The following is a 115,343-nucleotide window of genomic DNA, read 5'->3' as shown; positions in this document are numbered from 1 at the left end:
AGCTTCTTCATCCGTCGCAGCCACATATTCCACGCGACCTGAATCTTTAAAATAGGCGTGTTCTGGGCCAACCCCTGGATAGTCCAATCCAGCTGAGATAGAGTAAACTGGAGCTAGCTCTCCATCTTCCTTAAAGACTGCATAAGTCTTCATGCCGTCGACAATTCCGATACTACCTTTTGTCATAGTAGCTGCGTGCTTGTCTGTATCAAGTCCGTGACCAGCAGCTTCAACCCCAACCAATTTAACTTCTTCATCAGCCACATACTGAGAAAAAGCACCAATGGCATTGGAACCACCACCTACACAAGCAATAACGTAGTCTGGTAAACGACCTTCTTTTTCTAAGATTTGACGGCGAGATTCTTCACTGATGACCTTTTGGAACTCATGAACAATGGTTGGATATGGGTGAGGTCCCACAGCAGATCCCAGAACATAAAAGGCTTCAAGATCATTCATCCATGCTCCAAAGGCTGCATCAACCGCATCCTTAAGAGTTCGTGTTCCCGTTTCAACTGCATGAACAGTTGCTCCCATCATCTCCATACGGAAAACATTGAGACGTTGACGCTCCACATCCTCTGCCCCCATGTAGACATCACAGGCCATACCAAACTTGGCTGCAGCCGCTGCTGTCGCAACACCGTGCTGACCAGCTCCTGTTTCTGCGATTACTCGTTTTTTGCCCATGCGTTTAGCAAGAAGAATTTGTCCTAAAACGTTGTTGAGCTTGTGAGAACCAAGGTGGTTCAGGTCTTCGCGCTTGAGATAAATCTTAGCGCCACCTAAGTGATCTGTCAAACTTTCCGCAAAATAGAGCGGTGTTTCGCGACCTGAGTAGTCCTTCAAATAATGACGAAATTCTGCCAAAAACTCTGGATCATCTTTGTACTTTTCAAATGTCACTTCCAACTCATCCAACAAAGCCTGAATCGGCTCCGGTACGAAACTACCACCAAATTGTCCAAAATAACCTTTAGTTGTCATAAAATTTTCCTCTTTCAGTATTGATTTCAAGATATGAAAAAAGCCCACACACAGAATATACTTCCATGTGAGGGCGTTGGTAACGCGGTGCCACCTCAATTATAAAGAGACTATCCCCTTTACATCTCTGCCTTGTCTAACAACAAGTTGCACTGTAAGGTGTGCGCACCGAATTTTCATTGTTTCAAATTCATTTTTAAAATCAGCCCACTTTCACTACTTCCAACCACCTATTCACAATCACCACAGGCTCCCTGAAGATCAAAAATAGTTACTTTTCTGATTTGTTGAATTTATTTTAATACTTTGTTTTTTCTTTGTCAAGACTTTTTTACGATTTTTTTGAAAGATGTGTGATTCGAATGTGATAATGTCTTTAGTAAATCGAACGTGAAAATGTCCCACTTGTTAGAAATTGGATCCAACTCAATAGAAACTGAATAGATGCTAAACAGAACTTACTTTAGAACACTCCATCTTTTCCATTAGGATTTTCAAGAATTAAACAATACTAGAAACTCTGTCTCCTAACAAGTTTAGTAGAAACTTCAACAGATGTGACACTTTCCCCCTTTATAATTGCTAATACCCCTTCAATCATTTCTTGAGCTAATTTAACATAATTAGGAGAAATTGTAGATAAAGCAGGAGTGTAATACTGTGAAATTGGAATATTATCAAATCCAACAACGGATATATTATCCGGAATCGCTATTCCTTTTTCGTAACACGCACGAATTAGTCCCTGAACTTTTTCATCGCCTGAAACAAATATAATATCTGGATAATTTCCAAAAGACAAATCATTCACAGCAAAGGAATAAACTGACTCTATTGTAGTTAAACCATAAACTACCTTCAAATCCATAGAATAATTATTATCCTTTAAAAAAGTTCTCACTCCTCTCTCTCGATCCTTATTTACATAAGACTCACCTCCCATAAGTAACCACATATCTTTAAAATTCTTTTCCAAAACTACTTTCATCATATCATAAGTAGCTTGAAAGTTATTGTTAGATACGTAAACTACTCCAGGTGTTTGAGACTCTCCAAAGACAATGAAAGGCATATTATTTTTCTTTAAATATTGGATTCGAATATCATTCTCCCCCTCATAAAAGACAATCACTCCATCTACAAGGCTACCAATACTTGAAATAATTGAATTACTAATCGAATCTTCCTCTCCAAAATATTCAACAATAGCATTTACTCCAAATTGTCTACAAGTTTGTAAAACTTTATCTAAAAGTGTTTGAAACCAGATTAAAGGAAAAGAATCAATCTTCTTCACAGATATTAAAATATTCGTGGTTTCTTTCTTCGTTAAATTCTGAGCATAGGCATTTGGAATATAGGATAACTCATCGATGACTTTTTTTATGGCATTATAAGTCTCAGGTTTTACTCTATTCCCTCCATTTATTACACGTGAAACTGTCTTTGGAGAAAAACCAGACAAACGTGCAATATCATATATCGTTACCTTTTTCCCTTTTTCCATTAAAATACTCCTGTCATAAACCTTCACTATAACTATACAATATTTAAATTATTTTAACAAGAAAATTACATTCTAATCTTTTAATCTAGTTTACATCTGGAGGAAATACTTCACTAAATCTACATTAACTTTCAGTACTAGTAACATAAATTTTACAATTCAATTCACTGTTTTGTACTATTTTGTAAACTGCATTACAAATCACCGTATAAGAAAATACACTACCTGAAAATTCCAAGGAATCATTTTCAGTAAATCCTTCTGTATTTAGAAATGTATTCATTATCTGTTCAATATAACACTCTAATATGGGAACAGCTTTCTCCTTAACAATAACATTTCTAAGCATTTCTTCAAATGGTAAATGACAAGCGAACACCATCTCACAAACATCATAAAATGAATGGAAGTGGTATACCTGTATGAGATTATAGTCATCAAAATAAGTTATTTTTCCTGCATCAAAATCCACTTTATATACTCTCAAATTAGTTAGATCCTTTTCTTCAAAAATTATTATGGACACCTCTAAAAACTACCGATTTTCTATTTTTATTGCTCAGAAAACGTTGATACATCAATGTTTAAAAGTATTGAAATTGAGTTTTTAGATGTGCCCTTATATTTCTTATTATTTAAAGAAAACAAAAGGACTAGAATAATCCGTCCCTTTGTTTATCCCTAGATTAGCTGATTTCCTCAACATAAATCACACCAACAATATTAGCAATTTCTTCCATTAGTTTAAGGTGCTCAAATCTACCTGATAATTCCAGAGTAATAAATGACGCGATTTTTTTGTCTGGAACATCAAAATATTCAATTCTTTCTGAATTAACATCTCCAAATGCAGTTCTAGAATCAGTCATTCTAATGCCATTCTCAGCACAGTATACTAGTACCCGATTATATGCCTCTGTAGATCTAACAACGATATACAATTCGATTATCTTTGAACGACTTTGAAGATATTTTTTTAAAGGTTGGAACATAGTTATAACACTCCAAACAGACATTGCTCCTAGTATGGCTCCTTCATAAAAACCAACACCAATAGCTAGACCGATTCCAGCTGAAGCCCATATTCCGGCTGCAGTTGTTAAACCAGTTATTTTCTTTTTATCTGTAATAAGTATTGTTCCAGCCCCAAGAAAACCAACACCTGATATAACCTGCGCACCTAAGCGTGTAGGATCTCCTGTACCAAATTTATAAGATACATACTCATTAGTCATCATAATTAAACATGCAGCCAGACAAACAATACTATGTGTACGAATACCTGCTGGTTGAGATTTACTTCCTCTCTCTAAACCAATTACACCACCAATAACTAATGAAAGTACAATTCTTAATACAATTTCGATATATGATAGTCCTAAGCTTGTTGCTTGCATTATTATTTCCTTTTTCTACTAACTGGTCTCTGAGTAAAGTATAAAACAGAACCAGAAATTATCATTAATACAATAGTATAAACGAATACAAGTGCTTGAGCATTTGAAGTTGCTGTTTCATCACCTGCTGAACGAATAGTTATACCCAGTGGTTGAGCTAATGGATGGTAAAGAAATACAGATAAGTCGAAGTCAGTTAATAAAGAGTTAAAGTTTAAAGCAATAACAGAGAGAACAACCGGTAAAATAAATGGAATGATAACCTTCATCATAGTATAAAAAGGTGAAGCACCCATACTTCTTGCTGCATCTTCCATCTCATCATCAACACTAAATAAAATAGCACGTACCATTCTATAAGAAAATGGGATTTTTACAACTATATATGCAATAAGTAGAATTACCAAACTACCTACCAAAATCTGATTCAAGACAAGAAATTGTGGCTGATTAAAAGTAAATAATAAACTTACTGCTAAAAGTGTACTTGGTAGTAACCAAGGAAGTAGAGCACCATATTCAAATAAGAAATCAAAACGAGATTTATGTTTTCTGACAACACGAGCAAATACAACTGCGAGAATTGTTGCTGTTGTCGCAGCAATAATAGAATAAATAAAGCTGACCAAGAATGGAGAGAATGCCGCACTATTACTAAAGAATAAGCGATAATTTTCTAAAGTAAAGTTTGATAATGTTAAGTTACCTGTTTGAATTGCAACTGGATCTGTAAATGAGTATAATACTATAAAAATTAGTGGAAGCATGAAAACTGTGAACAATCCATATGCTACAATGTGAGCAATGATATTCCAAGGCTTAGACGCAATTTTTTGTTTTTTAAGAGGCGCTTTAGTCTTAGAGATAGAAATATAATTTCCACCTTTTTCTATCTTGTTCATGATAGTAAGCAAAATTGTAGTTGCAATACCTAAAATAATTGCAAGTAGGGCAGCTAAATCACGAGAATTCCCCATCCCTGCAAATGTAATAATCATTGGATTTATAGTTTGAAATTCTTTACCACCAACAATCATGGGTGCTGCTACTGCAGATAAACCACTAAGAAAAACCATGATAGTAAGTGCAAATAGAGTTGGAATTAAGGTTGGTAACACTACTTTTCGGAAAACAGTAAATGGTTTTGCTCCCATATTTCGAGCAGCCTCAATAGTGTGATAGTCAACGCTTCGAATTGTATTTGTTAAAAACAATGTATGATTAGCAGTTCCTGAAAATGTCATAATGAATAAGACTGCACCATATCCAATAAACCAGTTAGGGTCTAAAGAAGGGATAATATTTTGTAAAAATTTTGTAATCAATCCATAAGGACCATAGACAAATTTATATCCAGTCGCTAAAACCACTCCTCCATAAATTAAAGAGGTCATATAACCTAATTTTAAAATTTTAGCACCTTTAATATCAAAGTACTCTGTAAATAGAACACAAAGAATACCTACGACATTAACTGTAATAATGAGTGAAAATGCTAACTTAAAACTGTTCATAATACTCTGAAGTGCCCTCTGAGATTTTAGAACACGATGTACAGCATCAAGGGAAAATTCTCCTCCTTTTACAAATACATTCACTACTAGATCAAAGTTTGGATAAATAATAAATGTTACTAAGAACCAGATTAACCCTAAACGAATAAGCCAATCTTTTAAATTTAATTTATGACGCATACTGCACCTCCTTAAAATTGCAGAACGTCTGATGGTGTGATAAATAATTCCACACTTTCTCCGACAGATCTAATAGCAGCCTGACTATCAATACTTGTTACATTAAGAATCTGACTTTCAGAAACTTTTATTGTATAGTGAATTGTAACTCCAGAAAACTCAACATCAATAATTGTCCCTTTTAGAGTGAAATCTTGTTCAGTTTCACGATTGAATCGAACTTTCTCTAATCGAATGTATCCTTTTTTATCTTCTAAGAAAACGCTTGCATTTTTCAGTAATACTTCGTGGACTGTTTCATCGGTCAAAACATTAATATCTCCAATAAAATCACATACAAATTCAGTTTGAGAATTATGATAAATTTCTACTGGTGTACCGACCTGTTCGATGTATCCATTGTTAAAGACTGCAATTCTATCAGATAAAGTCAAGGCTTCCTCTTGATCATGAGTAACATATAAAGTAGTAATACCTAACTCTTTTTGAAGTCTTTTCAACTCTTTTCTCAAATCTACACGTAATTTTGCGTCAAGGTTTGACAATGGTTCATCTAGACAAAGAATTTTAGGTTCAAGAACCAGAGCACGAGCCAATGCTACCCTTTGTTGTTGACCCCCAGATAATTCTGATACATTACGCTGTAACTGTTGATCAGAGATCTTAATTTTTGCTGCTACTGCTGATACTTTAGCTTTAATAACATCTGGAGCTACCTTCTTAACTTTTAAACCAAATGCAATATTATCAAAAACAGTCATAGTTGGAAATAGCGCATAAGATTGAAATACAATACCAATTCCACGCTTTTCAGGTTCCAAATGAGTGACATTTGTTCCATTAACTTCAATACTTCCTGATGATGGATCTAGAAAACCTACCAATGCTCTCAAAGTAGTTGATTTACCACACCCTGAAGGCCCAAGAAATGTAAAGAATTCCCCTTCATGTATATCTAAATTTAGATTATCAATTGCAACAAAATCACCATATTTAATTTGAATATTATCAAATTTAATCATCTCACTAACTCCCTCTATTACTAAACCAAAAGCCTCTCTTTATTTCTTCCTTAAATTTAGAAATAATAGAGAGACTTGGACATAAAAATTAACTCTTATTTCTTATTGTACGTATTCTAATTCAGCTTTTTCTACCCATTCATCCAAATGTTTTCCAACAGCTTCCCAGTCAATATTTTGTGGTTTCACTTGATCAACAAATTTTTTCGTATCTTCAGGTAACTCTGTTAGGGCATCTTTATTTGCAGGAATAGATCCAAAGTTCTTACTATATTCTACTTGAATTTCTGATTGACCAAACCAATCAATAAATTCTTTAGCTAACGCTTGTTTTTTACTAGTGCTTAAAACCATAGTTTGTTCAGTTACAAATGGTACACCAATCTCAGGAGTCATAACTTTGAAAACAACATTTTGTTCTTTTTGTCCAACTAATGCACCAGAACCCCACATCATTCCATATTGTATTGGATCTTCTTTGTCTAACATCTTAACAATTGAACTTTCTCCCTTTTGAAGAGTGTATGCATTTTTCAAATATTCTTTTGCTGCTTCCCAACCTTTTTCGGAAACACCTAATTCACCTTTATCATCAAGGTATCGAACTAAGATACTTGCTAGAATTGCCCGTCCTGTACCACCTTGAAGACCAGAAATTGAATATTTACCTTTATACTTACTACCTAATTCAGTCCAATCTTTAGGCATTTCTTTTACATCAGGCGCCCCAATTAAAACTAATGGTTGAACAATCACAGGATTATAATAATTATCTTTATCTGATAAAGATTGATCAATTTTATCTAACCATTTAGGCTTGTACTGGACTAGTAATTTTTGATCTCTAATTTTATTTGAATCAACAGCACCAATTCCAAATACCATATCTGCAACTGCATTATTCTTCTCGGCAATAACACGGTCTGCTAATTGAGCGCCAGGAATATCAACCATTTTTATATTAAAACCAGCTTCTTTTGCTTTAGCAGTTAACCAATCACCACGACCATTTGAAACTGAGTTCGAATAGATTACTAATTCTTGACTTTTATCAGCTTTTTCTTCAGATGAAGAAGCAGTCGTAGAATTTGAACCTCCAGAGCAAGCAGCAAGTGTAGTAAGAGCAACTCCCGTTGCAAGTACAGTAGACCAAACTTTCATTTTTTTCATGATAAGTTCTCCTTTTTTATTATTTTATTTAAATTTTTCGTGATATGGAACAAATTGTCTCATATCTTCAAATACAGTATAGTCAATACGGTTTACAGTAATAGTTGGAATCTTCTCTAATAAGATTTCAGTTAATTCTGCTCTGACTTTAGTAAACTCTTCTTCCTCCTCTTCGGTTAGAGGAATCCGAAGATATCCAATTGAAATATGGAATTGATATCTATCATGATTAGGGAAACGAACACCTGCTTTTTCTGAAACATAAGTACGAATTTCTTCTAATCTCTTTGCAGAAGCTTCATCTGCAGGTTCAACTAGTATGTTTTGTTTTCCCATTTCAGTCACACGCATATGAATTTCTTCATCCAACAATGGAAAAATTTCAAGTTGTTTAGCAAAGTAATCATGTATTTCCTGTAAAGGTGTATCAAGAGGAAGATTACTGCTCCAAAACTCCGTTTCACGATTTTCATGGCACAACAATTCAATTACAGTCATGTGAATAGAATTCCTTGGAGTTAAAGTAAACTTATCGATAAATGGTAATTCTCTATAACGTGATTGAATAATATCAACAACTTCCATCAAATCTTGTTTAGTATAAAGATTTGCTACAACAGTATTTCCTGGAAAATGATTAAATTCTCCATTTTCTTTGAACTTAATTTTTGTTAGGTTTTTCATATAAAGACCCTCTTTTTTATATTTGACACCGGTGTCATCTATGCTTATATTATATAACGAAACCGTTTACTTTGTCAAGCGCTTTCAAACATTTTTTAAAAAAATTTATCTTTCATTAAATATGCATTTCATTAAAAGTTTAAGTAATTTTTCCAAAATACAGCACTCATATAGACAGTATCATCAATTATAGCCATTGGGATTTTTTGATTGCCAATTCCATGTATCTCTACACATGTCTTCAATCGATTTTGTTGTCCTCCAATTTAATTCCTTATATGCTTTGTCTGCATTTGCATAACAAGTTGCAACGTCTCCTGAACGTCTTGGAACTATTTTATAAGGAATAGGGATCTTATTAACACTTTCAAATGTATTTACAAGTTGTAATACACTAGTGCCTTCTCCCGAGCCTAGGTTATAGATATAAACATCTGTTTTTTCAGATACTTTTTCTAAAGCTTTTATATGTCCTATTGCTAAATCTACTACATGGATATAATCACGCACACCAGTACCATCAAGCGTATCATAATCATTTCCGAACACACTTAGCTCTGACAACTTACCTACCGCTACTTGTGCAATATAAGGCATCAAGTTGTTAGGAATTCCTGAGGGATCTTCCCCAATCAAACCAGACTCATGAGCACCAATTGGATTGAAATAACGAAGCAACGCAATACTCCATTCTGAATCTGCCACATGAACATCTTTTAAAATTTGCTCAAGCATCACTTTCGTATACCCATAAGGATTTGTAGCACTTGTCGGCATCGTCTCAATAAGGGGAGACTGATTGTGAACGCCGTATACAGTCGCACTCGATGAAAATACAATCTTTTTAACATTAAACTCTGACATCACTTCAACAAGAGCTAATGTGCTCATAATATTATTTTCGTAATACATTACAGGCTTTTGCACGGATTCTCCGACAGCTTTGTATCCTGCAAAATGAATTGCAGCCTCAATAGATTCTTGTTCAAAAACTTTTCTCAATCCTTGTTTATCACAGACATCTAATTCGTAAAACGCAGGACGTTGCCCTGTAATTGCTTCAATACGATCTAATACTAAAATGCTTGAGTTTGAAAGGTTGTCGACAATAACGACTTCCTTACCTAAATTTAGTAATTCTACTACGGTATGGCTACCAATATAACCAGCTCCGCCTGTTACCAATATTGCCATTTTTACTTCCTCCTAATTAATTCCAACCGATTTAACAAATCTCATAAATGCTTCTTGTCCGGTTTGAGTATTCTTATAAACACCTGCATCTTCGAGAACTCTCGCAAATACTTGCCCTACTTCATGTTGAACTACGCTATGAACCTCTTCCTCTTTAAGTCCAGGATATTTTTCTTTCAATTGAACGGCCCATTCTAAATGATAATCAGCAATTGCGTTATCTTTTCCTAAAAGATATTTCTCAACTTCTTCTAACTCTGTTTTCAAACGAGGTGGTAAAATCGCAAGTCCCATCACTTCGATTAACCCAATATTTTCCTTTTTAATATGTTGTACATCTTGATGAGGATGGAAAACACCATCTGGGTATTGTTCAGTAGTATGATTATCTCTTAGAACAATATCTAATTCATATCTCCCGTCCACTTTACGAGCAATAGGAGTCACCGTATGGTGTGGGACATCTTCAGTCATAGCAATGATGTCTACTTCTAAATCTGAATGTTCTCTCCACTTATTTAGAATTTTAGTAGCTAAATCTAACAAGCGATTTTTATTTTCACTTTGTAACCTAATTACTGACATTGGCCATTTTACAATACCAGCATTAACATCCTCAAAGTCTTTAAAACGAAATTCACTCTCAAATTTTGCTTTTTCCATTGGGAAAATATGTTTCCCTCCCTGGTAGTGGTTATGACTAAGAATGGAGCCTCCTGAGATAGGAAGATCAGAATTTGAACCAGCAAAATATCCTGGCAAAATATCAACAATCTCCAATAATTGTTCAAATGTTTTAGAGGTAATAGCCATTGGTACATGTTGACTATTTAAAAATATCGCATGCTCATTAAAGTATGAGTAGGGAGAATACTGGAATCCCCATACTTCGTCACCAAGTTTCAACCGAATAATTCTATGATTCGAACGTGCTGGATAATTTATTCGACCTTGATATCCTTCATTTTCCATACATAGTAAACATTTAGGATAATTAGTTGCTTTTACTAATTTTTCAGCAGCAATTGTTTTTGGATCTTTTTCGGGTTTTGACAAATTTATCGTAATCTCTAGCTCTCCGTATTTAGTTGATGCTCGAAACTCAATATTCTTAGCAATAGCAGAAGTTTTAATATAATCACTATCTTTACTTAACTTATAAAACTCTTCAACTGCTTCTTGAGGTGATATATCATATGAACTCCAAAAAATATCATTTAATCGACTAGGTAAAGGAACTATGAAATTCATTAACTCTGCTCCTAAACATTCCTTTTCCTCGATTAAATCTTTAATTTTACCGTTTTTTAAGGCGATTTCCACTAAGTAATCTTTTATTTGTTTCAGGTCATTTTCATCGGAAATGCGATCAGTTCCCTCCTCACCTATTAACGCTAGTACTCTATTTTTCACATATATTTTGTCAATTTCATTATACATTCCGTATTCAATTACTCTATCAACAAAATTATCAATAATTGTTTTCATATATTTTTCTTTCTAATTTATGTTCCCATATTTTCTATACATTATCCATTTATAAATTGATTGCGTAGTATGAGCAATTTTATCAAGGTGACGAATAATATCTAAAGCACCAATTACTTCAGAAACATTCCCATCATCTTCAAATATGTAATTCATGATTTTCTTTTCAATATTTATACTAAGCTCTTCTATCTCATTCTGTTTTTGTATAACAACCATATCTAAACATCCAGATTGTTCCTCTCTATAACAAGATATAGCCCTATTCATATGCAGTCCGATAACTTCATGAAGTATTTTTATTTCTGAAATAATTTTCTTCAAAATTTCATTATTTTGAATAATCTGTAGATTTTTTAAAATTTCAACAATTCTATCCCCAATACGTTCAATGTCAGTTGATATTTTTATTACACTAATAATTCTTCTTAAGTCATATGAAACAGGATGTTGTAAACAAATTAACTCATATCCTTTTTTATCAACATTTAGAACTGACTCATTTATGATTAAATCTTCTTTAATCAATTCTATTCGTTCTTCATTTGATAAATATTCAAATAACTTCTCGTATTTATCAAGCACAGATACCCAAATGGTCTCTAAATTATTTGATACTATATTTCATTTCAATATAACTAATCATTTAAACTTTCTAAAAAGTTTGAACAATAATTAAACATATATCAAACATCAATAACTAGAATACTTGATCATCTCTTCATAGTTGATCAATCGACATTCTCTTAATTAACTTTTGATAGTATTTCTCATAAAATTTCACTATAACATCTATTTGATTAATAATAGCATGGTCTAAAAATCTCTCATCCAACGAACCTATCCAGTACCCACTCGGTTGATTAGATAATTTTCTGATTTTTTGTAAAATAATTTTTTTATTTAAAGCACTATTTGTACCAATTGAATCTTTTATCTCATTTTTTCCTTTTTCAAATAAGTTATCTACTCTATGATCAGTTATTTCCATTTCGTTTACTAACATGACGCAGTCACCTAGCATCATATACTCCAACTTTTTTTCTGAAAGTTTAGCAAATATAAAAGCAAATGTTGGTAAGCGATAATACTCTGTTAATTCATATGAGTTTAAACCGATTTCATCTTTAACCTCGAGTAAAGCAGTTTCAAATATTTGTTTAAGAGTTTTTGATTCTTTACAATTAACCGACAAACTTTCTGATAAAATATGTACAACTTCTGAGACTGAATAACCTATCTCCTCTTTAGAATTATATAAATCTGTAGCTCCATCGATAATCCAAAAATACTGATTTTGTGAACCTACAGTATCCTCATTTTCTACAGAACTTCCTTGTATCGAACAAATTTTATTTATCTTTACCATAATACTTCAACCCTTTTAGTGTCAAAAGTAAACCAATTCCTGTCACTGTTAAGAATAGTTCCATAATCTTGTTCGAACCAGTCTTTGGTAATTTTTGTTTTACATCTACTATTTCTTTAGATTTATTAATATGATTTTCAGTTTCTCTGCCATCTCCAACTATTTTATAGTTTACTTCTTCTGTCTTATTATCTTGTTTATTGTCGATCTTGTCATTCATTTGTCTATTATCTTTACTTGAGTTAAACTCTCCGTTCTTCTGGTTACTATCAATTACATTATTTGAATTAGATTGTTTTTCCTCTTTGTTTTTTTCTTTTTCGTTTTTATCACTTAAATTATTTGTTACAATTTTGTAAAGCCCATTCTCCGTTACAATATTGAAATTACCATCGCTATCACGTATAACAGCTTCTTTCTCATTTGCATTAGATTTGATGAATGATATATACTTACCGGATAAATTATAAAATTGGTTATTTAAAACGGTTATTTTACCCTTTGAATCCTCAATAACAATTCCTTCTTTACCACCGAATATACTATTCTCTGAGACTACTAAATTATCACTAACTCGTAATAATTCAATATTTGGTTGTTCTGTTTCCTTAGAATTATTATTAATTACATTTTTTGTTACAGTAATATCTGATACTTTTCCTAAATATTCTGCACTATCTTTTGCAACTCGTATCGCTTTTGTTTTAGGATCGGCAATATTAAATATATTTTCGGCGATAACCACCTGTTTATTTAAATCTAATAGGTCTTTAGTGTTTTTATAGCTATAAGCATTTACTAAAGCTGCTCCGCTTTCTCGATAATGTACACTCTCTCCTTTAACTTTCTTATCAAAGCGATTTCCTTTGATTAATACATCAGTGAATCCTGTAAAACGTACACCTGCATACATCATGTTATCAAAATGATTATTTAAAATTTTAATATTAGAGGGGTTCTGTGTCGACAATGTTTGATAGTGTGTGCCAATTGCTGTTACTAATTCCCCAGATTTATCACTTTTGCCAAAATAGGAATTTTGAATAGTCACATTTTCAGATTTTTTCCCATCATCATTCAAGGCATAAGGAAAACCTTTTCTAGTTAATGGTTCAATCTGAATGCTCTCCTTACTTATGATTTGCCCATCCTTCATCGTTTTGGGTAAGGCTTGCCCAAGAAAACGAGAATTATCAACTAATACATTTTTCGAACCTGCAATTTGAATAGCATGCCCTTGATAACTATCCTTGAATGTTACATTTTTTATAGTTACGTTATTTGAATTCCCAATAGCAAATGCACCTGAAGAATTTATAAGTGGTAGATTTTTTGCTTTAGTTCCTTCTTCATTCAAAGCACCGTTCATATCAATAGTACCACCAGAATAACTAATATCTTCTGTTGGGCCCATTCTACTTGCGCACCATCATCCGTAAATAAACCTGTCATAAAAACAATAGAAGGGTGATTCTTAATATTTATACCATTTAGAATGGTAGCTTTCTCATTCAATTCTAAGTGTGTATGACTTTTTAAAAAAACAATTTCTTTTACTAAATAAGTTCCTTCCGGAAAATATACATTTCCTCCACCTAGCCCTTGAGCTGCAGCATCTATTGCATCTTGAATTGCTTGACGATCATCATTAACCCCGTCACCTATTGCTCCATAATCTTTAACATTCAAAGCTACGTGTTCGTTCAGATTAGTACTTAAAATAGTATTCACTTCCATCCCAGAGATGTTACCCATCATAGTATCATTTGTTATATCAGGTTTATTTTGATTAATACTCACTCCTCCATTATTATCAGTACTTAAACTTGAATTGTTATCAAGACTGAGAGTATCAGAATGGGGTTCCGCAGATAATGATGTAGATGTGCTACTCAACAAAGAGTTCATTTGCATATTATCTTTAGACGAAGAAGTTTCACCAACTACTTCATTAGCTAAAACACTTTGTGTTCCAATAAATAAAACCGCTAAGAGAACTGAGCAAACTCCCACCTTAGACTTACGAATAGAGAAAACCTCATTTTGTTGAAAAGATTTCATATTAGCCTCCAATTAAAAACATTATGTCCTAATTTAATATTCATATAAATTCCATACCAGAAAATGACACCGCTGTCATTTTCTTTATAATATATTTTTAAATCAAAATTGTCAAGGAATAACACAATAAAATATCAAAATTGTGAAAGCGTGACCATTTATATATCTAACCATACTTCTAATAATTCTTTAACCTTCCATTCAAAAGTGATTACTATCTTTCTTAGCTTGAACATAAAAATATCCTATTCACTGTATTTAAAGCATGTTGACATCTCGTAAAATACTAATTTATAAATACAAGAACAAATATCTTGTCATGCAAGCATTCGCCAGGTATATTTACATGAATATCGTTCATATAGCGGATTGAAATCAAAACAATACAATATATTTCTTAAATAGATTTTCTATAAAAGCTAGATTCAAGCTCTATAAAAATAGACGCAGTTCTTCTAAAATACTGGAATAGGACATATAAATCATTGCAGACACGTGTTTTATAGATTATTTCAAAAGAATGACTAGAACATGAAAAATAGTCTCAAAACTTTGAACAATATTCTGAAAACAAAAAAGAAAGACGCGAGTTTCCACAACCTCATTCGTGGAAACTCGCGTCTTTCAAAAAATAGGGTGAATTGAAAACTAGAACAAGACACTACATTTTCTAAATGATGCCTAATAAAAATTCTAAATGCTACACCAAATTGCTCACATCTCATTTCAAACCATACAGTATATTGAAACTATAAGAGTACACCTTTGCTTCTAAAATATTGCTAGAAATTAATTTGACTATCCTGATTGATTTGTCCTGTTTTTATTTCATTTTACTATAGGACTTTCAATTGAAAACAACAGTTTTACACTCAATTAGACTTTTTAGAAACAGAATCACTATTACTTGACTGTAGTTTGTCATTTTTTTGATGAAACTAGTACTTTTTCAGAAACTGTTTTGAAAGTCTCAATGATATAGTCCACTTCTTCATCGCTTAGTTTAGTATGAAGAGGGAGCGTAATTTCATTTTCAAAGAAGGCATAGGCCTTAGGATAGTTCGCCATATCAAAACCAAGATTCTTATAGGCTGTCAAGAGCGGAAGCGGTTTGTAGTGGACATTACTTGCAATTCCTGCTTTAGCCAATTCTTGGATGATGAGATTACGTTCTTCTAAGCTCGCTCCTTTTACATGGGTGATATAGAGGTGACGGCATGATTCAACTGTGTCAGTCTTGTGTGCCAATGGATGGATACGAGAACCTGCAAAACCACGATCATAGCGGTCCACGATGTCCTTACGGCGTTGCAACAAACTTGGATAGCGGTCCAATTGTACCAGACCAAGGGAAGCCATGATATCTGTCATATTGCACTTGTAAGCTGGTGTGACAATATCGTATTCCCATGAACCCAGTTGCATCTTGGCAAGGGCATCCTTAGTTTGCCCGTGAAGGGAAAGGATTTGGAATTCCTTGTACATCTCTTCGTCGTCAATCGCTGGATTGGCTTTCCAAGTCGCACTTCCACCTTCTGCCGTTGTAAAGTTCTTAACGGCATGGAAAGAGAATGAAGTAAAGTCAGCGATAGAACCAGCTGGTTGTCCTTTATAAGTTGATCCCAAAGCATGGGCACTATCAGAAACAATCACAATACGGTTAAAGGCTTTTTGCCACTTGCTTGAAGCGGTAAAGAGATCACGTTTTTTCTCCACAACTTGGAATAAACGGTCATAGTCGCAAACAATCCCCGCAAGCTCAACCGGAATAATCACCTTAGTTTTTTCAGTAATGGCTTGCTCCAGCAGGTCATAATCCATCTCAAAGGTATCTGCTTGGATATCCACCATGACAGGGGTTGCTCCTACGTGAGTGATGACACTACATGAAGCTGTATAAGTCATAGCTGGAACGATGACTTCATCACCAGGTCCCACTTCCAAGACGCGCAAAATCAACTCAAGAGCGGCAGTCGCAGAGTTGAGGCAGACAGTCTTAGGCGTCTGTGTGTATTGAGATAAGTGACGCTCTAGTTCTTTTGTCTTAGGACCTGTTGTGATCCAACCAGAACGCAGGGTATCCGCTACTTCAGCAATTTCTGCTTCCGTAATATCGGGTGGTGAAAATGGAATATTGTAATTTGGCATTGATTTGCTCCTTTTATCTGTACTCATTTTCTCATGACTACTTTATTTTAGCACTTCAAACACGGTTTGAAACATGATTTTGATGTCTCCAAGGAAACTAAACTCTCGGAGATAGGCGAGGTTATAGCGCATCTTTTCAGGAAGAACATGCTCCACATAGGCCTGATCAACCGACAAACCTTTCTCCGTCATTTGACTGATGATAGTGTCCTCATCCTTGTAGTGAATGCTGGCTGGAGAGGTAATCCCTGCTGGCAAAAGCAAGGTTGCCATCATTTCAGGGCTATACTGCTCTGTGTAACGTGGCACTTCAGGACGCGTCCCTACAAAAGACATTTCGCCTTTAAGGACATTGACCAGCTGAGGCAGTTCGTCCAAACGGACACGGCGGATAAAATTGCCAACCTTGGTAATGCGGCTATCGTTAGCAGAAGTCACCAGACTCCCTTTTTTATCTGCATCCGTCACCATGGTCCGGAACTTCCAAATCTTGAAAGGTCGATTGTACTGGGTCACGCGCTCTTGCTTGTAAATCACTGGTCCCTTGCTATCCAACTTGATCCAAATGCTTAAAATAAGAAAGATGGGAGAAGTCAAAACTAGCAAAAACAAGGCCAGAACCCAGTCCAAACAACGCTTGAAAATCAGCGAACCCTTCCTTTTAGAGACAAGCTGGTAGTAAGACTCAACCTCGCTTGATTTCATTTCCACGGGCAAGTCTTCCCATTTCAGCATGCTGTTTCTCCTTTGTTTTTATTATACTATTTGTCAACATTTTTCATTATACCACAAAATAGAAAAGGCGGTGAAAGAAATCTGTAATTTGAAGGATTTCCTTCTTACACTCAATGAAAATCAACGAGTATTAGGACATGGCCCCTGCCTGCAAGCTATACATCTTGTGGTAGGTTCCACCCAGAGCCAAGAGTTCCTCGTGGGTTCCACTCTCAATAATGCGCCCCTTGTCCAATACATAGATACAGTTGGCGTCTTGGATGGTAGAAAGACGATGGGCGATGGCAATGGTTGTTCGTCCCTGTCTCATCTTAGCAAGAGAAGCTTGAACCAGACTTTCTGTTTCAGAGTCAATATTGGCTGTCGCTTCATCCAAAATCAGAATTTTAGGCTGACTGGCTACTGTTCTAGCAAAGACCAGAAGCTGACGCTGACCAGTTGAAAAACTCAAACCACGCTCGGAAACAGGTGCATCATAACCCTGCGGAAGGTCTTGAATAAAGGAATCTGCATCCACGAAGGATGCCGCAGCCTGAACCTGCTCATCACTGATCTCTTGGTACATGGCGATGTTGGACTTGATAGTTCCATGATAGAGAAAGGGATCCTGCAAGACCAGACCGATGTTCTTTCTCAGCTCTTCCTGACTGTAGTCCCTAATATCCACACCATCCAAGAGAACTCGTCCTGACTGGAATTCATAAAAGCGCATGAAAACATTGATAATCGAAGATTTCCCTGAACCTGTATGACCCACAAAGGCAATGGTCTCACCCTTGTTAACTGAAAAAGAAATGTCATCCAGAATCGGATGTTTGCCATCATATGAGAAGCACACATGTTCAAACCGGATATTGCCTTCTTTGACTTTAGCCTGCCCATCTTCTTGAAGCGGCTCATAGGTCGTCTCATCGATCAAGGCAAAGACACGGCCTGCAGAAACCATGGATGTTTGAAGGGTTGAAAAGTTTTGCGTCACCTCAATCAAGGGGTCAAAAAGGCGGTTGATGTACTGGATAAAGGCATACATGGTTCCAGCTGTTATTCCCAAATAAAGTCCACGATAGCCAAAGTAGGCCATCAAGACAGCATAACCTAAAAGTTTCAGCAAACTCATGGCAGGACGCAAAAAGAGGGCATCCAAGGCCACAGAACGGTTGGCATAGACCAAGTGTTCTTGGTTAATCTCATCAAATTCTGCCTGCAGACGTTTCTCTTGATTAAAGGCCTGGATTATTCTGATTCCCTCGATGTTTTCAGCCAGCTTGCTATTGATATCTGACAAGAGACTTCTGGTTTTCTCAATGATTTTCACTGATTTTTTCCGATAGAGATTGACCAAAAGGAAAATCATGGGGAGAAAGAGCAAGACTAATGCTGTCAAACGAAAATCCAACACCAACATGGTATAAAGAGTTGTCAGAAAAATGAAAACTGCTGAAATAAAGCTAGATAAAATTCCTGAAAACATATCACTGATAGTCTCGGTGTCATTTGTCAAACGAGAGACGATAGAGCCTGCTGGCGTCTTGTCAAAATAAGACATGCCCAGCTTCTCCATATTGGCAAAGGCATCTCGACGAATATCCCTAACAATACTGTAAGACACCCGCGTAAAGAGAAGATTGCCGACATACTGGACCAGCGTTTGTAGGATATAAAGGCCATAGTAGGCCAGCAAAACGGTCACAGCGAGTTGGTTGAGATTGCTGAGATACTGGTCGATAAAGTGGGAAGCCACAAGGGGAATAACACTTTTAATGACCGTAGTCGCTAGGAGAAAACTGAGTGCCAAAAAGGTCAGGAGCCCATAAGGCTTGAGATAAGACATCAAGCGCTTCAATACAGTCCATTGTTCTTGCTTATTCTGCATCTTCTTCTCCTTTCATTTCTAGCTGCTGAGACTGGTAGGTTTGGGCATACCAGCCATCCAGGGCTAGCAAGTCATCGTGCCTGCCTCGTTCGATAATTTGGCCATTTTGCAGAACCAAAATAAAATCTGCATGGACAACCGCACTGAGGCGATGGGCAGTGATAATGGTTGTCTTGTCCTTACGTGTTTCCTTGAGATTGTCGATGATGGCATACTCTGTCTTGGCATCCACGGCGGACAAAGAATCATCCAAAATCAAGATATCAGGGTCTAAAATCATAGCTCGACTCATGGCCAGACGCTGCTTTTGACCTCCAGAAAGACTGACTCCCTTTTCACCAATCAACGTATTAAACCCTTGAGGCATGGCTACAATGTCTTGGTATACTTGAGCTAGCTTGGTCGCTTCCTCGACCGCTGAAAGGGACAAGTTAGGATTACCAAAGCGGATATTGTCTAAAATCGAAGTCGCAAAGAGGAACTGATCCTGAGGAACATAGCCCATAAGACTGCGAAGGTCTGTCAGACGATAGTCACGAATATTATGACCGTTTAGGTAAATAGCACCCTTATCCACATCATATTCACGCAAGAGAAGCTTGATCAAGGACGTTTTTCCAGAGCCTGTCTGCCCAACCAAGCCCAGAGTTTGCCCTTTTTCTAAACTAAAGTGAACATCCGTCAGTGTTTCCTCATTTTCAAAAGCAAAGCTGTCAATATCATACTGCAAGCGTCCATTTTCAATGCCATCTAAAGGAAACTCAGGGTCTTGTACAGGTGATTCCTGAGACAAAAGTTCCTCAATCCGCTGGTAAGAAACCTTCCCTCGCTGAGTGATATTAAAAAGGAAACCAATGGCCATAAGAGGCCAGACCAGCATATCCAAATAGCTGATAAAGGTAACTAGATTCCCAACCGTGATTTGCCCTTCCTGAACCATCAAGGAACCGACCAAGAGCGTTAAAACATAGGAGGAACCAACAAATAAGAGAACCATGGGGTCAAAGAGACTATCGTATTTCATGGTTTGGAGGTTCTTTTGGAAGGTCAATTCATTGACTGCCTGAAAGGACTTCAACTCGTCCGCCTGATAACCGAAAGACTTGGTCACTTTAATACCTGATACGGACTCCTGTACCTTGTTATTGAGTTCAGAAAAGGCAGCCTGTGATTCGCCAAAGGCCTTGTGGGTCTTTCTCCCTAGACGACTGGTCGCATAAGCCATGAAAGGTAAGGGTAAAATGGCAACTAGGGTCATTTGCCATGAAATGCTAAAGAGCATAGTCAGCAAGGTCACCAGAGCCGTGATAGAGGCATCCACGGCAGACATAACACCGCCTCCTGCGAGACGAGTCAAGGCGTTGATATCATTGGTTGCGTGTGCCATCAGATCCCCCGTCCGATAGGTTTGATAAAAAGCTGGAGACATTTTTGTAAAATGCTCAAATAAGCGAGAGCGCATAATCTGTCCCAAACGGTAGGAAGTACCGAGGATATACATGCGCCAAACATAGCGTAGATAGTACATACCCAAAGCTGCAAGAAGCAGATAAAGGAGGTTCAAAAGCAAGTCCTGCTGGGTTAATTGCCCCGATGTAATAGCATCAATGACCCGCCCCATAACCATTGGGGGAATTAGATTGAGGACGGAAACCAAGACCAAGGCCACAATTCCGACTAGATAACGGCGTTTTTCGAGTTTGAAAAACCACCAAAGTTTTTGAATAATGGACATAAAATCCCTTTCTGATTGCAAATGGAAACCTGAGGCCAATACTCAATGAAAATCAAAGAGCAAACTAGGAAACTAGCCGCAGGCTGCTCAAAGCACTGCTTTGAGGTTATAGATAGAACTGACGAAGTCAGCTCAAAACACTGTTTTGAGGTTGCAGATAGAACTGACGAAGTCAGTAACATATACATACGGCAAGGCGACGGTGACGCGGTTTGAAGAGATTTTCGAAGAGTACAAGACCCCAGGTTTTTCTTATTCATAGGTTACAACTGTGACGGCACCCTTGTCATACTCAGCGATAAAGATATTGGCTACATTGTCATACCCTTGCTTACTGAGATTATCAAGCAGCCACTCTTCGCTACGACCAATCGATTCCAAAACATCGACTTGAATCACACCGTCAGTCACAACTGGATACTTAGGATTTTCATCCCCCATTTGAACCACGATGAGTTGGCCATTTTGCTCTTGCACAGCTCGTTTAACTTGCTTCATCTGGAAAATTCCTTGGCTACGAAGTTTGAGAGCAACATCTGCCGCAGACAAGCCAACTGAACGACAGGCTTCTGGGTCAATCTTCCCATTTTTAATGAGGAGAGTTGGTTTCCCATCAATCAAGCGTTTGACAAAACGAACATTGTTATTGAGCCACTTTAGGGTCAAGACCAAAATCGTCCACATCATCAAAATCACTGCGTACTGCAGAATGCTGATTGAACTATTGTAAATCACCCCACCAATGATACCACCAAGAACATAGTTCTGAATTTGGTCTGTCGCAGAGTTAGGTGCTAGGTTTCCTTTTCCTGTCACATTGATAACAAAAACAAGCGAGAATAGACCCAGGGCCAGTTTGATTAAAATTTCTATATAGTTGAGTGTCATTTGTTTACCTCCACCAATTCAATAGCAGCTGTTTGATGCAATTCTAATTTCTCTAAAAGATACTTGTCTGGTTGGCTCCCGTTCATGGCACGATAGAAATTTGAACCTACCTTGATAAGTGCTCCATCAGTGGCAGCTGAAGTATTAACGTAAACTTCTGATTTATCCACTCCCAAGTCTTTGGAAATGACCTCTATGAAATGAAGGGAGGTTTGAAATTGATTGTTAGAGGCTTGATTGGTCTGGTATTTTGAAATTGTTACCAAAAGCATGGCTACTAAGGTCAAGGCTAAAATCATGACCAATTCCCGAAACTTAGTCCCCTTTTTATCTCGATAAGCCTTAAAAGCAAAAAATCCTGTGATGGCTAGGAGCACAATCCCAAAGCCAATCATGATTCCATTTTGCTGACTAATTTGGCTAAGCACATAGTCATATGAGTAAAATTTCATTTATTTTCACTCCCTTTCATAAAATCATTCTTCATTATAAACGAAAGAGGGTGATTTTTCAAACCATACGTTGGGGAAATAGACCTTTTTTTGGTATAATAAAATCTATAATCTGAATGAAAAAGGTAACTTTATGAAACTTATCTCATGGAATATTGATTCCCTCAATGCTGCCCTAACTAGTGACTCAGCTCGCGCAAAATTGTCCCAAGAAGTCCTACAAACCTTGGTCGCTGAAAATGCTGATATCATCGCTATCCAAGAAACCAAGCTTTCTGCCAAGGGTCCTACAAAGAAACACTTGGAAATTTTGGCTGAACTCTTCCCAGGCTACGAAAACACGTGGCGCTCTTCTCAAGAACCTGCCCGTAAAGGCTATGCTGGAACCATGTTCCTCTACAAGAAAGAACTCACACCAACTATCAGCTTCCCAGAAATCGGTGCCCCTTCTACCATGGACTTGGAAGGCCGTATCATCACTCTAGAATTTGATGATTTTTTCGTAACGCAAGTTTACACTCCAAACGCTGGCGATGGCCTCAAACGCTTGGAAGAACGCCAAGTCTGGGATGTCAAATATGCTGAGTACTTGGCTGAATTAGACAAAGAAAAACCAGTCCTTGCGACCGGTGACTACAATGTAGCCCACAATGAAATCGACCTTGCAAATCCTGCCAGCAACCGCCGTTCACCAGGATTTACAGACGAGGAACGTGCTGGATTTACCAACCTCTTGGCAACTGGATTTACCGACACCTTCCGCCATATTCATGGCGATGTTCCAGAACGCTACACTTGGTGGGCACAGCGCAGCAAGACTTCTAAAATCAACAATACAGGCTGGAGAATCGACTACTGGCTCACAAGTAACCGCATCGCTGACAAGGTGACCAAGTCTGATATGATTGACTCAGGTGCTCGCCAAGACCATACACCGATTGTCTTGGAGATTGAACTCTAAGGAGAAAACGAATGGACTATCAAGCTGTCATTCCTGAATTTGTAGTATCTGACATCGAAAAATCACGCCACTTCTACTGCGACCTGCTAGGATTCTCTGTCGAATACGAGCGTCCAGAGGAGAAATTTCTCTTCCTCTCGCTTGAAGACTGCCAACTTATGCTAGAAGAAGGCAGCTCAGAAGAATTAGCTCAGCTGACCTATCCTTTCGGGCGCGGTGTCAATATTTCCTTTGGCATTGCAGATGTTCCTCAGCTCCACCAAAAACTGCTGGAAGCTGACTATCCTATCCATCGTCCTTTGACTAAAAGAGAATTTCGAGTTGGCGAACAATATATCTACCCTCATGAATTTGCAGTTCTAGACCCAGATGGCTATTTTTTAAGATTTAGCGAGTAGAACAATAAAGATTGGGAAAAAGTCTTTAAAGTTAGAAAGAGGCATATTGTCAGGTCTTGAAAAATCTTGATAATATGTCTTTTATGATGAAAAAATCTTCTAATACTCTTCGAAAATCAAATTCAAACCACGTCAGCGTCGCCTTACCGTACTCAAGTACAGCCTGCGGCTAGCTTCCTAGTTTGCTCTTTGATTTTCATTGAGTATAAATGTTAGCCAATAAGTTAATTTTCACCCATTTTTATTATATTTGTTCGTTTTTTTATTTCAAAACACTAATAAAACATTTGATTTCTAAAGTTATTTAGTGTAGAATAAAAACATTGGCTCAAGCCTATTTGAAATTAAATATCGTTTTACTTGTTTATGTCGTGAATTGGCACGACGTTTCTACAAGGTGCCGGAACACCTAACAATAAGTAAGTCAGCAGTGAGGTATGGCCGTTTTTGCCATGCCTATTTTGGGGACTTACTTAGAGATTAAGTAGGTCTTTTTTCTATCCGTTTTACTGGATAGAAATCTGGAACAAGCAAATGCATTGGCTTTTAGACTTTAGGAGGTCTTATGAAATTATTAGAAGAGCGCATCCTCAAGGATGGGCATATCTTGGGTGATAATATCCTCAAGGTGGATTCCTTTTTAACTCACCAAGTTGACTTTAGCTTGATGCGAGAAATCGGTAAAATTTTTGCGGAAAAATTTGCTTCTGCTGGTATTACCAAAGTCGTGACCATTGAAGCGTCGGGTATTGCCCCAGCCATTTTTACAGCTGAAGCCTTAAACGTTCCCATGATTTTCGCTAAAAAAGCTAAGAACATCACTATGAACGAAGGCATCTTAACTGCCGAAGTTTACTCCTTTACCAAGCAAGTAACCAGCACCGTTTCTATCGCTGGAAAATTCCTCTCACCAGAGGACAAAGTTTTGATTATCGACGACTTCCTTGCTAATGGCCAAGCTGCTAAAGGCTTGATTCAAATCATCGAACAGGCTGGAGCCACAGTCGAAGCTATCGGTATTGTGATTGAAAAATCTTTCCAAGATGGTCGTGATTTGCTTGAAAAAGCAGGCTACCCTGTTCTATCACTCGCTCGTTTGGATCGTTTTGAAAATGGTCAGGTCGTATTTAAGGAGGCAGATCTCTAATGCAAACTCAAGAAAAACATTCGCAAGCAGCCGTTCTTGGCTTGCAACACTTACTAGCTATGTACTCAGGATCCATCCTGGTTCCCATCATGATTGCGACTGCCCTTGGCTATTCAGCTGAGCAGTTGACCTACCTGATTTCTACAGATATCTTCATGTGTGGGGTGGCAACCTTCCTTCAACTCCAACTCAACAAATACTTTGGTATTGGACTCCCAGTCGTTCTTGGAGTCGCCTTTCAGTCGGTCGCTCCCTTGATTATGATTGGGCAAAGCCATGGTAGTGGAGCTATGTTTGGTGCCCTTATTGCATCAGGGATTTACGTGGTTCTTGTTTCAGGCATCTTCTCAAAAGTGGCCAATCTCTTCCCATCTATCGTAACAGGATCTGTTATTACCACGATTGGTTTAACCTTGATTCCTGTCGCTATTGGAAATATGGGAAATAACGTTCCAGAGCCAACTGGTCAAAGTCTCTTGCTTGCAGCTATCACTGTTTTGATTATCCTCTTGATTAACATCTTTACCAAAGGATTTATCAAGTCTATCTCTATTTTGATTGGTCTGGTTGTTGGAACTGCCATTGCTGCTAGCATGGGCTTGGTTGATTTCTCTCCTGTTGCGGCAGCACCACTTGTCCATGTCCCAACTCCACTCTACTTTGGAATGCCAACCTTTGAAATCTCATCTATTGTCATGATGTGTATCATCGCAACAGTGTCTATGGTTGAATCCACTGGTGTTTACCTAGCCTTGTCTGATATCACGAAAGACCCAATCGACAGCACGCGCCTTCGCAACGGTTACCGCGCAGAAGGTTTGGCCGTACTTCTCGGAGGAATCTTTAATACCTTCCCGTACACAGGATTTTCACAAAACGTTGGTTTGGTTAAATTATCAGGTATCAAGACTCGTCTGCCAATCTACTACGCAGCTGGTTTCCTGGTTCTCCTTGGACTCCTTCCTAAGTTTGGTGCCCTTGCCCAAATCATTCCAAGCCCTGTCCTCGGTGGTGCCATGCTGGTGATGTTTGGTTTTGTGTCTATTCAAGGGATGCAAATTCTCGCTCGTGTTGACTTTGCTAACAATGAACATAACTTCCTTATCGCAGCTGTATCCATCGCTGCAGGTGTCGGTCTAAATAACAGTAATCTCTTTGTCAGCATGCCGACAGCCTTCCAAATGTTCTTCTCAAACGGAATCGTCGTAGCTAGCCTACTCGCCATTGTCCTCAATGCAATACTGAATCGTAAAAAGAAATAATAAGAAAAAGAGGTGCGGACCTCTTTTTTGTTTCTTTATATCCTTACCTGTCTTTCTTCTGACCGCTGGCCTGTGACAAACATGGTAAAGGTTGCTTTGCAGACATTTCTGCCTTCTTGATTGGTGATATCGACATCTACTACACAGGTTGTGCGACCTTGATGGACACATTCTCCTTTTATTGTCAATACATCATCAAGTTTGCCTGCCTTGAGATAGTTGATAGAGGATTGAAGCGTCACTACGTCTAATCCTAGCGAGATGAGCACCAAACCACTAATCTGGTCGCAAAGGGTAAAGAGATAGCCACCGTGGGCATAGCCATAGTAGTTGAGCGACGAGTCCACTACTTTTGTGGTCACCACAACGTGACCATCTTTCATCTCTTTAATTTCATAATTTTCAAAAGCTGATATAGCATCAAAGTGAAAATCTTTCATCATTTCCTCCTGATATTTCAAACGACACTATGATACTACTTTTTATAGTACTGTGCAAGGATAAAGCTCCTAGTCTGGTAAGATTCCGACCTGTTCTACAAAGCGCATAAAGGCTGCCTGTCCCTGTTCTGTTTGCTTGTAGACACCTGCATACTCAAGTACACGCGCAAAGATAGTACCCACAGAGTCCTTGACGATTTCAAGAGCTTTTTCTTTATCCACTAAATCTGGATGGTGGGCTTTGAGCTGGTCTGCCCATTCCTGATGATAATCGGCAACTGTCTCCCCTTCTCCCACGAGATAGCTTGCGACTTGCTCTACTTCTTCTTTCAGACGAGGTGGTAAAATAGCCAAGCCCATGACCTCAATCAAGCCGATATTTTCCTTCTTGATATGTTGGACATCTTGATGCGGATGATAGATGCCATCAGGATGTTCTGCAGAAGTCTGATTGTCTCTCAAGACCAAGTCCAACTCAAACTGGCCATCGCGTTTACGGGCAATCGGTGTGATGGTGTGATGCGGTGTTCCATTACTTTCTGCCAAAATCTGCACACTAGGATCTGAATACTGACGCCATTCCTGCAAAATCTTGTCAGCCAAGTTGATCAAATCCTCTTTGTAATCCGAAGTCAAACGTAGCACTGACATGGGCCACTTGACAATTCCAGCCTTGACCTGCTCAAAACCAGTGAAAGAGAAAGTCTTTTGCAAGGGAGCCGATTCCATAGGAAATACGTGACGGCCTCCCTGATAGTGGTCATGAGTTAGAATAGAGCCTCCCACAATCGGCAAGTCGGCATTAGAGCCAGCAAAATATCCTGGAAACTGCTCTACAATAGCCAGCAGACGTTCAAAGCTCTGACGACTAATGGCCATGGGACGATGCTGGCCATCTAAAAAGATACAATGCTCATTAAAATAAGCATAGGGCGAATACTGGAAGCCCCACTCCTGACCAGCCATTTCAAAACGGATAATACGGTGGTTGCTGCGAGCTGGGTGGTTAACTCGACCATGGTAGCCCTCATTCTCTAGACAAAGCTGACACTGAGGATAATTGCTGGCTTGTACCAACTTGGCTGCCGCAATCTCTTTGGGATCCTTTTCAGGCTTAGAGAGATTGATGGTAATTTCAAGTTCACCGTAATCAGATGGAACACGATAAGCGATATTTTTAGCAATGGCCTTGAGTTTGATGTAGTCATTCTTCTGACTGAGTTGGTAGAAATCCGCTATCGCTTGCTCAGGAGATTGGGCATAGGTTGTCCAAAAGTCACGATTGACCTGACTCGGATAAGGGGTCACCAAGTCCATCAGTTCAGCACCAAGGATTTCACGTGCAGTCTGATTATCCTCAATCGTCTCTAATCGAACGGCTTCCTCAACCAACTGGTCCTTGAGGTCAATCAATTTATCCAGATTGGTCTCAACTTCCAAAACACCATCTCCCACTCGTGCCAAGACACGATTGGTCAGGTAGATTCGATCCATTTCCTCAAAGGTACTTTCTGCAATGACGTGTGTTACAAATTTATCTACTAAGGTCACTATAGAGCCTCCTTTTGACTAGTCAAGGACGCGAGTGCCACCTGCAACTTCAGCGATATAGAAGCTTGGAGCGTAGCCAACTACTTCCTCGTAGTGTTTGCCAACAGCTTCCTTAAAGGCCTCAACTGTATCTTTTTGCACCAAGGCAATGGCACATCCGCCAAAACCTGCCCCTGTCATACGAGCACCGAGAACTCCTTCTTGTGCCCAAGCTGTGTGAACAAGAGTATCCAATTCCAAACCAGTTACTTCATAGTCATGCTCTAGAGAAACGTGTGACGCATTCATCAAACGACCGAATGTTTCCAAATCACCTGCTCGAAGGGTTGCTTGAGCTTTGAGGGTACGTTGGTTTTCAAGCACAGCATGGCGAGCACGTTTCAAACGATTTTCATCTTTAATCAGATAGCTGTATTGGTCAAAGGCCCACTCATCCAATTCACCCAAGGTCTGAATATCCAAAGCTGCTTGCAATTCTTCCACTGCTTTTTCACACTCAGCACGACGTTCATTGTATTTAGAGTCCGCCAATTCACGACGTTTATTGGTGTTCATGATAACAACGACATTGTCCTTCAAATCAAGTGGCACCAAGTCGTATTCTAAAGTATTGGTATCTAAGTAAATAGCACGTTGGTCAGCCCCCATACCGATAGCAAACTGGTCCATAATGCCAGAATTTACTCCGATAAAGTTATTTTCTGTTTGTTTTCCGATTTTAACCAAATCGAGACGCTCTAGTTTTAAATCAAAGAGATGCTCTGCCACGACCCCTGTCAAAAGTTCCAAGGATGCTGAAGAAGACAGGCCAGCACCATTTGGGATATTCCCATAAACATAAAAATCAAAACCTTTATCAATCACGTGCCCAGCTTCTTGCAAGAAATGAAGAACCCCTTTTGGATAGTTGGTCCAGTTGTGCTCTTTTTCAAATTTGAGGTCAGCGAGAGGCACTTCGATAATGCCCTTGTCCTCAAAGTTAGCTGAGTAGAAACGTAAAACTTGGTCGTCACGCTTACGAGCAGCCCCATAAGTTCCTAAGGAAATAGCTGCTGGAAATACATGTCCACCATTATAGTCTGTGTGCTCACCAATCAAGTTGATACGACCTGGTGAAAAGAATGTTTGGTCTGCTTCTTGACCAAAAACAGCAAGAAAGTCTTTACGAAGAGCTTCTGCAGTAAGATGTTGTGTCATATGATTTCTCCTTTGACTGTCCGTTAAGTCACCTTAACGTGTAATCGTTTTCTTCTATTGTATCCAAGGGATTTCCTAAGGTCAATCCTTTTTACTAAAATTTTACTAAACTATCAGTAAAAAGCAGAAAAATATGATATACTAACCTTAAAGAAGGAGGATTTATGGCTACCTTAAAAGACATTGCACAGCTAGCCTCTGTCTCTATCGCGACCGTATCCCGCGTCCTCAATCGCGACCAGAGCCTATCTGTTACAGAAGAAACCAGACACCGTATTTTAACTGTTGCTGAAGAGCTAGGCTACACCAAGCACCTCAAAACAGGCGAGTCCCATAAGCCCAAGCAAAAGATTGCCATTATTCAATGGGTCAGCGAACAAGGGGAGCTAGACGACCTCTACTACTACCAGATTCGCCTAGGCATAGAAAAAAGAGCCCAAGAGTTGGACTACGATATCTTGCGCTATTTTAATGACCATCCTTTTACCCTAAGCGAAGAAGTGATTGGGATTCTCTGCATCGGAAAATTTAGCCGAGCTCAGATTTCTGCCTTTGAAGAATACCAAAAGCCTCTTGTATTTCTAGACAGCGATACACTTTTCCTGGGACATACCTGCATTATCACGGACTTTTACACTGCCATGAAACAGGTTGTCGATTATTTTCTCAGCCAAGGGATGGACCATATCGGGATTCTAACAGGCCTTGAGGAAACAACCGACCAAGAAGAAATCATTGAGGATAAGCGACTGGAAAATTTTAGAAACTACAGTCAAACAAAAGGAATCTATCATGATGAACTGGTCTTTCAAGGAAGCTTTACTGCCCAGTCTGGCTATAACTTGATGAAGGAGGCCATTCAAAGCTTGGGAGACCAACTGCCGACAGCATTTTTCGCAGCCAGCGATAGTTTAGCTATTGGTGCCCTCCGTGCCCTCCAAGAAGCTGGAATCACCCTGCCAGACCGCGTCAGTCTTATTTCCTTTAACGACACCAGCCTGACCAAGCAAGTCTATCCTCCCCTCTCCAGCATCACCGTCTATACCGAAGAAATGGGCCGAGCAGGTATGGATATTCTTAATAAGGAAGTCCTCCACGGTCGGAAAATACCTAGCCTGACCATGCTGGGAACCAGACTGACATTGAGAGAGAGTACAAAGAATGATTAGGATTACAAAACGACCTCTAGCAAGGCTGTTTCTCTAATAATCTCTATGATTCCGCTCCAACTCACACCTTTCGCTTATGTGCTTGGTGACTTTCTAGGTCTGCATCAACTTCAATGGTAATATTTTGAAAGCCACAATCTTTGAGGAAAATTCGAATAGATTCTTTACAAGTTTCCATATGCTCCATCTCTTTTAAACAAACATGGACAATGGCATTTTTTTCCAAACCATCCATAGTCCAGAGATTAAGCTGATTGATACTAGCGACATGGTCCAATTCTGCTAAATCCGTCTTGATCTTCTGGATATCTACTCCTTCTGGCACTGCATCGAGGAATATCTTGAGCGTTCTCCAAAAACGTGGAAGGGCTTTTGACAGAATAAAGAAGGAAATAACAAGAGACAAGAGCGGATCCAAGATATACCAATCGGTAAATCGAAGAACAATGGCCATCAGGATGACAGTCACCCAACCCAAGGTATCTTCCAGAAAGTGCAGGCTGAGAATGGATTCGTTCTTGGTTTGTCCTTTGCGAATGACGAGACTCGCTAGCACATTGATAGTAATCGCAATAATTCCTAACCAGAGAATCCCCTCATCATTGATCGGTTGTGGATGAAAGATTTTCGCTATATTTTCCAAAATGACCAAAACGGACCCTGTCATAAGAATCACAGCCGTTACCATGGCCCCTAAAAGGCTAAAACGCTTGTAGCCCAAGGTATAGTGGCTGTCTTCTTCACGATTAGAGATTGTTTCTAAAAAGGCCGATATGCCAATGGCTATAGCATCTCCCAAGTCATGGACAGAATCAGCAAGAACAGCACTCGAACCAAAGATTCCTCCTGCGATAAACTCAACAATGGCATAGCTTAAATTTAAGAAAAAAGCTACCCAAACAGTATATTTTGCCTTCATCTTTCTCATTCCTTTGTTATAATAATTTTATGAACACCTTGTTCATTATCATTATCCACTAAAATTCAAAGAAAGGATAGAAGCAAAACGTCAGCTTTATTCAGTTCTGAACAATTTGCCTCAAGTGTCCATATGACTAACATTGACCGCCGTATCAGCAAAACCAAAAAAGCCATCTATCAAGCTTTTCTACAACTTTTGAACGATAAGGGGTACGAAGCCACTACAGTTCAGGATATCATTGATCTCGCAGATGTAGGACGTTCCACCTTTTACTGTCACTATGAGAGTAAGGAACTACTTCTGGACGAGCTTTGCCGCCATCTCTTCCATCACCTCTTTGAACGTGAAAAGCATCTCTCAACAGAGGATTATTTGGCGCATATCTTTTTGCATTTTAAGAAAAATCAAGACCATATTACCAGTCTTCTCTTATCAAAAAACGACTACTTTCTCCGCCAACTGCAAAAAGAGCTCAAACATCATGTCTACCCGATGGTCGTCCAAGACTTGCAAACAGTTCATCCCAAGATTCCGTCATCCTATCTCAAACACCTAGTCGTCAGCCACTTCATTGAAACCCTCAGCTGGTGGTTGAAAAAAGGCAAATCCTATAGCGAACAAGAAGTGGTCCAATTTTATTTGGAAATCCTACATGTCTATAATTAAACGTCAAAACGAGTCCAAAAGGGCTCGCTTTGACGTTTTATGGATTAAATTGTTTAGGAATGACAATAAATAGAAGGGTCACTAGGACTGAAATCCCAACTCCTGCGGGGAAAATCGTTAGGGACAAGATTAATCCAAGAATCTTAATGCCAATGTCCCAGATCAACCAATTTTGGCGATCTGCATTCAACCCATACATTTCTGCACTATCATTTACCTCCTCAAGCGTACGATAATACCATAAGACTGAAAAAGTAATCAGTAGGACGATGACTCCGTAAAAGGCCTGCATAGTCCCATTCGTAAAATGAGTCGCTATGAGCTGTGTCGCATAGGGAAAGAGAGAAGAGAAAAAAAGCATAACAATGGTAGCCCAAACCGTTTTTTGACTGATTTTTTGAATAAGGTGGGAGGCAGCGTGAATATTGGCCCACATAGCTCCTAGCCAAAAGAAAGAGATGGCGTAGGCGAGAAAATTTGTTCGAAGCTCCCATAATCCTTGTACATCAAATGTGTTCGGTTTTTCCAACTCAAGCACCAAGATAGTCATAACGATGGCTAAAACTGCATCTATAAAAGCCCCCAAACGTTCTTTTTCCATGATTTGCGGTTGTTTATTCATTTTCCAATCCTTTCAACTCTCACTATACTTCGTTAATAAGTGATCGTTTATTTCTATGCTACAGTATAGCATGTTTTGATAAAAAATTAAACTCGGAAGAGCAAAATAGATTTGATTCATATCCTCCAAGTATATCACTTCATTTAACAATTAGGAAATCGGCTTCTCCTTATCGGAAGTAGCCTTGCGACCTTATCTCTCATCCTATACTTCCTTTTGCCGCTTGTTGTACTATCTCTTTGGCTGGTTGGCTGTGGGGTGATTTGCTACGGAGCCTATGGGAATGACAAACAGAAAAAAACCAACATATATCGCACCACATCGTTCGTATAACGAGAGCTATTATCATTATGGTATTATTCATTTTGCTCTAACACAAAAAAGGATCATCCGATCCTTTTTTACTTTTTAAGCACTCTTTGCTGCCTTGCTCCATTGATACCAACCAACTAGACTGTTAATGAGATAAATTAGATATTTCCCTTGAATTTGCAGGCTTTCTCCCCACCAGAGATAGATAGAAAAGACATTGGTAGCTGCCCAGAATATCCATTGTTCACGGTAAACAGCTGTCATGAGGATTTGCCCTACCCCATTGGTCGCATCAGTGATGGAATCGCGATAAGGACGATTAGCACCAATAGACTGATAAATAAAACCAAAGGCCAACCACCAAAGAACACTAATGGAAAGATACTTTGTCCAACTCTTGCCATCCAGTTTACGTGCGACAAACTCCTGTTTTTCCTTCTTAAACTGTGCCTGATAAATCCAAACTAGAAGTCCAATTGGCTGCATGACTGTGAAGTAAAGTGTCGTCAGTACCTCACCATAAAAGCCTTTCTGTAGGGCCAAAATAAGGTAAATAATAGAGTTAATCAAGCCAAAAAGATAATTACTTGCCCGACCTTCCGATACAAAGATAACACAGATAATCCCAGTTAGGCTACAAATCATCCCAATCCAGTCAACAATACGGTGTTCATAAATCAATTCCAGCCAGAGAGTAAAACTTCCTAAAACCAACAAATAAAGCCACTGGGCAAAACTACGATGGGCAAAGAGGTCATTCCAAATAGCCTTCATAGTCCCTGAAAATCCTAAATCAGCCATAGCCGTAACCATACGGCGGTAACCACCTGACATTTCACCTAGGGTTGTTTTGATATTTTCAATTTTCTTTTGCAAATAAGTATGCATCATTTCTCCTTTTGTTTTTAAAGAGCCGTGTCTGGATAGACTTTCGGACGCAACGCTCTATTAGATAATGAACTGTCTATACACAAGATTTCTAACCTTAGTCGACATGAGCTGAAAATCCTTATATGTTAAATAGTTCACAACACATTATACACCTATTTTATGAATAGCCAAGTGTCTTTACAGTAAAAATTAGAAATTCCTGAAAATTTTCTCTTTCTTTCTATTTTAAGTGACATTCAGTAATTCTCACATCAAAAAAGCCCAGACGACATTGTCTGAGCTTTCTTCTATATAGTCGTTTAACCAAGTTGAGTTTAGCTTTTCAAGCTATTTCTTCAACAAACCTTGTTCTTGTAGAAACTCCTTGGCTACTTGTTCTGCTGACTTGCCTTCAACACCGACTTGGTAGTTGAGCTGGCTCATCTGGCTTTCTGTAATCTTACCAGCCAATTTATTGAGAACTCTTTCCAACTCTGGGTGTTTCTTGAGAAGAGCTTCTTTCATGAGTGGAGCCCCTTGATAAGGTGGGAAGAGTTGCCTGTCATCTTCCAAGACCTGCAAATCATAACGCTCCAATTCCGCATCAGTCGAATAGGCGTCCGTAATTTGAATATCGCCTGACTGAATTGCCTGATAGCGAAGGGCTGGTTCCATGGTCGCCACATTGAGATTGAGACCATACATTGACTGCAAGCCCTTATTTCCATCTTCACGGTCATTAAACTCAAGTGTAAAGCCTGCCTTCAATTGCCCTTCCACTTTTTTCAAGTCCGAAATGGTCTTCAAGCCGTATTCCTGAGCAATCTTTTTCGGAACAGCTACAGCGTAGGTATTTTGATAAGACATGGGTTTGAGATAGGCTAGATGATCCTGTTTGGCAATGCCATCACGCGCCACATTATAAACCTGCTCTGGCTCATGACTCACTTTAGGTGATGGTTGCAGCAAACTTTCAGTCACCGTACCGGTAAATTCAGGATAGATGTCAATATCACCTTTTTTCAAAGCTTCATAGAGGAAGCTTGTTTTCCCAAAATTTGGTTTAACAGTCGCAGTCATACTGGTATTTTCTTCAATCAGCAATTTATACATATTGGCCAAAATTTCTGGTTCTGGACCCAATTTTCCAGCAATAACCAAGTTTTCTTTCTCTTTTTGAGCTAAGAGGGCTGGACTATAAGACAGACCTAGCAATAAGGTCACCAAGGCAAAACCAGAAAAAATCGTCCGCAATTTTGCTTTTTCCATCACTTTTAGTAGGAAGTTAAAGGCAATGGCAAGCACTGCAGAAGAAAGTGCCCCAATCAAAATTAGACTGGCATTATTACGGTCAATTCCCAAAAGGATAAAGGAACCCAGTCCCCCTGCACCAATCAAGGCCGCCAAGGTTGCCGTACCGATAATCAAAACAGCTGCCGTCCGAATCCCAGACATGATAACCGGCATAGCAAGTGGAATTTCAAACTTCTTGAGACGCTCCCACCTAGTCATCCCAAAGGCAATCCCAGCCTCTTGCAGACTCGGATCAATTCCCTTGAGCCCAGTGATGGTATTTTGTAAAATCGGAAAGATCGCATAAATCACTAGTGCTGTCAAAGCCGGCAAGGTTCCAATTCCCATCAAGGGAATAAAGAGCCCCAACAAGGCCAGTGACGGGATGGTCTGGAAAATCCCTGCAATCTGCAAGACCCAATCCGCCAACTTCTCATGATAGCGAAGAGAAACAGCCAAGGGAATCGCGATAAAAATAGCTAGTAACAGGGTCAAAAGTGACAACTGCAAATGTTGAGATAGAGCTGTCAACCAATCACTAAAACGATCCTGAAAAGTTGCAATTAAATTAGTCATGAACACTACCTCCAAACAAGTCTGCTACAAATTCTGTGGCAGGAGCTTTTAAAATGGTCTCGGGATTCGCCACCTGACGAATCTCTCCATCCTGCAAAACAGCAATACGGTCCGCCAATTTCAAGGCTTCATCCGTATCATGGGTCACAAAAATCGTTGTCATTCCAAACTCTTTATGCAATTCTTTCGTCAGAACCTGCAACTGTTTTCTCGAAATAGCATCCAAGGCTGAAAAAGGCTCATCCATGAGGAGAATCTTAGGCTGACCAATCATAGCTCGGACAATACCGACCCGTTGCTGTTCTCCACCAGATAATTCACTAGGTAAACGATGCCCATACTCGGCTACTGGTAAACCAACCTTAGCCAAAAGCTCTTCAGTTTTCTGAGCAATTTCTTCCTTAGTCCAGCCCTTCATTTCAGGAATCAGGGCAATATTTTCTGCAACCGTTAGATTGGGAAAGAGAGCAATGGCCTGTAAAACATAACCAGTAGACAGACGAAGTTCACGCTCATCATAATCTTTGATGCGCTTGTCATCCATATAAATATTTCCATCAGTTGGCTCCAAGAGACGGTTAATCATCTTGATCATGGTCGTCTTACCTGAGCCAGATGGCCCAACTAAAACCATAAACTCGCCATTCTCAATTCGTAAATTGACATCTCTCAAAACATCTTTTTCTGTGTAGCGTAGCGCTACATTTTTGTATTCAATCATTCTGTATCCTCAATTTAAAACTTCCCTCGATTGATCAAGTCTTCTACCTTGGGCATGACTTCCTTATTGTCCCAATGCTCCACAATTTTCCCGTTCTCTAAACGGAAGATATCGTACTGGGCAAAAGCAAGGCCATCAATCTGAGTCTGACCATAGCTAGCCACATAATTTCCTTGTCCTAAGAGTTGGAAAACAAAGTCAAAAGTGGCCTTTACTTATAAACAGCTAATTTGATCTATTTTAATCCTCATTTGCCTTCTCTTTCAGATTTGCCAAAATTCTTTCTTGAAAGGCTTCAAATTGCCGAATTTCTTCCTCTGAAAATCCTTTGTAAAAAATCGTATCCAATTTCTGACTGACACGATGCCCCACTTCTTTCTGGGACTTGCCCAACTCCGTTAAAACTAAATACTTCTTACGCTTGTCTTTTCCACATGGACTAACAATTACAAGCTTTTGTTCCTCTAGCTTTTTAATCATAGTAGTCAGCGTATTATTCGCAAGCCCAGTTGCCAGAGCAATATCTGTCGCAGTTGCGCAGCCAGTTTTACTATTCCATAAAACCGCTAAAATCTTGCCCTGTTCACCCCTATAAAGAGCCTCAGGATCTTGGGTCAGTAGCTTTTGAAAAATCCGCCCGTTCAACAAACGAATATGATGGGCTAGCAAATGACTATCTTTCATAGCACCTCCAATTTATTTCTATATCGATACGAATAAAGAACATTATAATACTTATCATTCTAATTGTCAACTATTTCGATGTAGAAATAATTTTTGTTAATGATTCACACCACCATACTCCGGCTCAACTAACTTTTAACGAGAGTTTCTAAACTCCTTCGTCCTCCAGTCTACAAAAGCCTTCCATCTGTACTATCCTATATTTTATGAGGGGACACATTTTTCCTATCAGACCATTTATTTTAAAGATAGAAGTAAATCATAATTGCTTCCATCTGTTCTTTTATAGTATATTGAAGTTAGACTAGGGCACTGTATCTTCTAAAACATTGATAGAAAGCGATTTGAATTTCCCAATCAATTTGTTCGTATTTATAACATTTTGAAACTGGAATAGGACGCTATGACTGCTAAAATATTTCTATAAATTCATTTGATCTTCCTAATCAATTTGTTCATATCTTATTTCATTCCGCTATAATTTCACCTTGCCCTATCTTTTTCGTAGCACCCTTCAAACAGCCTATCCCCTACCGTTTGACGATTCCTCACTTCGCTCCACTTCCATTACAGAAGTTTCTTCACTACTATGGTCTCGGCTGACTTCTCATGATTCCTTGTTACTACTATTTGAACGCTCACGAGATAGGTCTTACAAAAAATGCTTTGATCCACAATGGAATCAAAGCATTTTAAAAATCTCCCCATACATAAGCGCAGAAGCTGCGGTTCCTCTGTACTTGGCTTCTTCTCTTTTAATAAAGCGAGCCAAGTTGAGCAACTCAGGTGCCGGATGTCTGGGATTCTTGAGCAATTCACGATTGACCAGTCCTGAGAGACGAACTGCCAGCAATTGCTCATTTGTAGTAGGCAGTTTTTTAGCAGTCTCTAGGAGAGCAGCAACTAAATCTTCACTCAAATCATCTCGAGCATGATTGTAAAGATCTTTTATAAGGCTTTCTAGGTTTGGTTCTACCATCCCTACCACCTCCCTTATGGTTTAATAATTTTTAATCAAATCAACTGTTGAACGATCCAATTTCTTCACCAAGGCTTGCAAGAAAGCTTGCGCTTCTAGGAAGTCATCCATTGCATAGAGGGTTTGGTGAGAATGGATATAACGAGCGCAAACACCGATTGTTGTAGATGGGACACCACCATTTTTCAGATGAGCTGCGCCAGCATCCGTTCCGCCTTTACCACAGTAGTATTGGTACTTGATACCAGCTTCTTCAGCCGTTGTCAAAAGAAAATCCTTCATCCCTGGGAGAAGCAAGTGACCTGGATCGTAGAAACGAATCAAGGTTCCATCTCCAATCTTGCCTTGACCACCGTAGACATCACCTGCTGGGGAGCAATCAACTGCTAGGAAGACTTCTGGGTCAAACTTAGTTGTGGAAGTATGAGCACCGCGGAGACCAACTTCTTCTTGGACGTTAGAACCCAGATAGAGTTCATTGCCAAGTTTTTGACCTGACAGAGCTTCTGCCAACTCGCTCACCATGAGAACTCCATAGCGATTGTCCCAAGCTTTTGAGATGATATTTTTTTCATTGGCTGTCAAGATTGCAGAACTATCTGGTACGATGGTGTCACCAGGACGGAGGCCAAAACTTTCTGCCTCAGCCTTATCTACAAAACCACCATCAAAGACGATATCTGCAATAGCTGGCATAGTTGGTCCACCCTTTCCACGAGTCAAATGTGGCGGAACAGAACCCGAAATCACTGGAATTTCACGACCATCACGAGTCAAGAGTTTGAAACGTTGGCTGCTGACTACCATAGGGTTCCAGCCACCGATTTCTACGACACGGAAGGTACCGTCTGGCTTGATCTCGCTGACCATAAAACCAACTTCGTCCATATGAGAAGCGACCAAGACGCGCGGTGCATCTGCAGCTTCTGAATGTTTGATACCAAAAATACCACCCAAGCCATCTGTCACCACTTCATCCACGTGCGGTGTCAACTTTTCACGAAGATAAGCGCGGACAGGTGCTTCATGACCTGAGATCGCAGCAAGTTCTGTTACTTCTTTGATTTTTGAAAATAATGTTGTCATTTCAGTTCCTTCTTTCTTTCATCCATTTTACCACTTTTTATAGGAGAAGGATAGCGGGAAGGTGGATTTCTAAATTAGTATCTTAGTCCTGCTCTATCTTAGAAAAAAGCTTGTATTTTCTTGCATGTGAGGTAAAATCTAAGAACTATTCCAAGATTAACCCAACTCTTAATTCCCAAACAAAAAACAATTCAATGCTATATTTGTTCAGTTTTTCATGGAATTCACAGAAAATAGTTGACTTTCCCTTCTTCTTTCTTTAAAATAGTACAAAATTAGAAAAGGAAAAAATCATGACCAAAACAATTCTTGTTACAGGTGGGGCTGGCTACATTGGCTCCCATACCGTTAAAGCTCTTTTAAATGCTGGCTATCAGGTACATGTCCTCGATAATCTCTCTACAGGAAATCGAGCGGCTGTAGATAGTCGTGCTAGCTTTAAAGAACTGGATGTTTATGATGCTAGCGCCTTAAAATCTTATTTGGAAGAAAATCAGATTGATGCTGTTCTCCATTGTGCGGGTGAAATTGTTGTGAGCGAAAGTATTGAAAATCCAAGCAAATACTTCACTGCCAATGTTGCTGGTATGAATCAAGTTCTCAAAGTCTTATCTGAAGTTGGCATTCAAAAAATCATGTTCTCTTCGACTGCTTCCCTCTATGGTAATAACTGTATTGACAAGCCTGCAACTGAAGATACTCTGCTCGACCCTGTCAACCCTTATGCAGAGACAAAATTGATGGGTGAACGAATGATTTACTGGATGGCCAATCGCTACGATTGGAAATATGTCATTTTCCGTTACTTTAATGTAGCTGGGGCTGAAATGGATGCTTCAAACGGTCTGCGTGTGAAAAATCCAACTCATATCATTCCAAATATCAACAAGACCGCATTGGGACAAAATGATAGTCTGAAAATATTTGGAGATGACTACGATACACGTGATGGTTCATGTATTCGAGATTACATTCATGTCTTGGATCTTGCACAGGCTCATGTTAAAGGAATGAACTACCTATTTCAAGAAAACAGTTCTTCTCAAATCTTTAACTTAGGAACTGAAAAAGGCTATACCGTCAAAGAAATCTTTAAAACTGCTGAAGAATTACTGAATCAAAAAATACCACACGAAATTGTTGCTCGCCGTGCTGGTGACCCAGCTAGCGTCCTAGCAGACGCATCAAAAGCTAAAAAATATCTTGATTGGAAGGCTAGCTACTCCCTTGAAGATATTATTTTATCGGATTATCATTGGCGTGTTAAAGAAGGCAAAAACATTTTGGAATAAATAGCAGAAACATCAATCATAAATAAAAACACAGATAGATGGCACTTGATAAATACCAAGTATCATCTATCTGTTTTTATACATTAGAATCCAATTTATACTCTTCGAAAATCTCTTCAAACCACGTCAACGTCACCTTGCCGTAGGTATGGTTACTGACTTCGCCAGTTCTATCCACAACCTCAAAACACTGTTTTGAGCAGCCTGCGGCTAGTTTCCTAATTTGCTCTTTGATTTTCATTGAATATTATTTTGCATTTCTCTTTAAAGAAAAATGGTCTGGGACGGGGTCCTTACCTGTTTTCGACCAGGGATGGCAACGTAAAATTCGAGCCAAGCCCATCAAAACACCCTTGAAGCCATGTTTTTCAATAGCCTGAATCATATAGTTTGAACAGGTAGGCTCAAAGCGACAAGAGGGTGGAAAGGCTGGTGAGATAAACCGTTGGTAAAAGCGCACAGGCGCTATTAAAATTCGTTTCATTATTTCTTGGTTACAGCCATGGTGTGTAGTTGGCTGATTTCTTTTTTATTAAGACGACGGGATTCTCCTGGACGGAGTCCTGTCAAGTCTAGATGTCCAAAACGGGTCCGTGACAACTTGTCCACTTGAAGACCGACAGCTTCAAACATCTTTTTAACCTGGTGGTTACGTCCTTCATGGATGGTCAACTGCACCACAGAGCGGTTTTTGACTGGATCCACTTTGAGAATCTCATAGACAGCCGGCTTGGTTTTCTTACCATCAATCTCAAGTCCACGGGTCAAGGGGCGGAGATTGTCCTTATTGGCCACACCTTTAACACGCGCGACATAAACCTTGTCAATCTCATTACGAGGGTGAATCATTTCATCCGTAAAATCCCCGTCATTGGTCAAAATCAAGACTCCTGATGTATCCCAGTCCAAACGACCTACAGGATAGATGCGCTCCTTCACGTTGGGCAAGAGGTCGACAACCGTCTTGCGCCCCTTGTCATCTGTCACACTGGAAATGACACCGCGTGGTTTGTTAAGCAGATAATAGACCTTTTCTTCGTTGTAGATAGGTTGACCTTCAACTTCGACCTTGTCGCCTGACTTGATGGTCGTTGCTAGTTCACGTACCACCTGGCCGTTAACCGTCACCAAACCTTGCTTGATTAGCTCTTCTGCTTTTCTCCTACTGGCCACACCTGCGTGGGCAATATACTTATTGATTCTCATCTTCTTCTATCCTTTCACCAAATAATTGGCTTTCTTGGGCTTGAATCTCAAGCTCATCAATCACTGGTAATTCTTCCAAATGATTTATCCCCATGTAATCTAGGAAATAATCTGTTGTCACATAGAGATTGGGGCGTCCCAACACTTCTTTTTTTCCGTCTTCTCGTATCAAGTCAAAGGCCTGCAACTTTGCCAAGGCCCCACTCGAGTTGACCCCACGGATGGCATCAATTTCTATCCGTGTGATAGGCTGCTTATAGGCAATGATGGACAAGGTCTCAAGGGCAGCCCGAGATAAGCTCTGGTTGATAGGTGCCTTAGAGTATTCCTTCAAAATCTCTGCAAATTGAGGCTTGGTCACCAATCTATAAGCGCCCCCTGTCTCAATCAGGGCCAAACTGGAATCTGGGTCCTTTTCATACTTCTGGGCTAATTTTTCTAAACTCTGTTGGATGCCTGTCGGTGGCAGAGAGAGGAGTTCAGCTAACTGGCGGACTCTAATCCCATCTTCACCCGCTACAAACAAGAGCGCTTCTATTTTTGCTAAAGTACTCATCTTTCCTCTCTATCAAGTCTAGCTTTGGGCCGCTTGACTTTCTCCCTTCTTTTCCATGAGATAAATATCTCCGAAACTTTCCTCTTGCACGAGGATCAGCTCCTGGGTTTTGATTAACTCCAAGGTTGCCAAAAAGATGGTAATGACCTCTTGGACATTCTGGGCTTCCTTGAACAAATCTTGCAAGCGCAGTTGATCTCGTCCAACCAAGGACTCTTTCACGATAACCATCATGTCCTCGATTTTATACTCATCCCGCAAGATAGTCGTGTGATTCTGTGCAAACTCTTCTTTTTTCTTGGCTAGGATATTTGAAAAAGCCAAAAAGAGGTCAATGGTCGTCCTATCATGCACAAGCTCCGCATCTTCGTAAATCAGCTCTGTTGGCGCTTTGGAATAGTGCTGGGCCCGTTCTTGGTGCTTGGCTTCCAAGTGCTCCCCCAAGAGCTTGAACTTGCGGTATTCTTCGATTTGAGAGAGAAGGTCCTGCTCCAGGTCATCCTCCAAGTCTGTCACTTCTGCTACCTTTGGCAAGAGCTTGCGGCTCTTGATCAGCATGAGCTGACTGGCCATAACCATGTACTCACCCGTCACTTCCAGACGCATAGCCTGCAGGGTTGAGACATAGGCTAGATACTGTTCGATGACTTCCGTAATAGGCACATCGTAGATATCCATCTGGTACTTAGAAACTAGGTGCAAAAGCAAGTCCAGGGGCCCTTCAAAATCTTTTAATTTAATATCCATTATCTATATTTTTCTATGGTCAGGACTGTTTTTAATCCTAATTTTTTTGCAATTTCGTACAAATCGACCTTGTTTTCTATTTGTCTTAGAATGAACTGTTCCCGCAAGACTTGAGCGGATAAGGTTGGGAAACCTTTCTCCTTGACAAAAGCTTCTATCTGACGAAAGGCCCACTGACGAGAATAGGCTTTCCCTCCCCTTTCAAAGAGATAGGTCTGGCCCATCAAGGGTTCCAACTCTGAAAGCAAGGTCGTAGGAATGGTGACAATCCTCTGTTGGGAAGCCTTCTTGATTCGCAACACCTGAAAGTCCAGATTGATATCCGCAACTTTGAGAGCCAAAATCTCACTCGGCAAGAGCCCCATTTCTAAGATAAGAAGTGCCAGTAAGCGTCCTTCTGGATAATTACTTTCCTGCCAAAAAGAGTCTAGGTCTAACAGTTCTGGTTTTGCGGTCTTCTTTTCAGCTTGTTTGGCTAATTCCAAGCGATAAAAGCTATCCACCTCTCCTTTTTGATAGAGAAAGTAGAGAAATTGGTTACAGGCCGAAATCTTCCGCTTCTGGGCGCTGATTTTTAGATTGGCTAGTTGGGCTTGATAAATCTTGAGACTGGTCTCAGAAATCCGCTCTCCTATAATGTCTAAAAATTGCTCCAAATCATACTTATAGGACTGCTTGGAATTAGCAGATAAGCCCTGCTTTTCCTCTAAAAAGGCTGAAATCCTATCTCTCATTTGCATCGAATATCATATTCCTTACTAAAGTCATGCAAGAGGGCATTCACTGCCTTAAGGATAGACTTGCGCGTGATAATTCCTTGGAAAATACCAGACGCATCCACAACCGGCAAGAAGGACTCATCTACCAACTTGTGCAAGACCTCCGTAATAGTAAAATCAGGCGAGACGACCGCTACGTCCGTTCTCGTCATGTGGACAATGTCCGTATCCGCCATGATTTCTTGACTCAAGTCATGCTCCATCTGATAAGCCATAATATCTCTGAGCCCAATCGTCCCAACAAACTGTTTTTCATCTGTCACAACGGGAACACGGGTATAGGTCATCTGACTGAGCAAGAGGGTCGCGTGATCCGCATTGTGAGTATCAATCAACACAGCTAGATTTTTAGCAGGAGTCAAAAAAGTTTCTTCTTGCCCCAACAAGAAAGTCTCAAACTCCTTGGCAATCATCGGCTAAACTCCTTGGACAAGCCCGGATACACCTCATGCTCTCGTGTCAAAAAGTCCACTTTGAAATAACTGTCATCAATCTCCACACGAGCATAGAGACATTCTCTGATGGTACCACGTGGTTGACTGATGGAACCTGGATTTAGAAAGAGGGTCTTGCCTTCCATCCAAGCATTTGGTACATGCAAGTGACCATAGAGGCAGATATCGGCCTCTTCTTCCTGAGCCCAGTAGTCCAACTTTTGAAAGTTGAAATTGATGTCAAACAAATGACCATGGGTTTGGATAATCTTGGTCGAACCAAGCTCGGTCACCAAACGTTCTGGGTAGCCGGCGTAGAAGTCCATGTTCCCTTTAACAACACGGATGCCTTCCCAAAGGGGAGAATCAGGACGCAGTTCAGAATCGCCGTTATGAAAAACGGCGTCAACTTTGCCCACATAGCGATCACGGATTTCTTCCACAATCAAGCTATCGCCATGGGAATCGCTCATTACAATGATGGTTTGCTTTGCCATGATGGAAATACCTCCAAAAGTTTCTTAACGGCTAAGGCACGGTGAGATTGGCTATTTTTTTCTTCAAGGGTTAATTCAGCTGAGGACTTGCCTGTCTCTCCTACAAGGAAGAGAGGGTCATAGCCAAAGCCATTTTCACCCTTTGGTTCAAAGTTAATGTAGCCAGGCCAGTCTGCTTCAACAACCAAGCTTTCCTTGTTTGGACTGGCTACGACTAGGGTTGTATGGAATTGAGCCGAGCGGTCCTTGAGTTCAAAGACCATGGCCAATTCGTGCAAGAGTTTGGCATTGTTTTCACGATCAGTAGCTCCCACTCCTGCGAAACGAGCTGACCAGACACCTGGCAAGCCACCAAGGACATCGACTTTGAGACCTGAGTCATCTGCCAAAACCATCTTGCCCGTTAATTGAGAAATGGTTTCTGCCTTGAGACGGGCATTTTCTTCGAAGGTCATGCCTGTTTCTGCTACTTCAGGCAGGTCTGGATAATCATTAAGATTTTCCACATCGTAGCCTAGCTTGTCAAAGATAGCTCGGAATTCCTTGGTCTTGCCCTCGTTACGAGTCGCAATCAATAAGGTTTCTCTGACCTTGTTTGTCTCAAAGAAAGCTTCTACATCAACACCTTCTTTAGGCAATTCTACATGCAAGAGTTGCCCATTTTCAACCAAGAGCAAAGCTCCCTGACGTTGGATGACTTCCACATTTCGTCCCATTTCTTGGTTGAGGATATCTACCACAAAAGACAATAAACGGTAGAGAGAACCATAGCGTAAAACAGTAACAGAAACAGGAAAACCTCGATCCTCATCTCGAAATCTTTGGGCAAACTCCAATAGAGGAAAATCCAAGTCATCATCCGTCAACGTCCGGACGCCACCAAAAATACCATAGGACCCGACATACCAGTCCTGGTCATCCTTGTATTCATAAATTTTATTTGTCATAATTCTACATGCTCCACATGAATCTCTTTTTCAAGCCATTCTTCACCAATTTGTGCAAAACTTTGGCTGCTGGCTGTTGTGTAAAAACGGTGATGGAGTGGTCCCGCATCGCGACCACGATTGATTTCAAAATAATTAAGTAAGACTGAGATGTCCCGTACGCACTCTGCTCCACTATCGATGAGCTGAACCTTTGGTCCCATGACATTTTGAATAATAGGTCTGAGGAGTGGATAATGGGTACAACCCAAAATCAGGCTATCCACCTTTCCAACCAAGGGACGCAGGGTTTCATAGACCACTTTCTTGGTGACACTGGTTGACAGGGCACCTGACTCAACCAAGGGAGCAAACTTGGGACAGGCTAAACTCTCCACCTGTAAGTCCGGATCCAAATCATGGATTTTCTGACGGTAGATGTCTGATTGTACCGTCATGGGCGTTCCAATCACTCCGATTTTCCCACCTTGGCTAGACTTGATGGCTGCTGAAGCTCCTGGCAAAATCACACCCAAGACAGGAATATCTAGTTGAGCCTTGATTTCTTCCCAGACGACCGCAGTCGCAGTGTTACAAGCAATGACAATCATCTTGACATCCTTGGTCAAGAGAAAGTTGACCAACTGCCAAGTATATTCACGAATTTGCTCAGCAGGACGGGGACCATAGGGCGCCCGTGCCGAATCTCCAATATAGACGATTTCTTCATGGGGAAGCTGGCGCATGAGCTCGCGCACAACGGTCAAGCCCCCGACACCCGAATCCAAAAAACCAATTGGTCGATTATCCATACAGTCTTCTTTCTAGTCTTTTTTCTGATTGATAGTTCATTATGATTATTGATCCTTATGAACTGAATGACAGCCTAATCAATAACTATCTCTCTTAATCATAATCAAATATCAATAGAATGCAAGGAAAAAGTCTCATCCCTAAACCCTTAGCCAACATAGTGAGAAGTCTGGAATTTTCATCCCAGACTTTTCCTTATTTATTTTTTCTTTTTATTGTTAGCAAGGGCTGCCTTTTGTTGGCGGATGATTTGGTGGTAAACTTGTTGTACCTTAGCTTCGCTTGGTTTTTGACCATTTGCACTCAAAAGAGTACGAACTGCTTCAGCATTCAAACGTGGGTTGTCAGCGAATTCTTTTTCGATTTGCTTACGAACCAAGTACATTCCTCCCAGAGCTCCTCCTAGAAAAGCTAGCACAATCAATACAATTGCTAATAGTAAATCCATCATATTTCTCCTGTTTCTTTTTGAGTCTCTTTCATTATACCATAAACTAGCCACCCTGACTAGTTTGTTTTACGCTTTCAGGGAGGGAATAGACAGCAAAAAGAACCCTTCTTTTCTGAGAAAGAGGGCGCCAACGACCGAGACAAGATTCTCATGGATATTGGCAAAAACCCTTATGTCGTTTCGATTAAATCAAAAGTCTATCTCCAAGATGGACGCCAATTTCAGTTTACCGAAAGTCGCCATAAACTTGAGAAGTTTCGATTTGTAGATTTTGCAAAGCGTAAGAAATAAAAGACTGAGACACTGGATCTCAGCCTTTTTCTTTATCCCAAAACCAATTCATCACTGACTAGACTTTGGCCACTATTTTTCTGGAAGAGATGCATGAGATCTTCAACTGTTAGATTCTTTTTCTCTTCTCCCTTAACATCCACCACTATCTTACCCTGATAGAGCATAATGAGACGATTTCCGTACTCAATCGCATGGTTCATATCGTGGGTAATCATCAAAGTCGTCAACTGATGGTGTTCCACAATCTTTTGCGTCAAGTCCATCACCATTTGACTGGTTTTTGGATCAAGTGCCGCAGTGTGTTCATCCAAAAGCAAAAGTTTGGGTTTCACCAGAGCTGCCATGACTAGGGTCAAGGCCTGTCTTTGTCCTCCTGAGAGATATTGAGTATCTACTTTTAAGCGGTTTTCAAGACCAATATTCAACTCCTTCAAGGCCTCTTGGAACTGGATTCTGTCCTTCTCCTTCACGCCCCAGCCAAGCCCTCTCTTCTGCCCGCGTCTCAATGCAATAGCCATATTTTCCTCAATCGTCAAACGAGAAGCTGTTCCCATCTTAGGATCTTGAAAAACACGGGCGATATCCTTGGCTCTCTTTCTTACACTCAGATTTTTAATGGATTTGCCTGCCAATAAAAGGTCCCCTTCGTCCACCGATAGATTGCCAGCCAAGATATTCATCAAAGTGGATTTCCCTGCTCCATTTCCACCAATCACAGAGATAAAATCTCCCTCTTCAACCTCTAAATCTAATCCTTTGAGGACATGGTTCTCATTGACCGTCCCTGCTTCAAATGTTTTGTGAATATTTTCAAGTGTTAACAAACTTGCCATAACTTTCTCCTCCTATTCATTTCTCAATTTCAGACCACGAATCTTTAATCTCTTTTGCAATTCTGGCGCAAATAAAACTAAGGCTAACAAGATTGCATTAAAGAGACGAACTAGATTTTGATCTAGATTTGGAATTTCATAGATATTTAAAATAATCAAACGGTAAACAATAGCACCGATTCCGATGGATAACAAGCGGCCTCCAATGGTCAAGTCGTGTATCAAGACTTCCGCAATAATGACTGCACTCAAACCAACAACGATAGTTCCTGTCCCAGAAGTCACATCCGAAAATCCATCATTTTGGGCAAACAAGGAACCACATAGGGCAATCAAACCGTTTGAAATCATGTAACCAACAATCTTCATGGTGTCTACATTGACCCCATTTGCCTCACTCATCGGAATATTGTCTCCAGTCGAACGCAAGACCAAACCAATCTCTGTTTTCATCAAAAGAGTCAAGACCAAACAAACAAGTAAGAGACAGGCCAAACTGAATGAGAAAACAGCTTCTTCATTTGTCAGTCCCAAGCTAGCCAACTGTTTAAAGACAGTTGAAGAATCTCCCAAGGAAAGATTGGGCACACTTCCCATGATTTTAATATTGATGGAATAAAGCCCTGTCAAGGTCACAATACCTGTCAAGAGAGCTGGAATTTTCATCTTGGTATGGAGCATTCCTGATACAAGACCTGCTACCATACCTGCCAGCAAAGCAAGTAAGGTCGCAAGCCAAGGATTTGTCCCTGCCTGTATCTGTGATACAACGACTGCTGCCCCCAGAGGAAAGGCTCCCTCAGCAGTCATATCCGCAATATCCAAAATACGGAAAGTCAAGTAGACCCCAATCGCCATAATCGACCATAGCAAACCTTCTGATAAACTAGATAACACAAAATTCATCTCAATCCTCCTTATTCCTTGCCTTCTAACTTACTAATATCAATTCCTAGTGCATCTGCCATTTCTTGATTGGTATGCAATTCCAGTTTTTCAGGCAACTCAACTGCTATATTTTCTGGCTTCTCACCTTTTAAGACACGAACTAGCATTCTTGCTGTCTGTCTTCCCAATTCTTCATAATTGGTTCCGTAGTTATACAAGCCACCAACCGCAACCATTTCTGTTGAACCACCAAATACTGGGACCTTGTGTTTAATAGAAACCTGCTTAACTGTTTCCATGGTTGACGAAATGATATTATCCGTTGGTACAAAAACCATATCCACCTCTGCCATCAAGCTTTCTGCAGCCGCCTTGACGTTGTTACTGTCCAAGATTGTTTTTTCAACAACGGTAAAGCCTTTTTCTTCCAGAAGGCGCTTAGCTTCATCCTTTTGGACAACTGAGTTTGGCTCGCTCTGAGTATAGAGAATTCCAATTGTTTTAGCTTTTGGCAACACTTTCTTTATCAAATTGATTTGGGTTGAAATGGCATCTGATGACTGATCGCTTGTCCCAGTCACATTGCCCCCAGGATGTTCTCTTGACTCAACCAACTTGGCACTGACAGGATCTGTTACAGCTGAAAAGATAACCGGTGTCGTTTGTGTTGTATTGGCCAAGCTCTGAGCAGAAGGCGTTGCGATAGCTAGAACGACATCACTAGATTCTGCTAGTTGCTGGGAAATGGTTTTTAGATTTCTTTGTTCTCCCTGTGCATTTTGCAAATCAATCTCGATATTTTTCCCCTCAACATAGCCTTGCTTGGCCAGCTCATCCACAAATCCTTCTCTAGTAGCATCTAAGGACTGGTGGGTAATAAACTGCGAAATACCGATACGAAACACATCTTTTTTCTTATCTGCCTTCAACTGATGTAAACTGATCAGAGAGGTCAAGAGAATCCCCACTACCAAGAGGGGTGCTAGTAATTTTCGAATAACTTTCATAATGAAACTCCTTCTCAGAAAAGATAATACTCAATGAAAATCAAAGAGCAAACTAGAAAACTAGCCGCAGGCTGTACTTGAGTACGGCAAGGCGACGTTAACGTGGTTTGAAGAGATTTTCGAAGAGTATAAAACAAAAAACCGCCTAGATAATACCTAAACGGATGCTTGAAATAATCTAACAAGTTACAACTTAGCTAGTCCATTTAGATATTCATCTATATGGACCACAATCAAAAATCTTAGCCACATAGATACAAACAAATTGCTTGAACTGTTTGCATCCATGGTGACATGTCTACAAACACTATCTAAAGTAGCTAAAGTAAAAGTTTTGATTCATTGTTACAGCTTGTCTCTTATTCATTTCTTTTTCTGCTTTCTTTTTTGATGTTTCCTATCTTACCACCTTTTTCATCACCTGTCAAGAATATTTCAGAATTTTTTAAAATTTTTCGAAAATTCTTTCAGTATGCTTTCAATTCTTTTAGGATAATTTCAAAGATTTGCACATTAGACAAAATAGAACGATTTGAAGACTTTTATGGTATTTAGTTGTACTAGAGCCTTTTAAAAGTGTTTTGATGGCTTGTATTTCTTCTTTGGTTGATTTCATATCACTATTATATAATGCGTTTTGATTTTAGTATAGTATTAAACTGACTCTTGGCAGTCGAACAAAAAATCGACAGTTATTTTATACTGTTTAAAACCAATAGTCAATACGACAATCTCTTTACTTTTCGATTATCAACTCTGTAGATTGCTAACATATCCAAAATAAGCCAAGTATCCCGAGGATAGGCAACATATCTAGGTGTCCAGATAGGATTAAACTTTTGTTTATACTGTCTAAGACCACTAAATGAATAGAATCGATTAGTGAAGGCATAGATGAGATAGGCTACTTTTTCTTGTAGAAAGCTATGTTTCTCAGTTCCTACATTTGACAACGGCGCCATGCCTAATTCAAATAAACGAACTCCTTCTTCTTTAAAATGAAGTAATAATTTCACAAAGAGATAATCCATAATACCATTGGGTGCTGTCCTTAAGTAGTAGCGCATCAAATCGATACTAGCTTCTTCAGGACCATTACAAGCTAAAAAGGTAACAAAAGCCTGAACCTTATCTTCCTGATCCCTTACAAGAGCTATTGGTGCTAATTGAATGTACTTCTCATCAAAAAATCCAAGTGAAAACCCTTTTTCTTGGCGACCATCTAGCCAATTATCCGATATTTCTTTGAGGGTGTTAAGCAACTTCTTATCAAAAGGTGGTTGTAATACTTGAAATTGATACCCCTTGCTTTCTAATCGATTAACAACTGTTCTAAATTTCTTTCCTTGTTTTCCTTCGGTTGTAAATCTATCGAGTAATACCTGAGCAGTCTCCCCAAATTTCATAAAGTCGTACCCATATTCATGAAGTAATAGGGTGGTTTCTTGATTAATTTCGTAGAAAATAACAGAGACATTTGTGTCCTCCGCATCCTCTAAAAACTTCGATAAGCCTTTTTCTAAATATCCTGACTGTGCCAGTGGATCCGACATAACGACACATTTATTATTTTCAATTGCAAATTGGAAAACAACCTTGTCTTGACCATCCTCTTGGTACCAATAAAGGTATTTGTCATCTAAATAAGCCAGGGTAGCATCTAAATTTATATTTGGTATTGTTGCAATAAAGTCTTGATAACGTTGCTTATCGAAAACTTCTCCAAAATTCTCTTTGGTTTGATTGCTCTCACGGAGTACCAAAACATACGAAATCACCAATATCAGAGACGAGCCAAAAAGATGAAGCCAGTGTGTAATCAAATGAGGAAGATGTTTAACTTCAAACACATGATGAGGGTTCAAATGTCCTAACAAAACAAGGGTCAAGAAGAAACTTCCACCAATATACGATATATCCTTACAACAATCTTCCCAAGCATAAATATAATGACTGCGAACAAATGTATTTCTAATCCACCATATGATAGACAAAATAATGATTAGAAAAAAACTACTTGCTAATGAAAGACTACCAATATTCAAATAAACAAGGCTTACTAGACCTAGTACAGTAGCGAATGGTAATGTAAATTTTAAACGTCGTTTCACTAGTCTTGCAAGAAGGAAGAAGTGAACGCCGAGAATGATACTAGGAAGTTGAAAAACAAACTGTCCAGTACTAGGTGAAAGTTCTTTAAACAAAGGAAGATGACCTAATTCTTGAGGAACTATAGCTGACACCACGAGGAAGAAAGCAAACAGTCGCAACCCCCAAACCAATACTATAGTGGATAGTGATCCAATAACCTTTTGAGGAATTCCCAAATATTTCTCATTAAGTCGGCCACCCATATTTTTTAAGAATAAAACAACTCCTAAACAGAACGGAAGAATATAATAGAATAAACGAAATACTAGTAACCAACTTATCGCCTGATCTTTATCAATACCAAGGCCAACTAAACCAGATACCATAATTAAATCGAAACTACCTAGGCTACCAGGAATCATCGATATAATCCCAATTGTAATAGCAATCATAAAGAGGGGAATTACATCATAAATTGGTAAATTGTAGCCTAAAACATACCCAACCAAAAGGAAAAAACTTAATACACTAGCCCAATCAAGGGCAGAAGTTAACACTAAAGATAACATTGTCCTTCCACTCAATTGACCAAAATAGACCCATTTTTTTCTATTTGAAACAAATAAAATAATTGGAAGATAGAGACAAGCTCCCAAAAGAGCTGGCCAATATTGTTTAATCCCCATTGAAATGGGAAATATAATTGTGAAAATTAAACTTATCAGTGCAAACAGTGAGAAACCACTCATAAAATAAGGGATGACACGAGAAATTCCTTGCATACTTTTTTCAGAGCGTTCTTCATCTCCATAGAAAGAATAGCGTAAACCAACATCCACCAAACCGGCAAAGCCAATCATATTATTCAAGCTATTTATAGTCCAACTTGTTTCTAGTAAGTAAGATAATTTTTGTTTCTGATTAAGTTCTTTATTTAGGATTCTATCATAGAGCATCATTGGTGCAACAGCCATAGAACCGAGCAAAGCTAAACTAATGACTTTTATTGGAGAGAGTTCCCCCAAGATTGCTCCAATCTTATCAAACGAAATTGTCTTAAAAAGTCTGATTATCTCTACAATAACTAAACTAACAATAGATAAAAATAAGGTAATCTTGATGAGTGTCTGCCATTTTTTCATGCAATTCAAAATTGTTCTCACAAGCTCATCCTCTTATCCTAATAAAGTTTGTAATATTGGAATAACAACGATAAATAGAACCGTACTTAGAGTCACCACATTCGTAGAGAATTCCACATCTCCTTTTCCCTGATTAGCAAGGATTGGGAGAACAGCTAGAGCTGGTGTAGCGGACTGAATCATAAAGGTCTTAAATTCTACTGTCGCCATATTTGGTGCAGAGAACTTCAATACAAGAAACATAATCAGAGGAGCTAGGATAAAGCGTCCAACTAAAGTGACAATTGTATCTTTATCAAAAGTAATAGTATTCAAGCCTGCCTTTGCAAGAACGATACCAATATAAATCAGAGATAAGGGAGTGACGATATTTCCAACATAAGTTAAGGTATTTGTTGCGAAATCTGGAATGGAAATTCGGAGAAACAAAAATAGTAGAGCGACAAGAAAACCTACAAGCGGAGCTGGAAGCAATTTCTTCCAGTCAAATTTAGTTTTATTCTTGCTTTGACCCGATTTACTATCGCTCGTCATCACATACACGCCTAATGTCCAGGTAGAAATCGTGTTGGTGATATAGTAAATTAAGAAATATGGAAGAGCCTGATTACCAAAAAGAGCAACGTTTAATGGTAAACCGATAAAAATAGTATTGGCATTCACAAAGGTATTAATCATGGTTCCTCGCCGTCCTGGACGAACCTTGAAAAGCCTAACTGCAATATAAGCTACGATATATCCCAATTTAAATGCTACAAAAATATAAAAGAGTCCTCCAGAAAGACTGATTAGTTTATCTAGCGTTAGGTATTTCATCACCGACACAAAGATTGACGCTGGCAAGGCTACATTCATGATCAAACGAGATAGATTGGATCCAAAACTATCTCCAAACCATCCCCTCACCTGAAGAATATACCCCAAAACAATAATAGCAATAATCGGAATGATACTCGTAATCGAGGTTAAAAAGAGTGACATAGGTGTCCTTTCTAAATTACTTAAGTCCACAGCCCATACAAATCTGCCACTATAGAAGGATAGCGGCAGAAATGAATTATTTATACTCTGGATACCACTTCAAATCACGAACTGCTTTGGCCATATCTGTTTCCTTAGCGCGTGCAAGTCCTTGCTCTTGTGCTTTTTTAGCGACTGCTTCTGCTACTTTAATAGAAACATCTGCTACATACTTGAATGGTGGCAAGACAGGAGCTCCTGGTTGGCCTGGATTGACAATACCACTCAATGAATGCGCCGCTGCTCCAATCATTTCATCAGTCAAAAGACTTGCTTCAGATGCCAGCATACCTAGACCAAGACCTGGGTAAATCAGGGCATTATTTGCTTGACCAATCACATAGTCTACACCTTTATAAGAAACCGTATCAGCAGGAATTCCTGTTGCGACAAAAGCTTTGCCATCTGACCATTCAATCAAATCTTTGGCACTAGCTTCTGCCAATTTAGTTGGATTTGACAAAGGGAAGATCATTGGACGTTCTGTATTTTCACACATAGCTTCTACTATTTCTTTAGTGAAGGTATTAGGTTGAGTTGAAGTTCCTACAAGAATGGTTGGCTTCACAGTCTTCACTACTTCAAGCAGGTCAGTCAACTTATCTGCGTTACTAAAGTCAGCACGTTTCTTAGCAAATGGTTTTTGCTCTGGTGTCAAGTCATCCATGTCATCAAAGAGAAGTCCTTGTTTATCAACCATAAAGAAACGTTTATAAGCTTCTTCTTCAGAAAGACCTTCACTTACCATTTCACGAAGAACACGAGAGGCAATTCCTGCACCCGCAGTACCACCACCATAGCAGAGATAAACTTGATCTGTTAATTTTTCACCACTAATATCCAGCGAACCAAAGATACCACCCAAGGTAACGATGCCTGTACCTTGAATATCATCATTAAAGGTCGGAATTTGTTTCCGGTATTTTTCAAGAATATTGGCAGCATTCAAGCGGCCGAAGTCTTCCCAGTGAAGGTAAAGTTTAGGAAAGAGACGTTCTGCTGTTTGAACAAATTGGTCAATGAAGTCGTAGTAACGATCTCCGCGAACCCGTTCGTGACGATTTCCTAAGTAATTAGGATTGTTACGAAGTTCTTCACGGTTAGTCCCTGCATCAATGACTAAAGGAAGGACCATTGAAGGATCGATTCCAGCAGCACCTGTATAGACCATCAATTTTCCAACAGAAATATCGACACCATTTGTTCCCCAATCGCCAATTCCAAGGATTCCTTCTGCATCTGTTACAACAATGAGACGAATCTCGCGACCCCCGGCAGCATTTTTCAAAGTGGCTTCAATATTTTCAGGATGATTGATATCAAGATATCCCGCATATTGGGGATCTACAAAAAGATCACTATAGCCTTCAATTGTATCTGCAATGGTTGGATCATATACAATTGGATTGAATTCTTCCAAATGTTGAAAAAAGAGGTAATAGAAAAGAGTCCTGTTGGTATTAAAAATTTCCATTAGGAAAAGACGTTTTTCCAAATCATTGGCTTTTGTTTGCATTTGTGCATAAGTTTGCGCCGCTTGTTCTTCAATCGTTTGAACATACGGTGGCAGTAAACCAATAAGGCCTAGTTCCTTTCGCTCCTCTAAGGTAAAGGCAGTACCTTTATTGAGGAAAGGATTGTTTAAAATATCATGTGCAGTCATAGTGCAACCTCCTTTTTGTTTATATTATACCATATGAAAAGAATTGTTTATGAAACGTTGTTGTTTAAATAATACAATTGTATACGCATATGTTATAATGAGTCTACGAGAACAATTTCTAATAGGCTCTTTTATACTTAAAACACTATTATTGACAATACTTTAAGTTGTTATATTTTATAAATTTCTGAACCCATCAAACTCTCGATGATCACTCTTTACTAAAAGTTTCGAGTAAAAGAAACCAATCATACAAATTGACAATCCTAATTAAAATAAATATCACATAAGTATGTTATATAACACTTTGTATTTTTTAAGGTGTTTTTTTGTCATATAAAACTTGTATTCTATTTATATGACAACTAAAAACTATTTACAACAATATATTTCCCAAAAAGTGAAATATTTTCGAACACAGAATAAAATGAGCCAGGAAGAACTTTCGGAACAAGCAGGACTCGGGCTTAAATATATCAATCAACTTGAAAACCAAAATGTGAATCTGACCATTCACAGTCTTGAAAAAGTGATTGACGCCCTAGAAATGACCCCAGAGGAATTTTTCAATTTTGATAGCCTTGAATCAACCTCTGATAAGAGTGGCAATCTTTCACTCAAAAGAATCAACATGAAGATTAAACAGCTCCCTATTGATAAACGAGAAAAGATGTTGGTCATTTTTGAGAGTATCTTAGATAATCTTTGAGATTCCTGACTCACTTACATTTTAACTGGTGAATACTCGTATAGTCAAATTGTAGGATACGGATAAAAATTATTTATCTGCTGTTTTCCACTTATTTTCCTTCTCCAACTAATGAAAGTGAGCCCATATGAATTTAAAAGATCTACAATATTTTTATGACCTCTGCCAGCTTCAATCCTATACGGAAGTAGCAAAACAACATAAAGTCAGCCAACCATCTATTTCTTATGCTATCAAGCGCTTAGAGGAATCCTTTAACTGCAAATTGATTCACCATGACCCTTCGCATCGTTCCTTCAAGCTAACTCCTCAAGGACAAATCCTTCTAAAGCATACAGAACTGATTTTACCTGAGGTCATTTCTACTCGCAAAGAAATTAATCGTTCCTTGGCACAATACTCTACTGTAGGATTCCCTCCTATTATCATTCAGTATCTCTTTGCTGCCTTAAACAAAAAAGATAAATTCGATTTTTTAAAAAAGGTACGCCCTATCCGCGGTGGCTCCGTGGAGTTATTAAACCTTCTCATCAAAGGAGACCTTGATGCAAGCCTACTCGGTTTGATTGAACCTCTCAACTATCCTTCAATAGAGTCACACGAGCTATTTCATAAAGAACTGTATGTCGTTTTATCTAAGAACCATCCTTTTGCCACTGCTCCTTCCCTCGCTTTTGAAGAATTAGCAGATCAATCCTTTATACTCTTAGACGAACACTTTGTTCACCTGAAAGCTTTTGAAACGCTTAATCAAAAGTATCAAAACAAGGCAGAAATATTCTTTAAGACTGATGACATTGCCATCCTTAAAGAACTTTTAAAGAAAGGGATTGGCCTTAGTTTACTAGCTGATATCGCACTTTCTGAGGAAGATGATGATTTAATAAAAATTCCGCTTATACCGAAGGATAAGATAACTTTTACAGTTTATTACGCCTACCTTAAATCAGCTACACCGTCATCAGAAGTAGAAGCCTTATTTAATCTCCTTAAATCATATGAATAGAAAAAACTCTAACTATCAATGAACTGATAGCTAGAGTTTTTTTACATTGTAGATATTATTCTCAATGAAAATCAAAAAGCAAACTAGGAAGCTAGCCTCAGGTTGCTCAAAACACTGTTTTGAGGTTGTAGATAAGACTGACGAAGCCAGTCACATATATACGATAAGGCGACGCTGACGTGGTTTGAAGAGATTTTCGAAGAGTATTAGACTATAGTAGATTGAAACTAGAGTAATACGCCGCGACTTCTAAACCTTTTCTAGAAATTGATTTGACTTTCCTAATCGAGTTGTTCAGATTTTATTTCATCTCACTATAATTCAATGATTTTCTAAGAATTCTATTTCTTTCGAAAATTCTTTCAGGGAGCTTTCAAAGTTTTTCAAATCAGTCCAACAAAAAAAGGTTTATAATTTCCATAAAAGTTGACACGGAAATTATAAAACCATTATTAGTTTAATCCTTGTTGATAACGTGCCAATTCAGCTTGGTTCGCCCAAACATAGTGACCTGGACGGATTTCTACCATAGACGGCTTATCAGTCTCATAGTCGTGTTGACTTGGGTCGTAAACCTTCAAGACCTTCTTGCGTTCCAAGATTGGATCTGGAATTGGTACCGCTGAAAGTAAGGCTTGAGTATATGGGTGAATTGGATTGTTAAACAATTCTTCTGTTTCTGCAACCTCTACAATAACACCCTTGTAAATAACTGCGATACGATCTGAAATAAAGCGAACGACAGACAAGTCATGGGCGATAAAGAGATAGGTCAAACCAAGTTCTTTTTGGAATTTTTTGAGCAAGTTCAAGACTTGGGCACGAACAGAAACGTCCAAGGCTGAAATTGGCTCATCCGCAATAACAAAGTCTGGTTGCATGACCAAGGCACGGGCAATACCGATACGTTGACGTTGACCACCTGAGAATTCATGAGGGTAACGGGTCAAGTGCTCAGCAAGAAGCCCCACTTCACGGATAATATTTTTAACTTTCTCTTTACGTTCTTCTTCATCTTTGAACAGATGATGATTGTAAAGACCTTCAGAAATAATATAATCAACAGTGGCACGTTCATTCAAACTTGCGGCAGGGTCTTGGAAAATCATCTGGATACGACGAATCAATTCTGCAGCTTGTTCACGCGATTTCTTACCATTAATCTTTTGACCCTCAAAAATAATATCACCATTACTTGTATCATTTAGACCGATTATCGCACGACCAATAGTTGTTTTCCCACTACCTGACTCACCAACAAGCGAGAAAGTTTCTCCCTTGTTGATAAAGAAGTTAGCATTTTTAACTGCGACAAACTTCTTACTTCCTTCACCGAAGGAAATTTCTAAATCTTTGATTTCTACTAATTTTTCAGACATTTCCTTCCTCCTAGTCTTCCAGATGGGCAAATCCCATTTTTTCACGGATCTTATCATGGAGATTTGCAATCACAGCTGGTTTTTCTACTTTTGGAGCATCCTCATGAAGAAGCCAAGTTTTAGCCCAATGTGTCTCTGATACTGAGAATTGAGGAGCTTTTTGTTCGAAGTCAATCTGCATTGCATAGTCAGAACGCAAGGCAAAGGCATCCCCTTTCAAGTCAGTATAAAGTGACGGAGGTGTTCCTGGGATTGAGTAAAGATCCCCTTTATCATCAGCAAGCTGAGGTAAGCTAGACAAGAGACTCCATGTATATGGATGGCGAGGGTCATAGAAGACTTCCTCAACAGTTCCATACTCAACGATTTCTCCTGCATACATAACCGCTACCTTATCCGCAATACTTGCTACCACACCAAGGTCGTGGGTGATAAAGATTGTTGTGAAATGGTACTCATTTTGTAAAGATTTTAGCAAATCAATAATCTGAGCTTGAATAGTTACATCCAAGGCAGTCGTTGGCTCATCACAGATCAAGACATCAGGTCGGCAGGCAAGGGCAATCGCAATAACGATACGTTGACGCATTCCTCCAGAATATTGGAATGGGTATTCATCAAAACGTCTATCTGCGTCTGGAATCCCAACCTTATTCATGTAGTCAATGGCCAATTCTTTTGCTTCCTTAGCTGTTTTCCCTTGGTGTTTTACAATAACTTCTGTAATCTGACTACCAATTGTTTTAATGGGATCCAAACTAGTCATTGGATCCTGGAAGATAGTCGCAATCTTAGCCCCACGAATTTGTTCCCAATCTTTGTGAGAAGATAAGGCTGTCAAATCCTGACCACGGTAGTCAATGCTACCTTGAGCAATGCGACCATTTTCTTCAAGCATACCTGTGAAAGTCTTTGTCAAAACAGATTTCCCTGATCCTGACTCACCTACCAAGGCTAATACTTCTCCTTCAACTAGTTCAAGGGAAACACCGCGAATGGCTGTCAATACTTTGTCACGAACGTCAAATTCCACGACAATATCGCGAGCAGTCAAAATTACATTTTTTTCTTTTGTCATTTCTACTCCTATCTATGTGTACGTGGATCACTAGCATCCGCTAAGTTTTGACCAACTACGAAAAGGGACAAGGATACCAAAACAAGGGTTGTCAATGGAATCCAGAACAAGTAAGCATTGGTTGTTACGTTTTGTGAATAATCCGAAATCAAACGACCCAAACTTGGCACTGTAATCGGCAATCCAAGACCGAAGAAAGACAAGAAGGCTTCGTATGAGATAAAGCTTGGAAGCATTTGAGTCATGGTTGTCACAATAACAGATACCAATTGTGGCATAATGTTTTTGGCAACAATCTTCAAGGTTGGTGTTCCCAAAGTACGTGACGCCAAGTTGTATTCCAAATCACGGTAACGCAAGATTTGCACACGGATCATGAAGGCAATTCCAATCCATGTCGTCACACTCATAGCAAAAATTAGATTCCAGAATCCAGCTCCGATTGAGTAAGTCAAGACAATGACAATCAAAAGAGATGGGATGTTTGAGATGACATTATAAACTTCCATCATCACACGGTCAACTGATTTTGAAATTCCCCAAATACCACCGACAAAGACACCGATAACCAAGTTAATCACTGTCGCAATCACAGAAATGAGGATAGAGTTACGAGCTCCGAACCAGACACCGTCAAAAAGAGATTTACCGTTACTGTCTGTACCGAACCAATGCTCAGCATTTGGCTTGATATAACGAGCACTAAAGTCGTTTACCTTGCTGACATCATTGAAATCAAACTTAGAAAACATTGGGTAGATGAAACTCATCAAAATGATAGCTACCAAGATTCCCAACATGACTACAGTTGATTTTTTCTTCATAAATTGTCTAAACACTGATTTCCAGTAAGAATATGCTGGCGCATCAATAGTTTCAGAGGCAAAATCGTCACGTTTTACAAACTGAAATTTTTCTTTATCGATTGTAGACATTATTTGCCTCCTTTCTCAGTCAATTTAATACGTGGGTCAATAATCGTCATCCAAATATCTCCCAAAAGAAGTGAGAAGATAGAAATACATGTAAAGATGAAGACAAGACCAACGACCATAGAGTTATTAGATGCTTTTACAGAGTCAATCAACATTTTACCCATACCTGGGAAGGCAAAGACTGTTTCAGTAAGGGTTGCACCACCGATAACCCCAATAACGGCACCAGGAATTCCTGAAACCAGCGGAACCATGGCATTTTTAAAGATGTGTTTGTTTGAAATTTCTTTTTCAGACAAACCTTTTGCACGAGCAAAACGAACAAAGTCTTGAGATTGCAAGTCAATCATGTAACGGCGAATCCAAATAGCTGTAGCAGGAGCACCCAACAAACCAAGGATAACTGCTGGTAAAACATACGAACGCCAATCTCCAGCACCCAAGATAGGGAACGAATCTGGAAGACCAATAGATGATCCAATCAAACGAACGATGTAAACCAAGGCAATGGTTGGAAGAGCAAGCAAGAAGGTCAAAACCCCTGTTGAGAAGCTATCGATCCAAGTGTTCTTGAAACGAGCCATGGCTGAACCAAGTGGCACTGCAATCGCATAAGAAATCACCAAACCAATCAAACCAACAATAGCAGAGCTGACAATCATAGATGGATATTGGTAATTACTTTCAGTCGCTGTGTAAGGATCATCTTTCCCATAGCTAGCTACTTCACGAGAGTCAGCCTGACTAGGTGACTTGTAGGTTCTTGAGTAAATATTTACAGAAGACGTTTTCTTACCTGTTGGGAACTGAACTTGGGCAGTTTTGGTTTGTCCTTGACCTTGAGTAATAACCTGAAGAACTGGTGTATTAGCATAGGTTGGATAAGAGTCACCTAAATTGATATTCACAAAATTTTGATGCACAAATGGGAACTGACTGTTGAAGTACAAGAGATATTTATGTTTAGTACCTGAACCGACCAATGACCATCCGATAGCTGGATCATTTTCGAAACGAAGGTAGCGTTTCAAGTCTGGATTTTCAGGGTCTTGAATTTTATTTGTATGATCAATGTCAATCAAGTTAGCATAGAAGTGAAAAACACGTTCAAAAATTGGAATTTCACGAGTAGCATAGAATTGACCGCTTTCAGTAAATTCTCCCAAAGTCCAACCATGACCTAATTGATTGATGTACTTTTCATAAATGGCTTTATTGGTCGCATTTGCCTCTACTGTTACAGAAGAATCCATGCTACTTGCCTTTTCTTGCAACTCTTTAGTATCGTAATACTCAATATAGCCCATACGCTCAAACACAGTATTTTCATAGTTATCACGTTTATCAGCCGTTGTCGCAATTTTATTATAGTTAGGGTCCTGCTTAAAAATCAATTTTCGAGGAACCAAGGTATAGATAATCGTGTAGGTCAAAGTCGTTACTAAGAAAATAGAAACCAATGACCGCAAAACACGCATAAAAATATATTTTTTCATATTATTTCCTTTAAAAATCCCAAAAGAACCTTCTCCTCATGGAGAGAAAGTTCTATTAGAAATTATTTACTTCACATGACTTGCCAATTCTTTTTGAGCTTTCTCATTTGATTCAGCTTTTTCTTTCAACCATTTTTCACGAGCTTTTTCATACTCTTCTTTGGTGATTGCTTTTTCACCAACTTCAGTGTACTTCAAGTATCCTGAATTTTCACCTTTAAGACCAGATTCAGAATATGATGAGCTAAATGGTAGAACTTTTGAAACATATGAAACGGCTGTTTCTTTAGGAGAAGCCATTACTGGAATTGTCAAAGCATTGTCAGTCAACCAAGCTTGTGCTACCGCGTATTTTTCATAACGTTTTTGAACATCTTGGTTCTCGCTGTTTGCATCATCAAGTAATTTTCCATAGTCAGCTAAAGCAAGTTTGCTTACTACTGATGCATCAGTGTTTTGGTCAATACCAAGGTAAAGGCGAGTGTTTCCTCCCTTGATGACAAACTGATCTAAGAAAGTAGAAGGATCTTGATAGTCAGGATTCCATCCTAGCAAGGTGTGGATATCCCAATCTTGCTCTTTAGCTGTTGGAGCACTAAATGAAATTGGTAAAGCTTCTGCTTGAGTCATTTGTTGCAAGTCTACAACAACATTATCTGAACCCAATACTTTTTCAATTGATTGTTTCAATGATTGAACACGGTTTACAACCGCTGTTGATTCTTGGATAACCAAGGCATCCAAGTGGATTGGGAATTCAACACCTTCAGCTTGTAGGCTTGATTTAGCTTTAGCAAATGCTTCTTTCGCTTTTTCTTCATTGTAAAGTCCATTTTGAGAATCTGCTAGAGATACGTTTGACCAAGTAGAAGAATTTGTCTTAGCCAAGCTATCTTGTACCAATTCACCAAATGTTTTCTTACCAACTTGAAGATTATATGGTGCAAATGTATTACGGATGGCTACTGCAGCTCCATCAGTACCATTTGTTTGAGCTGAATAAGAATTGCGATCGACTGCAAAGTTCAAGGCTTGACGGAATTCCTTGTTTAGCAAAGCTTTTTGAGTAGATGTCTTTTGGGCATCACTTGTCTTAGCAGTGTGGTTATAAGTTGTACGGCCATAGTTCAAGCTGACAGTTGCAACACCAGCACCTGGTTCGTTAAAGTAAATGTTATCTTTGAAGTCAGCTGCATATTTTTCATATGTAGAACTTGTAGGGAAGATACGAGCCTTGCTATATTGACCATCAGAAAAACCTTTGGCAATTACATCTTGATCCTTACCGTCCCAGAAAGTGAACTTAACATTCTCAATTTTTACATTTTCTTTGTCCCAGTAAGCGTCATTTTTAGCCATCTCGATAGATGATTTAGGAGTTACAGCCTTCAAGACAAATGGACCGTTATAAAGAATAGAGTTAGCATCTGTTGGAGAACCAAAACCTTCCCCTTTTGAAGCTAAGAATTCTTCATTAACTGGCATCAAAACACCACTAGTTGTCTTGTCATTCCAGAAAGTTTCTGGCTGGTTCAAAGTATATTCTAGTGTTTGGTCATCAAGTGCTTTTACTCCAACGGTTGAAAAATCGCTTGTTTCACCCTTGATATATGCTTCTAATCCCTTAATAGAAGAGCTAACGATTGAAAGTCCTTTTGATTTTCCATCTACAGCATGTTTCAAACCAGTAACGAAGTCTTTAGCAGTGACAGGAGCATATTCTTCTCCCTCTGCTGTCACCCATTTAGCATCCTTACGGATTTTATAGGTATAAGTCAAACCATCTTTTGAAACTGTCCATGATTCAGCGATAGAAGGAACCAGATTACCATATTTATCATTAGCCAACAAACCATCTACAGCATTTGTTGTGATGAATGATGTTGAATCGATATTGCTGACAATATAATCCAAAGTTTCTGGATCTGTTTGATAAACATATTGGTAATCTTTTGCTAGTTTAGCATTACTTGAACTAGTGTTTGAACACGCAGCTAGAACTCCTGACGCTAATAAGGTAGCTCCTGCTACAGCAAGCACTTGACTTTTTTTCATTTCTTCACTCCTCGTAATAAAGTATAGGTTATTATCAATTATACCATAGATTTTAAGATGTTTCAAGAAAAATAAACGAATTTTCAGAATATTTAGGCTTATTCATACAAATTTTTCATTTTTTCTGAATATATGATTCAAATTGTCGTTCGAAGTATCAAAGGCTACAGCGAAAATAGGAAAGTTGACGCAGAAACTTTAGAGCTTAGAAAGACCTATAGTAAAATGAAATACAGACGGAACAATGTGATTTTGGAATTCAAATTAAATTATAACAATATTGTAGAAGTATCATTCTAGTATTCAAGATTCAGTTTACTATATCTTTTTCACACCAACCTTATTCCGAATTCAATTACTTTCGTGATTTACACATATAGATTAAGACTATCTTTTATACTTTAAAATTTCTCGCTACCTTATCCACTATATGCTCCTCGCTATCACGTTTCTATTCATAGCCTACGATTTCACTATCCCTTCCTCTGACAATTCTTATTTTCTGCGTCAGACTTAAAACGATCTATCCCCAGACCATTTTAATCCACTACCTCACGATAGTCAGGCTTGGGGAGCGCTATTGTATTCGCCGATAGTGGATCCCTACAGAGGACTTACACCTCAGATACACGACATGCCCAGTATATATAAAAAATCTCCTACACAAGGTAGAAGATTTCAATCTTATAAAACTTAATCCGTCATGTCCGATACCAACGTTCGATGCTCCAACGGAATACTGCACATAACTAGCAAGAAAATAAATCCTGACTGAATCCAGAAGAGGGCCAAGTCAAAAATTCCGTGCACAGCAACCACTGTAAGGAAAGATAGATAAAGACCAATAATCGGACGTTTCCCCGATTCCTGACTCATGTCCATTATCAAACGAACAGGAGCAACAGAAGACAAAACTAATAAAATAGTCCCCACAATTCCGTAACTCAGAATCGTGTCAATATACAGACTGTGAGCATGTTCATGATAAGGAGCATGTATCCGAGGATAAGAGTGCATGTAGGTCAATGGTCCTTCACCCCAGAAAGGATTTTGCTTAAACAAAGCCATCCCAGCATCCCAGATAGAAATGCGTTCTTCCATAGAAGAGTCTAAAGTCCCCATCCGAACTCCCAAATCACTAGAAAAGAGGAAGCTCAAGCCAATCGCAAAGACCCCAATACTAAGCCAAAAGGCCTTCCAGTTTTTAATAGTCGTAAAGAGATAGATGATTGCTCCAGCGATAATAGCAGGAAAGGCAGTTCGATTTTGCGTAAAATTCAATCCAAAGAGATTAACAAAGCCTGCAATCACACAGAATACTTTCAACCAATTCAACTTGGTCGTTGTAAACAGATAGAAGGCAATCATGATACAGAAACAACAAATAATTCCATAATAATTAGGATTAAAGAAGGTCACTTCTGCACGATTCTGATGCCAGACCTGCATATTGGGTGAAAGAAAAGCATAGTTGAATTTCTTCACAATTTGGAAATGCTCTAAACTCGCAAAAACAGCTGACAATACGCTACCAAACAAGACGAGCTGCAAAATCAAGCGAAAGAATCTATGTGATAAAATCGACTGATAGTGCAAAAAGAAAACAGTAAATAGAAACATTCCTACTGAAGCTACGACTCCCATCCAATTTTGTGCAAAAATGGATATTACAGTACTATAACCAAGAAAAAGAAGCAGCATCGGATGCTCCCCCATTTTCTGAAGAATACTTTTCATGTCTCCTGTAAAAATCAAACTGATAATATATAAACAGAATACAACTACAAAAAGATAAAAGGGTAAAAAGATACTCAGGATAATTCCCAATAAAATTAGCTCTTTACTAGACAACCCTTTCAGCTTTTCAATAAAGCCTATTGATTTCAAAACGAATCCTTTCTCTCCAAATCAACTGATTCAGATAATAGTAAGCTTCCTATATTGTACCACTTTTTAAGCAATTTGAAAACAAAGGAAACGTTTCCCTAGGTAAAAAAGCGAGCAAAAATACTGAAATGTCACAACTCAAGCTTAATAACTAGATTTACTCTAAAAAATCGTGCCGTAAATAGTAGGTATATGTTAAAATAGTAGTAATATAATAAAGATTTGACCAACTATCCAAACTATATTTAAATCATTTACAATTCCTAAAGAAAGGAAACACTATGAAATCCTACCAAGCTGTCTACCAAATTCTAGCAAAAGAAAACGACTATATCAGCGGAGAAAAGATTGCAGAAGAACTATCCCTCAGTCGAACATCGATTTGGAAAGCCATCAAGCGGCTAGAACAAGAAGGCATTGAAATTGATAGTATCAAAAACAAAGGATATAAACTGATGAATGGTGACCTTATTCTTCCAGAACTTCTAGAACAAAATCTTCCAATTAAAGTCAGCTTTAAACCTGAAACAAAATCAACACAACTAGATGCAAAAGAAGCAATTGATTTAGGCTATGAAGCAAACACCCTCTATCTAGCTTCCTATCAAACAGCAGGCCGAGGCCGTTTTCAACGTTCCTTCTACTCACCTCAAGGTGGCATTTATATGACACTCCATCTTAAACCAAATCTACCTTACGACAAATTACCATCCTACACACTACTTGTAGCAGGAGCTGTCTACAAAGCCATTAAGAACTTAACTTTAATAGATGTCGACATAAAATGGGTCAATGATATCTACCTAAACAATCATAAAATTGGAGGAATCCTTACTGAAGCAATGACCTCTGTAGAAACTGGCTTAGTCACAGATATCATTATTGGAGTAGGTATCAATTTCACTATTAAAGATTTCCCACAAGAATTAAAAGAAAAAGCTACTAGCTTATTTAAAACTACAGCTCCAATAACAAGGAATGAATTGATCATAGAAATCTGGCGTGCTTTCTTCGAAACACCAGCAGAGGAGCTATTATACCTATATAAAAAACAGTCATTCGTTCTAGGAAAAGAAGTTACTTTCACACTAGATCAAAAAGACCACAAGGGACTTGCTAAAGACATCTCTGAAAGTGGTAAACTTTTAGTTCAATGTGATAACGGAAAAGAAATCTGGCTCAATAGCGGAGAAATTTCTCTCAATAGTTGGAAGTAAAATAACACAATTATAATATAAGTGATATAAAAATAACTTCAGATTAGTAATCAAATTAAGTTTTACAAATCTGAAGTTTTTATTCTACTATTCTTAAAAATACAAAAAAAAGAGAGTTATAAACCCTCGTTAAAACGGAGAATAAGGGATTCGAACCCTTGCGCCAGTTACCCGACCTAACGATTTAGCAAACCGTCCTCTTCAGCCTCTTGAGTAATTCTCCAATTAATGGGCACGAGTGGACTCGAACCACCGACCTCACGCTTATCAGGCGTGCGCTCTAACCACCTGAGCTACGCGCCCAAGTTAAAAACTTGGTAATTTGAACAAAGTTCAAAGCGGGTGACGAGAATCGAACTCGCGACAACAGCTTGGAAGGCTGTAGTTTTACCACTAAACTACACCCGCATACATACTATAAGTGAAAATGGCGCGAGACGGAATCGAACCGCCGACACATGGAGCTTCAATCCATTGCTCTACCAACTGAGCTACCGAGCCTTATTGCGGGAGCAGGATTTGAACCTACGACCTTCGGGTTATGAGCCCGACGAGCTACCGAGCTGCTCCATCCCGCGTTAATATAAAAGGAGGATGTGGGATTCGAACCCACGCACGCTTTTACACGCCTGACGGTTTTCAAGACCGTTCCCTTCAGCCGGACTTGGGTAATCCTCCAATATTCAAATGGACCTTGTAGGACTTGAACCTACGACCACTCGGTTATGAGCCGAGAGCTCTAACCAGCTGAGCTAAAGGTCCGACAAGATCATTATAGCGGCGAAGGGGATCGAACCCCCGACCTCCCGGGTATGAACCGGACGCTCTAGCCAGCTGAGCTACACCGCCATGTATCGGGAAGACAGGATTCGAACCTGCGACACCTTGGTCCCAAACCAAGTACTCTACCAAGCTGAGCTACTTCCCGAGTTAAATAGAAAAATGCACCCTAGAGGAGTCGAACCTCTAACCGCCTGATTCGTAGTCAGGTACTCTATCCAGTTGAGCTAAGGGTGCTCATTAGTTTATGCCGAGGACCGGAATCGAACCGGTACGATCGTTACCAATCGCAGGATTTTAAGTCCTGTGCGTCTGCCAGTTCCGCCACCCCGGCCTCTCTAAGCGAACGACGGGATTCGAACCCGCGACCCCCACCTTGGCAAGGTGGTGTTCTACCACTGAACTACGTTCGCACTGTTTTCTTCTATCTAAAAATGCCGGCTACATGACTTGAACACGCGACCCTCTGATTACAAATCAGATGCTCTACCAACTGAGCTAAGCCGGCTCATTTATTATATCTTAATGCGGGTTAAGGGACTTGAACCCCCACGCCGTTAAGCGCCAGATCCTAAATCTGGTGCGTCTGCCAATTCCGCCAAACCCGCAGATATGACCCGTACTGGGCTCGAACCAGTGACCCATTGATTAAAAGTCAATTGCTCTACCAACTGAGCTAACGAGTCTAAAATAACTTCCGTTATCTTAAACGGTCCCGACGGGAATCGAACCCGCGATCTTCGCCGTGACAGGGCGACGTGATAACCGCTACACTACGGGACCTTTGGGAGTTAACGGGATCGAACCGCTGACCCTCTGCTTGTAAGGCAGATGCTCTCCCAGCTGAGCTAAACTCCCTAGAGCTAAGCGACTTCCATATCTCACAGGGGGCAACCCCCAACTACTTCCGGCGTTCTAGGGCTTAACTTCTGTGTTCGGCATGGGTACAGGTGTATCTCCTAGGCTATCGTCACTTAACTCTGAGTAATACCTACTCAAAATTGAATATCTATTCAAACTAAGAAAACCGTTCGCTTTCGTATTCTCAGTTACTTTGGATAAGTCCTCGAGCTATTAGTATTAGTCCGCTACATGTGTCGCCACACTTCCACTTCTAACCTATCTACCTGATCATCTCTCAGGGCTCTTACTGATATAAAATCATGGGAAATCTCATCTTGAGGTGGGTTTCACACTTAGATGCTTTCAGCGTTTATCCCTTCCCTACATAGCTACCCAGCGATGCCTTTGGCAAGACAACTGGTACACCAGCGGTAAGTCCACTCTGGTCCTCTCGTACTAGGAGCAGATCCTCTCAAATTTCCTACGCCCGCGACGGATAGGGACCGAACTGTCTCACGACGTTCTGAACCCAGCTCGCGTGCCGCTTTAATGGGCGAACAGCCCAACCCTTGGGACCGACTACAGCCCCAGGATGCGACGAGCCGACATCGAGGTGCCAAACCTCCCCGTCGATGTGAACTCTTGGGGGAGATAAGCCTGTTATCCCCAGGGTAGCTTTTATCCGTTGAGCGATGGCCCTTCCATACGGAACCACCGGATCACTAAGCCCGACTTTCGTCCCTGCTCGAGTTGTAGCTCTCGCAGTCAAGCTCCCTTATACCTTTACACTCTGCGAATGATTTCCAACCATTCTGAGGGAACCTTTGGGCGCCTCCGTTACCTTTTAGGAGGCGACCGCCCCAGTCAAACTGCCCGTCAGACACTGTCTCCGATAGGGATCACCTATCTGGGTTAGAGTGGCCATAACACAAGGGTAGTATCCCAACAACGTCTCCTTCGAAACTGGCGTCCCGATCTCATAGACTCCTACCTATCCTGTACATGTGGTACAGACACTCAATATCAAACTGCAGTAAAGCTCCATGGGGTCTTTCCGTCCTGTCGCGGGTAACCTGCATCTTCACAGGTACTAAAATTTCACCGAGTCTCTCGTTGAGACAGTGCCCAAATCATTACGCCTTTCGTGCGGGTCGGAACTTACCCGACAAGGAATTTCGCTACCTTAGGACCGTTATAGTTACGGCCGCCGTTTACTGGGGCTTCAATTCATACCTTCGCTTACGCTAAGCACTCCTCTTAACCTTCCAGCACCGGGCAGGCGTCACCCCCTATACATCATCTTACGATTTAGCAGAGAGCTGTGTTTTTGATAAACAGTTGCTTGGGCCTATTCACTGCGGCTGACTTAAAGTCAGCACCCCTTCTCCCGAAGTTACGGGGTCATTTTGCCGAGTTCCTTAACGAGAGTTCTCTCGCTCACCTGAGGCTACTCGCCTCGACTACCTGTGTCGGTTTGCGGTACGGGTAGAGTATGTTTAAACGCTAGAAGCTTTTCTTGGCAGTGTGACGTCACTAACTTCGCTACTAAACTTCGCTCCCCATCACAGCTCAATGTTATAGAACTAAGCATTTAACTCAATTCACACCTCACTGCTTAGACAGACTCTTCCAATCGTCTGCTTTAGTTAGCCTACTGCGTCCCTCCATCACTACATACTCTAGTACAGGAATATCAACCTGTTGTCCATCGGATACACCTTTCGGTCTCTCCTTAGGTCCCGACTAACCCAGGGCGGACGAGCCTTCCCCTGGAAACCTTAGTCTTACGGTGGACAGGATTCTCACCTGTCTTTCGCTACTCATACCGGCATTCTCACTTCTATGCGTTCCAGCACTCCTCACGGTATACCTTCTTCACACATAGAACGCTCTCCTACCATACCTATAAAGGTATCCACAGCTTCGGTAAATTGTTTTAGCCCCGGTACATTTTCGGCGCAGGGTCACTCGACTAGTGAGCTATTACGCACTCTTTGAATGAATAGCTGCTTCTAAGCTAACATCCTAGTTGTCTGTGCAACCCCACATCCTTTTCCACTTAACAATTATTTTGGGACCTTAGCTGGTGGTCTGGGCTGTTTCCCTTTCGACTACGGATCTTAGCACTCGCAGTCTGACTGCCGACCATAATTCATTGGCATTCGGAGTTTATCTGAGATTGGTAATCCGGGATGGACCCCTCACCCAAACAGTGCTCTACCTCCAAGAATCTCTAATATCGACGCTAGCCCTAAAGCTATTTCGGAGAGAACCAGCTATCTCCAAGTTCGTTTGGAATTTCTCCGCTACCCACAAGTCATCCAAGCACTTTTCAACGTGCCCTGGTTCGGTCCTCCAGTGCGTCTTACCGCACCTTCAACCTGCTCATGGGTAGGTCACATGGTTTCGGGTCTACGTCATGATACTAATTCGCCCTGTTCAGACTCGGTTTCCCTACGGCTCCGTCTCTTCAACTTAACCTCGCATCATAACGTAACTCGCCGGTTCATTCTACAAAAGGCACGCTCTCACCCATTAACGGGCTCGAACTTGTTGTAGGCACACGGTTTCAGGTTCTATTTCACTCCCCTCCCGGGGTGCTTTTCACCTTTCCCTCACGGTACTGGTTCACTATCGGTCACTAGGGAGTATTTAGGGTTGGGAGATGGTCCTCCCAGATTCCGACGGGATTTCTCGTGTCCCGCCGTACTCAGGATACTGCTAGGTACAAAGACTATTTTAAATACGAGGCTATTACTCTCTTTGGCTGATCTTCCCAAATCATTCTTCTATAATCTTTGAGTCCACATTGCAGTCCTACAACCCCGAAGAGTAAACTCTTCGGTTTGCCCTTCTGCCGTTTCGCTCGCCGCTACTAAGGCAATCGCTTTTGCTTTCTCTTCCTGCAGCTACTTAGATGTTTCAGTTCACTGCGTCTTCCTCCTCACATCCTTAACAGATGCGGGTAACAGGTAGTACCTGTTGGGTTCCCCCATTCGGAAATCCCTGGATCATCGCTTACTTACAGCTACCCAAGGCATATCGTCGTTTGTCACGTCCTTCTTCGGCTCCTAGTGCCAAGGCATCCACCGTGCGCCCTTATTAACTTAACCTTATTTTTCTGACCTTTCAGTCATAAACTCTTATTAATACTACAGCGTTTTCGGTTTATTTTCTTGTTACTATTTGATATAGATATTCAATTTTCAATGTGCATTACTTGGTGATCTCTCACCAATGGAGCCTAGCGGGATCGAACCGCTGACCTCCTGCGTGCAAAGCAGGCGCTCTCCCAGCTGAGCTAAGGCCCCACAAGACCTCTCAAGACTAAACAAGACCAATGCGCAGTTCCTTATCCTTAGAAAGGAGGTGATCCAGCCGCACCTTCCGATACGGCTACCTTGTTACGACTTCACCCCAATCATCTATCCCACCTTAGGCGGCTGGCTCCTTACGGTTACCTCACCGACTTCGGGTGTTACAAACTCTCGTGGTGTGACGGGCGGTGTGTACAAGGCCCGGGAACGTATTCACCGCGGCGTGCTGATCCGCGATTACTAGCGATTCCGACTTCATGTAGGCGAGTTGCAGCCTACAATCCGAACTGAGACTGGCTTTAAGAGATTAGCTTGCCGTCACCGGCTTGCGACTCGTTGTACCAGCCATTGTAGCACGTGTGTAGCCCAGGTCATAAGGGGCATGATGATTTGACGTCATCCCCACCTTCCTCCGGTTTATTACCGGCAGTCTCGCTAGAGTGCCCAACTGAATGATGGCAACTAACAATAGGGGTTGCGCTCGTTGCGGGACTTAACCCAACATCTCACGACACGAGCTGACGACAACCATGCACCACCTGTCACCTCTGTCCCGAAGGAAAACTCTATCTCTAGAGCGGTCAGAGGGATGTCAAGACCTGGTAAGGTTCTTCGCGTTGCTTCGAATTAAACCACATGCTCCACCGCTTGTGCGGGCCCCCGTCAATTCCTTTGAGTTTCAACCTTGCGGTCGTACTCCCCAGGCGGAGTGCTTAATGCGTTAGCTACGGCACTAAACCCCGGAAAGGGTCTAACACCTAGCACTCATCGTTTACGGCGTGGACTACCAGGGTATCTAATCCTGTTTGCTCCCCACGCTTTCGAGCCTCAGCGTCAGTTACAAGCCAGAGAGCCGCTTTCGCCACCGGTGTTCCTCCATATATCTACGCATTTCACCGCTACACATGGAATTCCACTCTCCCCTCTTGCACTCAAGTTAAACAGTTTCCAAAGCGTACTATGGTTAAGCCACAGCCTTTAACTTCAGACTTATCTAACCGCCTGCGCTCGCTTTACGCCCAATAAATCCGGACAACGCTCGGGACCTACGTATTACCGCGGCTGCTGGCACGTAGTTAGCCGTCCCTTTCTGGTAAGATACCGTCACAGTGTGAACTTTCCACTCTCACACTCGTTCTTCTCTTACAACAGAGCTTTACGATCCGAAAACCTTCTTCACTCACGCGGCGTTGCTCGGTCAGACTTCCGTCCATTGCCGAAGATTCCCTACTGCTGCCTCCCGTAGGAGTCTGGGCCGTGTCTCAGTCCCAGTGTGGCCGATCACCCTCTCAGGTCGGCTATGTATCGTCGCCTTGGTGAGCCGTTACCCCACCAACTAGCTAATACAACGCAGGTCCATCTGGTAGTGATGCAATTGCACCTTTTAAGCAAATGTCATGCAACATCTACTCTTATGCGGTATTAGCTATCGTTTCCAATAGTTATCCCCCGCTACCAGGCAGGTTACCTACGCGTTACTCACCCGTTCGCAACTCATCCAGAGAAGCAAGCTCCTCCTTCAGCGTTCTACTTGCATGTATTAGGCACGCCGCCAGCGTTCGTCCTGAGCCAGGATCAAACTCTCATTAAAAGTTTGAGTTCTCACTCATTTCTGTCACTGACAGATTTATTGTTTTTTCATTGTTCAGTACTACAACAGTTGTTGTAGTGCCCTGCACATTGGTTCGTCTTGTTCAGTTTTCAAAGGTCTTTGTCACTCGCTTCTCTCAAGCGACAACTATATTAGTATATCACAGCTACTTTCGCTTGTCAACACTTTTTTGAAACTTTTTTAAAACTTTTTTCATCAAGTGTTCCAACTGCAACATACTATAGTCCGTACGGGATTCGAACCCGTGTTACCGCCGTGAAAAGGCGGTGTCTTAACCCCTTGACCAACGGACCAGAGTTGTTATTTTCAACTCTTACTATTATACCGACTTTTTCAGACTTGTCAACACCTTTTTTGAATTTTTTTTATTTTTTTGCATGAATTCCTAATGGGTACGGATGTCAAACTCTTTAAACACAATACGTAAGTCCCTTAGGACTCTTTGACGCCCTCGGAAGCGTTCATGTCTTAAGACGCGTTCTAGCTCTTCTTGTTTCTCTTTACTTTGTTTGTTTCTATAATCTCTTAGTGTTTCATGAAAGAGATAATAATCATCTAGCCACAGACCGCCCTCACTTATACGATGACTTATATCACCCACTTCTTCATAAAGTTCTTTATTATATCTTCGTTTGTAGCTTTCTTGTTTACGGATATAGTCTAAAATTCGATTTCGAAACTTGGTTTTGAAATATTTCCTTAAACGTGGAATATCTTCGACTAATCCTTCTTCTTTACTAATCAATTCATGTAGACATATCATTCCCTCTTGATCCCAGTCCGATAACTCCCACAAATGAAGGTAATATTCATTTCTACACTTGTATACAATTCCTTGGACTTCTTCATACAATTCTTTAAGCATTCTTTTCCCCTTTCTGTGTACAGTCTAACAGATCCAGAAACACTTTTGGCACATTTCATCCATTCTGTTCTCTACACCGTCTCAACTGCACAAAAAAGAGAGGACAGGCCTCTCTTGGGGTTATAATTCTGCGATTTGGTTTAGGTTTACTTCTGCAACTGTGTCATTACCAAACATAGAGATAATCATTTTTACTTTGTTATTATCAATTTCTGTAATCTTACCAGTGTAATCTGCAAAAGCACCATCAATAATACGTACAGTTTGACCAACCTCAACATCGAAATCAAATTCTTGAACAGTTTGTCCCATAGAAACCAAGATATCACGGATTTCTTGTTCCAATAATGGAGTTGGTTTTGATCTATTTCCGTGAGATCCGACGAATCCTGTAACGTTTGGTGTGTTTCGAACAACAAACCAAGCTTCATCTGTCATCACCATTTCCACAAGAACATAACCTGGAAAGCGATTTTCTTCTACTTCTTTTCTCTTTCCATTTTTTTCAACTTGCACTGTTTGTGTTGGAATTTCAACACGTAAAATATTATCCAACATATTGTAGGTTTGTGCACGTTGTAATAGATTTTCTTTTACCTTATTTTCATAACCAGAATAAGTTTGTAAAACAAACCACCCTTTATCAAAACTATCCATGATATTTCCTTTCATAACAGAAGATTTCTAGTGTAAATAACTCCACTAGCCTTCTAAAAAATGTTAATAAATCGAATCAAACCTGAAACAATCAACTGGTCAAAAATGTAAATAATTACTACAAAGAAAGCTGTGTATTCCATGATAGAACGAAAATCTCTCCAGCTTTCCTTGCGAGTTGGCCATGTTGTGTCTTTAAGAAGTCTAAAAATATCTCCAATAAAACGCATCGCTCTCTCCTATCTCGTTTCTCTGTGCGTAGTGTACTTACCACAATGTTTACAAAATTTATTTACTTCTAGTCGTGTTGGCTTGGGGTTTCCGCTGATCTTGATTGAATAGTTTCTCGAACCACAAACCGCACAAGCTAGGCTTGCTTTTTTTAGTGCCATAACGCCTCCATCTTATCTATTATAACAAGAAAGCTAGGCTTTGACAAGCATCTTAACGAAATAGATTGACTACCGAATCCCATATCGTTTGAGCCTTTTCCTTAATCTTCGCATCCGAGATAGCACGGCTAGCCTCATCTACCAGATTTTGTGCACGACTTCTAATATCAGAAAGGCTATTATCCGCCTGATTTTCTTCATTACGCTGTACTTGATTTCTTGTATTGGCTGGTGCAATTCCATTTTGCTTATAAGCATTTTCAACTGTAAAGGTACTTCCTGGCGTATAAGGTAAAATGGTATTTGCAATATTTCTAAAGACATGAGCTGCACCGTTTGAAGTAGATCCTGCTAGATAGTGATTTTCATCAGTGGTCGGAAAACCAAGCCAATGACTAATCACCACATCCGGAGTATAACCAATCACCCACTGGTCACTTGCGTATTCCGGATTGAAAACAGCTTCAGTTGTTCCAGTTTTTCCTGCCATTACATAATCTGCAGGCGATGAACTAATACCGGTACCGTTTGTAAATGTCCCTAACATCATACTGGTCATCTTATCAGCTACAGACTTATCAATCACCCGTTTTTGTGAATTTTTATGGCTCGCAATGACCTGACCACTAGCATTTTCAATTCTACTAATAAAATGAGCTTCCGGCATTAAACCTTCATTTGCAAAGGCAGCATATGCTTGAGCCATTTGCAGAGGATTGGTTTCAACACCGCTTCCCAATGCGACACCAAGAACACGATCAACTTTTTCCATGTTGAGTCCGAATTTTTCGCCCGCCTCAAAAGCCTTATCAACGCCCAAATCATTAACAGTGGCAACAGCAGGCAGATTAAGCGACTCTGCCAAGGCTTGATACATAGGAACTTCTCGACTCGTTTTGATTCCTGCATAGTTATCAAGCTTATAGCTGTCGTACTGCATGGTATGGTTATCCAAGAGCTTATTCAAAGCCCAGCCTGCTTCAACTGCTGGCGTATAAACAACTAAAGGCTTAATTGCAGAACCAGGACTACGTTTTGATTGAGTTGCATAGTTGAAATTCCGGAATCCAGTTTTATCATTATCAGCAACTTGACCGACAACTCCACGAACTCCCCCTGTTTTCGGTTCAAGAGCTACACTTCCTGATTGAGCAAATGTTCCATCTTCTGCCCTAGGAAATAGCGATGTATTCTCATAGACAACCTGCATATTTGCTTGGTAGTTTTGGTCCAGCTCTGTGTAAATGCGGTAGCCATTATTGACAATTTCTTCCTCTGTTAGATTATACTTGGAAACGGCTTCGTTAACCACTGCATCAAAGTAAGAAGGATAGCGGTAATCTGAGATTTTTCCTTCATACTTATCGTGCAATTGCGAAGTCATATCAACTTCTGCAGCTTCAGTTTCTTGGTTTTTATCAATATATCCTGCTGCAACCATATTTTGCAAAACAGTATCGCGCCGATTGGTAGAATCTTGTACGGAATTCAAAGGATTATACAGCTCCGGCCCTTTGAGCATCCCTGCCAGGGTCGCAGCTTGATCCAGACTCACTTCTGACGCAGAAACTCCAAAGTATTTCTTACTCGCATCTTCTACACCCCACACACCATTTCCAAAATAGGCGTTGTTAAGGTACATGGTTAAAATCTGATCCTTACTATATTTTTTTGTTAATTCTAAGGCAAGGAAAAATTCTTTCGCTTTTCTCTCAACAGTTTGATCCTGTGACAAATAGGCGTTTTTAGCCAACTGTTGGGTAATAGTAGAACCACCACCTGAACGACCAGCAGTGACAATAGCCAAGAAGAAACGACCATAGTTAATCCCGTCATTTTTATAGAAAGAACGGTCTTCTGTCGCAATAACAGCATTCTGCAAGTTTTTACTGATGTCAGTCAGTTCAACATAAGTGCCTTTTTGACCAGACAAGGCACCAGCCTCTTTTTCTTCACGGTCAAAAATGATAGTCCGAGTTTTCAAGGCGTTTTGCAAATCATTGACATTGGTTGACTTAGCTACAGCAAACAAATAGGTTCCAACCAGCAAGCCTGCACTCAAACCTAGTATAAGGACAATCTTTGTTAGATGATAGCGACGCCAGAATTTTCGAATCGGACCCACTTGGGCTAATTTTTTTCGATCACTACGAGAGCGACGTAAGCTAGTAGAATCAAAATCCTCTAGTTTACTTGTTTCTTTTTTAAAAAGAGAAAGAAATTTCTCGAATAATTTATCTAATTTCATGCGTTTATTTTATCATCTTCATCATAGGAAGACAAGAATTTAGCAATTTCCTATCCAAATAGGGCTTTTTTTGTTACAATATCTGTATGAAATTCACATTTACATTACCAGACTCTCTACCTCAAATGACGGTAAAGCAATTACTTGAGGAACAACTCCTCATCCCTAGAAAAATCCGTCATTTTTTGAGAATCAAGAAACACATTTTGATAAATCAAGAAGAAGTCCACTGGAACGAAATCGTAAATCCTGGAGATATTTGCCAGTTAACTTTTGACGAGGAAGATTATCCCGAAAAAGAAATTCCTTGGGGCAACCCAAACCTCGTTCAAGAAGTTTATCAAGATCAACACTTGATTATTGTGAACAAACCAGAGGGGATGAAAACGCATGGTAATCAGCCAAACGAAATCGCCCTTCTTAACCATGTCAGTGCCTATGTTGGCCAAACCTGCTATGTCGTTCATCGTCTGGACATGGAAACCAGTGGCTTAGTTCTCTTTGCCAAAAATCCTTTTATCCTACCTATTCTCAATCGCTTACTTGAGAAAAAAGAGATTTCTAGGGAATATTGGGCACAGGTCGACGGACATACCAACAGCAAAGAACTTGTTTTCAAAGACAAAATTGGGCGTGATCGCCATGACCGCAGAAAACGAGTAGTTGATACAAAAAATGGGCAATATGCTGAAACGCATGTAAGCAGATTAAAGCAATTCTCAAACAAGACTTCATTAGTTCGTTGCAAACTAAAGACAGGGCGAACCCATCAAATCCGTGTGCACCTTTCGCATCATAATTTCCCGATCCTAGGTGACCCCCTCTATAATAGCAAATCAAATACAAGTCGCCTTATGCTCCACGCCTTCCGACTTTCCTTTACCCATCCACTTACATTAGAAAAATTAAACTTCACTGCCCTCTCGAATACTTTTGAAACAGAATTAAAAAAGAATGGATGATTGTGTCATCCATTTTTCCATATAAGAAAAGCAAGACCAAGAGGCCTTGCTTTTTATCGACTCAAGAATTATTTAGCGATTTTTGCGAAGTATTCAAGAGTACGAACAAGTTGTGCAGTGTATGACATTTCGTTGTCGTACCATGATACAACTTTAACCAATTGTTTACCGTCAACGTCAAGAACTTTAGTTTGAGTTGCGTCAAACAATGAACCGTAAGACATACCTACGATATCTGAAGATACGATTGGATCTTCTGTGTAACCGTATGATTCGTTTGAAGCTGCTTTCATAGCTGCGTTCACTTCATCAACAGTAACGTTCTTTTCAAGAACTGCTACCAATTCAGTAACTGATCCAGTTGGAGTTGGAACGCGTTGTGCAGATCCGTCAAGTTTACCGTTCAATTCTGGGATTACAAGACCGATAGCTTTTGCAGCACCAGTTGAGTTAGGAACGATGTTTGCAGCACCAGCGCGAGCACGGCGAAGGTCACCACCACGGTGTGGTCCGTCAAGGATCATTTGGTCACCAGTGTAAGCGTGGATAGTAGTCATCAATCCTTCTACAACACCAAAGTTATCTTGAAGAGCTTTAGCCATAGGAGCCAAGCAGTTTGTAGTACATGAAGCACCTGAGATAACTGTTTCAGTACCGTCAAGAACGTCGTGGTTAGTGTTGAATACAACTGTTTTAACGTCGTTTCCACCAGGAGCAGTGATAACAACTTTTTTAGCTCCACCAGCGTGCAAGTGTTTTTCAGCAGCTGCTTTCTTAGCAAAGAAACCAGTAGCTTCAAGAACGATTTCTACACCGTCGTTAGCCCAGTCGATTTGTTCTGGATCACGTTCAGCAGAAACTTTGATGAATTTACCGTTAACTTCAAATCCACCTTCTTTAACTTCAACAGTACCGTCGAAACGACCTTGAGTTGTGTCGTATTTCAACAAGTGTGCAAGCATAACTGGATCTGTAAGGTCGTTGATACGAGTAACTTCAACACCTTCTACGTTTTGGATACGACGGAAAGCAAGACGACCGATACGTCCGAAACCGTTAATACCAACTTTAACTACCATTAGTGATTTCCTCCTTATGAAAATCATGAAATTTTTATTGTGAAAAGAGTAACTTGAATCACTACAAATCACCTTTCAACAAACCTATTATATAACTATTTAAGTTTAATTGCAAGTACGGGCATTGTTTTTCTATGTTAGTTTCTTTTTTAAACTGTAAATCAAGTAATCCCTTACTATTCATATCGTAGCGATTCTACAGGATCCATTTTACTAATTTTACGTGCTGGGAAGTAGGCTGAGACATAACCAAGCAAGAGAGCGAAAGCTAGAGTTCCTAAAACAGATAACAAATTTAATTCAAAAACCTTCGTGATGGATGGGTAAAAGTGACTTACAATCGCATTCGCCAAACTTCCCACCCCTTGTGCAACCAAAAATGCCAGCAGCAAGGCGATTCCTACAATCCAGATAGCCTCGTAAATAAAAATTCCTTTGACATCACGATTTTGATAACCAACTGCCTTCATGACACCTATTTCCTTAGAACGTTGCATGATATTGATGTAAATAATGATACCAATCATGACCGCTGCTACCACAATAGCTTGTGATGAAAGTACAATCAACAATCCCTGAATGACACGAATAAAAGTAATCACAATATCAAGAACCTTCTGTTGAGAAAGAACAGTATACTTCTTATTTTTCTGCAATTCTTCTGTTACCGTTTTCGTCTGTGACGGATCTTTGAGTTCCAAGATAAAATAAGATACAGCTTTTGTAAATCCAGCCTCTTTCAAAATCGTTTCCATTTGATGAGACGGCATGAAACTGTTGCTGTCCTCCAAGTCATCTTCATCATTGATTACACGTACAATCTTTGTTTGAAATTGAGCAGTCTTGCTAGCTTCAGCATCATTTTCTACAATGCTGGCTGAGACTGATTTGCCAATAACATCACTAGCTGTCAGATTGTTTCCTGTCTGTTCATTCCAATTTTTTAGTAAACTGATTGGAATCGTCAAGCCCTGTTCATTTGCATCAGTATAGAGGGAGCCAGCCAACACTTTGTCCGTCTCATTACTACTAACAGAGATACTTGTATCCTCATATAGACTCACTACTTGAGCATAAGAAGGCATCGTTTGACTCAGATCCATTTCTTGCCCATCTATAGTAATATTTGACATGATCATCCCAAAAGGACTCTCCAAATATTTAATAGCTTCTTTTCCAACTGTATCCGTGATATAGTTCTTATCATCTTGGTTCAAAAAGCCTCGTCCAGCATTCTCTGTGTTTAAAGCAATCTGAACTTGAGAAGGGATTTGACCTCCATTCGTATTTTCATCAATCATCGAAATCAATGCATTTCCCAAGCCGAAAGAAATTAAGACTCCTACAAAACCGATTGAGGTTGCTAGCGCAATCAATAGATTACGCCACTTTCTTTCCATAAAGTTATTTAAAGAAAGTTTGAATTTGTTTTTCAATGATAATCCTTTATTTTTTGACTTCTTCAACGACTTCACCATCCTTCATTTTGATAATCACATCTGCATATTCGGCAACCTCTGGATTATGGGTTACGATCAATACTGTTTTCCCTGTTTGGGCTAAGTTTTTAAATACTTCCAATACCATTTCTTGAGATTGAGAATCCAGCGAACCTGTTGGCTCATCTGCTACAATCATATCAGGCTGATTTACCAGTGCACGCGCGATTGCTACACGTTGCTTTTGCCCACCAGAAAGTTGTTTAACATTTTTAGCTACAAAAGGCTCCATGCCTAAGTTACTTAATTGCTCCTTTGCAATCATTGTCATCTCCCTGTCAGATAAATCTTTGACATAGAGAGGTAGTTTTACATTGTCCAAAACAGACTGATGAGGAATAAGGTTAAAGTTTTGAAACACAAATCCAATCTTATCTTTACGAAATTGAGTTAGTTCAATCTCTGATAAGTCACGGAGGGATTCCCCTTTAAACTCTAAACCTCCTTCATATTGTCTGTCTAAACCGCTGATGATGTTTAGTAGACTGGTTTTGCCACAGCCTGACGGCCCGTAAATCGCTGTAATTTTACCTTTTGCAATCTGCAGGTTTATATTCTTTAAAGCCTGCTCTTGATGTTTACCGTCCAAGGCGTAAAACTTTGAAATATTTTTAATGGATAAAATGGACATTCTTTCCCCCTTATTTAAAACTGTTATCGTCATACATCACACTTATAGAAAATCCTTCAAGCTACATCAGCACTGATTGCCACTATGAACCCACTGCTTAGAATTTTCTCTCTATTGCCTAGTTTGCTTCTGGATGTATATCAAGTAATACTCTTCGAAAATCAAATTCAAACCACGTCAACGTCGCCTTGCCGTACTCAAGTACAGCCTGCGGCTAGTTTCCTAGTTTGCTCTTTGATTTTCATTGAGTATAAAATTCATTGTAACAAAAAAGCGGCATTCTCTCAATGACAGAAATGTCACTCCTATAAAGCATTTAACAATACCTTTCTAAGTCTTCGCTCCATTCATTATCTAAACTAACGATTAACTTCTCATTGCCAAACATCCTCGCCATCATTTTTGCTTCTTCATACTTTTGTTTGGCTGTTTCATAATCCGTCTGAATATAATATTTCCACTCCACCATCAAGACAATCGGTTGTTTTTGAAAATCTCGTGTTTTTTCAGAAATCCAATTCAGTTTTTCCACAGCTAACTTAAATAACTCTAAATCATTCAATAATTCACAACTTCCCAGCCCTGCAAATAACACATCACGAACAAGAAATAAATCGTCCGTACCGCTATTTTCTACGTTATTACACACTTTTTGAAACATTGATTGAAGTTTTGTCTGCTCGCTAATAGATAACTGTCCTTTTTTTATATTTTCTAAATAACTACACAAAAAATACAATCTAATTTTTAAAAGGTCTGAAAAGGAAAATTCTCTTTGGTTCCAAAGTTCCTCAAAAGATTCATCTAAAAGCGCTATTCCATACTGTTCATTATCCGTCGCTCTCACTTCATCTATTGCTTGAAGACAATCCACTATCATCTTCTCATCACGTGGCAAATCATCATAAAAATTTTCAAAAATCTCATCGAAATATTCTTCCTTTTGTTCCTGCAACTCCTTGTCTCCATAGTCAGGATGATGTAAAAGAAAGTACTTTAATTCTTGGTAACGCTTGGGTAATTCCTTATAATCTGGCATCAAGACATAGGATGGAATTTCTAATCGTTCTGCAATATATTCTAGTGTTTTTATAGTCGGACGAAATTCTCCTTTTTCTATCCGCACCAACTGACGGACTGATAATTCAGACTCATCCCCGCAAAAAACTGGACGACTAAGTCCTTTCTCCTCTCTAAGGATTCGTACCTTTTCCCCTAGCTCATTCATCTCTTACATTTCTCCCTCGCATGATTATAAAAGATTTGATTTTCAAATAAATATATGCGATGATTATACCATTTTTCAAATAGAATTACAAAAAAGAGACAGGAAATTCCTGCCTCTAGGCTGATAAACGATTATTTACGACGTCCTGGTCTTTCTTTGTAACCATAGTAAGAATCTTCGATGATTTCTTGCATGTGGTCAACCATTGGAAGACGTGGGTTAGCTGGTGAACATTGATCTTCGTAAGCAAGGAAGGCCAATTCACGAGAATGTTCTTTCCATTCTTTTTCATCAATTCCTTGTGCTTTGAAGTTCATTTGGATACCTACGCGCTCACCAAGTTCGTAGACAGCTTTTGCGTAAGATTCCACACCTTCTTCTGGAGTAGAAGCTGGAAGTCCAAGCATGCGTGCGATATCTTGGTATTTTTCATCTGCACGGTAGTAGTTGTACTTAGGCCATGTTGCTGTCTTAGCTGGACGTGTACCGTTGTAGCGGATGACGTATGGAAGCAAGATTGCATTTGTACGACCGTGGATTGTGTGGAATTGCGCACCAATCTTATGGGCCATTGAGTGAGAAATACCTAGGAAGGCATTGGCAAAGGCCATACCAGCGATTGTTGAAGCGTTATGCATTTTCTCACGTGAGTGGAAGTCTGCATTCTTAACTGAGCTTTCAAGATTTTCGAATACAAGTTTGATGGCTTGAAGTGCAAGACCGTCAGTGTAGTCGCTAGCCATTTGTGATACGTAAGCTTCAGTCGCGTGGGTCAATACGTCCATACCAGTGTCCGCAGCAACAAATCCAGGAACTGTCAATACCAAGGCAGGGTCTACGATTGCCACAGTTGGTGTCAATGAGTAGTCGGCGATTGGGTATTTACGGTTATTTGCTTTATCAGAGATAACGGCAAATGGTGTTACTTCAGATCCTGTACCAGATGTTGTTGGGATTGCGATGAATTTAGTCTTCTTACCAAGCAATGGGAATTTGAAGGCACGTTTACGGATATCCATGAATTTTTGAACAAGGTCACGGAAGTCTACTTCTGGTTGTTCGTAGAAGAGCCACATTACTTTTGCAGCATCCATTGGCGAGCCACCACCAAGAGCGATGATTGTATCTGGTTTGAAGGCACGCATAATCTCAGTACCACGGTTTACAGTTGTGATATCTGGATCTGGTTCTACATCAGCAAAGATTTGGTAAACAACCTTATTGCGACGAAGATCAAGTTGTTCGATGATACGATCAAGGAAGCCAAGCTCTACCATGGCATGGTCAGTAACGATCATGACACGTTCAACGTCACGACATTTTTGAAGGTATTGAATTGAATCACGTTCAAAGTATGTTTTTGAAGGAAGTTTCATCCATTGCATGTTATTTCTCCGTCTTCCGACTTTTTTGATATTCAAGAGGTTAATGGCACTAACGTTATCCCCAACTGAGTTGCGTCCGTAAGAACCACATCCAAGTGTCAATGATGGCAAGAAGGCATTGTAAACGTCCCCGATACCACCGAAAGTAGAAGGTGAGTTACAGATAACACGAATAGCTTTAACAGCTTTACCAAATTCTTTAGTCAATTCTTCGTCAGCTGTGTGGATAGCTGCTGAGTGTCCAAGACCGTTAAATTCAACCATTTGACGAGCCTTAGTAATACCATCTTCACGGCTTTCAGATTTCAAAACTGCGATAACTGGTGACAATTTTTCACGGGTCAATGGCTCGTTTTCACCAACTTCTTTACATTCTGCGGCAAGAATGTTTGTTCCTTCTGGAACTGTAAATCCTGCTTGCTCTGCAATCCAAGTTGCTGGTTTACCAACGATGTCAGCGTTCAATTTCGCACCAGCACAGTTTTTGCTGTTTGCTTTCACGCCGAAGCAGAATTCTTCAAGAAGAGCTTTTTCTTTTTTGTTTACAAAGTAAGTGTGGTAAGATTTGAACTCTGCTACAAATTCATCGTAGATTTCTTTGTCAATGATAACCGCTTGTTCAGATGCACAGACCATACCGTTATCAAATGATTTAGACATGACGATATCGTGTGCAGCTTGGCGGATGTTAGCTGATTTTTCAACATAAGCTGGAACGTTACCGGCACCTACCCCAAGAGCTGGTTTACCACATGAGTATGCGGCTTTAACCATGGCATTACCACCAGTTGCAAGGATTGTCGCAACACCTTCGTGGTTCATAAGGGCACTTGTTGCTTCCATAGATGGTTGAGTAATCCATTGTACGCAGTTTTCAGGAGCTCCAGCTGCGATAGCTGCATCGCGAACGATACGAGCTGCATGAGCAGATGATTCTTGTGCTGATGGATGGAAAGCAAAGACGATTGGGTTACGTGTCTTCAATGAAATCAATGATTTGAAGATTGCTGTTGATGTTGGGTTTGTTGTTGGAGTGATACCACAGACAACACCAACTGGTTCTGCGATAAGAGTCAAACCTGTTACATCGTCTTCTTCGATAACGCCAACTGTCTTAGTGTGACGCATGTTGTTTACTACGTGTTCACAAGCAAACAAGTTCTTAGTTGCTTTATCTTCAAATACACCACGTCCTGTTTCTTCATAGGCATGTATAGCCAATTCTCCGTGGGCATCCAAAGCTGCCACTGACGCTTTAGCTACGATGTAGTCAACTTGCTCTTGATCCAATTTACGCATTTCCTCAAGGGCAACTAGAGCTTTTTGCACCAAGCCGTCGACATGCTTTTCAGCAGCGAGTTTCTTTTCTTCTGGTGTCACAGTTTTTTTATCAGCCATATTTTCCTCCATAGCTTTCAAGGATTGACATCCTTTGTTAATTTTTTCACAAGTTTATTATAACGCATTATTTCAACTTTGTAAACAATTTCATAAACATTTCACAAAGAATTTTTAGCACCTTGTGAAATGTTTGTTATTTTCTTTTCTTAGCAAGCTTTTTCTTTAAAGTTTGTGAAATTTATTTCAAATATTTTTTATTTCACAAACTCATTTGGAAGAGAATCTTGGAAAGAAAGGGATTTGCAGGTAAGCGCTTACTTAAACATTCTAACAATACCTCCTTTGATAAGGAGGCTTTATTTTTGTTGAAAAACGCCTTGTTTAAAAGTCCCTTCATAAACGACTTCTTGTTCTGTTGTTAGTTTTCCTTTTCCTTCAGCCTGACCATTTACAAAATCACCTTCGTAGGTCCAGCCTTCTTTGGATTGAAAGGTACCTTTTCCGTTGAAGGCTCCATTGTTGAAACCACCTGTATATTGGTCTCCATTTTGGAAAGTAATGGTACCTTGTCCATTCATTTTACCACGTACAAGACTGCCGTCGTAAACAATGGTTCCATTATCAAGCTTTAAAACACCTTTTCCAGGAATATTTAGAAAAAAGACGAGTAGAGCACAGAAAACAATGGCAACTACTGCTAAAAGCTCTAAACGTGGACGAGTCAGATAGACACGGTACTTTTCGTAAAAATTCTTAAGATTTTCCATCTTCACTCTCCTTTTCTAAACGTTCTAGCCAAGTTTGACAACCCTCTTGAACACGTCGATAGGTTTCCTCAAAATCTCCTGTATACCAAGGGTCTGGAACACTTTCTGATGCGAATGAGTAAATCTTATCTTGACAGTCTGCTGGACACATCTGACGTAAGTCAGAAACATTTGAAGCGTCCATGCCGATAATATAATCAAAGGCTTCAAAATCTTCCTTACTAATCTGAAGCGATGTTTTGCCTTTGTCGTAAGGAATCTCATACTGTTGAAAAATTCCCTGAGTCCCCTTATGAATCGGATTGCCATGTTCCCAAGAGGAAGTCGCTCGACTTTGGATTTCGTAATTATCTGTCATTGATTTCATAACAAACTCGGCCATAGGACTACGGCAAATATTTCCCAGACAGACAAAGACTAATTTTTTCATCCCATTTCCTTTCTTTTATAGAAAAACGGGAGTTCGTGATCCCGTCTTATTTTTCAATTGCGCCTTCTAGTGAAGCTGTTTCTTTCAGCGGTAATACTGTCTTGATAGCAGCTAGTTCAAAAGTCAAGTAAACTCCATCTACGTCAAGAACAATTGTTCCCTTCTCCGTATCTACTTCATCGACTGTTCCATAAAGTCCACCGATTGTAATCACTTCATAGCCTTTTTGTAGTTTATTCAAGCTTTCCATACGCTTTTGTGCTTGTTTCTTTTGAGAGCGTTGCGTAAAGAACATCAAGCCCACCATAAGGGCTAGCATGATTAAAAATGTATAATTTGGATTCATTGTCTTCTCCTTTGTCTTTTACATAGGACTACTATATCAAATTTCAGCTACTTTTACAAGATTGTACCTTGCTTTTCTAGTAAGAAAAACCAGAGCTCGCGCCCTGATTTTTAGAATTATTTCAAGTTTTGAACAACTTTCACAAGATTTTCTACAGTAAAGCCATATTCTGCCAATACTTTTGGTGCTGGTGCAGAGGCTCCGAAGGTATCAATACCGAGAACGGCACCATCGAGACCAACGTATTTGTACCAGTTTTGAGTTGCACCCATTTCGACTGCAACACGACGGCGAACTGCATTTGGAAGAATTTCTTCCTTGTATGCTGCATCTTGTTTATCAAAGACATCTGTAGATGGCATGCTGACTACGCGGACTTTTTCACCTTGACTAGCCAATTCTTTGGCAGCCGAGACAGCAAGATTGACCTCTGAACCTGTTGCAATCAAGATTGTATCAAAGTCTGCTGCATTTTCATAGACAACATAGGCACCTTTAGCAACCTTGTCGAAGTCTGTTCCCTCTTCGACAATCAAGTTTTGACGGGTCAAGACAAGGGCAGTTGGTGTTTTCTCACTTGTCACTGCAAGGTACCAAGCTGCTTGCGTTTCACGCGCATCTGCTGGACGAAAAACATTTAGATTTGGCATAGCACGAAGGCCGGCTAAGTGTTCAACTGGTTCGTGCGTTGGACCGTCTTCCCCTACCGCAATAGAATCGTGGGTAAAGACATAAGTCACAGGAAGACCTTGTAAGGCTGACAAGCGAACAGCTGCCTTCACATAGTCAGAGAAGACGAAGAAAGTTCCACCATATACACGAAGTCCACCGTGAAGGGCCATCCCGTTCAAGATAGTTCCCATTGCAAATTCACGAACACCAAACTGAATGTTACGGTTCAAGCGATTGGCATCGTCTTGAAGTCCGTCAGTCTTGATATAAGTCATGTTTGAGTGAGCTAGGTCGGCTGATCCACCTAGGAAGGTTGGTAACTTAGCTGCCACAACATTCAAGGCATCTTGGCTTGAATTACGAGTTGCTTGAGAGAAACCATTTTCTAAAGCTGGGAAGTCTGCTGGAGTCACTTCAACTGGATCGCGTCCATCAATAATTGCTTCCACTTCTGCAGCCAATTCTGGATACGCTTCTTTGTAATCTGCGACTAGTTTTGCCCATGCTTCATAAGCTGATGCACCACGGTCTGCAACATGTTCTTTGAAATCAGCATATACTTGTTCTGGGATTTCAAATGGTTCGTAGTCCCAACCAAGGGCTTGACGAGTTGCTGCAGTTTCATCTGCTCCAAGAGGAGCACCGTGTACGGCATTAGTTCCCTGTTTGTTTGGAGAACCGTATCCAATAACAGTCTTCACTTCAATCAAAGATGGTTTGCCTGAAGCTTTAGCTGTTTCGATAGCTGCATGGATAGCTTCCAAGTCTGTCCCATCTTCAACCAAGGCTGTATGCCAACCGTAGGCATTGTAACGGTCACGAACACTTTCTGTAAAGGAATCTTTTGTCTCACCATCCAAGTTGATGTCATTTGAATCATAAAGGACAACCAACTTATCTAGTTTTTGCAAGCCTGCGTATGAAGCTGCCTCACTTGAGACACCTTCCATCAAGTCTCCGTCTCCACAGATAACGTAAGTATAGTGGTCAAAGATATTGTAACCTTCACGGTTATATTTAGCTGCCAAGAAACGTTCTGCTTGGGCAAAACCAGTGGCAGTTGAAATCCCTTGACCTAGAGGACCTGTCGTAGCATCAATCCCTGCTGTATGGCCAAATTCTGGGTGACCTGGTGTTTTTGAACCCCATTGACGGAAGCTCTTGATCTCATCCATACTAACATCTTCAAAACCAGAAAGGTGAAGAAGGGCATAAAGGAGCATTGAACCATGACCAGCTGAAAGAATGAAACGGTCGCGGTTAATCCAGTTTGGTTGAGCTGGATTGATACGAAGTTGTTTTGTAAAGAGGCTGTAAGCCATCGAAGCTGCTCCCATAACCACACCTGGGTGACCTGAGTTGGCTTTGTTGATAGCGTCAATACCTAGGAAACGAATTGCATTAACAGATAGATTTGACATAGAATTTCCTTTCTATTTGAGGTGATTATTGTATCACACATTCTATTTTACTATTATATGAAAAAATACATAGAATAGCAATTAAACAATTCGACGTAAATAAGTATTCTATTTGCTACCCTCTGGTCGCCTGATAGTAGGGAAGTAAGCGTTCATAAGCTTCTTCTAATTTTTCTAAAATCACTTCTAATGATTGATTTTCTATAAAAGAAACATCTGCCTTAACTAACACTTTTCGGATTTCTTGGCTGCCTATCTTCTCGACTAAAGTACGACGATTTTCTTCGTTCGCCTCCCACCGTTGACTTTGACCATCGGAGTAGGCTAGATAATAAATTCCTTCAACGGTTGGAATTTCTAAAACTTTGGCTTGTTGCTCCAAGGTTTGCTCATCTTTCTTGCGCTCGATAAGACTAACTTCTAAGGAAATACCAAAATCAGAAGAATTCCCGTACAAACGTAAGGCTAGCATAGGCTCTGTCACTTGTCCGTCTCTCTGTAGATAAACCCAAAAATGTGGTCGCAAACGCTGCGCTTGGTTCATCCACTGGCTAGTCTGTTGAAGTTGCCATTCTGGATGATTTGCCTGAAAGACTTTAGCCAGTTCTGTAAAAGCCTTTCGAGCCTCTTGGCCTTTGTGGCGCAATTCCAGCATTTTCTCTCGCTCTGCTCCCGCTTTATCAGGATTACGGTACTGGATCCCTGCAAAGTCTAAATAATCTCTTAACTTATTCAACATCTGTTTAATCTCCTCTAGCTAGCAAAAAATCAGGTCAAGCCTGATTTTGTTTATTCTGTATCTACAACGACATAGCGATTTGGCTCATCACCCTCAGAATAACTAGTCACGCCATCCATACGTGAAATAATACGGTGGATAATCTTGCGTTCACTATTCGACATGGGATCTGTTTGATGACTACGCCCTTCGTCTAAAACACGAGTCGCCAATTTTTGCGCATAGGTCTGCAAAACTTCTGCACGGTGTTCGACATAATCATTGACATTGATTGTAACGTAGAAGGTTCTGGAATAGCGGTTGTAAAGATAATTTTGAGCCAACAGTTGCAAGGCCTTCAAGACTTTACCATGGTAGCCGATAATACGACCTGGTTCGTTAGTATCAATTTGCAAATTGATGCTACGACGGTTATAATCATTTGAAAGTGTGGCTTCAACATCCATGTCATCCACAATCGCTTGAACATAGGCAGTCACATCCGTAGCCACCTGAGCAATATCAAAGCTCGGTTCAACTTTCAAGCCCATCTCTGTCAAGTCTTGATTTTCAGTTTGGTCTTGCTCAGTTTCAAGGTCATCAGCGCCCGCTTCTTCCCTCATCGCTTCCTCGATTTGAAGTTCATTTAAAATCTCAATGTGGCCAGTTTCTTCTAAGATAGTGCTGGCATGTCTTTCATGTTTTAAGATTTCAGCCTTGACTTCATCAGAAATACCTTGACCTTCCTCTTCAATCTTTTTAATTGCTTCTACAACATGACCCAAATCAACAGTTGCTTCACTGACTGTTTTAACAGGCTCATTCAAATCATTGATTTGTTTTGGAACTCCCTTTACAGCTTGTTGATTTGCTTTGACAACAGTCGTTTCACTAATCGCTTCAATATCTACTTGGGCTGGTTTTTTACCAAATAAACCAAGAAATCCTTTTTTCTCACGAGAAATGACTTTAATATGTGCCTTCTTCCTTGGAATATCTAATTCCTTCAATCCTTTTTGGATTGCTTCTTCAACAGTTGAACCTGTAAATACTACCATTACCAGATTCCTCCTTATTATTTCGTTTTCTGAGCCTTTTTCTTGGCTTTTCTTTTTCTATTTTCCAAATCTTTCTGTGCCTGTACTAGAGCCTCGCGCTCTGCGATAATCTTGAATGGATTGTTCAAGAAATAGGTTTGCAAGACTTGGTAAGCATTGGACACTGCCCAGTAGAGAGCGACTCCGCTCGGAGCATAGACTCCAAAAACAAAGATCAAGACTGGAATCCCATACATCATCGCAGTTGTAGCTCCGTTACGCTCAGACAAGGCTTTATTGGACAACCAAGTACTTAAAAAGGTGAATACTGCTGCTAAAATCGGGAGAACAAGGGTTGTATCTACACCACCAAGGTTAATCCATAAGAAATGACCTGTCTTCAAAAAGTCAACTCTTGAGAGAGCTTGGAACAAGGCTAAAATAACCGGCATCTGAATCAAAATCGGCCAAAGAGAATCTGACTGTCTGACACCCATTTCCTTAAAGACTTTACGCATTTCTTGCTCTAGCTTGGTTTTGCTTTCCATATCTCGACCTGGATATTGTTCTCGAAGCGCCTTAATGCGTGGTTGAGCTTCTTGCATTTTTCTAGAAGCCACCATTTGCACTTGAAAGACTGGCAAGAGGACTGTACGAATCAAGACCGTAAAGAGAATAATCCCCACTCCGATACTGATATCAAACGATAAAAAGCGAATGATTTCCGCAAAGAAGTAAACAAATTTACTCCAAAAATCAGCCGAATTGGCTGTAATATCGCTAGTTGTCCCATTAGTCGCACAGGCTGTCATGATAAATAGGGACAGTCCTAGCAAACTAGTCAACTGTAGTTTCTTTTTCACTCCCATTTCCTTCCTGGTAAATCTTTGATAATTTTAATACGTGGAGTAGATTTTTCTCCATCTCTGCGTATCCCAAGGTTTCGACTCCTTTTCGAGCAATGACAACAAAGTCGACATCTTCTACCAGACTCCCTTTTGCATTCTGGATAATATGTCTAATCCGTCGCTTGATTTGATTTCTAGTGACGGCATTCCCCAGTTTTTTGCTAACTGATAGACCTACTCGAAAATGGTTTTTCTGGTTTTCTAATTGGTAGACAACAAATTTGCGATTGGCAAAACTTGTCCCCTCCTTGAAAATCGCCTTAAAATCTTTCTCTCTTTTTACACGAAAGTTTTTCTTCAAAACTCAACTCCATCTATTAAATTACTACTATTATACCATATTTTTCAAAAAAGCCAATCATAGCAAGGTTTTGGACAATTTCATCAGAAAAAGGAGCCGGAAAATCTCTTTCCCAACTCCTTGTCCTAAATATTTTTTCTAGTTTTACTTATTTTTTCAAGCGTTCAACGTCACGGGCAATGACCAATTCTTCATCAGTTGGAATAACCAAAACACGGATTTTCGCTTCATCTGTTGAGATGTCTCCTGTCACACCAAAGACATTCTTTTCATCATCAACATCACAACCAAACCACGAAATTCCTGAGATTACATCACGTCGGAAATTCGCTGCATTTTCACCGACACCTGCTGTGAAAACAATGGCATCTGCTCCATTTAGCACTGCAAGGTACTGACCGATATGTTTTTGGATACGGTCAACATACATTTCATAAGCCAAGCTAGCGTCGTGATTCCCTTCTGCTACAGCTGCTTCTATATCGCGCATATCGCTAGAATTAGCAGAAACTCCCAAAAGACCTGATTCACGATTCAGAACACGACTAATATCTTCTGGTGTGTTAAAATCATCTGTATATTGCATTAAGTAAGGAATGATAGCTGGATCAATGTCCCCTGTACGAGTTCCCATCATAATACCACCCAGAGGAGTGAAGCCCATAGAAGTGTCGACAGACTTACCAGCTTTCACAGCTGTAATTGAGCCTCCGTTACCAATATGACAGGTAATCAACTTCAAGTCTTCTAATGGACGTCCCAAGAGTTTTGCAGCTTCTCCTGCTACAAACTGGTGACTTGTCCCGTGGGCACCATATTTGCGAACCTTGTTTTCTGTGTAATATTTTGTTGGTAGAGGGTAGCGATAAGCTTTCTCTGGCATACTTGTGTGGAATGAAGTATCAAACACAACTACACTGGTAATGTCTGGCAACAATTCCTTGAAGGCACGAACACCTGCTGCATTGGCTGGATTGTGGAGAGGAGCCAACAAGCTCAACTCTTCAACTTTTTCTAAAACATCTCCCTCAACGACTGTTGATTCTTTGAAATATTCTCCACCGGCAACAACACGGTGTCCAACACCAGTAATCTCGTCATAAGCCTTGATAATGTCGAAACGAATCAAGTCATCCAATAAGATTTTAACAGCTTGTGTGTGATTTTCGATATCCAAAATTTGTTGTTCAGAACGGCCATCAAATTTTACAGTTGAAATTGAATCTTTCAAACCGATACGTTCAATCAAACCTTTCGCCAATACTCTTTCTTCTGGCATTAAGTATAATTGCCATTTCAAACTTGAACTTCCTGCATTGATTGCAATTGTTTTTGTCATAACATGATACCCCTTTTTAAGCGTTTTCATCTATTATAACAAAATCTATTTTATATTTCAGTACCTTGAGTCCATTTTTGAAAATTTTCTTTAAATTTCATCAAAACACTTGCATCTTGCAAGCTAGCAAGTGGATAAACAAAAGGCTCCACTACTATTTCACTTTTCTTCTTTAGGATAAAAATAGTCTTAGATTGTTTAGCATTGGCAAAGAGATTTTCAGGCAAACTAATCATAGCAACCAGACTTGCATCCTCTTTCAACCACCCCTTTAACAAATCACTTTGAGGACTGGTCAACAAATCACTCGGAGCGAGAAAAATAGCGTATCCATCTGACTTGAGGTACTTAAGTCCTTGTTCTATGAGCAAGTGATGAGCATAAGTATGTTCTTGACTAGAAGCAACTTGATGGCGCGACGCAACGGCGTCATCAGGATAATAGCCGACAGGCAAGTCGCTGATAACCACATCGCTTTCTTTGAGCATTTGTGGACGAACTGCATCTCCTTGGACAAAGCCAGCCTGCAAACCAATTACATCTGCCATACTAGCCGCCAAATCAATCAGCAAATCATCCACTTCCATTCCCAAGTAATCCACCTTTTTATCAAGCGAGGTCAAGAAAGTAGCACCTAGAATTCCCATCCCGGAACCCATTTCGAGGATAGTGATTTCCTCTTCTTTAAACAACTCTTCCACAATAAACACCAAAAGCAAAGCAATGGCATCTGGCGTAAACTGGTGATTGGCCTGCAAGGGTTCTGTTTGCCCAGCCTTCATCAAGAGAAATTGGTAGGTCTTGAGCCATTCTTCTTTGCGAAGCGCTAAACGCTTAAGAGCTTGATTGTTCCCTTTGACCTGCTCTAGCTCAGTTTCACCGTCCAGATAGATGCTATTTTGCTCCACCAAGGCGTCATAAAAGTTGGTCGCCAAATCACTTTGGATGACTTGGACATTCTCTAGTAAATAGGTATAAGCTTGTTCAATTTTTTCAAAATCCATATTCCTATCTTATCAAATTTCCCTTCTTTTTTCCATCCTTATAGAAAAATCACTCCCTGACTAGGCGAGTGATTTTTGGGCTACTGTTAAAAAGAGTTCTGAGTAATTTCCTTGAAACAGGTCTTCAGCACTATAGAGAATCTGACTATGCACAGATGAAAAACCGTGCTGAATTAGCTTGTTTTCCAGTTCAGCTAAATCAAATCCATGATGGTTAGCTTCTGTCTTGGTAAAATCAGCAAGTAAAAGTTGTCCGTTTTCTCTCAGATGTTGATGAAACAGTGAGAGAGCCGCATCCAAATCAGGCATATGATGAAGAACACGACAAACAACAATGAGATCAAACTCTTTCTCCAAGGGGTTTTCCAGTAAATCTTGCTCCAAAAACTGGATATTCTTGATGTCTTGCTGCTCCGCTTTCAAACGAGCTTGCTCCAGCATTTTCTCCGAAATATCCACCAATGTTACAGACTTGGCCTGCTTGGCTAGGGGCAAGGTTAACAGGCCCGTCCCTCCACCGAAATCCAAAATTTCTTTGTCTGATAGAAGATCAATCTGTTTCTCGACTGCTTGACATACCAAATTTGCAAGGAAGATATTTTTAGGCGAATCAAAAGTTTCTGCTTTGTGGTTAAAATCATGTTTCATATTTTTAGTTTAGCACAAAGTAGTTTGATTGGCTAGGAATTCTCTTTCTTTTCTGATTTTTTCTTCTCTGCTTTTTCGCTTGGATCGGTCACTATCTCCTCCTTGTTATCCTTTTTCTCTTCTTTGATTTTGATGGAAGGAAAGATAAATTCATATTGGCTCTTAGGCGTATGAACCGTCGTCACCAAGCTTGTTTTCTTGTTTTGATAACTCACCTGACCCAGATTAAAGACCTGTTCCCCAGTTTCCTTATCAACCTTATCTTTGGTTCGTTTGGCCATGGCAAAAGCGACCAGCTTTTCTTTATTCAAAGCATAGTCTTGATAGTGGGCGACTTGTCGGTTCAAGTAAAATTGTAACAAAAGACTAAAGATGGCTGCCATGGTGACTGCATAGAGGAGAACACCTGCCTTAACTTTTTTCTTTTTCCACACGATAGATGAACTCCCTTTCTAAGCCTTTTTGAAACTGAAAACGAAAGCGAACCAGTTGATTGTCCTCTGTAATCTGTGCAGATTTGAGTCCATAAACCATAGGCTGATAACCTCGTCCACTGGCATCAGTTTTCCGAAAATCATCCGATTTTGACTTACCAATAGAGATATCCTTGCCATCCTGCTTCATATAGAGGCGATTGCCCTCCACTTTTTCGAACTGCGAACGGTCTAATTCTGCCTCCAACTGGTCCACAAACAAGAGCCACTCCTTTTGCTCGCTTTGTTGCTGGTAGCGAACTTCTGAAATGAGAAGCTGACTCATAGCTTGAAAGAGAAGTAAACTTCCACTGATGACAATGAGGGCAATCAGGGATTCCAACAAAGTGAAAGCCTTGACCTTATGGCTCTTTGATAGCCAACAACTGTTCTGAACCATGGTAGACCTCCAATCCTTTTTCACTAGAAAACACCTGAATCTCAACTCCATTTATGTTTACCTGATTTTGACCTGTCTGCAAGGCCATCTTAGCTACTCTCAAGACTTCTTCCTTTTGCAAGATTTTTGCTTCTTCTTGTCTATTTTTCTGAATTTGTCCCAAAAGGAGGGTCGCAATGCTGGCAAAGATAGCTAAAGCAACCACTGCTTCCAGTAAAATCACTGCCCTAATTTTTTGTTTCCTTAATGCGTTTAATTTTTCCATTTCCTAGATATAATTGATAGCGAATCGCTCCTTTACTTGTCTGAAATTCAACCTTAGCCAGGGACGAATTGCCCCCAGCACGGTCAAATGTGATACTTTGTCCTGATGGCGCCTGAATTCCTTTAGGAACTGTCAGCTTTTGACTGCCATTGCTAATCGTCTGCCCATCTAAGTTCAGACTAGTCTTTTGCTGACTGGCTACACTGTGTTTTTGAGTTTCCCGATAGAGTTCTTCAAATTCCATAAAGAAAATCTGCTCCTCTACCGCCGCAAAAGTGGACTGGACAGAGCCGGACAAGCCCAAGGCAAGGATACTCACAAGCCCCAAAACCAATAGACTTTCCAGCATGGTAAAGGCCTTAATCTGCAACGGTTTGACTGGTATTTTGTTTAGCATGGTATTCTTTATAAGCTTTAGCCTGTTCTTCTGTGATGCGATCATCTGCTTGTAATTTGCTTAGAGTAGCCTCTTCATTTTTATCTAAACTATAAAGCTCTGCCTGACTTTCCACCACCTTAACAACAGCAGCTTTTCCTTTGTCATTGACCGCCTCTTTTTGCTTGGTCAGATTAGGTACAAAGAGCAAGAGAAGCACGCTGATGATGAGCAAGACCACCAACATCTCCACAAGTGTAAAAGCTTTAACCTTAGCTTTTTTCAAGAATGTCATCATTTTTTTCATTTTAAAAATTTACCTCCATATTTTGATACATGGGCATGAGCATTGCCGCATAAAGTAAAACGATAATCAGTGCCACAAAGATAAAAACCAGTGGCTGCACTAAATTCATGGTGCGGTTAATTCGGGTAAAAAAGGCTTCCCAAGTTTTTTCAGCATAAATTTCCAACTCACTACCCAGCTTGGACTTGACTTCCCCATACTCGATGATGAGACTCAACTCCTTCTTAAAGAAAGGATAGGTTGCTATGGTTTGAGAAAATTCGCGACCATTTTGTAGGGACTGAGCCAAGTCTTGACCGATTTCTTTAAAGAGCTGGGAACCTTGTTCCTGCATCATGTGAAAAATCTGCGTCAACTCCATTCCCTGCGAAATCATATTCCCCCACTCACGCGCATAATAGGCTGTCAAATAGGTCTGCACAAAGATTCCAAGGAAAGGAATCCGTGCCAAAATAGAAAAGACGCGCATCTTAGAACTTCTTTTATAAAAAGTGTGTGCTAAAAGGGCAAGCACGGAAACAAACCCTACCATTCCTAGAAAAATTTGTGGCAGATTGCCAATAATTTGGGTAGCGATATTGCTACTATCCAGTTGTGGTAATAGATAGTTACGGAGTCCCAGCATGATTAAGAGAAGAAATCCCAGTAAAATCAAGGGATAGGTCGCTACTTCAATTAACTTTTTCTTGACCTTGGCCAGATTGTCCAGATATTCTTCTATCTTTCCCAAACTCAGGTGAAGATTCCCATGGACTTCTGCTAGGGATAACTGGGTGACAATAGCACTTGAAAAGCCCAAACTTTCCATCATTTCTGAGAATGATTTTCCCTGAGACAAGCCCGTGCGCATCTGGGTCACACACTGCTTGTTCAACAAGGCACTCCTATCTAAAAAGGAGATGGTCTCCACCAGATGAAAACCGCTGGAAAAGAGACTGTTAAACAGGGTGATGATATTTTTTTGCTTAGCTGTAGCTAATTTTTTCCGTCTCAGCCTGAAGACTTGTGATATGTCCATCTTTAAGAAGCTGGTCAATCTGTTCATTCCAGCTAGTTGGCTGGTGTTCTTGATAGTCTTTGTTTGCAAAATCAACAATTCCTCCTCCCCCGATCAATCTCTGGTAGCAGACACCTTGCAGAACGACTGCTAATTCCTCCTCACTAACACCCAACTCCAGCAAGCGCTCATAAACACCTCGAATACTCTTGGCATGAATGGTTGAAAAGACTGTCGCACCTGTCAAACTAGCTCTGACCACTGCACGCGCCGTCTCGCTGTCCCGAATTTCTCCGATAATCAAGAGATCAGGACGATGACGCAAAGAAAGTTTGATTAGATTTTCATAGGTAAGCCCAATCGCCTCATTCAACTGCAACTGGAGCATGTCGTCCTGCTTGATTTCGACTGGATCTTCAATAGACATAACTTGTTGCCCCTTAAAGAGAGACTTGGCCAATTCGTGCATCAGGGTCGTCTTGCCACTGCCGACTGGGCCAGCAAAAAGATAAAGCCCCCGTTGTCTATACTGCTTGCCCAATTCGTCAATATTCTGAAACCAAAAATGCAAATCCTGCTCCTCATCATGCAACAAACGGATCACCAAACTCTCATGACCTCGATAATCGCCTACGGTAGATAAACGTAGTGACGCCATCTTATCGTCATATGCATAATCACAGGAACCAAGTTGACTACGTCGCTTTTCTCCAACATTCATACCCGCCACAAACTTAAAGTGACTGATGACAGCCGCAAACTTTTCAAAATCATAACAACCGATTTTACAGCGCTCGTCTCCTACCCTCATATGAAGCTCATAGGCGTCTAACTTAGGGACAAAATAAATATCCTGCGCCCCTTTTTTCCGGGCCGAACGAATGATTTCTTGTGCAATTTCTTGAACCATACTTACCTCCTCACCTATACTATTCGCAAAGATTTGGAAAAATAAAAAAAGCAACTCCAAAAAGTTACTTTTCTCTATTTTAATTTCATACGGCAAGAACGGTGCCTTTCCTTACCTGTTTGTTTTTCATAGCCTGGGCGTAGTTTTTCATCTGGAATAACCTGCTCATCCTGCAAAAGAGCCAACGAATGGTATTGTTGTAAATACTCATCACATTCATCGCACCAGCGTTGGTCTTCTGGATCCCAAAAAATGGTCATCAAGTCACTTCTGCTTTTATAAAGAGGGGATTCTTGTTCTAATTTAAACCAGCAAGTTTTGTAGTATTTGAGAGCATCATAATACTGGTCAAATTTCTTACTAGCTACAATATCTTCTTCCCAACCTTCTAAGAACCACCAAGGTTCAAAATCTCCGTACATTTCTATAACACGATACATATTCATTCATTCCTTTGTACCGTATATTATAACCAATTCAGACAAACAAGGAAAGAAATATGCTCATTTCTTAATTTCTTGATAAAAAATCCAGCCATCTTATGATGACTGAATTTCTATTTGCTCATGTTCAAAAATATTTTTACGACTTAAGCTTCTGAGATATCGTTTTCGATAATGACCTTAATGGCATGGTGGTCTGCTGCCTTACCGAAGACTTCATAGGCTTTTTCAATTTCACTTAGTTTGAAATAATGAGTTACCAATTTTTCTGGTTCAATCTTATGACTTTCAAGTGCTTTCAACAATTGTGGAGTGGTATTTGTAGATACCAAACCAGTTGTTACATTGATGTTGCGAATCCAAAGTTTGTCTAAATCAAATTCAACTGGTTTACCATGCACACCACAGTTGGCAACTGTTCCGTCTACACCGATAATCTTTTGACAGAAATCAAATGTTGCAGGAATACCAACAGCTTCGATAGCGACATCCACACCACGACCATCTGTCAAATCATAAATTTCTTTAATGGCTTTTTCAGGGTCTGAAGAATTAATCTTGTGAGTCGCACCAAATGATACAGCAGTTTCCAAGCGGTTATCGTCTAGGTCTACCATAATCAATTTAGCTGGTGAATAGAATTGAGCTGTCAATAGAGCAGCCAATCCAACTGGACCTGAACCGATAATGGCTACGCTACAACCAGGTTCTACTTTTCCTTTCAAGACACCAATTTCATACCCAGTAGGCAAAATGTCTGATAGCATAACCAAGGCTTCATCTGACAAGTCTTCTGGAGTATGGTAAAGAGTGTTATCTGCATGAGGGACACGTAAATATTCAGCCTGCATACCATCAATCAAGTGACCGAAAATCCAGCCCCCTTCGTCTTCACAGTGGGCATAAATTCCTTTTTTACAGTAGTAGCATTTACCACAGGCACAGACACAAGAAATCAAGACCTTGTCGCCTTTTTTGAAGTTAGAAACTCCTTCTCCAACTTCTTCAACAATCCCAATTCCTTCGTGGCCAAGAATGGTACCACTTTGACAAGCAGGAACATCTCCTTTAATGATATGGAGGTCTGTTCCACAAATAGTGGTTTTTACGATACGCACAATAGCGTCTGTTGGCTTGCGAATAACTGGTTTGTCAACGTCAACAAAAGAAGCAAGTCCTGGTTTAACATAAGTATAGGCTTTCATAAAGCAATCCTCCGTTTTTTTATTTGTACTATTTATAATATAATTGTAAGCCTTTTCAATTGTTTGTTCAAGTTTTTTTGTGATTTTTCTAACTTTTTTATTTACTGGTAAAGCAATACAGATAAAAAAGCAGAAGCTAATCTCTAACTTCTGCTTTCTCTCTTATGCTTGATAACGTTTCACACCGTCTAGGTAGGTTGCTACCAATTCCAAATCTTTATCTAATACGATGAAGTCAGCGTCGTAGCCTTCACGGATTTGGCCACAAACATCATCAATGTGAACAGATTTTGCTGGGTTAAGGCTGGCCATCATGACTGCTTCGTGTGGATTTGCAATCCCCCACTCGACTACATTTCTCATACCATCTTTAAGTTTAAGGATAGAACCTGCCAAATTACCAGTAGATTTGAGACGTGCAGTTCCATTGGCAACTACTACTGGGAATTCACCCAACATATAGTCACCGTCTTCCAATCCACCAGCTGTCATACAGTCCGTAATAAGAGCGATGTTTTCTGTCCCCTTTTGCTTAAGTAAAATCTCACAAGCTTTTGGATCTACGTGATAACCATCACAAATCAATTCTGCGTAAGTATGTGGGAGCTCATACATAGCTCCTACCATACCTAGTTCGCGGTGTGTTAAACCACGCATCCCATTATAGGCATGTACCCATACACTAGCTCCAGCATCAACTGCCTTCTTAGCTTGTTCAAATGTCGCATCTGAGTGTCCAAGTGCAACTGTCACACCTTCACCTGTAATAGTACGTACAAAATCTTCCACCCCATCACGTTCTGGTGCAATAGCGATTTTATTTAGCATCCCTTTTGCAGCATCTTGCCAAGAATGAAACTCCTCAACACCCGGGTCTCTCATATAAGTTGGATTTTGTGCCCCCTTAAAAGTTTCTGTGAAATATGGACCTTCATAATAAATCCCACGAATCTTAGCACCTGTTGCTTCTTTATAATGGTTTCCAAGATTTTCAGTGACTGCAAGCAATTGCTCATAAGTGGCTGTTAAAGTTGTGGGCAAGAAACTGGTAACACCGGTACTAAGAAGTCCTTCACTCATAGTATGCAATGTACCTTCAATATTGTTGTCCATCACATCTACACCTGCATATCCATGAATATGAGTATCCACAAGACCTGGTGCAATGCTATAACCAGTATAGTCAAGAACCTCTGCTCCTTCAGGAATTTGATCCACATGTTTCCCAAATTTGCCATCAACAAGTTCTAAGTACCCACCGCGACGAATGCCAAATGGATAGAAAAACTGATCCGCTTTAACGTAATTAGGCATAATAATGACCTCCTTAAAAGATTACTTTTGATATTTATTATGTCAATTACATTATAAACCTTTCTGATTCATTTGTAAATGGTATAGACCTATTTTCTAAAGATATTTTAAAAGAGCTGGATTTCTCCAACTCTTTTCTCTGTAATACAGGTTATTTTGATTTGACTGGCTTGTCTTGAGCCGTCTGCAAGGCTGTGGCAATGGTATCTGCATACAATTTTGCTCCTGCTTCAATAGTGCTAGTGTCACTTCCGAAATGGACTTGGTCTGTTCCTGCCCAGATTTCTGGATGTTCCTTAGCAGCTTGATTCCAATCTGCTATCGTGATGTAAGGAGTCTTCTCTGCCAATTCTCTCATATAGGCAGCAGCCTTCTCAACGATGGCATAGGTCTCTTTTGTCTTATCTCCCTCATAAGGAGTCACCAAAACCATATGGTGGCCCTTAGGAAGATTTTTTACGATACTATCCCAATCTTCCTTGTAATTTTCAGGATTATTTACCCCAGTCGCAATGACCACCATCTTAGGTAAAAATTTATTCTGGCTATTATTTAGCATGATTTCATTGGCAGTCTTGGTTGTTCTGCTGACCTGCGCGTTAATTTGTGCTCCAGGAAGAGCTGTCTGCAGGGCTGTATTTGCCCTTAAGGCCACCGAGTCACCAATTAACATAGTACCATCAGCAATCCCCAAACTATCAGCTTCTGCTCGTTCTGCCATCACTTTTGTTTGGGCAATATTACTAGCAGCTTGCTTCAAACCATTGACAGTTAAGTCTGTCTCAAACGCTCCCACTTGTGGTGCCAACAAAGTCACTAAGAGGACAATGAAGGCCAAGATTCCTGTACTTGTCGCAAGAATTGCGTGAATATAAGGCAGGGGACGAATAGTTTGTAAAATAGGTGTGTTCTTGCCTGCAATCCACGGCTCCAATACATAAAATGAAAGACTGGCAAATCCATAAGAACAAATCAAAGTCAGTAACACAGCAAGAAAATTTGAGGTCAACTGTGAGAAAATAATATAGAAAGGCCAATGGAAGAGATAAACTGCATAGCTAGTATCTGCTAAAAAGCTAATCATCTTTGGCTCCTGCACGTTAGGTGTCTTTTCATGTAAGACACGCGCCGCCAGAATCATAGCAAGGGCTGCAAGACTGGCAAGCAAGAAGCCAATAAGATAGGCAAAGAGATAGGTAAATTTGACAAAGAAGGTCAAAATGAGTAAGAAGCCAAAACCTCCTCCAAAAACTAAAAGTGTCTTGCGTAAATCCCAGATTTTATCCAACTGCTTGACGAGAGAAGTCGTCTGACGAACGCCTACAATCGTTGCTAGGATACTTCCCAAAAAGAATGGATAGACATGAGTTAAACTAGAGAAGTAAACAGAGGAATAAGAGGTTACTAGAAAACTACCAATAAACATGGAGAAGAAGCTGATCAAGAAGGCAACAGCAGATAAGAGAAAGACCATTCCTCTCAACTGACCATTTGATCTGGACTGTTTAGATAAGAACCAAACTGCCAATCCCCAGAGGATATAGTAGTGAACCTCAACAGCCAAACTCCAATTATGAACAAACAAATGAGGAATGAACTGAGATTCATAACTCCCCCCTGTTAGAAGTTCATAGAAGTTGGTCATAAAGCCTAAGACACCCGCAATCTGACCTCCAATTCCAGCAACATAGTCTTGGCGAACTAGGAAGGTAAAGGGCATGGTTACCAAGACCATCAAAACCACAGGTGGCACGATCCGATAAAAACGTCTCCTAAAAAATCCTATCAAATCAATCTCACGATTCTTAGAAAATTCTTCGATGAGTAGAGCTGTAATCAGGAAACCTGAAAATGTGAAAAAGACATCTACCCCGAAAAAACCTCCAGGAAAGATGGTCTGAAAGAAATGATACAAGAGTACCAAAAGTAAACCTGTAATCCTAATCAAGGAAAACCATTTAATGCGCATACGAGTTTATTCTTCCTTTCATTGTACACTTTATTCTATCAAAAAAAGAAGAAAAATCCCAAGAGAAAACTTAGGATTTTTAGCTTATATCAATTCCATTTTAGAAATTACGTCCTGATTTATTATAGCCATATTTTTCCACAAAATACTCACGGAATTCCAAGAGATTGTCATCCATGATGGCTTGTCGCACTTGCTTCATCAGGTTAAGCAAGAAGTAAAGATTGTGGTAGCTAGTCAAGCGGATACCAAAGGTTTCATCAGCCTTGAGGAGGTGACGAAGGTAGGCGCGTGTATAGTTCTTACATGTGTAGCAATCACATTCAGGATCCAGTGGCGTAAAGTCCTCAGCAAACTGGGCATTTTTTACAACCAAACGACCTTGACTGGTCATACAAGTTCCGTTACGAGCGATACGAGTCGGCAAGACACAGTCAAACATATCTACACCACGAATCACCCCATCAATCAAGCTATCTGGCGCTCCCACACCCATCAAATAGCGAGGTTTATTTTCAGGCAGCAGTTGAGTTGTAAAGTCCAAGACTGCATTCATCTCTTCGTGGGTTTCTCCCACCGCCAAACCACCGATAGAGTAACCTGGGAAGTCCATGCTTACAAGGTCATGAGCCGATTGGCGACGCAAGTCCTCAAATCCTGCCCCCTGCACAATTCCAAACAAACCTTGGTCATGTGGACGACGGTGAGCCTTCAAACCACGCTCAGCCCAACGGCTGGTACGCTCGATTGATTTCTTAACGTAATCATAAGGTTGATAAAACTGAGGACATTCGTCAAAGGACATCATAATATCTGAGCCTAGATTATTCTGAATAGAAATGGCTTTTTCTGGGGACAAGAACATCTTAGAACCATTGAGATGGTTTTTAAAGGTTACTCCTTCTTCTGTGATATTACGGCTATCTGCTAAGGAATAAACCTGAAAACCACCACTATCTGTCAAGATAGGCTGGTCCCAATTCATGAACTTGTGGAGACCACCTGCACGTGCGATGAGTTCATCTCCAGGACGAAGCCAGAGATGATAAGTGTTTGATAGGATAATTCCCGACCCCATCTCCTTCAATTCTTCGGGCGACTGAGTTTTGACAGTGGCTTGTGTCCCAACTGGCATAAACATAGGTGTTGGGAAGGTACCATGGGGTGTGATGATTTCTCCCAGACGAGCTCCTGTATGTTTTTCTTTCTTAATCAAACGGTATTTGATTGGTGAATCTGACATTTTTTACCTCCGAAGCTGGGAAAGACAGTCCCAGTTCATACTTTGTGCCCAAGGGCATACTGTATGATTTTATCAAAAAAAGCAGGAACTGTCACGAACTATGTATAAGAACTATGGTATAATGAGAGAATGAAATACCCAAAAATTGATTTAAAAACCATTCGTCTACAGTCCAGACAATTTCAGGCTGAAAATCCCCGCCTCTTTCTCGTCTATCTCTTACCTAGCATGCTGGTCATCTTGTCTGGCTTCCTCAATCCCTTAGAGCGCATCAATGAGTCTATTTTAGAGCAATCCTTTTTAAGCGTGTTTGGCCATGTATTCCAAGCCTACCTTTTTCCGCTATTAGTCTCCTTTATCGGAACGATTCTTCTAACCAGTTCAGTTTATACAACGCTGAAACTCATCAAGAATCCAGATACAGAACTATCCGTCAAAAATAGTCTTACTCTCTTTAATGAAGCACACTTTTCACAAACCTTTTTGACTCTTCTCCTCAAACGTTTCTATCTCTTTTTATGGAGCATTCCTAGCTTACTCGGGATTTACTTCCTCTTTTACAGTAGCTTTCTAGCAAAGAAATTCGTTGCAATCCATCCTGAATTTCCTAATCTGGATCTCACGTCAATTGAAACCGAGCGTTTCCTCATGACCTTTGGTCTTTATTTTCTAGCAAGTATCTTCTTAATGATTATCGGAAATGGTCTCTATATTCCACAATACTATGCCTATTCGCAGGTAGAATTTCTCCTCTGTGACACCCTAGACTTAGGACAAGCCAGACCAGGACAAATCCTTAAGACCAGCCGTTTCCTGATGAAAGGTTACAAGTTTCAGCGCTTCGTCCTAGACTTACAACTCCTTCCTTGGTATTTCCTCAATTGGATTACCTTTGGAATTGCTAGTTTCTCACTCCTACCCTACATTCAAATCAATAAAATAATTTTTTACCGAGCAGTATTGGCTCGAAAACGTCCAAAAGCTTGAAGGTTTTCCCTCAAGCTTTTTTCTATCAATGAGTTTCTCCGCCTACCAACTTGAGGTCCTGATCTCCATGTTCTATAATAGCGCCGATTGCTGCTTCTATCCCTCGCCTAATATCCACTAAACTCATAGCTGGGGTAGTCGGTCGATTCACCACCTGTTCCATCATATAAGGAATATGCATAAAACCCGCCTTAATATGTGGAAATTTCTTTTCTACCAAATAGAGGGCCTGATACATCAAATGATTGCAGACAAAAGTCCCTGCCGTATTGGAAACAGAGGCCGGCAAGCCCTCTTTTTTTATAGTTTGGACCATCGCTTTAATCGGCAAACTACTAAAGTAGGCCGGAGCACCATCTGGACGAATAGGAAGGTCAATCGGTTGATTACCATCATTATCAGGAATGCGTGCATCGTCTTGATTTATGGCCACTCGTTCAGGCGTCAAGCTAGTTCTTCCACCCGCTTGCCCGATACAAAGGACAAAGTCAGGTTGATAACGGTTCATCTCTTCTTCCAACACTTGGGCCGATTTGTGAAATACTGTCGGTACTTCTAGCCAATGAACCTCAGCACCATGGATTTCAGCTGGTAAACCTTTAATGGCCTCCAAGGCTGGATTAACCTTTTCCCCTCCAAAGGGCTCAAAGCCTGTCACTAATACTTTCATTTCTAACTCCTCAAAACCAATTCAATGAGACTTTTTTCTTAAAAACAAGTATAACATATTTCTCTTCTTCTGGAGCAAAAAGGACTAGAGAGGCTAGGATTGGTCTCTGATACTCAATGAAAATCAAAGAGCAAACTAGGAAGCTAGCCACAGACTGTACTTGAGTACGGCAAGGCGACGCTGACATGGTTTGAATTTGATTTTCGAAGAGTATGAGTTTATTTAAAGAGTAAAATACTCATCAAGGCCAAAATAGCTGGTCCACCTTGCTTCAAAATAATTTTCTTATCTGCTGTGAGAGAGCCATAAGCTGCAGCACCAATCACAAATAAAACAAAAATAGTCACAATTTCTAAATTCTGCGAGAAATAAATCCCATACAAGAGAAAGATACCTAGCAAAGCGTTATAAATCCCTTGATTTTTAAACAATGAACTTACTGACGGACGAGCCAGTTCTTCCTTTTCCATGTTAAAGACACGACTAGTCGCATCTGATTGCGTTGTAATACTTTCCAAATAAAAAATGTAAAAATGCTCCAAAGCAACAATTGTTGCTAAAATGATTGTCATAATTGACATCTATTTCTCCTTAAATTTCTATATTCTCAATACCCAAAACCAATTTATTTAATAAACGGCTGAGTTCTGTTCTTTCAGACTCTGTTAAGATACTTTCCATCTCTTCCTTAACCTTGATATGTTGCAGAGGGGGATTCACCACTAACTGCTCCTTGGCATACTTCGTAGCCTCTACCAACACTTCTCGCTGATTTTCAGGATTGCGATGACGCTCCACCAAACCTTCCTTTTCCAGAATTTTGAAATGTCGGGTCAAAGCAGCCTGATCAATCTTCAAACGCTCCTGAACCGCTATTTGATTACAAGGGGAATGCTTCAGCAAAAACAGTAAAATCTGATATCGTGTCAAACTAATCCCAAGTATTTTTTCAAACAATTGCGTACTCGCTTGCTCAGACAAGCGGAGTTGATACAGTAAATCTTGAATCTCTAACATTTCTTTTCCCTTTTTCTTGATTTATCAATAGTTGACTTATCAATTATAATGCAAAGTAAAATAGATTGCAAGAATGTTGCTTGGATTATTACAAGATGATAACTTTCCATTTTCCATTCAAATTGATACTCAATGAAAATCAAAGAGCAAACTAGGAAGCTAGTCGCAGATTGCTCAAATTTCAGATAAAACTGACGTGGTTTGAAGAGATTTTCGAAGAGTATGAAAAAGAAAAAACGAACGAGACTTGCTTCCTATCACGAAAGCTAGACCTCATTCGTCAAAATGATATTACAAAGTCTGGTTTATCCATTCATTGAAATGTGAACATGATCATAGTGATTTTCTGTCACGCTACCACGGTCTGGCATTGGGTTCCAAGTATTAGCTGGCCCATATTTGCTATCGAATGGTGCATAGAAACGTTGTTTCCAGATGATGTAACTAATGCCGCGGCTAGCCATGTTTTGAATAGCGTATTCCGCAATCTTATCCCCTAGTTCTGAGCTTTCTGGTACCATAAAGTCAATAGCCAAACCTTTTCCGTGATCTCCACTGTCTCCTGGACGGTAACCACTAAAGGATGTGATGCCAAACAAGTTGGCGATTTCTTCTTTAAAGGCAGCCGTTTGTGGTTGAAGGCCTGCATTTTCAGATTTCGCTACTGCAAGTCCAGCATAATCGGGCGCAGCTGGAGCTGTGTAAGTTGTTGAAACTATCTTCGTCTCTTCTGGTTGATAAGTAGAAACTGCTGTTATAGCTTCATTTGATGAGGCTTCTTTTGCTTCTTCTGAACTTGTCGCAAGTGTTTCAGGCGCTTTTTCTTCTACTGGCGTTGTAGTTGCTTCTACTGCTGATTCAGCTTGAATGCTTTCTTGTATTTCCTGCTTCTCAGCTGGAGTCGTTGCCTGAGGAGCTGCTTCTGAAACTGCACTGCTTGTTTCGGCTGTTTGCTCCTCTGAAACAGAAGTTCCTGTAGAAGGCGTGGCTTCTTCTGCAGTAGCAACTTTCTCTGCAACTTCTGAATTTGTTGCTACTTCTTTTGTACTTGTAGTTTCTACCGCTTTTGGAGCTTCTGCAATGGTGCTCAAGGTATCACCATACTGAACGGTATAACTTGTTTTGTTGTCCGTTTTAGTCAAATCGTTTTGGATTTGCTCAACACTACGTGCAGTCCAAAGAACTTCTTCTGCTTGAGTTGCCAATACTGGGGCAAATGACAAGGCTACTGTTGAGGCTAATAATATTCTTTTCTTCATTCTTTCAAATGAGTACCTGTCTATGATAACACAAAAAAAGCAGAAAAAAAGCCCTCTCGGGCCTATTTAACAGAACTGTCTATTCCTTGTAACAAACTCGATTACTTGAAATAGTTTGTTAGGTCTCTGTCACAAAACTGACACAATCTTTTTATCGCTCAGACTCAAAAATACGGGAAATATCTGCTAACCCTTGAATCCTATGATTGCCTCCATAAGACGACTCTAAAAAGTTAATACTTTGAATCCCACTATTCTGGGCAAATTCCACATCCAGAGTCCGGTCCCCTATATAATAGGTTTTCTCAGGATCCAACTGATACTTGTCTAACAGATAGGTAGCCGCTTCCGGATTAGGCTTGCGCGCAAAGCCACTCTGACTGGTTAAAATCTCTGTAAAATAAGATTCCAAACCCAAGTCTCTTAGAATAGTAAAAGCATTGTCTCCCTTATGAGTGTAAACAAATTGCTGAATCCCTGTCTCGTCTGCCCAAGCTAGCACCTCACGCGCACCTGGCATCAAAACTACCTGAGCATTCTTCTCAGCCAGACTCTGGGCACGTACCTGATTTAGCACTTCCACATCTAGCTTTCGCTCTTCTGCTACCTGCACAAGCAAATCCTGCACAGAAAACTTGAGGATAAACTCTCTCACCTTCTCCTTATCATAAGGAATAGAAAACTGACCAAAAGTCTCCTCAATCCCTGATAAAATCGCTTCGTAAGAGTCCAATAAAGTCCCGTCTAAATCCCAAATAAAAGCTGTTTTTTGCATTTCCTATCCTTTCAAGCTCATATAACGCTGGTAACGGTAACGTAGAAATAACCAACGAAAACCATTATCCAAAAGGGTTCCGGCCCAAATACCGGGCAAGCCCCAACCAAGCACAATCCCCATCAGATATCCTGTTCCAATGCGGATACACCACATTCCTATACTTGTCGCATAAAAGGGAAGCCGAGCATTGCCCAAACCCTGCCAGACTGCTGTATAGATGACTGTTCCTATCGTCATAGGAGTTCCAAGTAGTGAAAAAAGTGTCACTAGAACACTAGCCTCCACCGCTAGAGGATCAGTCGTATAGAGATGAGTCAGTGGTATTCCTAAGGCATAGACACTAAGCGTCAAAGGCAACATGAGAATCAGAGAAAGCCAAAAGGTTTGTTTGCTCAAACTAGTGACTCTTTCCCAATTATCCTCTCCAACTGCTCGAGCTACCAGCATGACCGTTGCCGTAGCAACGCCAAAGGCAGGCATGTAGTTAAACTGGGTCAAGACTTCTCCGATTGCATTTCCAGCCACGGCCTCTGTCCCAAAAGAAACGACCAAGGCAATGATAACGACATCACCAGCCCGCATCATAAGCCGCTCTCCAGCTGCTGGTAAAGCCAAGGTCAATAGTTCCTTATCTAAACCAAAAGTCGGTTTCTCAAAATGCAACTTTAATTTCGACCATAAAATCACAAGACCTACCAAACGAGACAGAATTGTCCCCCAAGCAACACCAGCTATCCCCATATCCAGAACAAAAATAGCTATACTTGAAAAAAGAATATTCAAGGCATTGGATAAAAGACTCACATAGAGAGGCAAACGTGGATTATGCGTTGCACGAATCAAGGCACCAAAACTAGTCATTAAACCTAAGAGAACAATCGATCCGCCTACCAAGGATAGGTAGAGTCCACCACTCTCAGCTACATCCCTCTCCGTCCCCAAAAGTCCTATCATCTCTTGACCAGCGAAGAGGGACAAAGCTCCTAAAAGGAAACTTAATAATAAGGTAATCTTCAAGGCCTCAGTCACATGATAGGCTAACTTAGACTGATCCTTCTGCCCCAAACTTTTTGAAATAACACTAGAAATAGCCGCTCCCAGAGCAATGAAAATAGCCTGATAAATCGTGATAATATTGCCAGCTACTGATACACCCGAAATGGCAATCAATCCTAAATGAGCAACCAAATAACTGTCCACCATCCCCATGAGCATCTGCAAAAAGTTTTCGCCCATAGCCGGCAAGGCAATATTAAGAATGTCTTTATTTTTCTTAAACAATCTCTCCTCCTGATGAAAAGAAACTCAGTTGGTTTCCCAACCGAGTTTACTTCCTCTGTCTTAAAGTCCTAAATAAGCCTCAACCGCTACTTGCATATCAGCAGCTGCCACTGTTGTCTTATGACGAACAGGAGCTATCTCAAGCCCATCAACTGCAGGTGGCACAGCCACTCCTGAGATTTCATGTAATTGAGCCAAGGCTTCAAAGTCAGTCAAGCCTGCTTTTCCTGTTACCGCTTCTACTGCAACTACTGGGAACTTGTATGGACTCGCTGTTGAAGCAATCACTGTCTTAGTCACATCGCCAGTAGCCGCTTGGTATTTTCTATAAACTGCCGAAGCAACCGCTGTATGAGGATCCTCGATATAAGAATCTGACTCATAAACACGCTTGATTTCTGCTGCCGTTTCTTCCTCAGTCGCATATTCAGCTGCAAAGAGTTCAAGAATCTCTTCATTAAAATTAGTCAACTCATATTGACCTTGGCTATTCAAAGCATTCATGAGTTCGGCTGTCTTAACCGCATCATTACCCAAAAGATGGAAAATCAAACGCTCCAAGTTTGAAGATACTAAAATATCCATAGATGGACTAGTTGTTACCTTAAACTCACGCTTCTTATCGTAAACACGTGTCTTGAAGAAGTCTGTCAAAACATTGTTGTCATTTGAAGCACAGATCAATTTACCAACTGGTAGACCAATTTGCTTAGCATAAAAGGCAGCCAAGATATTTCCAAAGTTTCCTGTTGGTACTGTGAAGTTAATCTTATCACCAGCTACGATCTCACCAGTCTTGACCAACTGAGCATAGGCATAAACATAATAAACAATCTGTGGCACCAAACGACCGATATTCATAGAGTTAGCAGATGAAAATTGCAACTTATTGGCCGATAATTTTTCACGAAGAGCCACGTCGTTAAACATGTGCTTCACATTTGTTTGCGCATCGTCAAAGTTCCCATCAATGGCGATAACATGAGTATTGTCGCCAGTCTGAGTGGTCATTTGCAACTCTTGAACCTTGCTGACACCATCCTTTGGATAAAAGACGATAATCTCAGTACCAGGCACATCCGCAAACCCCGCCATAGCAGCTTTCCCCGTGTCGCCAGATGTCGCTGTCAAAATGACGATTTTGTTCTCCAAACCATGTTTCTTAGCAGCAGTCGTCATAAAGTATGGCAAAATAGACAAGGCCATATCCTTAAAGGCAATCGTTAAACCATGGAACAGTTCCAGGTTGTATTGCCCGTCTAATTTCACTAATGGCGCGATAGCTGGAGTATCAAATTTACTATCGTAGGCATTGTTGATGCAGTAGTCCAACTCTTCAGCTGTAAAGTCATCTAAAAATGCTGACAAAACTAACTTAGCAACTTCCTGATAAGAAGCATCTTTCAATTTGTCAAAGTCCAAATCTACCTTTGGATAAGTAACCGGTGTAAACAAACCACCGTCCGTCGCCAAACCTTGCAAAATAGCTTGGCTAGCAGTTACTGTATTTTTCGTATCACGCGTTGATTGATAAACTAATGTCATTACTCTCTATCCTTTATCTATAGTCTCTACCATTATATCATGATTTTTCAGAAAATTCTCCCTTTATAAGAGAAATTATAGTCCCAATTCTTCTTTCAAAGGCTCTAAATAAATCATTTCTTGCTTATTTCTCATCTCCAGTCCTTCCTCAGCTAACAGGAGTAAGTCTTTTGAAAACTCTATAATCGCAGTTTTCTCCTCATCTGTTAGCTTTTTCTTAGAAAATTGTCGTCTTAAAGACTTATAATTTCTCCCAAATGCCTTAAAGAAAGGTGCGATTTCTAAGTAAGATTCAAGTTTCTCTAAATTAACTAATAATCCCAAATGAAAGGCTGCAGAAGCAAAAGTCCTATCAAGTGGCTGTGTACACACACTACGAAACTCAACCGTTCCTCGAGTCGTTAAGTCTTGGTACTGATAACTACGATGAGTTTCAAAATCCTTCTCTTGAGGGTAAATAAGAATCTCATCCCCATTAAGAGCATATGCTTGGATTTCAGATGTAGCCAAATAGTCCCTAGTCTGAATCGGATAAAAATAATAGGTTTGTCCATCACGTTCCGCAGTAAAAATCGCAGAATGATCTAGATAGTCAAAAAAATCATCCTCATCTTTAAAAAGTCTAGCATTGACCCCAACATTCTCTGGATAGATACCATGCATGGATTCTTCCCAAAAAATATCCCTTGAAATTTTCGTATCCCAATCCGCACCCGAAAACTCAGAATTTGCAAATAAATACGCCTTAGCCGCTTCAATTTGAGTAAAAGCATTCATCACACGTAAGTAGTTGTATTTTGAAATATCCAGCTGAACCTGGCTCCCACAGATAAAAGCACCATATTCAGGGAAATGATGTAAGTCTGATTCAATCACATTCCTACTCAAATTCAAATAATCCATCAACATCTGATAACGTGGATAAACCACTGGACTATTCTCATTTTTATCCCAGTTGGGATGAATTCCACAGCCAACAATAGCATGATTGGATTCAGCTAACTTCTTCTGGATTGCTTCCATATAAATACTAAAACGTTCTTCAACTTCTTGTATCGTTTTAGCCTTACCAAATGCAAACTCAATCGTTGTATAAGAAACTTCAAATAAAATAGCATCCTGACTTACCGGATCTACTAACTGGATAGGATTGCCAAAATCATCTACCTTTTCTACAGTGAAATCCAGATCGGAAACTAAATAATGAAATAGATCCTTTATAATTTCAACATCTGTAGCATTCCCTTCCAAGTTTACCACAGGATATTCCAGCTCAATCCCAACAAACAATTCAGGGTTTTCTTTAATATTTTTCAAATACCGATGTTTTAATAAATCGATAGAACGAGACATACTTCCCTACACTTTCATAATCTAAATAAAATTTGAATAACTATTATTATAGCAAAAATAATATAAAAAAGGAACGAAGATTAACTACGTTCCTTAGCTCTTTACTATACCGGCGGCCGGGGTCGAACCGGCACGTCCTTTCGGACACTGGATTTTGAGTCCAGCGCGTCTGCCAATTCCGCCACGCCGGCAAATAGTAACTGGGGTAGCTGGATTCGAACCAACGCATGAGGGAGTCAAAGTCCCTTGCCTTACCGCTTGGCTATACCCCAATAATATAAAATAGGCGAGTGATGGGGATCGAACCCACGCATGCCAGAGCCACAATCTGGTGTGTTAACCACTTCACCACACCCGCCATAATTCTATTAACACGGGCAGTAGGAATTGAACCCACACTGAAGGTTTTGGAGACCTTAGTTCTACCTTTAAACTATGCCCGTAAAATGGAAGGGGA

The 115,343-nt window shown here is 40.0% G+C and carries 103 protein-coding genes, 24 tRNA genes, 3 rRNA genes, 6 pseudogenes, 1 riboswitch and 1 other annotated feature (2 of these 138 running past the window's edge); of the genes and pseudogenes, 14 read left to right on the top strand and 122 right to left on the bottom strand.

Features of this window, described 5'->3' with window-relative positions:
* From trpB to HWX15_RS05910, 16 genes and pseudogenes are all read right to left on the bottom strand, one after another.
* Nucleotides 1–990, bottom strand: partial view of a tryptophan synthase subunit beta gene (gene trpB, locus HWX15_RS05985; protein WP_136937328.1) — the 5' portion only. The gene continues 189 nt to the left of window position 1, outside the view; only the first 990 of its 1,179 coding nucleotides appear in the window; it begins with the start codon at nt 988–990; its stop codon lies beyond the left edge, outside the window.
* Between the two features lie 66 nt (nt 991–1,056).
* Nucleotides 1,057–1,287: a binding site (T-box leader), on the bottom strand.
* Nucleotides 1,288–1,501: 214 nt separating this feature from the next.
* The gene (locus HWX15_RS05980) at nt 1,502–2,497 is read right to left on the bottom strand and encodes a LacI family DNA-binding transcriptional regulator (protein ID WP_000410752.1); all 996 of its coding nucleotides are present in this window, start codon (nt 2,495–2,497) and stop codon (nt 1,502–1,504) included.
* A gap of 686 nt (nt 2,498–3,183) precedes the next feature.
* Nucleotides 3,184–3,894 (bottom strand): MgtC/SapB family protein, encoded by a 711-nt coding sequence (locus tag HWX15_RS05975; protein WP_001149044.1) that lies wholly within the window; start codon nt 3,892–3,894, stop codon nt 3,184–3,186.
* 2 nt (nt 3,895–3,896) lie between these two features.
* A complete protein-coding gene (locus HWX15_RS05970) occupies nt 3,897–5,588 on the bottom strand; it encodes an ABC transporter permease (RefSeq protein WP_001216174.1) in 1,692 nt (563 codons plus the stop codon).
* Nucleotides 5,589–5,599: 11 nt separating this feature from the next.
* Entirely contained in the window at nt 5,600–6,610 is a 1,011-nt protein-coding gene (locus tag HWX15_RS05965) for an ABC transporter ATP-binding protein (protein WP_061389837.1), read from the bottom strand.
* 102 nt (nt 6,611–6,712) lie between these two features.
* The gene (locus HWX15_RS05960) at nt 6,713–7,780 is read right to left on the bottom strand and encodes an extracellular solute-binding protein (RefSeq protein WP_000738376.1); all 1,068 of its coding nucleotides are present in this window, start codon (nt 7,778–7,780) and stop codon (nt 6,713–6,715) included.
* Nucleotides 7,781–7,804: 24 nt separating this feature from the next.
* Entirely contained in the window at nt 7,805–8,464 is a 660-nt protein-coding gene (locus tag HWX15_RS05955; RefSeq protein WP_000793811.1) for a DUF1868 domain-containing protein, read from the bottom strand.
* Between the two features lie 183 nt (nt 8,465–8,647).
* Complete coding sequence (gene galE, locus HWX15_RS05950) at nt 8,648–9,658, bottom strand: UDP-glucose 4-epimerase GalE (RefSeq protein WP_173249715.1); 1,011 nt, start codon at nt 9,656–9,658, stop codon at nt 8,648–8,650.
* Between the two features lie 12 nt (nt 9,659–9,670).
* Nucleotides 9,671–11,146 carry a UDP-glucose--hexose-1-phosphate uridylyltransferase gene (galT, locus tag HWX15_RS05945; RefSeq protein WP_175880531.1) on the bottom strand — a complete coding sequence of 492 codons (1,476 nt, stop codon included), beginning with the start codon at nt 11,144–11,146 and terminating at the stop codon, nt 9,671–9,673.
* A gap of 12 nt (nt 11,147–11,158) precedes the next feature.
* Nucleotides 11,159–11,767, bottom strand: a complete 609-nt coding sequence (locus tag HWX15_RS05940; protein ID WP_254867360.1) for a phosphate signaling complex PhoU family protein — start codon at nt 11,765–11,767, stop codon at nt 11,159–11,161.
* A gap of 457 nt (nt 11,768–12,224) precedes the next feature.
* Nucleotides 12,225–12,515, bottom strand: a pseudogene (locus tag HWX15_RS10330) (protein phosphatase 2C family protein); the annotation flags it as partial.
* Nucleotides 12,499–14,576, bottom strand: a pseudogene (locus HWX15_RS05930) (glycosyl hydrolase family 28-related protein). The pseudogenes HWX15_RS05930 and HWX15_RS10330, both read right to left, overlap by 17 nt.
* 921 nt (nt 14,577–15,497) lie before the next feature.
* On the bottom strand, nt 15,498–16,724 hold the full coding sequence (locus HWX15_RS05925; protein WP_175880530.1) for a DegT/DnrJ/EryC1/StrS family aminotransferase: 1,227 nt from the start codon (nt 16,722–16,724) through the stop codon (nt 15,498–15,500).
* A gap of 42 nt (nt 16,725–16,766) precedes the next feature.
* The gene (locus HWX15_RS05920; RefSeq protein WP_175880529.1) at nt 16,767–17,459 is read right to left on the bottom strand and encodes a sugar transferase; all 693 of its coding nucleotides are present in this window, start codon (nt 17,457–17,459) and stop codon (nt 16,767–16,769) included.
* A gap of 130 nt (nt 17,460–17,589) precedes the next feature.
* Nucleotides 17,590–19,332, bottom strand: coding sequence for an ABC transporter ATP-binding protein (locus HWX15_RS05915; protein ID WP_175880528.1), 1,743 nt, complete (start codon nt 19,330–19,332; stop codon nt 17,590–17,592).
* A complete protein-coding gene (locus HWX15_RS05910) occupies nt 19,322–21,067 on the bottom strand; it encodes an ABC transporter ATP-binding protein (RefSeq protein WP_175880527.1) in 1,746 nt (581 codons plus the stop codon). Before HWX15_RS05910 ends, HWX15_RS05915 begins: the two co-directional genes overlap by 11 nt.
* Nucleotides 21,068–21,112: 45 nt before the next feature.
* Between HWX15_RS05910 and HWX15_RS09940 the strand changes: the two genes are divergently transcribed.
* On the top strand, nt 21,113–21,283 hold the full coding sequence (locus HWX15_RS09940) for a hypothetical protein (protein WP_254867345.1): 171 nt from the start codon (nt 21,113–21,115) through the stop codon (nt 21,281–21,283).
* Nucleotides 21,284–21,319: 36 nt separating this feature from the next.
* On the opposite strand, the gene HWX15_RS05900 is transcribed toward HWX15_RS09940, so the two are convergent.
* Entirely contained in the window at nt 21,320–21,955 is a 636-nt protein-coding gene (locus HWX15_RS05900; protein ID WP_175880526.1) for a DUF421 domain-containing protein, read from the bottom strand.
* A complete protein-coding gene (locus HWX15_RS05895) occupies nt 21,952–22,407 on the bottom strand; it encodes a DUF3290 family protein (RefSeq protein WP_175880525.1) in 456 nt (151 codons plus the stop codon). Before HWX15_RS05895 ends, HWX15_RS05900 begins: the two co-directional genes overlap by 4 nt.
* 133 nt (nt 22,408–22,540) lie before the next feature.
* On the opposite strand from HWX15_RS05895, the gene HWX15_RS05890 reads away from it, so the two are divergent.
* From HWX15_RS05890 to HWX15_RS05875, 4 genes and pseudogenes are all read left to right on the top strand, one after another.
* On the top strand, nt 22,541–23,368 hold the full coding sequence (locus HWX15_RS05890; RefSeq protein ID WP_175880524.1) for an exodeoxyribonuclease III: 828 nt from the start codon (nt 22,541–22,543) through the stop codon (nt 23,366–23,368).
* An 11-nt stretch (nt 23,369–23,379) separates the two neighbouring features.
* On the top strand, nt 23,380–23,766 hold the full coding sequence (locus tag HWX15_RS05885) for a bleomycin resistance protein (RefSeq protein ID WP_175880523.1): 387 nt from the start codon (nt 23,380–23,382) through the stop codon (nt 23,764–23,766).
* A gap of 340 nt (nt 23,767–24,106) precedes the next feature.
* Nucleotides 24,107–24,202, top strand: a riboswitch (purine riboswitch).
* A 129-nt stretch (nt 24,203–24,331) separates the two neighbouring features.
* Nucleotides 24,332–24,913: a xanthine phosphoribosyltransferase gene (locus HWX15_RS05880; protein WP_175880522.1), complete on the top strand. Its 582-nt coding sequence runs from the start codon at nt 24,332–24,334 to the stop codon at nt 24,911–24,913.
* Nucleotides 24,913–26,251: pseudogene (locus tag HWX15_RS05875) on the top strand (nucleobase:cation symporter-2 family protein). The gene HWX15_RS05880 and the pseudogene HWX15_RS05875 overlap by 1 nt, the downstream one beginning before the upstream one ends.
* On the opposite strand, the gene HWX15_RS05870 reads toward HWX15_RS05875, so the two are convergent.
* From HWX15_RS05870 to HWX15_RS05860, 3 genes are all read right to left on the bottom strand, one after another.
* The gene (locus HWX15_RS05870; protein WP_175880521.1) at nt 26,211–26,615 is read right to left on the bottom strand and encodes a PaaI family thioesterase; all 405 of its coding nucleotides are present in this window, start codon (nt 26,613–26,615) and stop codon (nt 26,211–26,213) included. The pseudogene HWX15_RS05875 and the gene HWX15_RS05870 overlap by 41 nt on opposite strands.
* A gap of 69 nt (nt 26,616–26,684) precedes the next feature.
* The gene (locus HWX15_RS05865) at nt 26,685–28,166 is read right to left on the bottom strand and encodes a UDP-glucose--hexose-1-phosphate uridylyltransferase (RefSeq protein ID WP_175880520.1); all 1,482 of its coding nucleotides are present in this window, start codon (nt 28,164–28,166) and stop codon (nt 26,685–26,687) included.
* Between the two features lie 18 nt (nt 28,167–28,184).
* The gene (locus HWX15_RS05860; protein WP_175880519.1) at nt 28,185–29,363 is read right to left on the bottom strand and encodes a galactokinase; all 1,179 of its coding nucleotides are present in this window, start codon (nt 29,361–29,363) and stop codon (nt 28,185–28,187) included.
* 164 nt (nt 29,364–29,527) lie between these two features.
* On the opposite strand from HWX15_RS05860, the gene galR reads away from it, so the two are divergent.
* A complete protein-coding gene (gene galR, locus HWX15_RS05855) occupies nt 29,528–30,532 on the top strand; it encodes a DNA-binding transcriptional regulator GalR (protein ID WP_175880518.1) in 1,005 nt (334 codons plus the stop codon).
* Nucleotides 30,533–30,593: 61 nt separating this feature from the next.
* Here the strand turns inward: galR and HWX15_RS05850 are convergent, their stop codons facing one another.
* The gene (locus tag HWX15_RS05850) at nt 30,594–31,451 is read right to left on the bottom strand and encodes a cation diffusion facilitator family transporter (RefSeq protein WP_175880517.1); all 858 of its coding nucleotides are present in this window, start codon (nt 31,449–31,451) and stop codon (nt 30,594–30,596) included.
* A 132-nt stretch (nt 31,452–31,583) separates the two neighbouring features.
* Here HWX15_RS05850 and HWX15_RS05845 point away from each other — a divergent pair, with 132 nt between their 5' ends.
* A complete protein-coding gene (locus tag HWX15_RS05845; protein WP_175880516.1) occupies nt 31,584–32,120 on the top strand; it encodes a TetR/AcrR family transcriptional regulator in 537 nt (178 codons plus the stop codon).
* Between the two features lie 37 nt (nt 32,121–32,157).
* Here the strand turns inward: HWX15_RS05845 and HWX15_RS05840 are convergent, their stop codons facing one another.
* The 8 genes and pseudogenes from HWX15_RS05840 to pepA form a co-directional block, all read right to left on the bottom strand.
* Complete coding sequence (locus HWX15_RS05840; protein ID WP_175880515.1) at nt 32,158–32,742, bottom strand: TMEM175 family protein; 585 nt, start codon at nt 32,740–32,742, stop codon at nt 32,158–32,160.
* A 408-nt stretch (nt 32,743–33,150) separates the two neighbouring features.
* Nucleotides 33,151–33,942 carry a nicotinamide riboside transporter PnuC gene (pnuC, locus tag HWX15_RS05835; protein WP_175880728.1) on the bottom strand — a complete coding sequence of 264 codons (792 nt, stop codon included), beginning with the start codon at nt 33,940–33,942 and terminating at the stop codon, nt 33,151–33,153.
* A gap of 330 nt (nt 33,943–34,272) precedes the next feature.
* Nucleotides 34,273–35,793 carry an ABC transporter permease/substrate-binding protein gene (locus tag HWX15_RS05830; RefSeq protein WP_175880514.1) on the bottom strand — a complete coding sequence of 507 codons (1,521 nt, stop codon included), beginning with the start codon at nt 35,791–35,793 and terminating at the stop codon, nt 34,273–34,275.
* Nucleotides 35,786–36,514 carry an ATP-binding cassette domain-containing protein gene (locus HWX15_RS05825; RefSeq protein ID WP_175880513.1) on the bottom strand — a complete coding sequence of 243 codons (729 nt, stop codon included), beginning with the start codon at nt 36,512–36,514 and terminating at the stop codon, nt 35,786–35,788. The genes HWX15_RS05830 and HWX15_RS05825 overlap by 8 nt, the downstream gene beginning before the upstream one ends.
* Nucleotides 36,515–36,528: 14 nt before the next feature.
* Nucleotides 36,529–36,720 (bottom strand): annotated as a pseudogene (locus HWX15_RS05820) (nuclear transport factor 2 family protein); the annotation flags it as partial.
* A gap of 34 nt (nt 36,721–36,754) precedes the next feature.
* Entirely contained in the window at nt 36,755–37,198 is a 444-nt protein-coding gene (locus HWX15_RS05815) for a MarR family winged helix-turn-helix transcriptional regulator (RefSeq protein ID WP_000655210.1), read from the bottom strand.
* Between the two features lie 682 nt (nt 37,199–37,880).
* On the bottom strand, nt 37,881–38,177 hold the full coding sequence (locus HWX15_RS05810) for a bacteriocin immunity family protein (protein ID WP_173275308.1): 297 nt from the start codon (nt 38,175–38,177) through the stop codon (nt 37,881–37,883).
* 21 nt (nt 38,178–38,198) lie between these two features.
* The gene (gene pepA / locus HWX15_RS05805) at nt 38,199–39,263 is read right to left on the bottom strand and encodes a glutamyl aminopeptidase (protein WP_175880511.1); all 1,065 of its coding nucleotides are present in this window, start codon (nt 39,261–39,263) and stop codon (nt 38,199–38,201) included.
* Between the two features lie 293 nt (nt 39,264–39,556).
* Between pepA and galE (HWX15_RS05800) the strand changes: the two genes are divergently transcribed.
* Nucleotides 39,557–40,555 (top strand): UDP-glucose 4-epimerase GalE, encoded by a 999-nt coding sequence (gene galE, locus HWX15_RS05800; RefSeq protein ID WP_175880510.1) that lies wholly within the window; start codon nt 39,557–39,559, stop codon nt 40,553–40,555.
* A gap of 76 nt (nt 40,556–40,631) precedes the next feature.
* Here the strand turns inward: galE (HWX15_RS05800) and HWX15_RS09935 are convergent, their stop codons facing one another.
* The 11 genes from HWX15_RS09935 to HWX15_RS05745 all read right to left on the bottom strand — a co-directional run bounded on the left by HWX15_RS09935 (nt 40,632) and on the right by HWX15_RS05745 (nt 46,961).
* On the bottom strand, nt 40,632–40,796 hold the full coding sequence (locus tag HWX15_RS09935) for a hypothetical protein (protein ID WP_240155821.1): 165 nt from the start codon (nt 40,794–40,796) through the stop codon (nt 40,632–40,634).
* 6 nt (nt 40,797–40,802) lie between these two features.
* The gene (yidD, locus tag HWX15_RS05790) at nt 40,803–41,039 is read right to left on the bottom strand and encodes a membrane protein insertion efficiency factor YidD (protein WP_173306792.1); all 237 of its coding nucleotides are present in this window, start codon (nt 41,037–41,039) and stop codon (nt 40,803–40,805) included.
* Complete coding sequence (locus HWX15_RS05785) at nt 41,039–41,761, bottom strand: pseudouridine synthase (RefSeq protein ID WP_001222228.1); 723 nt, start codon at nt 41,759–41,761, stop codon at nt 41,039–41,041. Before HWX15_RS05785 ends, yidD begins: the two co-directional genes overlap by 1 nt.
* Nucleotides 41,748–42,317 (bottom strand): SMC-Scp complex subunit ScpB, encoded by a 570-nt coding sequence (gene scpB, locus HWX15_RS05780; RefSeq protein ID WP_000105303.1) that lies wholly within the window; start codon nt 42,315–42,317, stop codon nt 41,748–41,750. The genes HWX15_RS05785 and scpB overlap by 14 nt, the downstream gene beginning before the upstream one ends.
* An 18-nt stretch (nt 42,318–42,335) precedes the next feature.
* Nucleotides 42,336–43,064 (bottom strand): segregation/condensation protein A, encoded by a 729-nt coding sequence (locus HWX15_RS05775; RefSeq protein ID WP_175880509.1) that lies wholly within the window; start codon nt 43,062–43,064, stop codon nt 42,336–42,338.
* Entirely contained in the window at nt 43,064–43,798 is a 735-nt protein-coding gene (gene xerD / locus HWX15_RS05770) for a site-specific tyrosine recombinase XerD (RefSeq protein ID WP_303048054.1), read from the bottom strand. The genes HWX15_RS05775 and xerD overlap by 1 nt, the downstream gene beginning before the upstream one ends.
* Entirely contained in the window at nt 43,795–44,256 is a 462-nt protein-coding gene (gene cbpB / locus HWX15_RS05765; protein WP_175880507.1) for a cyclic-di-AMP-binding protein CbpB, read from the bottom strand. Before cbpB ends, xerD begins: the two co-directional genes overlap by 4 nt.
* The gene (locus tag HWX15_RS05760; RefSeq protein ID WP_084887508.1) at nt 44,253–44,774 is read right to left on the bottom strand and encodes a metallophosphoesterase; all 522 of its coding nucleotides are present in this window, start codon (nt 44,772–44,774) and stop codon (nt 44,253–44,255) included. The genes cbpB and HWX15_RS05760 overlap by 4 nt, the downstream gene beginning before the upstream one ends.
* A complete protein-coding gene (locus HWX15_RS05755; protein ID WP_020902174.1) occupies nt 44,750–45,721 on the bottom strand; it encodes a nucleoside-triphosphate diphosphatase in 972 nt (323 codons plus the stop codon). The genes HWX15_RS05760 and HWX15_RS05755 overlap by 25 nt, the downstream gene beginning before the upstream one ends.
* Nucleotides 45,718–46,512, bottom strand: coding sequence for a glutamate racemase (gene racE / locus HWX15_RS05750; protein WP_000370376.1), 795 nt, complete (start codon nt 46,510–46,512; stop codon nt 45,718–45,720). The genes HWX15_RS05755 and racE overlap by 4 nt, the downstream gene beginning before the upstream one ends.
* Nucleotides 46,513–46,712: 200 nt before the next feature.
* The gene (locus HWX15_RS05745; protein ID WP_000364990.1) at nt 46,713–46,961 is read right to left on the bottom strand and encodes a YneF family protein; all 249 of its coding nucleotides are present in this window, start codon (nt 46,959–46,961) and stop codon (nt 46,713–46,715) included.
* 129 nt (nt 46,962–47,090) lie between these two features.
* Between HWX15_RS05745 and HWX15_RS05740 the strand changes: the two are divergent.
* A pseudogene (locus HWX15_RS05740) lies at nt 47,091–47,255 on the top strand (UTRA domain-containing protein); the annotation flags it as partial.
* 32 nt (nt 47,256–47,287) lie between these two features.
* On the opposite strand, the gene HWX15_RS05735 reads toward HWX15_RS05740, so the two are convergent.
* The 7 genes and pseudogenes from HWX15_RS05735 to HWX15_RS05705 form a co-directional block, all read right to left on the bottom strand.
* Nucleotides 47,288–48,091, bottom strand: coding sequence for an ABC transporter ATP-binding protein (locus HWX15_RS05735; RefSeq protein ID WP_050391064.1), 804 nt, complete (start codon nt 48,089–48,091; stop codon nt 47,288–47,290).
* A 12-nt stretch (nt 48,092–48,103) separates the two neighbouring features.
* Nucleotides 48,104–48,997, bottom strand: coding sequence for an ABC transporter permease (locus tag HWX15_RS05730; protein WP_175880506.1), 894 nt, complete (start codon nt 48,995–48,997; stop codon nt 48,104–48,106).
* A gap of 11 nt (nt 48,998–49,008) precedes the next feature.
* Entirely contained in the window at nt 49,009–49,986 is a 978-nt protein-coding gene (locus tag HWX15_RS05725; protein WP_175880505.1) for an ABC transporter substrate-binding protein, read from the bottom strand.
* A gap of 496 nt (nt 49,987–50,482) precedes the next feature.
* A pseudogene (locus HWX15_RS05720) lies at nt 50,483–50,602 on the bottom strand (IS630 family transposase); the annotation flags it as partial.
* Nucleotides 50,603–50,705: 103 nt separating this feature from the next.
* Entirely contained in the window at nt 50,706–53,240 is a 2,535-nt protein-coding gene (mprF, locus tag HWX15_RS05715) for a bifunctional lysylphosphatidylglycerol flippase/synthetase MprF (protein WP_175880504.1), read from the bottom strand.
* A 12-nt stretch (nt 53,241–53,252) separates the two neighbouring features.
* A complete protein-coding gene (locus HWX15_RS05710) occupies nt 53,253–54,200 on the bottom strand; it encodes an AEC family transporter (protein ID WP_175880503.1) in 948 nt (315 codons plus the stop codon).
* A gap of 76 nt (nt 54,201–54,276) precedes the next feature.
* Nucleotides 54,277–55,902 carry a malolactic enzyme gene (locus tag HWX15_RS05705; RefSeq protein WP_061438706.1) on the bottom strand — a complete coding sequence of 542 codons (1,626 nt, stop codon included), beginning with the start codon at nt 55,900–55,902 and terminating at the stop codon, nt 54,277–54,279.
* A 358-nt stretch (nt 55,903–56,260) separates the two neighbouring features.
* On the opposite strand from HWX15_RS05705, the gene HWX15_RS05700 reads away from it, so the two are divergent.
* Complete coding sequence (locus tag HWX15_RS05700) at nt 56,261–56,611, top strand: helix-turn-helix domain-containing protein (RefSeq protein ID WP_164226984.1); 351 nt, start codon at nt 56,261–56,263, stop codon at nt 56,609–56,611.
* A gap of 127 nt (nt 56,612–56,738) precedes the next feature.
* A complete protein-coding gene (locus HWX15_RS05695) occupies nt 56,739–57,617 on the top strand; it encodes a LysR family transcriptional regulator (protein ID WP_175880502.1) in 879 nt (292 codons plus the stop codon).
* Nucleotides 57,618–58,069: 452 nt separating this feature from the next.
* On the opposite strand, the gene HWX15_RS05690 is transcribed toward HWX15_RS05695, so the two are convergent.
* The 6 genes from HWX15_RS05690 to HWX15_RS05665 form a co-directional block, all read right to left on the bottom strand.
* Nucleotides 58,070–58,996: an ATP-binding cassette domain-containing protein gene (locus tag HWX15_RS05690; RefSeq protein WP_042900321.1), complete on the bottom strand. Its 927-nt coding sequence runs from the start codon at nt 58,994–58,996 to the stop codon at nt 58,070–58,072.
* Nucleotides 58,997–59,006: 10 nt separating this feature from the next.
* Nucleotides 59,007–60,074 (bottom strand): ABC transporter ATP-binding protein, encoded by a 1,068-nt coding sequence (locus HWX15_RS05685; RefSeq protein WP_000159551.1) that lies wholly within the window; start codon nt 60,072–60,074, stop codon nt 59,007–59,009.
* A gap of 8 nt (nt 60,075–60,082) precedes the next feature.
* A complete protein-coding gene (gene oppC, locus HWX15_RS05680) occupies nt 60,083–61,009 on the bottom strand; it encodes an oligopeptide ABC transporter permease OppC (protein WP_000103703.1) in 927 nt (308 codons plus the stop codon).
* Nucleotides 61,009–62,505, bottom strand: a complete 1,497-nt coding sequence (locus HWX15_RS05675) for an ABC transporter permease (RefSeq protein ID WP_175880501.1) — start codon at nt 62,503–62,505, stop codon at nt 61,009–61,011. Before HWX15_RS05675 ends, oppC begins: the two co-directional genes overlap by 1 nt.
* Nucleotides 62,506–62,571: 66 nt before the next feature.
* Nucleotides 62,572–64,560, bottom strand: coding sequence for a peptide ABC transporter substrate-binding protein (locus HWX15_RS05670; protein WP_175880500.1), 1,989 nt, complete (start codon nt 64,558–64,560; stop codon nt 62,572–62,574).
* A 693-nt stretch (nt 64,561–65,253) separates the two neighbouring features.
* Complete coding sequence (locus tag HWX15_RS05665; protein ID WP_175880499.1) at nt 65,254–66,447, bottom strand: O-antigen ligase family protein; 1,194 nt, start codon at nt 66,445–66,447, stop codon at nt 65,254–65,256.
* 281 nt (nt 66,448–66,728) lie between these two features.
* Here HWX15_RS05665 and birA point away from each other — a divergent pair, with 281 nt between their 5' ends.
* Entirely contained in the window at nt 66,729–67,664 is a 936-nt protein-coding gene (gene birA, locus HWX15_RS05660; protein ID WP_175880498.1) for a bifunctional biotin--[acetyl-CoA-carboxylase] ligase/biotin operon repressor BirA, read from the top strand.
* A 135-nt stretch (nt 67,665–67,799) separates the two neighbouring features.
* On the opposite strand, the gene HWX15_RS05655 is transcribed toward birA, so the two are convergent.
* The 27 genes from HWX15_RS05655 to pbp2a form a co-directional block, all read right to left on the bottom strand.
* Nucleotides 67,800–67,887, bottom strand: a tRNA-Ser gene (locus HWX15_RS05655).
* Between the two features lie 6 nt (nt 67,888–67,893).
* Nucleotides 67,894–67,967 (bottom strand) — tRNA-Ile (locus HWX15_RS05650).
* 34 nt (nt 67,968–68,001) lie between these two features.
* Nucleotides 68,002–68,072 (bottom strand) — tRNA-Gly (locus tag HWX15_RS05645).
* A gap of 20 nt (nt 68,073–68,092) precedes the next feature.
* Nucleotides 68,093–68,165: transfer RNA gene (locus tag HWX15_RS05640), tRNA-Phe, on the bottom strand.
* 3 nt (nt 68,166–68,168) lie between these two features.
* Nucleotides 68,169–68,242, bottom strand: a tRNA-Met gene (locus tag HWX15_RS05635).
* Between the two features lie 10 nt (nt 68,243–68,252).
* A tRNA-Ser gene (locus HWX15_RS05630) sits at nt 68,253–68,342 on the bottom strand.
* Between the two features lie 10 nt (nt 68,343–68,352).
* Nucleotides 68,353–68,426: transfer RNA gene (locus HWX15_RS05625), tRNA-Ile, on the bottom strand.
* A 13-nt stretch (nt 68,427–68,439) separates the two neighbouring features.
* A tRNA-Met gene (locus HWX15_RS05620) sits at nt 68,440–68,513 on the bottom strand.
* Between the two features lie 5 nt (nt 68,514–68,518).
* Nucleotides 68,519–68,592 (bottom strand) — tRNA-Pro (locus tag HWX15_RS05615).
* Between the two features lie 15 nt (nt 68,593–68,607).
* Nucleotides 68,608–68,681, bottom strand: a tRNA-Arg gene (locus HWX15_RS05610).
* 11 nt (nt 68,682–68,692) lie between these two features.
* A tRNA-Leu gene (locus HWX15_RS05605) sits at nt 68,693–68,778 on the bottom strand.
* 7 nt (nt 68,779–68,785) lie between these two features.
* Nucleotides 68,786–68,857: transfer RNA gene (locus HWX15_RS05600), tRNA-Gly, on the bottom strand.
* 22 nt (nt 68,858–68,879) lie between these two features.
* A tRNA-Thr gene (locus HWX15_RS05595) sits at nt 68,880–68,952 on the bottom strand.
* An 18-nt stretch (nt 68,953–68,970) separates the two neighbouring features.
* Nucleotides 68,971–69,052: transfer RNA gene (locus tag HWX15_RS05590), tRNA-Leu, on the bottom strand.
* 5 nt (nt 69,053–69,057) lie between these two features.
* Nucleotides 69,058–69,130: transfer RNA gene (locus HWX15_RS05585), tRNA-Lys, on the bottom strand.
* A 24-nt stretch (nt 69,131–69,154) separates the two neighbouring features.
* Nucleotides 69,155–69,227 (bottom strand) — tRNA-Asp (locus HWX15_RS05580).
* A 2-nt stretch (nt 69,228–69,229) separates the two neighbouring features.
* Nucleotides 69,230–69,302, bottom strand: a tRNA-Val gene (locus tag HWX15_RS05575).
* Nucleotides 69,303–69,306: 4 nt separating this feature from the next.
* Nucleotides 69,307–69,422 (bottom strand): 5S ribosomal RNA (gene rrf / locus HWX15_RS05570).
* Nucleotides 69,423–69,498: 76 nt separating this feature from the next.
* Nucleotides 69,499–72,400 (bottom strand): 23S ribosomal RNA (locus HWX15_RS05565).
* Nucleotides 72,401–72,525: 125 nt separating this feature from the next.
* A tRNA-Ala gene (locus tag HWX15_RS05560) sits at nt 72,526–72,598 on the bottom strand.
* A 51-nt stretch (nt 72,599–72,649) separates the two neighbouring features.
* Nucleotides 72,650–74,195: ribosomal RNA gene (locus HWX15_RS05555) — 16S ribosomal RNA — on the bottom strand.
* The 16S, 23S and 5S rRNA genes sit together here with 19 tRNA genes alongside, the layout of an rRNA operon.
* Before the next feature lie 242 nt (nt 74,196–74,437).
* A tRNA-Glu gene (locus HWX15_RS05550) sits at nt 74,438–74,509 on the bottom strand.
* A 92-nt stretch (nt 74,510–74,601) separates the two neighbouring features.
* Nucleotides 74,602–75,081: a sigma-70 family RNA polymerase sigma factor gene (locus HWX15_RS05545; protein WP_175880497.1), complete on the bottom strand. Its 480-nt coding sequence runs from the start codon at nt 75,079–75,081 to the stop codon at nt 74,602–74,604.
* Nucleotides 75,082–75,201: 120 nt separating this feature from the next.
* Nucleotides 75,202–75,738 carry a transcription termination/antitermination protein NusG gene (nusG, locus tag HWX15_RS05540; RefSeq protein ID WP_000376739.1) on the bottom strand — a complete coding sequence of 179 codons (537 nt, stop codon included), beginning with the start codon at nt 75,736–75,738 and terminating at the stop codon, nt 75,202–75,204.
* Between the two features lie 53 nt (nt 75,739–75,791).
* Nucleotides 75,792–75,968 carry a preprotein translocase subunit SecE gene (gene secE, locus HWX15_RS05535; RefSeq protein WP_001210991.1) on the bottom strand — a complete coding sequence of 59 codons (177 nt, stop codon included), beginning with the start codon at nt 75,966–75,968 and terminating at the stop codon, nt 75,792–75,794.
* 9 nt (nt 75,969–75,977) lie between these two features.
* Nucleotides 75,978–76,130, bottom strand: a complete 153-nt coding sequence (rpmG, locus tag HWX15_RS05530) for a 50S ribosomal protein L33 (protein ID WP_001809375.1) — start codon at nt 76,128–76,130, stop codon at nt 75,978–75,980.
* Nucleotides 76,131–76,182: 52 nt separating this feature from the next.
* Entirely contained in the window at nt 76,183–78,378 is a 2,196-nt protein-coding gene (gene pbp2a / locus HWX15_RS05525; RefSeq protein WP_175880496.1) for a penicillin-binding protein PBP2A, read from the bottom strand.
* 86 nt (nt 78,379–78,464) lie between these two features.
* On the opposite strand from pbp2a, the gene HWX15_RS05520 reads away from it, so the two are divergent.
* Nucleotides 78,465–79,340, top strand: a complete 876-nt coding sequence (locus HWX15_RS05520) for an RluA family pseudouridine synthase (protein ID WP_254867344.1) — start codon at nt 78,465–78,467, stop codon at nt 79,338–79,340.
* Between the two features lie 68 nt (nt 79,341–79,408).
* Here HWX15_RS05520 and gap read toward each other — a convergent pair whose 3' ends face one another.
* The 28 genes from gap to tgt form a co-directional block, all read right to left on the bottom strand.
* The gene (gene gap / locus HWX15_RS05515) at nt 79,409–80,419 is read right to left on the bottom strand and encodes a type I glyceraldehyde-3-phosphate dehydrogenase (RefSeq protein WP_033687386.1); all 1,011 of its coding nucleotides are present in this window, start codon (nt 80,417–80,419) and stop codon (nt 79,409–79,411) included.
* A gap of 176 nt (nt 80,420–80,595) precedes the next feature.
* Nucleotides 80,596–81,897 (bottom strand): ABC transporter permease, encoded by a 1,302-nt coding sequence (locus HWX15_RS05510; protein WP_175880495.1) that lies wholly within the window; start codon nt 81,895–81,897, stop codon nt 80,596–80,598.
* Nucleotides 81,866–82,549 carry an ABC transporter ATP-binding protein gene (locus tag HWX15_RS05505; RefSeq protein WP_175880494.1) on the bottom strand — a complete coding sequence of 228 codons (684 nt, stop codon included), beginning with the start codon at nt 82,547–82,549 and terminating at the stop codon, nt 81,866–81,868. Before HWX15_RS05505 ends, HWX15_RS05510 begins: the two co-directional genes overlap by 32 nt.
* Nucleotides 82,550–82,865: 316 nt before the next feature.
* On the bottom strand, nt 82,866–83,777 hold the full coding sequence (locus HWX15_RS05500) for an XRE family transcriptional regulator (RefSeq protein WP_175880493.1): 912 nt from the start codon (nt 83,775–83,777) through the stop codon (nt 82,866–82,868).
* Nucleotides 83,778–83,908: 131 nt separating this feature from the next.
* The gene (gene adhE, locus HWX15_RS05495) at nt 83,909–86,560 is read right to left on the bottom strand and encodes a bifunctional acetaldehyde-CoA/alcohol dehydrogenase (RefSeq protein ID WP_175880492.1); all 2,652 of its coding nucleotides are present in this window, start codon (nt 86,558–86,560) and stop codon (nt 83,909–83,911) included.
* 299 nt (nt 86,561–86,859) lie between these two features.
* Nucleotides 86,860–87,270 carry an MORN repeat-containing protein gene (locus HWX15_RS05490; RefSeq protein ID WP_000429315.1) on the bottom strand — a complete coding sequence of 137 codons (411 nt, stop codon included), beginning with the start codon at nt 87,268–87,270 and terminating at the stop codon, nt 86,860–86,862.
* Complete coding sequence (locus tag HWX15_RS05485; protein ID WP_050142213.1) at nt 87,257–87,700, bottom strand: low molecular weight protein-tyrosine-phosphatase; 444 nt, start codon at nt 87,698–87,700, stop codon at nt 87,257–87,259. Before HWX15_RS05485 ends, HWX15_RS05490 begins: the two co-directional genes overlap by 14 nt.
* 46 nt (nt 87,701–87,746) lie before the next feature.
* Nucleotides 87,747–88,046 (bottom strand): preprotein translocase subunit YajC, encoded by a 300-nt coding sequence (yajC, locus tag HWX15_RS05480; RefSeq protein ID WP_001069287.1) that lies wholly within the window; start codon nt 88,044–88,046, stop codon nt 87,747–87,749.
* A 116-nt stretch (nt 88,047–88,162) separates the two neighbouring features.
* The gene (tkt, locus tag HWX15_RS05475; protein WP_175880491.1) at nt 88,163–90,139 is read right to left on the bottom strand and encodes a transketolase; all 1,977 of its coding nucleotides are present in this window, start codon (nt 90,137–90,139) and stop codon (nt 88,163–88,165) included.
* Nucleotides 90,140–90,254: 115 nt separating this feature from the next.
* Entirely contained in the window at nt 90,255–90,878 is a 624-nt protein-coding gene (locus HWX15_RS05470) for a ribonuclease P (protein ID WP_175880490.1), read from the bottom strand.
* Between the two features lie 50 nt (nt 90,879–90,928).
* A complete protein-coding gene (gene jag, locus HWX15_RS05465) occupies nt 90,929–91,915 on the bottom strand; it encodes an RNA-binding cell elongation regulator Jag/EloR (RefSeq protein ID WP_173262330.1) in 987 nt (328 codons plus the stop codon).
* Between the two features lie 17 nt (nt 91,916–91,932).
* Nucleotides 91,933–92,757, bottom strand: a complete 825-nt coding sequence (locus HWX15_RS05460) for a membrane protein insertase YidC (protein WP_217703784.1) — start codon at nt 92,755–92,757, stop codon at nt 91,933–91,935.
* Complete coding sequence (gene rnpA / locus HWX15_RS05455; protein ID WP_000739245.1) at nt 92,732–93,103, bottom strand: ribonuclease P protein component; 372 nt, start codon at nt 93,101–93,103, stop codon at nt 92,732–92,734. The genes HWX15_RS05460 and rnpA overlap by 26 nt, the downstream gene beginning before the upstream one ends.
* 148 nt (nt 93,104–93,251) lie before the next feature.
* Nucleotides 93,252–94,442, bottom strand: coding sequence for an acetate kinase (locus HWX15_RS05450; protein WP_175880488.1), 1,191 nt, complete (start codon nt 94,440–94,442; stop codon nt 93,252–93,254).
* A 50-nt stretch (nt 94,443–94,492) separates the two neighbouring features.
* The gene (locus tag HWX15_RS05445) at nt 94,493–95,446 is read right to left on the bottom strand and encodes a class I SAM-dependent methyltransferase (RefSeq protein WP_175880487.1); all 954 of its coding nucleotides are present in this window, start codon (nt 95,444–95,446) and stop codon (nt 94,493–94,495) included.
* Between the two features lie 60 nt (nt 95,447–95,506).
* Nucleotides 95,507–96,094, bottom strand: a complete 588-nt coding sequence (locus HWX15_RS05440; RefSeq protein ID WP_175880486.1) for a class I SAM-dependent methyltransferase — start codon at nt 96,092–96,094, stop codon at nt 95,507–95,509.
* Nucleotides 96,095–96,126: 32 nt separating this feature from the next.
* On the bottom strand, nt 96,127–96,528 hold the full coding sequence (gene comGG / locus HWX15_RS05435; RefSeq protein ID WP_175880485.1) for a competence type IV pilus minor pilin ComGG: 402 nt from the start codon (nt 96,526–96,528) through the stop codon (nt 96,127–96,129).
* Nucleotides 96,506–96,967: a competence type IV pilus minor pilin ComGF gene (comGF, locus tag HWX15_RS05430; protein ID WP_175880484.1), complete on the bottom strand. Its 462-nt coding sequence runs from the start codon at nt 96,965–96,967 to the stop codon at nt 96,506–96,508. The genes comGG and comGF overlap by 23 nt, the downstream gene beginning before the upstream one ends.
* Nucleotides 96,930–97,232: a competence type IV pilus minor pilin ComGE gene (gene comGE, locus HWX15_RS05425; RefSeq protein WP_000413380.1), complete on the bottom strand. Its 303-nt coding sequence runs from the start codon at nt 97,230–97,232 to the stop codon at nt 96,930–96,932. Before comGE ends, comGF begins: the two co-directional genes overlap by 38 nt.
* Nucleotides 97,195–97,629 (bottom strand): competence type IV pilus minor pilin ComGD, encoded by a 435-nt coding sequence (gene comGD / locus HWX15_RS05420; protein ID WP_050142188.1) that lies wholly within the window; start codon nt 97,627–97,629, stop codon nt 97,195–97,197. Before comGD ends, comGE begins: the two co-directional genes overlap by 38 nt.
* A complete protein-coding gene (comGC, locus tag HWX15_RS05415) occupies nt 97,592–97,915 on the bottom strand; it encodes a competence type IV pilus major pilin ComGC (protein ID WP_172925580.1) in 324 nt (107 codons plus the stop codon). The genes comGD and comGC overlap by 38 nt, the downstream gene beginning before the upstream one ends.
* 1 nt (nt 97,916) lies before the next feature.
* Nucleotides 97,917–98,933: a competence type IV pilus assembly protein ComGB gene (comGB, locus tag HWX15_RS05410; RefSeq protein WP_175880726.1), complete on the bottom strand. Its 1,017-nt coding sequence runs from the start codon at nt 98,931–98,933 to the stop codon at nt 97,917–97,919.
* Complete coding sequence (gene comGA, locus HWX15_RS05405) at nt 98,881–99,822, bottom strand: competence type IV pilus ATPase ComGA (RefSeq protein ID WP_175880483.1); 942 nt, start codon at nt 99,820–99,822, stop codon at nt 98,881–98,883. Before comGA ends, comGB begins: the two co-directional genes overlap by 53 nt.
* A 74-nt stretch (nt 99,823–99,896) precedes the next feature.
* Nucleotides 99,897–100,262, bottom strand: coding sequence for a DUF1033 family protein (locus HWX15_RS05400; protein ID WP_045606653.1), 366 nt, complete (start codon nt 100,260–100,262; stop codon nt 99,897–99,899).
* A gap of 149 nt (nt 100,263–100,411) precedes the next feature.
* Nucleotides 100,412–101,470, bottom strand: coding sequence for a zinc-dependent alcohol dehydrogenase family protein (locus HWX15_RS05395; RefSeq protein ID WP_084886478.1), 1,059 nt, complete (start codon nt 101,468–101,470; stop codon nt 100,412–100,414).
* Nucleotides 101,471–101,632: 162 nt separating this feature from the next.
* On the bottom strand, nt 101,633–102,784 hold the full coding sequence (nagA, locus tag HWX15_RS05390; protein WP_001134549.1) for an N-acetylglucosamine-6-phosphate deacetylase: 1,152 nt from the start codon (nt 102,782–102,784) through the stop codon (nt 101,633–101,635).
* Nucleotides 102,785–102,935: 151 nt separating this feature from the next.
* Nucleotides 102,936–104,753 (bottom strand): acyltransferase family protein, encoded by a 1,818-nt coding sequence (locus HWX15_RS05385; RefSeq protein WP_175880482.1) that lies wholly within the window; start codon nt 104,751–104,753, stop codon nt 102,936–102,938.
* 100 nt (nt 104,754–104,853) lie between these two features.
* The gene (tgt, locus tag HWX15_RS05380) at nt 104,854–105,996 is read right to left on the bottom strand and encodes a tRNA guanosine(34) transglycosylase Tgt (RefSeq protein ID WP_001285237.1); all 1,143 of its coding nucleotides are present in this window, start codon (nt 105,994–105,996) and stop codon (nt 104,854–104,856) included.
* 129 nt (nt 105,997–106,125) lie between these two features.
* Between tgt and HWX15_RS05375 the strand changes: the two genes are divergently transcribed.
* Entirely contained in the window at nt 106,126–106,983 is an 858-nt protein-coding gene (locus HWX15_RS05375) for a DUF975 family protein (protein WP_175880481.1), read from the top strand.
* Nucleotides 106,984–107,008: 25 nt separating this feature from the next.
* Here HWX15_RS05375 and pcp read toward each other — a convergent pair whose 3' ends face one another.
* The 13 genes from pcp to HWX15_RS05310 all read right to left on the bottom strand — a co-directional run.
* The gene (pcp, locus tag HWX15_RS05370; RefSeq protein WP_175880480.1) at nt 107,009–107,653 is read right to left on the bottom strand and encodes a pyroglutamyl-peptidase I; all 645 of its coding nucleotides are present in this window, start codon (nt 107,651–107,653) and stop codon (nt 107,009–107,011) included.
* 218 nt (nt 107,654–107,871) lie between these two features.
* On the bottom strand, nt 107,872–108,234 hold the full coding sequence (locus tag HWX15_RS05365) for a DUF1304 domain-containing protein (RefSeq protein ID WP_175880479.1): 363 nt from the start codon (nt 108,232–108,234) through the stop codon (nt 107,872–107,874).
* A gap of 10 nt (nt 108,235–108,244) precedes the next feature.
* The gene (locus HWX15_RS05360) at nt 108,245–108,670 is read right to left on the bottom strand and encodes a MarR family winged helix-turn-helix transcriptional regulator (protein ID WP_175880478.1); all 426 of its coding nucleotides are present in this window, start codon (nt 108,668–108,670) and stop codon (nt 108,245–108,247) included.
* A gap of 305 nt (nt 108,671–108,975) precedes the next feature.
* Complete coding sequence (locus HWX15_RS05355; RefSeq protein WP_175880477.1) at nt 108,976–109,929, bottom strand: VldE C-terminal domain-containing protein; 954 nt, start codon at nt 109,927–109,929, stop codon at nt 108,976–108,978.
* Nucleotides 109,930–110,080: 151 nt separating this feature from the next.
* On the bottom strand, nt 110,081–110,704 hold the full coding sequence (locus HWX15_RS05350; RefSeq protein WP_175880476.1) for an HAD family hydrolase: 624 nt from the start codon (nt 110,702–110,704) through the stop codon (nt 110,081–110,083).
* A gap of 3 nt (nt 110,705–110,707) precedes the next feature.
* Nucleotides 110,708–111,988: an MATE family efflux transporter gene (locus HWX15_RS05345; RefSeq protein WP_173214445.1), complete on the bottom strand. Its 1,281-nt coding sequence runs from the start codon at nt 111,986–111,988 to the stop codon at nt 110,708–110,710.
* Between the two features lie 60 nt (nt 111,989–112,048).
* Nucleotides 112,049–113,533 carry a threonine synthase gene (thrC, locus tag HWX15_RS05340; RefSeq protein ID WP_175880475.1) on the bottom strand — a complete coding sequence of 495 codons (1,485 nt, stop codon included), beginning with the start codon at nt 113,531–113,533 and terminating at the stop codon, nt 112,049–112,051.
* 75 nt (nt 113,534–113,608) lie between these two features.
* Entirely contained in the window at nt 113,609–114,886 is a 1,278-nt protein-coding gene (locus HWX15_RS05335) for a glutamate-cysteine ligase family protein (protein ID WP_175880474.1), read from the bottom strand.
* 107 nt (nt 114,887–114,993) lie between these two features.
* Nucleotides 114,994–115,077, bottom strand: a tRNA-Leu gene (locus HWX15_RS05330).
* A 9-nt stretch (nt 115,078–115,086) separates the two neighbouring features.
* Nucleotides 115,087–115,158: transfer RNA gene (locus HWX15_RS05325), tRNA-Gln, on the bottom strand.
* Between the two features lie 13 nt (nt 115,159–115,171).
* Nucleotides 115,172–115,244 (bottom strand) — tRNA-His (locus HWX15_RS05320).
* 14 nt (nt 115,245–115,258) lie between these two features.
* Nucleotides 115,259–115,329, bottom strand: a tRNA-Trp gene (locus tag HWX15_RS05315).
* 4 nt (nt 115,330–115,333) lie between these two features.
* Nucleotides 115,334–115,343 (bottom strand) — tRNA-Tyr (locus HWX15_RS05310) (it continues 71 nt past the right edge of the window).

It is taken from the genome of Streptococcus thalassemiae (assembly GCF_903645285.1).
GTDB lineage: Bacteria > Bacillota > Bacilli > Lactobacillales > Streptococcaceae > Streptococcus > Streptococcus thalassemiae.
This window is presented reverse-complemented; position numbering and strand designations above follow the sequence as displayed.

What these genes read in the sequence shown, in the direction of transcription:
- HWX15_RS09940 (WP_254867345.1), top strand. Translation starts at nt 21,113, where the DNA reads ATGAAAATCAAAGAGCAAACTAGGAAACTAGCCGCAGGCTGCTCAAAG.
- HWX15_RS05810 (WP_173275308.1), bottom strand. Translation starts at nt 38,177, where the DNA reads ATGGTAGAACCAAACCTAGAAAGCCTTATAAAAGATCTTTACAATCAT.
- pcp (WP_175880480.1), bottom strand. Translation starts at nt 107,653, where the DNA reads ATGAAAGTATTAGTGACAGGCTTTGAGCCCTTTGGAGGGGAAAAGGTT.
- HWX15_RS05825 (WP_175880513.1), bottom strand. Translation starts at nt 36,514, where the DNA reads ATGATTGAATACAAAAATGTAGCGCTACGCTACACAGAAAAAGATGTT.
- HWX15_RS05730 (WP_175880506.1), bottom strand. Translation starts at nt 48,997, where the DNA reads ATGAATTTTGTGTTATCTAGTTTATCAGAAGGTTTGCTATGGTCGATT.
- HWX15_RS05860 (WP_175880519.1), bottom strand. Translation starts at nt 29,363, where the DNA reads ATGACACAACATCTTACTGCAGAAGCTCTTCGTAAAGACTTTCTTGCT.
- HWX15_RS05880 (WP_175880522.1), top strand. Translation starts at nt 24,332, where the DNA reads ATGAAATTATTAGAAGAGCGCATCCTCAAGGATGGGCATATCTTGGGT.
- HWX15_RS05925 (WP_175880530.1), bottom strand. Translation starts at nt 16,724, where the DNA reads ATGCCAAATTACAATATTCCATTTTCACCACCCGATATTACGGAAGCA.
- HWX15_RS05745 (WP_000364990.1), bottom strand. Translation starts at nt 46,961, where the DNA reads ATGGATTTACTATTAGCAATTGTATTGATTGTGCTAGCTTTTCTAGGA.
- jag (WP_173262330.1), bottom strand. Translation starts at nt 91,915, where the DNA reads ATGGTAGTATTTACAGGTTCAACTGTTGAAGAAGCAATCCAAAAAGGA.
- tgt (WP_001285237.1), bottom strand. Translation starts at nt 105,996, where the DNA reads ATGTCAGATTCACCAATCAAATACCGTTTGATTAAGAAAGAAAAACAT.
- cbpB (WP_175880507.1), bottom strand. Translation starts at nt 44,256, where the DNA reads ATGATTGCCAAGGAGTTTGAGACTTTCTTGTTGGGGCAAGAAGAAACT.
- HWX15_RS05400 (WP_045606653.1), bottom strand. Translation starts at nt 100,262, where the DNA reads ATGTATCGTGTTATAGAAATGTACGGAGATTTTGAACCTTGGTGGTTC.
- HWX15_RS05500 (WP_175880493.1), bottom strand. Translation starts at nt 83,777, where the DNA reads ATGAATGAGCTAGGGGAAAAGGTACGAATCCTTAGAGAGGAGAAAGGA.
- pepA (WP_175880511.1), bottom strand. Translation starts at nt 39,263, where the DNA reads ATGACAACATTATTTTCAAAAATCAAAGAAGTAACAGAACTTGCTGCG.
- HWX15_RS05685 (WP_000159551.1), bottom strand. Translation starts at nt 60,074, where the DNA reads ATGACAAAAGAAAAAAATGTAATTTTGACTGCTCGCGATATTGTCGTG.
- secE (WP_001210991.1), bottom strand. Translation starts at nt 75,968, where the DNA reads ATGCGTTTTATTGGAGATATTTTTAGACTTCTTAAAGACACAACATGG.
- HWX15_RS05545 (WP_175880497.1), bottom strand. Translation starts at nt 75,081, where the DNA reads ATGCTTAAAGAATTGTATGAAGAAGTCCAAGGAATTGTATACAAGTGT.
- HWX15_RS05450 (WP_175880488.1), bottom strand. Translation starts at nt 94,442, where the DNA reads ATGACAAAAACAATTGCAATCAATGCAGGAAGTTCAAGTTTGAAATGG.
- nusG (WP_000376739.1), bottom strand. Translation starts at nt 75,738, where the DNA reads ATGGATAGTTTTGATAAAGGGTGGTTTGTTTTACAAACTTATTCTGGT.
- HWX15_RS05375 (WP_175880481.1), top strand. Translation starts at nt 106,126, where the DNA reads ATGAAATACCCAAAAATTGATTTAAAAACCATTCGTCTACAGTCCAGA.
- galR (WP_175880518.1), top strand. Translation starts at nt 29,528, where the DNA reads ATGGCTACCTTAAAAGACATTGCACAGCTAGCCTCTGTCTCTATCGCG.
- HWX15_RS05710 (WP_175880503.1), bottom strand. Translation starts at nt 54,200, where the DNA reads ATGTCACTCTTTTTAACCTCGATTACGAGTATCATTCCGATTATTGCT.
- HWX15_RS05900 (WP_175880526.1), bottom strand. Translation starts at nt 21,955, where the DNA reads ATGACACTCAACTATATAGAAATTTTAATCAAACTGGCCCTGGGTCTA.
- galT (WP_175880531.1), bottom strand. Translation starts at nt 11,146, where the DNA reads ATGAAAACAATTATTGATAATTTTGTTGATAGAGTAATTGAATACGGA.
- HWX15_RS05440 (WP_175880486.1), bottom strand. Translation starts at nt 96,094, where the DNA reads ATGAAACATGATTTTAACCACAAAGCAGAAACTTTTGATTCGCCTAAA.
- HWX15_RS05335 (WP_175880474.1), bottom strand. Translation starts at nt 114,886, where the DNA reads ATGTCTCGTTCTATCGATTTATTAAAACATCGGTATTTGAAAAATATT.
- scpB (WP_000105303.1), bottom strand. Translation starts at nt 42,317, where the DNA reads ATGAGTACTTTAGCAAAAATAGAAGCGCTCTTGTTTGTAGCGGGTGAA.
- HWX15_RS05920 (WP_175880529.1), bottom strand. Translation starts at nt 17,459, where the DNA reads ATGCTGAAATGGGAAGACTTGCCCGTGGAAATGAAATCAAGCGAGGTT.
- tkt (WP_175880491.1), bottom strand. Translation starts at nt 90,139, where the DNA reads ATGTCAAATCTATCTGTTAATGCAATTCGTTTCCTAGGTATTGACGCT.
- HWX15_RS05485 (WP_050142213.1), bottom strand. Translation starts at nt 87,700, where the DNA reads ATGAAAAAATTAGTCTTTGTCTGTCTGGGAAATATTTGCCGTAGTCCT.
- HWX15_RS05955 (WP_000793811.1), bottom strand. Translation starts at nt 8,464, where the DNA reads ATGAAAAACCTAACAAAAATTAAGTTCAAAGAAAATGGAGAATTTAAT.
- nagA (WP_001134549.1), bottom strand. Translation starts at nt 102,784, where the DNA reads ATGCCTAATTACGTTAAAGCGGATCAGTTTTTCTATCCATTTGGCATT.
- HWX15_RS05760 (WP_084887508.1), bottom strand. Translation starts at nt 44,774, where the DNA reads ATGGCAAAGCAAACCATCATTGTAATGAGCGATTCCCATGGCGATAGC.
- HWX15_RS05870 (WP_175880521.1), bottom strand. Translation starts at nt 26,615, where the DNA reads ATGAAAGATTTTCACTTTGATGCTATATCAGCTTTTGAAAATTATGAA.
- HWX15_RS05965 (WP_061389837.1), bottom strand. Translation starts at nt 6,610, where the DNA reads ATGATTAAATTTGATAATATTCAAATTAAATATGGTGATTTTGTTGCA.
- HWX15_RS05670 (WP_175880500.1), bottom strand. Translation starts at nt 64,560, where the DNA reads ATGAAAAAAAGTCAAGTGCTTGCTGTAGCAGGAGCTACCTTATTAGCG.
- yajC (WP_001069287.1), bottom strand. Translation starts at nt 88,046, where the DNA reads ATGAATCCAAATTATACATTTTTAATCATGCTAGCCCTTATGGTGGGC.
- galE (WP_175880510.1), top strand. Translation starts at nt 39,557, where the DNA reads ATGACCAAAACAATTCTTGTTACAGGTGGGGCTGGCTACATTGGCTCC.
- oppC (WP_000103703.1), bottom strand. Translation starts at nt 61,009, where the DNA reads ATGTCTACAATCGATAAAGAAAAATTTCAGTTTGTAAAACGTGACGAT.
- comGB (WP_175880726.1), bottom strand. Translation starts at nt 98,933, where the DNA reads ATGGACATATCACAAGTCTTCAGGCTGAGACGGAAAAAATTAGCTACA.
- HWX15_RS05980 (WP_000410752.1), bottom strand. Translation starts at nt 2,497, where the DNA reads ATGGAAAAAGGGAAAAAGGTAACGATATATGATATTGCACGTTTGTCT.
- HWX15_RS05775 (WP_175880509.1), bottom strand. Translation starts at nt 43,064, where the DNA reads ATGGATATTAAATTAAAAGATTTTGAAGGGCCCCTGGACTTGCTTTTG.
- comGD (WP_050142188.1), bottom strand. Translation starts at nt 97,629, where the DNA reads ATGCTAAACAAAATACCAGTCAAACCGTTGCAGATTAAGGCCTTTACC.
- comGE (WP_000413380.1), bottom strand. Translation starts at nt 97,232, where the DNA reads ATGGAAAAATTAAACGCATTAAGGAAACAAAAAATTAGGGCAGTGATT.
- HWX15_RS05350 (WP_175880476.1), bottom strand. Translation starts at nt 110,704, where the DNA reads ATGCAAAAAACAGCTTTTATTTGGGATTTAGACGGGACTTTATTGGAC.
- rpmG (WP_001809375.1), bottom strand. Translation starts at nt 76,130, where the DNA reads ATGGCACTAAAAAAAGCAAGCCTAGCTTGTGCGGTTTGTGGTTCGAGA.
- HWX15_RS05360 (WP_175880478.1), bottom strand. Translation starts at nt 108,670, where the DNA reads ATGTTAGAGATTCAAGATTTACTGTATCAACTCCGCTTGTCTGAGCAA.
- HWX15_RS05355 (WP_175880477.1), bottom strand. Translation starts at nt 109,929, where the DNA reads ATGAAGAAAAGAATATTATTAGCCTCAACAGTAGCCTTGTCATTTGCC.
- HWX15_RS05385 (WP_175880482.1), bottom strand. Translation starts at nt 104,753, where the DNA reads ATGCGCATTAAATGGTTTTCCTTGATTAGGATTACAGGTTTACTTTTG.
- HWX15_RS05785 (WP_001222228.1), bottom strand. Translation starts at nt 41,761, where the DNA reads ATGAGAATCAATAAGTATATTGCCCACGCAGGTGTGGCCAGTAGGAGA.
- HWX15_RS05890 (WP_175880524.1), top strand. Translation starts at nt 22,541, where the DNA reads ATGAAACTTATCTCATGGAATATTGATTCCCTCAATGCTGCCCTAACT.
- HWX15_RS05915 (WP_175880528.1), bottom strand. Translation starts at nt 19,332, where the DNA reads ATGCAGAATAAGCAAGAACAATGGACTGTATTGAAGCGCTTGATGTCT.
- HWX15_RS05970 (WP_001216174.1), bottom strand. Translation starts at nt 5,588, where the DNA reads ATGCGTCATAAATTAAATTTAAAAGATTGGCTTATTCGTTTAGGGTTA.
- thrC (WP_175880475.1), bottom strand. Translation starts at nt 113,533, where the DNA reads ATGACATTAGTTTATCAATCAACGCGTGATACGAAAAATACAGTAACT.
- HWX15_RS05815 (WP_000655210.1), bottom strand. Translation starts at nt 37,198, where the DNA reads ATGAAAGATAGTCATTTGCTAGCCCATCATATTCGTTTGTTGAACGGG.
- yidD (WP_173306792.1), bottom strand. Translation starts at nt 41,039, where the DNA reads ATGAAACGAATTTTAATAGCGCCTGTGCGCTTTTACCAACGGTTTATC.
- HWX15_RS05910 (WP_175880527.1), bottom strand. Translation starts at nt 21,067, where the DNA reads ATGTCCATTATTCAAAAACTTTGGTGGTTTTTCAAACTCGAAAAACGC.
- HWX15_RS05700 (WP_164226984.1), top strand. Translation starts at nt 56,261, where the DNA reads ATGACAACTAAAAACTATTTACAACAATATATTTCCCAAAAAGTGAAA.
- HWX15_RS05755 (WP_020902174.1), bottom strand. Translation starts at nt 45,721, where the DNA reads ATGACAAATAAAATTTATGAATACAAGGATGACCAGGACTGGTATGTC.
- adhE (WP_175880492.1), bottom strand. Translation starts at nt 86,560, where the DNA reads ATGGCTGATAAAAAAACTGTGACACCAGAAGAAAAGAAACTCGCTGCT.
- HWX15_RS05690 (WP_042900321.1), bottom strand. Translation starts at nt 58,996, where the DNA reads ATGTCTGAAAAATTAGTAGAAATCAAAGATTTAGAAATTTCCTTCGGT.
- HWX15_RS09935 (WP_240155821.1), bottom strand. Translation starts at nt 40,796, where the DNA reads ATGAAAATCAAAGAGCAAATTAGGAAACTAGCCGCAGGCTGCTCAAAA.
- xerD (WP_303048054.1), bottom strand. Translation starts at nt 43,798, where the DNA reads ATGAGAGATAGGATTTCAGCCTTTTTAGAGGAAAAGCAGGGCTTATCT.
- gap (WP_033687386.1), bottom strand. Translation starts at nt 80,419, where the DNA reads ATGGTAGTTAAAGTTGGTATTAACGGTTTCGGACGTATCGGTCGTCTT.
- HWX15_RS05395 (WP_084886478.1), bottom strand. Translation starts at nt 101,470, where the DNA reads ATGAAAGCCTATACTTATGTTAAACCAGGACTTGCTTCTTTTGTTGAC.
- HWX15_RS05510 (WP_175880495.1), bottom strand. Translation starts at nt 81,897, where the DNA reads ATGGTGAAGTCGTTGAAGAAGTCAAAAAATAAAGGATTATCATTGAAA.
- pnuC (WP_175880728.1), bottom strand. Translation starts at nt 33,942, where the DNA reads ATGCATACTTATTTGCAAAAGAAAATTGAAAATATCAAAACAACCCTA.
- HWX15_RS05735 (WP_050391064.1), bottom strand. Translation starts at nt 48,091, where the DNA reads ATGGCAAGTTTGTTAACACTTGAAAATATTCACAAAACATTTGAAGCA.
- HWX15_RS05490 (WP_000429315.1), bottom strand. Translation starts at nt 87,270, where the DNA reads ATGGAAAATCTTAAGAATTTTTACGAAAAGTACCGTGTCTATCTGACT.
- HWX15_RS05960 (WP_000738376.1), bottom strand. Translation starts at nt 7,780, where the DNA reads ATGAAAAAAATGAAAGTTTGGTCTACTGTACTTGCAACGGGAGTTGCT.
- HWX15_RS05830 (WP_175880514.1), bottom strand. Translation starts at nt 35,793, where the DNA reads ATGACTAATTTAATTGCAACTTTTCAGGATCGTTTTAGTGATTGGTTG.
- HWX15_RS05725 (WP_175880505.1), bottom strand. Translation starts at nt 49,986, where the DNA reads ATGAAAGTTATTCGAAAATTACTAGCACCCCTCTTGGTAGTGGGGATT.
- HWX15_RS05695 (WP_175880502.1), top strand. Translation starts at nt 56,739, where the DNA reads ATGAATTTAAAAGATCTACAATATTTTTATGACCTCTGCCAGCTTCAA.
- HWX15_RS05845 (WP_175880516.1), top strand. Translation starts at nt 31,584, where the DNA reads ATGACTAACATTGACCGCCGTATCAGCAAAACCAAAAAAGCCATCTAT.
- HWX15_RS05445 (WP_175880487.1), bottom strand. Translation starts at nt 95,446, where the DNA reads ATGGATTTTGAAAAAATTGAACAAGCTTATACCTATTTACTAGAGAAT.
- HWX15_RS05885 (WP_175880523.1), top strand. Translation starts at nt 23,380, where the DNA reads ATGGACTATCAAGCTGTCATTCCTGAATTTGTAGTATCTGACATCGAA.
- birA (WP_175880498.1), top strand. Translation starts at nt 66,729, where the DNA reads ATGAAATCCTACCAAGCTGTCTACCAAATTCTAGCAAAAGAAAACGAC.
- HWX15_RS05840 (WP_175880515.1), bottom strand. Translation starts at nt 32,742, where the DNA reads ATGAATAAACAACCGCAAATCATGGAAAAAGAACGTTTGGGGGCTTTT.
- racE (WP_000370376.1), bottom strand. Translation starts at nt 46,512, where the DNA reads ATGGATAATCGACCAATTGGTTTTTTGGATTCGGGTGTCGGGGGCTTG.
- HWX15_RS05470 (WP_175880490.1), bottom strand. Translation starts at nt 90,878, where the DNA reads ATGTTGAATAAGTTAAGAGATTATTTAGACTTTGCAGGGATCCAGTAC.
- comGA (WP_175880483.1), bottom strand. Translation starts at nt 99,822, where the DNA reads ATGGTTCAAGAAATTGCACAAGAAATCATTCGTTCGGCCCGGAAAAAA.
- comGF (WP_175880484.1), bottom strand. Translation starts at nt 96,967, where the DNA reads ATGGTTCAGAACAGTTGTTGGCTATCAAAGAGCCATAAGGTCAAGGCT.
- HWX15_RS05975 (WP_001149044.1), bottom strand. Translation starts at nt 3,894, where the DNA reads ATGCAAGCAACAAGCTTAGGACTATCATATATCGAAATTGTATTAAGA.
- HWX15_RS05850 (WP_175880517.1), bottom strand. Translation starts at nt 31,451, where the DNA reads ATGAAGGCAAAATATACTGTTTGGGTAGCTTTTTTCTTAAATTTAAGC.
- pbp2a (WP_175880496.1), bottom strand. Translation starts at nt 78,378, where the DNA reads ATGAAATTAGATAAATTATTCGAGAAATTTCTTTCTCTTTTTAAAAAA.
- HWX15_RS05365 (WP_175880479.1), bottom strand. Translation starts at nt 108,234, where the DNA reads ATGTCAATTATGACAATCATTTTAGCAACAATTGTTGCTTTGGAGCAT.
- comGC (WP_172925580.1), bottom strand. Translation starts at nt 97,915, where the DNA reads ATGAAAAAAATGATGACATTCTTGAAAAAAGCTAAGGTTAAAGCTTTT.
- HWX15_RS05895 (WP_175880525.1), bottom strand. Translation starts at nt 22,407, where the DNA reads ATGAAATTTTACTCATATGACTATGTGCTTAGCCAAATTAGTCAGCAA.
- HWX15_RS05505 (WP_175880494.1), bottom strand. Translation starts at nt 82,549, where the DNA reads ATGTCCATTTTATCCATTAAAAATATTTCAAAGTTTTACGCCTTGGAC.
- HWX15_RS05520 (WP_254867344.1), top strand. Translation starts at nt 78,465, where the DNA reads ATGAAATTCACATTTACATTACCAGACTCTCTACCTCAAATGACGGTA.
- HWX15_RS05675 (WP_175880501.1), bottom strand. Translation starts at nt 62,505, where the DNA reads ATGAAAAAATATATTTTTATGCGTGTTTTGCGGTCATTGGTTTCTATT.
- galE (WP_173249715.1), bottom strand. Translation starts at nt 9,658, where the DNA reads ATGGCAATATTGGTAACAGGCGGAGCTGGTTATATTGGTAGCCATACC.
- HWX15_RS05705 (WP_061438706.1), bottom strand. Translation starts at nt 55,902, where the DNA reads ATGACTGCACATGATATTTTAAACAATCCTTTCCTCAATAAAGGTACT.